The sequence below is a fragment of the Streptococcus sp. 449_SSPC genome (assembly GCF_001073005.1).
Classification (GTDB): domain Bacteria; phylum Bacillota; class Bacilli; order Lactobacillales; family Streptococcaceae; genus Streptococcus; species Streptococcus salivarius_F.
In genome coordinates this window covers 346,028-447,418 of record NZ_JVGR01000029.1, presented here as the reverse complement: position 1 = coordinate 447,418, position 101,391 = coordinate 346,028, and the positions used below count along the sequence as shown (strand labels likewise).

The following is a 101,391-nucleotide window of genomic DNA, read 5'->3' as shown; positions in this document are numbered from 1 at the left end:
CGAAATCAGAAGCGAATTGAAGAATATATTCGTAATCAATTACAAGAAGACGTGATAGCAGATCAGCTCAGTCTTTTTGAGGAGTATGATCCGTTTACAGGTGAGAAGAATAAAAGAAAGTAATCTTAAAGAGACCCGCTAGACGGGTCAGCTAGCAAAGGTGGTGCTGAAGGGAAACCATTCGGTAGGCCTTTAGGCCTCGGCCGGAAGCAGAGGCTTTCAGCCGAAGAGCAAGCCACCCGTTCTCACGGGTGGTTTTGACTTTTGCTCGGTTTTCCTCGGTTTTCCTCGGTTTTCCTCCCTCATATCATTTCTATTTACTGGTGAAACATGTTATAATTGTTTTGAACGACTATTATAGAAAGATGCAAGGAGACGAGCATGGAAGAACTTAAGAAAATCGCTGGTGTAACCGCTGCCAAATACGTTGAAGATGGAATGGTTGTTGGACTCGGTACAGGGTCAACAGCTTACTTCTTCGTAGAGGAAATTGGCCGTCGCATTAAGGAAGAAGGTCTTACTGTTGTTGGCGTAACGACATCAAGTCAAACCACTAAACAAGCTGAAGGCTTAGGCATTCCTTTGAAGGCAGTGGATGACATTGACAGTATTGATGTTACTGTTGATGGAGCCGACGAAGTAGACCCTCAACTCAACGGGATTAAAGGTGGTGGTGGTGCCCTTCTGATGGAAAAAATTGTCGCTACACCTACAAAAGAATATATTTGGGTGGTTGATGAGTCTAAAATGGTTGATCAATTAGGTGCTTTCAAACTACCAGTTGAAGTAGTTCAATATGGTGCTGACCGTCTGTATCGTGTCTTTGAGTCTAAGGGTTATAAGCCATCATTCCGACTTACGGAACAAGGTGACCGCTTTGTTACAGATATGAAGAACTATATCATCGATCTTGATTTAGGTAAGATTGAAAATCCAGTAGCTCTTGGTGAAGAACTAAAAGCTATGACTGGTGTTGTCGATCATGGATTGTTCAATGGCATGGTTAACAAAGTCATCGTTGCAGGAAGAGACGGTGTTAAGGTCGTTGAAGTTAAGGCTTAGTCCGATTTTTATTCCCTTCACTTTTAATGAGGAAAACTAATTAATTTTTGTCAAACTATTAAATAATATAGAAAGGCAAGAGGTAATTTCGAAAAGATTTTATCTCTTTGTGGTGTTATTATGTCCAAATTTAACCGAATGCATTTAGTCGTTCTTGATTCAGTAGGAATTGGTGCTGCTCCAGATGCCAATGACTTTGTCAATGCAGGTGTGCCAGATGGTGCTTCAGATACCCTTGGTCATATCTCTAAATCAGTAGGATTGAATGTGCCAAATATGGCTAAGCTTGGTCTAGGAAATATTCCTCGTGAAACACCTTTGAAAACAGTACCGACAGAAAGCAACCCAACTGGTTATGCAACAAAATTGCAGGAAGTTTCTCTTGGTAAAGATACGATGACTGGTCACTGGGAAATCATGGGTCTCAATATTACTGAACCTTTTGATACTTTCTGGAACGGATTCCCAGAAGAAATTCTCACTAAAATTGAAGAATTCTCAGGCCGTAAAGTCATTCGTGAAGCGAATAAACCATACTCAGGTACGGCTGTCATCGAAGACTTTGGACCTCGTCAAATGGAAACTGGTGAATTGATTATTTACACTTCAGCTGACCCAGTTCTTCAAATTGCTGCACACGAAGATGTTATTCCTTTGGATGAATTGTATCGCATTTGTGAATATGCACGTTCAATTACTCTTGAGCGTCCAGCTCTTCTAGGGCGTATCATTGCTCGTCCTTACGTTGGTGAACCTGGAAACTTCACTCGTACGTCTAACCGTCGTGATTTGGCTGTCTCACCATTTGCACCAACTGTTTTGGATAAATTGAATGAAGCTGGTATCGATACTTATGCCGTTGGTAAAATCAATGATATTTTCAATGGAGCTGGTATCAACCACGATATGGGGCACAACAAATCAAATAGCCATGGTATTGATAATTTGATTAAAGCTATGACTTCTGAAGACTTCAAACATGGCTTCTCATTCACAAACTTGGTAGACTTTGATGCCCTTTATGGACACCGTCGAGACCCACATGGATATCGTGATTGCTTGCACGAATTTGACCAACGTTTGCCTGAAATCATTGCTGCTATGCGTGAAGATGATCTCTTGATGATTACTGCTGACCATGGAAATGATCCAACTTATGCAGGTACGGACCATACTCGCGAATATATTCCATTCTTGGCTTACAGTCCATCATTCAAAGGAAATGGACTTATTCCAGTAGGTTATTTCTCTGATATCTCAGCAACAATCGCTGAAAACTTTGGTGTAGACAAAGCCATGATTGGAGAAAGTTTCTTGGATAAACTTGTCTAAGATGAAACGATATGCATTCTTGGTTCGTGGGGTAAATGTTGGTGGCCGTCATAAGGTAGTCATGGGAGACTTCTGTCGTGAGTTAGAAAATCTCGGTATGACAAATGTCTCTTCCTATATTAATAGTGGAAATTTTTTCTTCAATTCATCTTTGAGAAAAGAAGAGCTCCTTGTGATTTTGGAACGTTTTTTAGATAAGAACTATCCTTTTATAAAGGTATTTTCTCTTTTTACTCTTGAAGATTATCAGAATGACCTAGCTTCTTTGCCAAAGTGGTGGTCTGAGGATTTCTATAGAAAAGACGTTCTCTTTTTCACTGAAAGACTTGATAAAAATGAAATGAAGAAGATTATTAACTCTTTAGAGTTGAAAGATGAAATACTTCATTTTGGTCAACTTGGGGTCTACTGGGTAAAATTTGATAAATCAACTTATAGTCAAACCGCTTATCATAAGAAGTTATTGAAAACGCCTTTTTATCCTGATATAACCATTCGAAATGCAAGAACTTTTTCAAAAATTGGTCACTTTTTAAGAATGAAATAAAATTAAGGGAGAAATAACATGTCGCTACTTGAAAAAATTAGAGTCACTCAAGCATTTTTGGAAAGCAAAGGAATTGAAAATCCTGAGTTCGGTTTAATCTTGGGTTCTGGACTTGGTGAGTTGGCTGAAGAAGTTGAAGACGCAGTTGTCATTGACTATGCGGATATTCCAAACTGGGGACAATCAACGGTTGTCGGTCATGCTGGAAAACTTGTTTACGGAACTTTGTCTGGACGTAAGGTTTTGGCTCTTCAAGGGCGTTTCCATTTTTATGAAGGAAATCCGCTTGAAGTCGTTACTTTCCCTGTACGTGTTATGAAAGCTCTTGGATGTGAAGGAGTTGTTGTAACCAATGCGGCAGGTGGTATCGGTTTTGGTCCAGGTACTTTGATGGCCATCACTGACCACATTAACATGACTGGTCAAAACCCATTGATTGGTGAAAACTTGGATGATTTTGGACCACGTTTCCCTGATATGTCTAAAGCTTACACACCTGAATACCGTGAAACCGCTCATAAAGTGGCTGACAAACTTGGTATCAAATTGGATGATGGTGTTTATATCGGTGTGACAGGTCCAACTTATGAAACTCCAGCTGAAATCCGTGCTTATAAGACACTTGGTGCAGATGCTGTTGGGATGTCAACAGTTCCTGAGGTTATTATCGCAGCTCACTCTGGTTTGAAAGTTCTTGGTATCTCATGCATTACTAACCATGCAGCTGGTTTCCAAGAAGAATTGAACCACGAAGAAGTGGTGGAAGTGACTGAGCGCGTCAAAGGAGACTTCAAAGGATTGCTAAAAGCTATTTTGGCTGAACTCTAAAAAGGAATAATTGATGTCAAACTTAATGAATAATCCATTATTTCGTATCGTTCGTGGAGTTTTTATAATTGCTTTCCTGACCATGGTTTGGTTGGTTATATTTTCTGCTATAGATACAAGTGGTAGTGAGATAGACTATGAACCATTTCAAGGAGCATCTATCGTATTTGCAGTTTTAAGCTATATCATAATAGTGTTTCTATTTCAATACCATAAAGTTGTTAACTTAAAAGAGTCAATTAAATCATCATACAGTGCAATTGAAATTAAAGAACAGTATGTGGAAAAATTGATTTTACAACTGCGAGAACTGACTGATAAGATTGTAGACCATGAGTTAAAAATGTCTGTTAGAAAAAATGTTTCAGAATTGTTAGAGGAAAAAAAGTCTGTCAACAATTTGACTAACGATGAAAACAAAGCTAATCATTCAGAATCTAAGCGGAAGTCTTACGGTGAGTCTGGCAATTTTTCTAAACATGAATACTCTACTAAACTAGAGGAAACGAAGAATAAAATTATAGAGGAAATCGAAAGAGATACAAATATTACCGCTGATCAAAGTATAAAGGATTTGATTGCTGAGATTAAAGAGTCAGAAGTACTTGTTGCTAATCAAAAATTATACTACAATGAAATGGTGTCGCAATATAATAAAACAATTTACAGTTTGCCACTTGCTTTGTTAAGAACAACTTTAGGTCATTCAGAGATAAACTACTTATAACAAAGAACAAAATCATTAAGACTAGAATATAGTTAAAAAGGTAAAAGAATGAATGCTAGTTTTAGTTTTCCTAATTCAATACGAGATTGCCTTACTATGAAATAAAAACAAAGAAGGGATTGACCCTACTCTAAAGACAGTAGGAAAAGTTGGTTAAAGCAATTTTAGTCATACTCTAATATATGGGTAATCAAGAAAGAAAGAGTTTGACTTGGCTCCCCAAGTCGACTAGGTTAAGTTTAGCTGTTTTTGGAACCGGTATTGCTTCAGGTTTGGTAGGCATTCTTTGTCATTACCTTTTGGAGTTTATACAAATTCTTGTATTTGGTAATGATAAATCGAATTTATTGTCACAGTTTAACTCTGTAAGTCCCTTTCGACGATTTGCAGTATTGCTTGTAGTAGGTGTTTTGGCTAGTTTATTTTGGTATTTCCTTCAGCGACGAGTGTCCCTCCTTTCTATTAGTAAGGCTAAGCAACTCGTTGGTAAGAGGAGTCCAAATTTTCTTGGCCAAAGTCTACATGCTTTGATGCAGGTTGCAATCGTCGGAGCTGGTTCCTCAATTGGTAAAGAAGGAGCGCCTCGAGAATTAGGCGCTCTATTTGGTGGTAATCTCTCCAAAGCCTTGCACTTGGATATTGTTGATAGACAGTTGCTAATTGCTTGCGGGGCAGGCGCTGGCTTAGCTGCGGTTTACCAAGTCCCCTTTGCCAGTACACTGTTTGTTCTGGAAACCTTAGGTGTTGCTTGGAAATCAAAAAACATTGTTATCATTCTTGTGACAACTTACTTGTCAGCTTATTGTGCTCGACCAATCGTTGGTAAGGAGGCAATGTACCTAGTCAGTAAAGTTAGCTCAGACCCTGCTAGTCTGATTCAGGTTATTGTTCTTGTATTAGTGATAACTCCGCTGGCGATGATGTTTAGCTTCTTAGCCAAAAAGGCTAGCAAAAGTCGTATTACTGATAAACGCATTCTGTGTACCATGCCACTATCTTATGTAGTATTAGGTGGGATTGCAGCTTTCTATCCTTTAATCATGGGAAATGGTCAGGTTCTAGCACAATGGTTATTTTCAGGTGGGGGTTCAGCATACCTACCTCTTATCCTTGTCGTCAAAGGTCTTATGGTATGTTTACTTTTATGGGCAGGCTCTTATGGGGGAACCCTAACCCCTTCCTTTACCTTAGGTGCCGGATTGGGTTTCCTATTGACAAGATGTCTTGAGATTTTTGGTTTATCCCTCAATACTACTCTAGGAATGTTACTTGGTGCAACCGTATTTTTAGGAACAACTTTAGATGCTCCTCTAACTGGGATAGCCTTGGTTTTAGGTTTTACTGGTCAAGGAGAGCTGGTAGCAGTACCACTAATCTTAGCGAGTCTACTATCGAGGATAATTAAAAATAGATGGAAGAAAAAACAATGAATATTCATTTTATCTTACACGAAACGTTCGAAGTTCCAGGAGCCTATTTAAAATGGGCTCAAGACCGTGGGCATAATATCACATCAACCAAGGTATATGAGGAAGAGGTTCTTCCTGAAACCGTTGAAGGTATTGATTTTCTAATTGTGATGGGTGGCCCTCAGTCACCTGATGAGGATTGTCAGGCCTTTCCTTATTATGACCCAGAGGCTGAGATTGCATTTATGCAAAAAGCAATTGCTGCTGATATCTATATTGTTGGGGTTTGCCTAGGTGCTCAACTTTTATCTGTAGCCTATGGTGGTGAGTATGAACATAGTCCAGAACGTGAGATTGGGGTTTTCCCTGTTACATTAACTGAGGCAGGTTTAGCGGATGACCATATCAAAGGTTTTGGCAAAACCCTAAATACTGGTCACTGGCATGGTGATATGCCTGGATTGACTGATAATGCAGTTGTTCTTGCTATTAGTCAAGGTTGTCCACGCCAAATTGTTCGCTTCAGTCCTAAACACTATGCCTTTCAGGCACACTTGGAGTTTGATCCTGAAGCAATTGATTTGCTTATAGCTGCTGACGGTGAAGAGCATTTACGTAAGCAAAATAAAGAGTTGCCTTTTGTTCAAACACCTGAACAATTGCGTGCCAACGATTATTCTGAAATGAACAAAATGTTATACGATTTTCTTGATTCATTGACTCAAGCTTAATCCACTTTTAAAGTAGTTATTTATCCACTATATAATAGTAGAAAAATATTTAAAAATAAAAATTAAAGAAAGGTAGAGCGTGTGTTCTGATTTGAACACGAGCGGAAAGCTCGGAAAATAGATAATCTTCATTTGTTTTCTGTCTGCTCCTTTACCATCAAAAAATAGAAAGGATGGGCTAACTGTATTCATTGAATTGAATACGGGCGGAGAACTGTGTAAAAAAGATAAACTGTCTAGCATTTACAATGCGTCGCTAGTTTCCTATTTTTACTTTGCCTCTTTAACGCCCTTGGTATCTTATATTATGTCTATTCATATTGCTGCTAAGCAAGGAGAGATTGCTGATAAAATTCTTCTTCCTGGGGATCCATTGCGTGCGAAATTCATTGCTGAGAATTTCCTTGAGGATGCTGTATGTTTCAATGAGGTTCGTAACATGTTTGGTTACACAGGAACATACAAAGGTGAACGTGTCTCAGTAATGGGAACAGGAATGGGGATGCCTTCAATCTCTATTTATGCGCGTGAGCTTATCGTTGACTATGGTGTTAAAAAATTGATTCGTGTGGGTACTGCTGGTTCATTGAACGAGGATGTTCACGTTCGTGAGTTAGTTCTAGCACAAGCCGCAGCGACAAACTCTAACATTATCCGTAATGATTGGCCACAATACGATTTCCCACAAATTGCAAGTTTTAATCTCTTGGATAAGGCTTACCACATTGCCAAAGATCTCGGTATGACAACACATGTTGGTAATGTTTTGTCTTCTGATGTTTTCTATTCAAATTATTTCGAAAAAAACATTGAGCTTGGTAAATGGGGAGTGAAGGCTGTTGAAATGGAAGCAGCAGCACTTTATTACCTTGCAGCTCAACACCAAGTAGATGCTCTTGCCATCATGACTATTTCTGATAGTTTGGTCAATCCAGATGAAGACACTACAGCTGAGGAACGTCAAAACACTTTCACTGACATGATGAAAGTTGGTCTTGAAACACTAATTGCAGACTAATCTGTAAAAGGACGCCATTAGGTCGTCCTTTTGTGTTGTAACTAAGATCTACTCGAAGAATCAATAGGTTAAAAATTTTCAAACTACTAGAAAAAAATAAAAATATTTGGAAGAAAAAGACTTGTAATAAATAGGTAAATATCCGACAATTTAAGGTTCAACCACTAAAAATGTGAAAATAAGTTTACAATATTATAAAAAATGATAGTAATTAAATGCTAGATATCATAATGAAAAACGGTTTCTTCTTTTTTAAAAAGAATGACAATTGAAATGAAGTTATAGTAATGTTATAATGATAATGGGAAATGTCTAATTTTAATTTTTAGGAGCAATTTATATGAGTTCGCGTACGAATCGTAAGCAAAAACGTACGAGTAATAGATCGTGGGGGATGGTCAACGTTGGGTTGACCATTCTGTATGCTATTTTAGCATTGATCTTATTATTCACAATGTTCAATTATAATTTCCTATCATTTAGGTTTTTGAACATCATTATCACCATTGGTTTGTTGGTAGTTCTTGCTATTAGCATCTTCCTTCAGAAGACTAAGAAATCACCACTAGTGACAACGGTTGTATTGGTTATCTTCTCGCTAGTTTCTCTGGTTGGTATTTTTGGTTTTAAACAAATGATTGATATCACTAACCGTATGAATCAGACGGCTGCATTTTCTGAAGTAGAAATGAGCATAGTAGTTCCTAAGGATAGTGACATCAAAGATGTGAGTCAGCTTACTAGCGTACAAGCACCAACTAAGGTTGATAAGAACAATATCGACACCTTGATGTCTGCTCTAAAGAAAGACAAAAAGGTTGATGTTAAAGTTGATGATGTTGCTTCATATCAAGAAGCATATGACAATCTTAAGTCTGGCAAATCTAAAGCTATGGTCTTGAGTGGCTCTTATGCTAGCCTACTAGAGTCTGTCGATAGTAACTATGCTTCAAATCTAAAAACAATCTATACTTATAAAATTAAAAAGAAGAATAACAATTCTGCAAAACAAGTAGATTCAAAAGTCTTCAATATTTATATTAGTGGTATTGATACCTACGGTTCAATTTCAACAGTGTCACGTTCAGATGTCAATATCATTATGACCGTTAACATGAACACACATAAGATTCTCTTGACGACCACTCCACGTGATGCGTACGTTAAGATTCCTGATGGAGGGGCAGACCAGTATGATAAATTAACCCACGCAGGTATTTATGGCGTTGAAACATCTGAAAAAACTCTGGAAAATCTTTATGGCATTAAGATTGATTACTATGCACGTATTAACTTCACATCTTTCCTTAAGTTGATTGACCAACTTGGTGGTGTGACAGTTCATAATGATCAAGCCTTCACGAGTCTTCACGGGAAGTTTGATTTCCCAGTTGGAGATATCCAAATGAATTCTGAACAAGCCCTTGGCTTTGTTCGTGAGCGTTATAGTTTGGATGGAGGAGACAATGACCGTGGTAAGAACCAAGAGAAAGTGATTTCTGCGATTGTAAACAAGTTAGCTTCACTAAATTCTGTATCAAACTTTACTTCAATTGTTAACAATCTTCAAGACTCTGTTCAAACGAATATGTCTTTAGATACCATTAATGCTCTGGCCAATACACAACTTGATTCAGGTTCTAAATTTACGGTGACTTCTCAAGCAGTAACAGGTACAGGTTCAACTGGACAATTGACCTCTTATGCTATGCCAAATTCTAGTCTCTACATGATGAAACTGGATGATTCAAGTGTGGAAAGCGCCTCTCAAGCTATCAAAAATTTGATGGAGGAAAAATAAGTGATTGACGTTCACTCACATATTGTTTTTGATGTTGATGATGGTCCTAAAACTTTAGAAGAAAGTCTTGACCTCATTGGCGAAAGCTATGCGCAAGGAGTGCGTACGATTGTTTCAACATCCCATCGTCGTAAGGGAATGTTTGAAACCCCAGAGGATAAAATCTTTGCTAACTTTTCTAAGGTAAAAGAAGAAGCAGAAGCACTTTATCCAGACTTAACTATTTGTTATGGTGGTGAACTTTATTACACCTCAGACATTGTGGAGAAGCTTGAAAAGAATCTCATTCCACGCATGCACAGCACTCAATTTGCTTTGATTGAGTTTAGTGCTCGCACATCTTGGAAAGAAATTCATAGTGGGCTTAGCAATGTTTTACGCGCAGGGGTGACACCAATTGTTGCTCACATTGAGCGCTATGATGCCCTCGAAGAAAATGCTGATCGTGTTCGAGAAATCATCAATATGGGCTGCTATACTCAAGTCAATAGTTCACATGTCCTCAAACCAAAGCTCTTTGGCGATAAAGATAAAGTAAGAAAGAAACGTGTTCGTTATTTCTTGGAAAAAAATTTGGTTCATATGGTTGCTAGTGACATGCATAATCTTGGTCCAAGACCACCATTTATGAAAGATGCCTACGCTATTATCGAAAAGACTTACGGAACGCGACGTGCTCGTAACCTTTTTATCGAAAATCCACAAACACTACTTGAAAATCAATACATATAGGAGAAACTATGACTCAGGAAAACACGAAGCGTGTTGAAATCGACGTGCTTGCATTATTGCACAAACTTTGGACTAAAAAGGTATTTATTCTATTTACAGCCTTTTATGTCGCTGTCTTTGCCTTCTTGGGAACTTATTTCCTCATTCAACCCACATATACGTCATCGACACGTATCTATGTGGTTAACCAAGCGAATGATGGCAAAAACCTTTCTGCTCAAGATTTGCAGGCCGGTACATTTTTGACAAAAGACTACAAAGAAATTATTACATCAAATGATGTCTTGTCAGAAGTTATCAAAGATGAAAAATTGAATATGACAGAAGCAGAACTTGCTAAAATGATTTCAGTTAATATTCCTACTGATACTCGTCTTATCTCAATTTCTGTTAATGCTAAAACTGGTCAAGATGCGCAAACACTTGCCAATAAGGTTCGTGAAGTTGCTTCAGAAAAAATCAAAAACGTGACAAAAGTTGAAGATGTTACAACGCTTGAAGAAGCTAAGTTGCCAGAGTCACCATCTTCACCCAATATCAAACGTAACGTGCTTCTTGGAGCAGTGCTTGGAGGATTCCTTGCAGTTGTTGGTGTATTGGTACGTGAAATCCTAGATGATCGTATTCGCCGTCCAGAAGATGTAGAAGATGCCCTTGGAATGACACTTCTTGGAATTGTCCCTGATACAGATAAAATTTAAGGAGAAGAAATGCCTCTATTAAAGTTAGTAAAATCTAAAGTAAACTTTGCCAAACAAACAGAAGAGTATTACAATGCCATTCGCACAAATATTCAATTTTCTGGTGCACAGATGAAAGTGATTGCGATTAGCTCTGTTGAAGCTGGTGAAGGAAAATCAACGACATCTGTTAACTTGGCGATTTCATTTGCTAGTGTTGGGCTTCGAACACTTCTCATTGATGCTGATACTCGTAACTCTGTTTTGTCAGGTACATTTAAGTCAAATGAGCCTTATAAAGGCCTTTCAAATTTCCTATCAGGAAATGCTGATCTGAATGAAACTATTTGCCAAACTGATATTTCTGGTTTGGATGTCATTGCATCTGGTCCTGTACCACCTAATCCAACAAGTCTTTTGCAAAATGACAATTTTAGACATTTGATGGAAGTTGCTCGTAGTCGTTATGATTATGTCATTATCGATACGCCACCAATTGGTTTGGTCATTGATGCGGTTATTATTGCCCATCAGGCTGATGCCAGTCTTTTGGTTACAGCAGCTGGAAAAATCAAACGTCGTTTCGTAGCTAAGGCCGTTGAACAATTGGAACAAAGTGGTTCTCAGTTCTTAGGTGTCGTCCTTAATAAAGTTGACATGACAGTTGATAAATATGGATCATATGGTTCTTACGGATCATATGGCGAGTACGGAAAAAAATCAGACCAAAAAGAAGGTCATTCAAGAGCACATCGTCGTAGAAAAGGATAGCATTAATGGGGATGATGCGGCTCCTTATACCTTAACAGATTAAAAAGGGGTTTAGAGTGAAAGAAAAACAAGAAATTCGTCGCATTGAAATTGGTATTATACAGTTGGTTGTGGTTGTTTTCGCAGCCATGGTAGCTAGTAAAATACCTTATACAGAGATTACCCAAGGAAGCATTGTCCTTTTAGGTGTCGTACATGTAGTGTCTTACTATATCAGTAGTTATTATGAAAATCTTAAGTATAGAGGCTACTTGGATGAACTCATTGCAACTGTCAAATATTGTTTCGTATTTGCTCTAATTGCAACTTTCCTCTCGTTTTTTGCAGATGGAAGTTTTTCTATCTCACGTCGCGGACTTCTCTATGTTACCCTGATTTCAGGTATTCTATTATACGTTACAAATACTGTTCTTAAGTATTTCCGTTCATCAATTTATACACGTCGTAAAAGTAACAAGAATATTCTCTTGATTTCTGATCAGGCGCGTCTTGAAAATGTTTTGTCTCGTATGAAAGACAATATGGACGGTAGGATTACAGCAGTTTGTGTCTTGGATAATCCTTATTTCACTGATCCATTTATCAAGTGTGTTAAACCTGAAAATTTGATTGAATATGCGACACACTCTGTAGTGGACCAAGTTTTGATTAACCTGCCAAGTGAGCAGTATAAGATTTGGGATTATGCATCACCTTTTGAGCTCATGGGAATTCCAGTTTCTATTAATTTGAATGCTCTTGAATTTATGAGTCAGGGTGAAAAACGTATTCAACAATTGGGTCCTTTCAAAGTTGTTACCTTTTCAACGCATTTTTATAGCTATGGAGATATCTTGGCGAAACGTTTCCTCGATATCTGTGGAGCCCTAGTTGGTTTGGTGCTCTGCGGTATTGTTGGAATCTTCCTTTATCCACTTATTCGTAAAGATGGTGGGCCAGTCATTTTTGCTCAAGACCGTGTGGGTGAGAATGGACGTATTTTCAAGTTTTATAAATTCCGTTCTATGAGAGTAGATGCTGAAGAAATCAAGAAGAATTTGATGGCACAGAATCAAATGTCTGGTGGTATGTTTAAGATGGACAATGATCCACGTATTACTAAAATCGGACATTTCATTCGTAAAACGAGTCTTGATGAACTTCCGCAATTTTGGAATGTTCTAAAAGGTGATATGAGCTTAGTAGGAACACGTCCACCAACCTTGGATGAGTACGAATCTTATACACCTGAACAAAAACGTCGCCTCAGCTTTAAACCAGGTATTACTGGTCTTTGGCAAGTAAGCGGTCGAAGTGAAATTACGGATTTTGATGAAGTTGTAAAACTAGACGTTGCTTATATGGACGGATGGACAATCTGGCGCGATATCAAAATCTTATTGAAAACAATTAAAGTAGTAGTAATGAAGGATGGAGCAAAGTGATGGCTTTCTCCATTTCTTTTAATGGTGATTAAATGACAAAAACAGTTTATATCGTTGGTTCTAAGGGAATTCCAGCAAAATATGGTGGATTTGAGACCTTTGTTGAGAAATTAACAGAGTTCCAACAAGACAAAGATATCCAATATTATGTAGCTTGTATGCGTGAAAACTCTGCTAAATCAGGTATTACAGCAGACAATTTCGAACATAACGGTGCTAAATGCTACAATATCGATGTCCCAAATATTGGGCCTGCACGTGCCATCGCTTATGACATCGCAGCTCTCAATAAGGCCATTGAAATTGCTAAGGAAAACAATGACCAAGCACCGATCTTTTATGTTTTGGCCTGTCGAATTGGTCCATTTATCTCAGGTATTAAAAAGAAAATCAAGGCTATCGGTGGTACCCTTATGGTTAACCCAGACGGTCATGAATGGCTTCGTGCGAAATGGAGTCTTCCAGTTCGTAAATATTGGAAAATTTCTGAGCAACTCATGGTAAAACATGCAGATCTTTTGATTTGTGATAGTAAAAACATTGAATCTTATATTCAAAAGGATTATGCGAAGTATCGTCCTCAAACAACTTATATTGCCTACGGGACAGACACAACTAAATCTCGATTGACTAAGGTTGATGATAAGGTTCGCACATGGTATTTTGAAAAGGGTGTCATTGAAAACAATTATTACCTAGTTGTAGGACGCTTTGTGCCTGAAAATAACTATGAGGCTATGATTCGTGGCTTTATGGTATCTAAATCTGACAAGGACTTTGTACTCATTACCAATGTTGAAGAAAACAAGTTCTACGACAAGTTGCGTCAGGAAACTGGTTTTGACAAGGATCCTCGAGTGAAGTTTGTCGGAACTGTCTATGACCAAGAATTGCTCAAATACATTCGTGAGAATGCCTTTGCTTACTTCCATGGTCATGAAGTAGGTGGTACTAATCCATCCCTTCTTGAGGCTCTTGAGTCTACTAAGCTCAACCTCTTGTTGGATGTAGGCTTTAACCGTGAAGTCGGTGAAGATGGTGCTCTCTATTGGAAGAAAGACCAATTGGCAAGTGTCATCGATCAAGCTGAGCAATTGGATGAACAAGCTATCGAAGACCTCAACCAAAAATCAAGTAAACGTATTGCTGAAGCTTTTACTTGGGAAAAAATTGTTACAGACTACGAGAAAGTATTTAAAGGATAGAAATGCAGAAAATTTTATATCTTCACGCTGGTGCCGAAATGTATGGTGCTGACAAGGTTTTGTTGGAGCTTATTAAAGGGTTGGATAAAGACACCTTTGAAGCTCATGTCATCTTGCCCAACGATGGTGTCTTAGTGAGTGCATTGGAAAAGGTTGGGGCTAAGGTAAAAGTTATCGATTATCCAATCTTACGTCGTAAATATTTTAATCCTAAGGGAATTCTTGAGTATTTTGGCTCTTATAATCGTTATTCAAAGCAAATTGCCAAATATGCTAAGGATAATGGCATTACTCTCATTCACAACAATACGACTGCGGTACTTGAGGGGATCTATCTCAAACGTAAGTTGAAATTACCTTTGATTTGGCATGTGCATGAAATTATCGTTAAACCAAAAGCAATCTCTGATTTTATCAACTTTTTGATGGGGCGTTATGCGGATACGATTGTGACAGTTTCAAATGCTGTGGCTAACCACGTCAAGCAGTCTCGCTTTGTAAAAAATGACCAAGTTCAAGTCATCTATAATGGTGTTGACAATGCCGTCTATCATGAAATGGATGCTAGTGCAGTCCGTGATCAGTTTGGTATTGCACAAGATGCTTTGGTTATCGGAATGGTTGGTCGAGTGAATGCATGGAAAGGTCAAGGCGACTTCTTAGAAGCTGTGACTCCAATCTTAAAGGCTAATCCAAAAGCAGTAGCCTTTCTGGCAGGGAGTGCTTTTGAAGGTGAAGAATGGCGAGTTGATGAGTTGGAGAAAGCTATATCAGACTCACCAGTAGCTGGACAGATTAAACGTATCGATTATTATAGCAAGACAACACAGCTCTATAATATGTTTGATATCTTTGTCCTGCCAAGTACCAATCCAGATCCTCTACCAACTGTAGTCCTCGAATCAATGGCTTGTGGCAAACCCTTAGCCGGCTACCGTCATGGTGGTGTGTGTGAAATGGTTAAGGAAGGTGAAAATGGTCTTCTTGCCACACCAAATAAGCCTGCAGAATTGTCTAAGGCTATTCAAGAATTGGCTGATAACACTGAGAAGAGAGAGCAATTTGGTAAGGCATCTGTCAAACGCCAAAAAGAACTCTTTTCATTACAAAGTTATATTCGTAATTTCTCGGAGTTATATAAGAAGTACTAAGAAGTACTATTATGAACAGCGAAACACTAAAAAATAAATTAAAACGTATCGTTTATCCAATTATTAATTTTATTCCTAGACGAAGACTCAAGAATAAAAATTTCACGATTATTTGTGATAATTGTTGGGCTGGGAAAGTTTATCAGGAGTTGGGCTTGCCTTATCAAACACCATTTGTCGGGATGTTTGTCTTTTCGCCTGATTACATCAAGATGCTCAAGAATTTAAAACACTATTTGAGCGGAGACATCCCCTTGAAATTTGTTAAGGAATCAAAATATATCAAAGACTTTGATAATGCTTATCCTCTTGCACTTCTTGATGATATTGAACTTCATTTTTTGCATTATGCAGATGAAGAAGAAGCTACTCAAAAAAGGGAACGCCGTTTGAAGAGAATGCATTGGGATAATTTGTATTTCAAGTTCAATGATAATGATGCCTGCACGTATGAGTTGATGAAAGAGTTTGAAGAGCTTCCATACAAGAGTAAGGTCATTTTCTCTTCAAAGAATTATAGTGACTTACCTTCATTGGTCCACTTTAAATCGGCTGAGAAGCAAGGGCATGTTGGTATCGATTTAAAAACTTACCACCGTTATTTTAATACCGTTACTTGGTTGAATAAGGGTGGAGAAGACTTAACATAAAAAATTAGGTAAATAATCTATGAAACCACTTTTAACTGTTGTCATTCCAGTTTATAATGTTGAAAAATATTTAAAACGTTGTATTGAGAGTATCCTTATTCAAGAGTGGAAGAACTATGACATCTTACTTGTAGATGATGGAAGTACTGATAGTTCTCCTCAAATCTGTGATGATTATGCTAAAGTTTATGACTTTATCTCAGTAATTCATAAAGAAAATGGAGGGCTTTCTGAAGCTCGCAATACAGGGATTTTACATGCAAAGGGTGACTATGTTTATTTCCCTGATTCTGATGACTGGCTTGAACCACAAACTTTTAAAGAATTAGCAGAGGTGTTGGAATCCCAAGAGTTTGATATCGTTTCTTTTAACCGTGAGTTTGTGAAGGGTGAAGAAGATCCTATAGTTTCGGATTCATTAGTGACTCAAGTTTTTGAGGGTAAAGCTGCTTTTGTGCAAATGCTTAAGCATAGTTATATTACTGGTTTTGCTAATGATAAAATCTATAGAAAGTCTTTATTTACTGATAATGACATTCAGTTTCCTATTGGTAAATACTATGAGGATCTTGGCACTAATTACAAACTCTTTCTATCAGCTAAAAAGGTCTATGCAACCAATCAAAAGTATTATCACTATCTAATCGATAATCCTGATTCTATTACTCAGTCATGGAATGAAAAGAAATTTAGTAATATGTTTGGATTCTACAAAGAACTTTTCTATTCTGACTTTGTCCGTTCACAATTAAATAAAGAAGAGTTGCAAATATCTCAACTTTATTATGTAAACGGATTGGTTCATATACTAGCAAGTTTGTATAAATCTAAATTAGATAAAAAATATATAGAAATTACTAACGAAGTGAAACAAGAATTGCTTAAGAATAGTGTTTCTCTTTCTCAAATGAAAGACCAACCAAATAAGTTAAAATATGTACTGTTTAGACTAAAATTGTTAAAACTAGCCTTCAGTATACAAAACGTTTTTTGAAATTATTTTAGGAGTCAAATTTGAAATACTCTGTTATTATTCCAGTTTATAATGTTGAGAAATACATTGATCGTTGTTTGAAAAGTATTATTTCTCAAAATTATGATGACTTGGAAATTATAGTGATAGACAATGGATCTACTGATAGTAGTGGTAGTATTTGCGATACTTATGCTAGCGAGTACTCAAATATCTCAGTCTATCATATTGAAAACCATGGTGTTGGTGCGGCACGTAATTTTGGCTTGTCCAAAGCCAGGGGAGAGTTTATCTACTTCGTTGATAGTGACGATTATCTTGTTGGTAATCTCTTTGCTGATTTTGCAGATAAGCTAGTCTCAGATTTGGATTTGGCTGTTTTTAGTTATTACAATTCTTTTGAGGAAGATTTAACTGAGAAGCAGCGTACTGAAAAGTCACTTCCGTTTAAAGGGAGTTACGACAAGGATGGTTTTATCAAGATATTTATTGACTTATTCTTATCGGATATGCTTTACACAATTTGGAATAAGATATATCGCAGAGAATTTCTTCTTGAAAATAACCTTTCTTTTGAGCAGTATGAGTTAGGTGAAGATGTTCGCTTTAATCTTGATGTTTATCGTAAAGTCAACAAGATTTATCTTTCTCAAGATTCCTACTACGTTTATGTCATTGGTAGAAAAGGTTCCGCCATGTCGGGCTATAACCCTAAACGTCTTCAATATCAGCTTCAAGAATTGAAGATGGTTGATAATCTACTTTCTGACTGGAATTTGGATAGTTCAAACTTCGTTAATACTGTAAAATCAAGAATACTGATGAGTAACATCTACAATATAACGAAACAGAATTTATCTGTAAATAGAAAAGTTAAGCTTGTTAAAGATACATGTGAAAGACAAGAGATAGAGGATTTTATAAAGAATGATTCTTCTGCATTGAATCCACTCATAAAACTGTTGTTGAAATGTCGAATGTATGTTGTTCTGATTTATCTTAAAAAAATACAGATGGTATTACAACATTTATAAGAATAATTGAAAGGTATGGAAAGTACTTGTGAATAGCAGTCGCTTTATCTCAGAGAAAATCTATTTATTTACTCTTTTTATTTGGGTATTATTTGCATCTCTGGTAACTACAACTTATTTTGTAAGAGTGGATGGTTTTTTGTCACTCTATCGTATCTTGCTCTATTTTACAATAGGTATGATTACGATAAAGGAACTCATTAATCTTCCTGATACCATTAATTATTTCAGATACCACTTGAAGGAATTAATAATTTTCCTATTATTTACCTTGATCATGTTAATTGTGTCAAAAAATCGAGATGGTCTTCCTGATATTAACGTTTTGCTGTTAGTTTTTTCAGCTAGGGATATAGAGTTCAAGAAGTTATTAGGGACTTTCTCCTTCGCCACATTTTTAGTGCTGTTTGTAACTATTCTAGCTAGTAAGATGGGTATTATTTCAAATATGTTGATGAGTGCTGATAGTGGTTATCGTTATAGTTTAGGATTCAACTATGTGTCCTTTGCCTCTCAGCGTATGTTTTTTGCCCTATGTAGTTACTTAATGTTCAGAGGAAAGAAAGTTTCTTATCTGGAGTTGTTAGCTTTGCTGTTTGCTACGTTTTATATGTACCAACAGACCTCAACCTCAAGTCCACTTTATCTAAGTCTCTTGATTTTGACTTATGCGTTATTCAGTCTTAAGGTCTTTAAGTTTGATTTCATAGATAGTAATGTTATAACAGCGAATCTTGCCAAATATGGTTTTATTATTGCATTGGCTATAACCCTCTATTTCTGTTTCTATTCAACTGGTGATTTATTCCATCTTGTTGACCAATTTACACATAATCGTCTAAGACTGAGTGTTCAAGGATTCCGAAACTTCGGAGTTTCCTTATTAGGTCGACCAATTTCATTTACCACCCTGGACATCTTCGGTAATTTTTCAAGCAACTATAACTTTATTGATAGCTCGTTTGTGCAGTTACTCGTAATTGATGGATTGGCTGTTAGTGCATTCATGTTATTTGCATTAACACGTGTCATGAATTATTTTGTAACTAACCGAAAAGATATCATTCTTGCCTGCTTGGGGGTTATGATCATTCATGGCATGTTTGACCCCCAAATGCTGGTTCTTCGTTACTCACCTCTTATCCTATTGATTAGTCGACTCTTTGTGATGAAGACTGATAAAGATTTTTTGTAATTGAAGCAGAGGTATATCATTTAGAAAGTCTAAACAGAGTCATATACTTATGAAAGTTTTAAAAAATTACGCCTACAATCTTTCCTATCAATTACTGGTCATTGTTTTACCAATTATTACGACACCTTATGTTACTCGTATTTTCAGTTCAAAGGATTTAGGTACTTATGGTTACTTTAATTCGATTGTGACCTACTTTATTCTTTTGGCTACTTTGGGAGTTGCTAACTATGGTACTAAGGAGATTTCAGGGCATCGAAAGGATATTCGTAAAAATTTCTGGGGTATTTATACTCTCCAATTGATTGCGACTATATTGTCTCTAGTCTTGTATACATCATTATGTTTGTTCTTTCCTGGTATGCAAAATATGGTGGCTTATATCTTAGGTCTAAGTTTGATATCGAAAGGAATGGACATTTCTTGGTTATTCCAAGGTTTGGAGGATTTTCGTCGTATTACCGCAAGGAATACAACAGTAAAGGTTTTAGGAGTTATTTCTATCTTCCTATTTGTGAAAACACCTGGTGATTTGTATCTCTATGTTTTCCTATTGACCTTCTTTGAATTGCTTGGGCAATTAAGTATGTGGTTACCAGCGAGACCTTACATTGGAGAACCACAATTTGATTTATCCTATGCTAAGAAACATCTTAAACCTGTTATTTTGCTGTTTCTCCCTCAGGTTGCCATTTCACTATACGTGACTTTGGATCGTACCATGTTGGGTGCCTTGTCATCGACAAATGATGTAGGGATTTATGATCAGGCTTTGAAAATAATTAATATTTTGTTGACGTTGGTGACTTCATTGGGAAGTGTAATGCTTCCAAGGGTATCTGGTCTTTTGTCTAGTGGAGACTATAAGGCTGTTAACAAGATGCATGAATTCTCTTTCTTGATTTATAATCTCGTCATTTTCCCAATTATTGCTGGTCTCTTGGTTGTCAATAAAGACTTTGTTAGTTTTTTCCTAGGAAAGGACTTCCAAGCAGCTAATATTGCCATTGCCATCATGGTCTTTAGGATGTTCTTTATTGGTTGGACAAATATTATGGGAATCCAGATTTTGATTCCACACAATAAACATCGTGAGTTTATGCTCTCTACGACTATTCCGGCTGTTGTCAGTGTTGGACTTAATCTCTTGTTAATTCCTCCATTTGGCTTTGTTGGGGCCTCAATTGTATCAGTTTTAACAGAGGCTTTGGTATGGTTCATTCAATTGTACTTCAGCCTTCCTTACCTCAAAGAAGTACCGATTCTTGAGTCTATGGCAAAAATTGTATGCGCATCTGCTATGATGTATGGCTTGTTGCTAAGTGCAAAACCATTCTTGCATTTTCCACCTACTTTAAATGTTCTTGTGTATGCAGTGCTTGGTGGCCTCATTTACCTTCTTGCTATTCTAGTTTTGAAAGTGGTAGATGTTAAAGAATTAAAACAAATAATAGGAAAAAATTAGAAATGAAGAAAACACGGAATATAAACTTAGACTTGATAAAAGTAATTGCTTGTATAGGAGTTGTTTTGCTTCATACTACGATGCCAGGGTTTAAGGAAACAGGGCGATGGAATTACTCATCTTATTTATATTATCTAGGTACTTATTCAATTCCCTTGTTTTTTATGGTAAATGGTTATTTATTATTGGGTAAGAGCAAGATAACATATCCCTATATACTACATAAAATAAAATGGGTTCTAATAACAGTGTCTTCATGGACCGTTATCATTTGGTTTCTTAAAAGAGACTTCACAATTAATCCAATTAAAAAAATTTTGGCTTCTTTGATACAAAAGGGTTATTTCTTCCAATTTTGGTTTTTCGGCTCACTAATACTTATTTATTTATGCTTGCCGATATTGAAGAAGTATTTACATTCAAAAAGAAGTTATTTATACTTTCTATCTGTATTAACAATTATTGGTTTGATTTTTGAATTGATTAATTTTTTGCTTCAAATGCCAGTGCAAATTTATGTTATACAGACGTTTAGATTATGGACTTGGTTCTTTTACTACATTTTAGGTGGTTTTGTAGCACAATTCAATATAGATAATTTAAAATCAATCTTTAAGGGATGGATGAAAATAGTTAGCATACTTTTGTTATTGATTTCACCGATAATATTATTTTTCATAGCAAAAACTACTTATCATAATCTTTTTGCTGAATATTTTTATGACAATCTTTTGGTAAAAGTAATTAGTTTAGGACTATTTCTTACCTTATTGACGCTAACCATTGATGCTTCTAAACATAGAATGATCTACTTGTTATCAGTCCAAACGATGGGGGTATTTATTATACATACCTATGTTATGCAAATATGGCAAAAGTTGATAGGGTTTAACATAGAAGGTGCACACTTATTTTTCCCTGTTTTCACATTAGTGATTAGTTTTCTAATAAGTATGATATTCATGAAAATCCCTTATATCAATCGAATAGTTAAATTATAAAAAGGAGTTTATAATGTACGATTATCTTATCGTTGGTGCTGGTTTGTCTGGAGCAATCTTCGCACACGAAGCAACTAAACGCGGTAAAAAAGTAAAAGTGATTGACAAGCGTGATCACATTGGTGGTAATATCTACTGTGAAGATGTTGAAGGTATTAACGTTCACAAGTATGGTGCCCACATTTTCCATACCTCAAACAAAAAGGTTTGGGACTATGTTAACCAGTTTGCTGAATTTAACAACTATATCAACTCTCCAATTGCTAACTACAAGGGCAGTCTATACAATCTTCCATTCAACATGAATACTTTCTATGCTATGTGGGGCACTAAGACTCCTCAAGAAGTTAAGGACAAGATTGCTGAGCAAACGGCTGATATGAAAGACGTTGAGCCTAAAAATCTTGAAGAACAAGCTATCAAGTTGATTGGTCCAGATATCTACGAAAAGTTGATTAAGGGATATACTGAAAAACAATGGGGACGTTCTGCCACAGACCTTCCACCATTTATCATTAAACGTCTTCCTGTTCGTTTGACCTTTGATAACAACTACTTTAATGACCGTTACCAAGGAATTCCAATCGGTGGTTACAACGTTATCATTGAAAACATGCTAGGCGATGTTGAAGTAGAACTTGGGGTTGACTTCTTTGCCAATCGTGAAGAGCTTGAAGCTTCAGCTGATAAAGTTGTCTTTACAGGGATGATTGACCAGTATTTTGATTACAAACATGGTGAGTTGGAGTATCGCAGTCTTCGTTTTGAACACGAAGTCTTAGATGAGGAAAATCATCAAGGAAATGCCGTGGTCAACTACACAGAGCGTGAGATTCCTTATACTCGAATCATCGAACATAAGCACTTCGAGTATGGTACACAACCTAAGACAGTTATCACACGTGAATACCCAGCTGACTGGAAACGTGGAGATGAACCATACTACCCAATCAATGATGAAAAGAACAACGCCATGTTTTCTAAGTACCAAGAAGAAGCAGAGAAAAATGACAAGGTTATCTTCTGTGGACGTTTGGCAGACTATAAATACTACGACATGCACGTGGTTATTGAGCGTGCTCTAGAAGTCGTCGAGAAAGAATTTACTAAATGACACAAGAAAAAATTGATATCGTTGTTCTTTGGGTAGATGGTAGTGATCCAGAGTTTATCCGTGAAAAACAGGCTGTGACTGGTCATGTCTCAGATTTAAACCAAGAAATTGATGGTGAGCAACGTTATCGTGATTATGGCATTTTTAATTACTGGTTCCGAATGATTGAAAAGCATGCTCCTTGGGTAAATAATGTTTATTTGATTACCAATGGGCAAAAGCCAGACTGGTTGAATTTGGATCATCCAAAACTCAAATTGGTCACTCATAAGGAATTTATGCCTAATGAATACCTACCTACCTATAATTCAGCAGCTATTGAGCTTAATCTTCATCGTATTGAAGGATTGTCGGAGAACTATTTGTATTTCAATGATGATATGTACTTGATTAGAGATAGTCACCCTTCAGATTTTTATAAAAATGGTCAACCCAAGCTTTTAGCAGTATACGATGCTTTAGTTCCTTGGTCACCGTTTACTAATACTTATCACAATAATGTTGAATTAATCTATCGTCATTTTCCTAATAAGAAGGCTTTGAAATCCTCGCCTTGGAAATTCTTTAATTTCCGTTATGGTTCCCTAGTTTTGAAAAACTTGTTACTCTTGCCTTGGGGTCCGACGGGATACGTGAATCAACATTTACCTGTTCCAATGAAGAAAAGCACTTTGGCACATTTATGGGAAATTGAAGGGGAAACTTTAGATAAAACATCACGTAATCAAATTAGAGATTATGGAGTAGATGTTAATCAATATATCTGTCAACATTGGCAAATTGAAAGTAATCAGTTTTACCCTATGTCAAAGAATTTTGGAGAGTCGATAGATCTAAATCAAGTTGACAGGTTAGTGAGTATCTTTAAAGATAAACGTAAAAAACTGCTTTGTGTCAATGATGACATTGACTTTAAAGAAGAGTATATCATTCGTTTTAAGGAAATCTTGAAAGAACGCTATCCTGAAAAATCAGCTTTTGAAAAATGAGAAATAAGAGATGAAATACTATTTAAAAGAAGAATTTTTACACGATAACAATGTTAAAAATGCAGGAAATAAGGCTCGTAATGACGTTGAAGAAATTGTAAAGAGAGAGGGCTATCAAGCCTTGGTTCTTTCAGTTGACAATTGGTACGAGATGAGCACTGTTAAAGCACAGCTTCATAAATCAAAGGCTTTTGGTCAGGCTTTGGATCAATTGCAACAAGGAGATGAATTGCTTATTCAATTCCCGATGCTTCACCATAGCTTTTTTACAACACATCATGTCAAGAAAGCGCAGAAAAAAGGGGTAAAAGTTAATTTTATTATCCACGATTTAGAAGCTCTTCGTTATGTCAATGTTGAAAATTTCCCTTTAAAGCATAAGATTCGTATTCAGATTCAAGAATCAGGTCTTCTTGGTGCAGCTGATGGCATCATCGCCCACAATCCAATTATGAAATCTGTTTTGGTGGATAAAGGGATTGCGGAAGATAAGATTGTTAGCCTTGGCATTTTCGACTATTTGATTCCAAATTTCCAAGAGAAGACAGGTCTAAGTAAGAATCAGCCAATTATTGTGGCTGGTAATCTGGCACAAGAAAAAGCTGGTTATCTTTACTCACTTCCTGCGAAACCTGCTTATAACCTTTATGGTGTTGGCTTCGACGAGAGCAGAGCTCTTGAGAATGAGGCTTACTTTGGCTCATTCCTACCTGATGAGCTTCCTGCAGCCCTTGAGGGTGGTTTTGGGCTTGTCTGGGATGGTGATAGTGCTGAGACATGTAGTGGTGTCTTTGGCGAGTACCTTCGCTATAACAACTCTCATAAGGCGTCACTTTACTTGGCATCAGGATTCCCGCTTGTTGTTTGGAAACAGTCAGCCTTGTCTCACTTTGTGCTTGAGAATGGCTGTGGGATTGCAGTAGAGTCGCTTCATGATTTGAAGGCTACCATTGACAATCTTTCAGATACTGATTACCAAGATTTGCTTGAAAATACCAAGCGTGTCGGTAAAGGTATTCGTGATGGTCACTATCTACTTACCGCATTGAACAATTTGAAATAAGATAAAAAATCCTCATTTTAGTGAGGATTTTTGCATTATTTGGAGATTTCAAACTGGTATTGGGTTCCTGCAACTTTTCCGTTTGAATAGATTGCTTTAATATAGTCGTCATAAGTGATTGACTTGGACTTACCTGCTTTTACGAGCTCAGGATCTCGCCATACATTTGGATCAGTAGCATTGCTATCTCGCTTGGTGAGATAGAGGTACTCAATGTAGGTTCTATTGTCGACAAAGGCCCCAGCAACCTTTTCCGTACCATTATCAGATCGTGTATACATACGAGTCGTTCCTCCACCATCTAGGAGGAAGGCAAGGCGAATATTCGAGTAGCCTAAATTTTTTAAAAGGTTGTATACGTCTTGGTGATTTAAGCCCTTATTGAGGGAGTTGTGACCATAGGTTTGGATAATACGGATAATACCATCATAGGTTTCTACATAAATGGAACGTGCATTTGGTTGGTCAGGATCACCTTTCTCCCAGGTTTTATCTACCTTCTTATCCTTAATGAGAATACCAAAGGCACCTGTATCCCAACCATTGCTTCCCATGTGGGTAAACATTTTAGCTGTGTCTATATTTGGGTAGGTACCGGCAGTGATATTATTTTGATCATCTCCATATAGAAGGCCTGTTTTGCCCAATTCGATTTCCTTTTGAGCGAAGGGACGATCTAGTCCTTCGTAAGACCAAAAACCTGCGTTAATGAGAGCAAGAGCATCTCGTCGCTTAGCTTCGTACTTAATACTTTGCTCTGTGAGTTCAGGATTATCATCTTCGGTTCTTCCTTTTTGTAGGATGTATTTTCCATCCTTCTTGAAGGATAGAATCTGCATGTCTACATTTTTAATAGTGCCTTTTTCAAGTAGGACAGACTGATCTAAGAGCTCTTTATTTTTTATGGTAAAGTTCAATCCGCCCTTATTTGATGGCATAGAAAGCTTCTTAATATCTCGGTTGTTGAAGTAGATGGTGAGGTAGAGCAGTCCCCCAACGATGGCACCAATCATTAGAAGAGAAAATAGTATTCTTAAAATATTCTTCAATTTCATACTATCATTATAAACAATCTAGGCTTACAAAACAATCCTAAGACCATTAAATATCCAAGAATAGTATCAGTTTTTCTTAGTATGGTACTGGTAAGCGTTTTCTAAAAGGGTTATAATAAGAGTGAGTTAGTCAAGGAGGTGCTTTATGACCATTAAGGTGATTGCAACAGATATGGATGGAACATTTTTAGACGATAAAGGGAGCTATGACAAGGAGCGTTTTAGTCAGATTTTAGATGCTATGGATGCGCGTGATATGCACTTTGTCGTTGCATCAGGTAATAGTATGAGCCGTCTTAAACCCATGTTTGCGGAGACTTTTAATCGCCTGCATTTTGTAGCTGAAAATGGTGGTCAGGTGGTTAGCTATGGCAAGCTTCTGTGTCAGGAGTTCATGGCATCAAATGATGTTGAAAACTTGCTAAGCTATTTTAATTATGATTTGTTAGATAGGCCGACTATATTTAATGGTGCTCAAGGCTCCTATATGTTAAAAGGGACTAGGGTTAATTTTGCTGAGATGATAACAGAAGAAGAGCAAGCCGCCATGGAAGCATCCATTCAACGTTTGAATGGGCTGGAGGATTTAGATGATGATTTCATCAAGATTACCATGTTGCTGAGTCCTGAAGAGGCTAATCGTGTGTCACAGGCTTTTAATCGTGATTTTGATGGCAATCTAGTTGCTGTTCCCAGTGGTTTTGGTGCTATTGACTTCATTCAAAAAGGCATGCACAAGGCTTGGGGACTCAAGCAGCTTCTTAACCACTGGGACTTGTCTGAGTCCAATGTCATGGCCTTCGGTGATGGTGACAATGATCTTGAGCTCCTGCAAATGGCTGGCCGCTCTTATGCTATGGAAAATGCCAGTCCAGCTATTTTACAAGTGGCAGACCAAATAGCACCGCACCATAAGAATCAAGGGGTCTTGACTATCTTAGAAGATTATTTAGGTTTATCTTAAAAAAGGGTGGTAAAAGTAATGAAGTTATATTTAATGCGACATGGTGAGACATTATTTAATACACAAAAGCGTGTTCAGGGATGGTGTGACTCTCCCCTGACTGAAAATGGGATCTGGCAGGCGGAAGAAGCTAAGCAGTACTTTGCTAAGAAAGGTATTTCTTTTGACGCTGTCTATTCATCTACGCAAGAGAGAGCAACTGACACGGCAAAGATTGTGGCGCCCGAGTATACTGTAACTCAGCTTAAAGGAATTAAAGAAATGAATTTTGGCTCTTTTGAGGCACAACCTGAGCACCTCTTGCCAAAACATCGACCTGGCACACGATCTTTCGAAGATCTTTTGGTTCCATATGGAGGGGAAGATATCCGTCAGGTTGGCCAGAGGGTTTTAAAGACTGTTATAGAGAAAGCAGAAGAGCATACTAAAGAGGGTGATGAGAATCTTCTATTTGTTAGTCATGGAGCGGCTTTATGGGGATTGATCATTTTCATGGACTTGGCCTTTCCTGAAGGAGTGGGCTTTGGAAATTGTAATGTTTGTGTTTATGATTATAACCAAGGTCAATTGGAGCTTCTTCAGGTGATTGATCCGATTTCTGGTTTAGAGGTAACATTATGAAAGAATTTTATTTAATGAGGCATGGACAAACACGGTTTAATGTTCAGCATAGGCTTCAGGGGGTCTGCGATGCCCCTTTAACGGAAGTCGGGATCGAACAGGCTAAAAAGGCTGGTCAGTATCTAGCCAAGCAGGAGCCAATTTTTGATCATGTCTTTACGTCAACCTCTGAGAGAGCTAGTGATACCCTAGAAATTGTGACTGGACGAACAGACTATGAAAGACTTAAAGGTCTTAAGGGACAGGATTTTGGAGCTTTTGAGGGCCAGCCAGAGTATCTTACTCCTAAAACCTTACCTGATGGACAAGGCTTTGGTGATTACTTTGTTCAATTTGGTGGCGAGAGTACGACCCAGGTTCGGGATCGTATGGAGTTAACTATTAGGGCCATCATGGAGAGTGTGGCCGATGGTTCTAAGTCCTTGCTAGTTAGTCATGGACCATCTATTTTGCAGTTTTGTAGACGTGTTTTAAATCCCGCCCCAGATATTCGTGGTCTTAAAAATTGTTGCATCTTACATTTTACCTATGATCAAGGGCAATTTGAACTGGTTTCAGTATATAATCCTGTAGAAGAAGAGTATATCTTTGGAGGCGAAGAATGACACGACTCTATTTAATGCGACATGGACAGACACTTTTTAACACACTCAATCGGATTCAAGGTTGGTGTGATTCTCCATTGACCGAAAAAGGTCGGGACCAAGCTCGTCAGGTCCGTGCTTATTTTGAAAAACATGATATGACTTTTGATCAGTATTATTGTACGACAACTGAAAGAGCTTCTGATACCATTGAATTGGCGACTGGGCGTACTGATTATCAACGTGTTAAGGGGCTAAAAGAAATGCATTTTGGTATTTTTGAAGGTCAGCCAGAGTATCTTCATCCCAAGACACCTGTTGTGGGGCATTTTGGTGACCACTATGCCCAGTTTGGTGGGGAAAGTCAGGATCAGTTCGTTGCGCGTGTTGTTGCGAGTGCTAAGGAGATAGTAGATAAGCATCCTGACCAATCTATTTTAGCTGTTAGTCACGCTGGAGCCTTGATGACTTTTCTTCATGCCGTTGAGCCAGAGCGGGCCTTTCAGTCTTGTCCAGGCAATTGTGCCATCTTAGTTTTTGATTACGATGGATCGAGCTTTCACTTTGTCAAGCTGATAGATCCAATAGCTGATCAAGAGTTGGTGGAATTTTAGCGGCTTTCTATGATCAAAGATAGTAAGAAACCCTTTCTTAGTGTATAATGGAAGGGTATTTTAAATTATGGAGTGCCTATGAAATTTACAAAAAATCAGTTCATTTGGTTGGCTGTCCTCTTTTTCAGTTGTTTCTTGATCTATACTTACTGGGAAACAGTTGTTTCAATTTGTAACACCATTTACGTTGCTAGTCAGCCCTTCCTGGTTGGAGCAGGGATTGCCTTTGTGGTAAATATCCTGATGTCTTTTTATGAGAAGCTACTGGTCAAGTTTATTCCATTTGGTTTTATCGCTAAAATCAAGCGTCCTATTGCTCTGCTCTCGGCATTGGGAACCATTGGCTTGGTCTTTACTTGGGTAGTATTCACTGTCCTTCCTGATTTGATTGACAGTATCAACACCTTAATTAGTCAAGACCGCTCAGCTATTAATAACTTGATTAATTGGTTGCTTAAAAACAAATCCTTGCAAAAAATTATTCAAGATTTTGGTGGTGTGACACAGGTTAGAGAGCTAATCAATAGCTATAGTGCTCAGTTGCTTCAACAAATCATGAATGGTTTGACGAGCTTCTTGACTTCTTTAACGAGTCTGCCATCAACCTTGATTAATCTTTTTATCAGTATTGTCTTTTCTTGTTATGTCTTAGCTGGAAAAGAGAAGCTTGGGAATCAGGTCAATCGTTTGGTAGACGTCTATTTAGGACGTTATGGTAAGACTTTCCACTATGTAGTTGCTATTCTCAATAATCGATTCCGCAATTTCTTCGTCTATCAGTCGCTTGAGGCTTGTATTTTGGGGACCTTGTGTTATATTGGGATGAGTATCTTTAATTTCCCTTACGCAGCGACTATCTCTATCCTGATTGGTTTTTCAGCAATGATTCCAGTTGTGGGGGCTTATATTGGTGTGACGATTGGTACCATCTTGATTATGACGCACTCTGTGACCTTGGCGCTTTTGTTTGTTGCCTACGTGGTTATTTTGCAGCAGTTTGAAGGGAATCTCATCTATCCTTATGTGGTCGGTGGATCTACCGGACTTCCTGGTATTTGGGTTATCTTCGCAATCACCATAGGTTCTGCCTTGGGTGGTATCTTGGGTATGTTGGTTTCTGTGCCAGTAGCCGCAACCCTATATCAGATTGTTAAAGATAATGTTGTTAGGCGAGAGGAAGCCAAAGCAGCAAATGCTCTTGAAAGTAATGACTAATTCAAACAGACTTCGGTCTGTTTTTTTTCGTGTTATAGTATCAGATTTCAATAAGATAGTATAAGTGTAATCGTTTTCTAAGTGTTATACTATGAGTAAATTGAACAATGCAAGGAGATAAAAGATGACATATAGATTTCCAAAAGATTTTCTCTGGGGTGGTGCAACAGCTGCCAACCAGTTTGAGGGTGCTTACAACCTAGATGGCAAAGGCTTGTCCGTACAGGATGTAACGCCAAAAGGCGGTGTTCCCTTTGAACCCGGGGCCTTGAATCCTTTGATTACTGACCAACCAACACCAGATAATCTAAAACTAGAAGGTATAGATTTCTATCATCGTTATAAAGAAGACATAGCACTTTTTGCAGAGATGGGCTTTAAGGTCTTCCGCATGTCAATTGCATGGACTCGTATCTTTCCAAATGGTGATGATACCGAGCCAAATGAAGCAGGTCTAGCCTTCTACGATAAGGTTTTTGATGAATTGGCCAAGTATGGCATCGAACCGCTTGTAACCTTGTCCCATTATGAAACACCACTCAACTTGGCGCGTGAGTACAATGGATGGACTAATCGTAAATTAATTGGTTTTTATGAGAATTATGTTCGTACAGTCTTCACACGTTATAAAGATAAGGTCAAATATTGGTTGACCTTTAATGAAGTGAACTCTGTTTTACACGCACCGTTCATGTCAGGTGGGATTGCAACTCCGATGGAAGAGCTCTCTAAACAGGATCTTTACCAAGCAGTTCACCATGAGTTAGTCGCATCAGCTTCAGCAACCAAGATCGGACATGACATCAACCCTGATTTTAAGATTGGGTGTATGGTTCTTGCTATGCCTGCTTATGGGATGACAGCTAATCCTTTGGATCAGTTGGCTGTTCACGAGTTTGAAAATCAAAACTATCTCTTCTCAGATATCCATGCCCGTGGGAAATATCCAAACTATATTAAACGCTATTTAAAAGATAATGGTATTGAAATACAATTCGCTTCTGGAGATGAAGAAATCTTGAAGAATACCGTTGATTTTATTTCATTCTCTTATTATATGTCTGTGGCAACCGCACATAATCCAGAAGACTATACAATTGGTAAAGGAAATATTATGGGTGGTGTTGAAAATCCCTACCTTGAGAAATCTGAGTGGGGTTGGGCTATCGATCCAATCGCTCTTCGTCTAGTTTTGAATGACTTCTATGATCGTTATCAATTGCCATTGTTTATTGTCGAAAATGGTTTGGGTGCCAAGGATGTCCTTGTTGATGGTCCTGATGGTCCAACAGTTGAAGATGATTATCGTATTGATTACCTTCAAAAACACTTGATTCAAGTCGGTGAAGCTCTTCAAGATGGTGTGGAGCTTTGGGGCTATACGACTTGGGGACCAATTGACTTGGTCTCAGCTTCAACGGCTGAACTCAGTAAACGATATGGCTTCATCTACGTTGATCGTAATGATGATGGTAGTGGTAGCTTGGCTCGTTATAAGAAAAAATCATTTGATTGGTATAAGTCTGTTATCGAAAGTAATGGTGCAGCCCTTTACAAATAGAAAATCGTTAAGAATCTCAGCAAAAGCTTGAGATTCTTATTTAGTATTTTAGTACAAACTTGATAAATAAGTGTTTTAGTGAATATATCTATTTATTAAGTATCTGAATACTATATATTTTAATTTATGCTAATTAACACATTTTCTGAAAAAGTGGTAGAATAAAGGTGTGAAAACGTTCTTATATTTTCTGAAGAAGTGGCTAGTCTATTTCTTTACTTTTCCTACTTAGATGGAGGTAACGATAATGAATGATTTGAAAAAAGTTCTCTTGGCCGGTATTGGCTTGACTGCTATGACAGTAGATAAGGCTGATAGTTTTGTCAAAGAGTTAGTTGAAAAGGGGCGTTTGACTGTTGAAGAAGGTAAGGAACTGGAACAAGAGCTCAAACGTCAAAGTAAAGAAGAAGCTCAAGAATTTTTGAATAAACTTGATGCTAAGAAATCTTCAGTTGAGTATGCGACTAAGGATGATGTGAAACGTCTTGAAGAAAAACTTGACGCTTTGCTCAGTCAAAATAAATAAAATGTAAGGAGACTAAAATGGCAAGTAAACGATTGAGACATGTGTTGAAGGTTTTCTCGTCAGTTGGTCTCCTTTCTTATCGTGAAAAACACCTTCCTCAAGACCAACAGACAACACCTGTAAAGCTACGCCAAGCCTTTGAGCAATTGGGACCTAGTTTTGTTAAAATTGGTCAAATCCTATCCACACGCTCTGACCTTTTGCCAGAGGCCTATATCAGAGAATTATCAAAACTCCAGAGCTCAGTTCCTCCCTTGAATAAAGAGGAAGTCATGACGGCCATTAGGCGAGAATTACCTAGTGGGCTTTCTGACAGTTTCCTTGATTTCTCGGAAGAGCCCTTGGCTTCTGGTTCTGTAGCTCAGACCCATAGGGCTAGATTGTTATCTGGTCAGGAAGTGATTGTAAAAATTCAGCGACCTGGTATTGATGAGGTCGTTAAGGAAGATATTCAGCTTCTCATTAAGCTTGCACGCCATATTCCAAAGCATTTTATACCTATGGTCGATGTTCAGGAGGTTTTGGAAAATCTGCGAGAAACCCTAATTAAGGAACTTGATTTCAGAAATGAAGCAGAGGCCATGAAGCGTTTCAAGGCAAATAACAGGGCTGTCGCATGTCTAGGTGTCCCAGAGGTCTATGATTCCTTCACGACGTCACACCTCATAGTCGAAGAGTACATCGATGGGATTCCACTTAATGACTATAGCCAACTGCTTGAGGCTGGTTATGATCTGGAAGATGTGGGCAAGAAACTAATGTTGTCATTTATCAAGCAGGTTTTCAAAGATGGCTATTTTCATGGTGATCCTCATCCTGGAAATCTCTTGGTACGTGATGGCAAGATTTGTTTCATTGACTTTGGGATTATGGGTGAGTTGGAAGTGGGGATGCGTGCGTCCTTAAATGACATCTTATATAGTTTTACTGCTCAGGATGTTGACGGTATGACTAAGGCTATCTTGTCAGTCACCCAGTTTGATAATGGCCTAAACCGTGCGGTTCTAAGTCAGGATGTCGAGCAGATGCTGGGGCGTTATTCTGGTGTTGACTTGGGAAGTCTGTCCATGACAGATTTGCTAGAGGATTTGCTGGCTATTTTCCAGAAGAACCATCTTAAAGCCTCGTCTCAAATTACCATTTTGGAGAAGGCTTCGCTTCAAATCGAAGGTATTTTCCGAGAGTTAGCCCCAAATATGGATTTGATGACTTTAGCCAAGGATTATTTCCTAGAAAATATGGGCCCTGACATGCTTAAACAGGCCCTGAATAAAGAGAGTATCTTGATTGAACTCTTTTATCTGATTCGCAATGGGAAAAATATTCCGCGTCGTCTGCATCAGCTCTTGGAGCAGATTTTAAACGGACGAATTGTGGTAAACCATGATTTTATCAACTTTTCGGGTCGCATTAAAGTTTTTGAGAAAGTATTAAATAATCTGGTTTTAGCCTTATTGACATTGGGATTTCTACTTTCCGGTGCCCTTTTGGCTAATAAATCAGGTTTTGAAAATCTTGCCTGGCTATTTCTTGGACTTGGAACTTTTCTAGCTTTAATCACAGTAGTGCGTATAATATTTAAGAAAAAAGGATAAAGTATGATTGAAACAACTAGGCCTGAGCTTGTGGCCTATCAAGAAGAGCGTTTAGCCAAATTTGTGAATGAAAATCATAAGTTAGACAAAGGCCAAATCGTTTTTGCAGGGGACTCCATCACGGAGTTTTTTGCATTGAAAAAATATCTGGGTCGAGAGTTTCCCCTTGTTAACCGTGGGATTGCAGGAACAGACTCGGTTTGGCTCTTAGAACACCTTAAAGAGCAGGTCTTAGATTTGGAACCAAGTAAATTGGTGCTCTTGATTGGCATTAACGACATCGGAAGAGGTTACCCTATTCGAGATATTGTCACTCGTATTTCCGATATTATCATGACAGTTCGTCAGGAATCCCTCTTTACTGAGGTCTATTTGCTGAGTGTCTTTCCAGTTAGTGAAGAATCACAGTATGCTTCTAAGGTTAAGATTCGAAATAATACGACTGTACGTGAGCTAAATCAACAATTAGCTGTCCTCCCCGGTGTGACCTATGTCGATCTTTTTGATTACCTTACTGATGACATGGGACAGTTAAATGACAACTATACAACGGATGGTTTGCACTTGAGTCCACAAGGTTATCAAGTCCTTGCGGAACCAATCATAAAGGAGATTTTAGAATGAAAGTTGGCTTAGTCCTCGAAGGCGGTGGGATGCGTGGCTTATATACGGCTGGTGTATTAGATGCCTTTTTAGAAGCTGGAATTAAGGTGGATGGCGTTGTTTCGGTATCGGCTGGAGCACTTTTTGGTGTTAATTACCTTTCTAACCAGCCCCAAAGAGCCCTTCGCTACAACAAGCGTTTTATGGGAGACCGTCGCTACATGAGTTTCTGGTCATGGCTGACGACCGGTAACTTCGTTAATAAGGAGTTCTCCTATTATAAGGTTCCAATGGAGTTAGACGTTTTTGATCAGGAGGCCTTTGCTAATTCGGGTGTTCCCTTCTATGTGGTCACTACAGATATTGAGACCGGCAAACCAGACTATATCAAGATTGATCATGTCTTTGAGCAAATGGAAGCCCTTCGTGCAAGTTCCGCCCTACCTTTGGTTTCTGAAATTGTCGAGTACAAGGGCAAACGCTACATGGATGGTGGTCTGTCTGATAGTCTTCCTATTGATTTTATGGAGAATTTGGGCTTTGACAAACTCATTGTCGTTCTGACGCGTCCTAAGGGCTACCGTAAAGAGCCATCTAAAACGAGTAAGCGAATCTACAAGCTCTTTTACCGCAAGTATCCTAAATTTGTTGATGTGGCATCAAATCGCCATATCCACTACAATAAGAGTCTTGAAAAGATTGAGGCTTTGGAAAAAACTGGCAATCTTTATGCCATTCGTCCAAAGCATGCGCTTGAAGTTGGTCGATTGGAGAAGGATCCTGAAAAGTTTGAGGCCATCTATCAAGAGGGATTGGAACAAATGCGAAATGAGATGGATCATCTCAAAACATTTCTTGGAGACAACTAAAAACGTGCTCGGTTGAGCACGTTCTTTTAGTTATTCATTTGTCTAGCTTGACGGCGTTCTTTGACTTTTTGACGACGCTTTTTCTCATTGATAAAAATCAAGTAGAGCACGTAAACTGGTAATAAGAGGAAGCAGAACAAGGCAAAATGTTTCAAAAAGTTATGCTTACTGCTTGTTTGTTTCTCTTTTTGACCTCCAGAGAAGAGGAAGAAGCCAGTTTTAGTTGCCTTGACAGTACTTGCTTTTATCTTAGGTGAGACTGTTTTTAAGCCATTATCGACAAGGACATAATCATCTTTAACACTAATCTTAGGCTCTTGTCCTTTTTTGACTGTGGCATAGACATCTTTTTGGACATCGTATTTTTTACCATCAATCTTTTGTTTGCCCTTGCTTAGGACTTTCTTGTAGGAATAGTCTTTAAACATTTTCTCAATGAGGGAGTTACCGAAGGCATGGCGGATTTTTTCGCTACTTTCATCTTCCCAGTTTCCAACGCCCAGGATAACTGAAATGACTCGTTGATTTCCTCGTTTGCATGTGGAGATGTAGTTGTAATCTCCACGAGGACTTGAGCCTGTTTTTAGGCCATCGACTCCTTTGAGGCCATAATCAGCACCAGGCAAGGAGTAGTTGTAATTTTCAAAGGTTTCCTCGTATGGTGTTCCTTTTTTGACAGTTACTGTCTGTTGGCTAGTGTATTTAAGGATTTCAGGGTGATGTTTGATAAGGTTATAAGCCATGATAGACAAATCACGAGCTGTCGTCTGGTTAGAATGGTTATTGTCATAACGTTTAGGTGTGTAGTAGCCTTTGTAAGATGCCGCACCAGCTCCAGAGGCATTATACCATTTAGTATTTGTCATGCCGAGCTCTTTAGACTTTTCGTTCATGCGATCAATCCACTTGTCAGGGTCATTATCACTGAGATAGTTGGCAAGCATGACTGTTGCTGCATTTGAAGAGGGAACAGCGGTCATAGTGATAAGTTCCGAAACCGTGTATTTTACTCCAGAAACATTCTTGTTGTTTGAGATTTCGTAGATATTAGCAATAGCCTCATCGGTTGGCTTGGCTGTAATCACGGTGTCTTCTTTGATTTCTCCCTTTGACAAAGCATCAAAAACCAGGTAGAGAGACATGGCCTTACTCATGGAAGCGGGGTCACGTACTTCATCAATGTTATCTTGCCAAAGGATGTCCCCAGTATTGGCATCAATCAAAAGTGATGATTTAGGTCGATAGGTCTCGGTGGCTTCCTTGTAGCCTGCTTTTTGTGCAATATCTACCAGTTGGTCAGCGGACGACAGACTGGGAGCTAAAGCCAAACTAGCTACCAGGAAGAGTCCTAACAATTTCTTTTTCAAAATAATTTCCTTAGTAACAACGTTTAGACACTCTTAAAAGCATCCTTTAATCTATTTTTGTTATTTGTTTGTAAAAAAAGTCATACTTGACTATTATAGCATAGTTTTGGGTGGTTTTATCAGTATTCTTGGGGGACTTCCTTGAATAGAGTATAAAAAAACGTGTCATGGACACGCTTTCTTTTATTTATTGATTTGTCTTGCTTGTCGACGTTCTTTGACTCTTTGACGACGTCCTTTTTCATTAAGGTAAATCAAGTAGAGGAGACCAACTGGGATAAGGCATAGCAACCAGAAATAAACTGGGAGTTGGCCATTATTCGTTGCTTTAGTAGCCTTTTTATCTTTTTGGTTACTTCCAAAATCGAACCATCCCTTAACTTTTGTAGCCTTAACAGAAGTAGCCTTGATATTAGGTGATACTGTCTTCAGACCATTATCAATGACAATGTGATCATCTTTAACAGAGATTTTAGGGTCTTTACCTTTTTTAACGGTGGCATAGACGTCTTTTTCGACATTATACTTTTTACCGTCGATTTCTTGTTCACCCTTGCTAAGAACTTTCTTGTAAGAGAAGTCTTTGTACATCTTCTCAACGAGAGCATTACCAAAGGTATGACGAATCTCTTCACCTGTTTGGTCAGACCAATCACCAGAACCCATGATGACAGCAATCATACGTTGATTACCACGCTTGATGGTATCAATATAGTTGAAAGCACCTTCTGGGCTAGATCCTGTCTTCAATCCATCAACCCCATCAATTCCGTATTTGGCACCTGGAATAGAGTAGTTGTAAGTCTCGAAGGTTTCCTCGTAAGGTGTTCCTTTTTTAACTGTGACAACAGGTTTGCTAGTGTACTTGAGAATTTCTGGGTATTTCTTGATGAAGTTATAGGTCATGATAGCCAAATCACGCGCAGTAGTTTGGTTGGTTTGGTTGTTATCATAACGTTGAGGACTGTAGTAACCTTTGAAGGCAACAGCAACAGCACCAGAAGCGTTGAACCATTTGGTATTGGTCATCCCTAGCTCTTTAGATTTCTCATTCATCATGTCTAGCCATTTATCAGGATCATTATTGGTCAAGTAGTTGGCTAGCATCACGGTTGTAACGTTAGAGGAAGGCACCGCTGTCATAGTGATGAGTTCTGAAACGGTATAATCAACACCCGCAACAATCTTGTTGTTTGAAATTTCGTAAATATCGGCAATAGCTTGGTCGGTTGGAGTAGCTGTGATAACAGTATCTTCAGAAATCTCTCCTTTAGACATAGCTTCAAAGACCAAATAAAGTGTCATGGCCTTAGACATAGAAGCTGGGTCACGCACCTCATCAGCATTTTCTTCCCAGAGGACATCTCCGGTATTTCCATCGATTAAGAGGGTTGATTTGGGGCGATAAGCCTCAGTGGCTTCAGTATAACCAGCAGCGCGTGTAATATCCATCAATTCGTCTGCACTAGACAAACTCGGTGCTAGGGCTAGACAAGCTGCTAAAAGGACGGCAACAATTTTCTTTTTCACAATGTGTCTCCTTTAATATATATGGGGTTCTGTAGCTGCCAGAACCTATTTTTATCTATTAATATCATTTGCCTGTCAAAACCCTAAATTCGGTAGTGACAAACATCTTCATTATAACATATAAAAGTTAGAGTTTTCCTAACATTTAGTATTTTAATGTAATTTTTAGAATCGATTGAATGTTACACAAAATCTATTTGAAAGCAGAAAAAACGAGCTTGCTTGCTCGTTACTTTTCATCTTTTATCCTTGTGACTTGGTGGTAAATCATGAACCAGGTTTCATTTCGACGCCAGATACTAGTGTGGAAATTTCCTCCCAACTCATAACTAATTAATTTCGTTTTTTGACTAACAGATGTCATCTTGAAGCTGTCAAAATTATTGAGAAGTGGTTGTTGATTGGCAATGACTTCTTCACGATTGTGGTGGTGACCATTTTCATCGATTAAGTAGAAGTCTGGTGCTAAGAGATTTTCATAGTCAGGAATTTTTGACAGAATAATCTTTTCATTGCGAGAGAGTTTGTGAAGGACATTGCCATAAATTTCATCTTCGGGAATAGCAGCTGGTTCTACATGGACATCAGTGTCATAGACAGAGAAACGCTTGCTGAGAACCTCTTCAATTTGTTCAGTAATGGCATGACTCTCGTAAACAGAGAGGTCAGGATTCATTTCAACCACAATATCAAGATAGACGTTGCTACCATAAGAACGGCCACGCTGCTTCTTAACCTTAGTGACTTTTGGAATCTCAAGAATCGCTTTCTCATAGGCTTTGAGGTTTCTCTCATCGAAACCGTCTGACAAACTAAAGGTTGCTTCCATGAAGATATCATAGGCTGTTTTTAGAATGAAGGAGGTAATGATAATGGCTGTAATATAGTCAATAATCGTGAGGTTGAAGGATGCTGCAACAATGGCGATTGACGTTCCAATAGAAGTTACGGCATCGGAGAGATTATCCTTAGCAGCCGCAATCAAAGCGCTAGATTTCAGCTTTTTGGCAAGTCCTTTATTGTATAAGTAAACGCCACACATGACGATAGCAGAAAGAACTCCGACGGTTGCACCAAGGGGATCGACTACAGTTTCCTCTCTTAGAAAAATCTTTCGGACTGTTTGAATTAGGACTTGGAAGCCCACCACGAACATGATAAAGGAAGTGACTAGGCTTGATAAGTCTTCAATCTTCCAATGACCAAACCTATGATCTGCATCAGCAGGTTGACTAGCTAGGTGCAATCCAATGAGTAGGGCCACGTTCCCTAAAATATCTGACAAGTTATTGAAACCATCGGCAATCAAAGAGCTAGAATTTAAAAAGTGTCCAGCTAGAAGTTTTGCAATGGTAAGAAGAAGGTATGCAGCGATGCTGACAATGGGACCTCGTCTGGCTGCTCTTAAATTTTCATACGTAGTCATAGGGTTACCTTTTCTGTTAAAATACAAGTTTAAATTATAGCATAAAACTATAACGAGTTAAAGGTTGTAAGCCCTTTAAACTTGTGGAGCAATGTATTTTTAAAACTTGATAGGAAATGCTTCGTAATCATGGTGCTTTTTCAGTATTTTCCGAATATTCCCTACAAATTATGGTATAATTTAGGGTGTAAAACAGTCTAAAAAGAGGTTTTTATGGAACATTCGACATGGCACAAGCTTCTGAAAGAGGAGCTGCCTGACCATTATTTTTCAAAGATAAATCAGTTTATGGACCAGGTTTATAGCCAGGGGACGGTTTATCCGCCGCGTGACAAGGTTTTTAATGCCTTGTTGGAGACTCCGTTTGAAGAAGTGCGGGTGGTAATCCTTGGTCAGGACCCTTATCATGGGCCTCATCAAGCACAGGGACTTTCCTTCTCGGTACCTGATAGCCTTCCAGCTCCCCCGTCTTTGAAAAATATTCTCAAGGAATTAGAGGAAGATTTAGGTCCTAGATCCTTTCATGATTTAACGTCATGGGCAAAGCAGGGGGTGCTTTTGCTTAATGCCTGTCTAACAGTTCCAGCAGGTCAAGCAAATGGGCATGCTGGTCAGGTTTGGGAACCTTTTACAGATGCTGTGATTAAGGTTCTCAATCAAAAGGATACTCCTGTTGTCTTTATACTTTGGGGTGGCTATGCTCGTAAGAAGAAGGCACTAGTGACTAATTCTAAACATGCCATTATTGAGAGTGCCCATCCGAGTCCTTTGTCGGCCTATCGTGGTTTTTTTGGCAGCAAGCCATTTTCAAAAGCCAATGCCTACCTTGTATCTCAAGGCCAATCCCCAATTGATTGGTTGAAGTAAAATAGAAAGTTGGAAGATTATGTTACTGATTAAAAATGGTCGTGTTGTAGACCCTAAGTCTGGTTTGGATACGCAAGCTGATGTTCTTGTTGATGGTAAAAAAGTCGTTAAAATTGCTGAAAATATCGAGGCTGAAGATGCTCAAGTCATCGATGCGACTGGTCTTGTGGTTGCTCCTGGCTTGGTGGATATCCATGTTCACTTCCGTGAGCCAGGTCAAACTCATAAGGAAGACATTCATACTGGTGCCTTGGCAGCGGCTGCGGGTGGTTTTACAACAGTTGTAATGATGGCTAACACTAATCCAACGATTTCAGATAAGGAAACCTTGGAGGAGGTCTTGACTTCGGCAGCTAAGGAAAATATCCATGTTAAGTCTGTTGCGACTATTACTAAGAATTTTGATGGTGAAAATCTCACTGATTTCAAGGGTTTGCTTGAAGCCGGTGCTGTCGGATTCTCAGATGATGGTATTCCATTGACCAATGCTGGTATTGTCAAAAAAGCCATGGAGCTAGCTAAGGAGAATAATACCTTCATCAGCCTTCACGAGGAGGATCCTGATCTAAATGGTATTCTCGGTTTCAATGAAAATATTGCTAAAAAAGAATTCCATATTTGTGGGGCAACAGGTGTAGCTGAGTACAGTATGATTGCGCGTGATGTCATGATTTCTTATGATACACAAGCCCATGTTCATATTCAACACTTGTCAAAAGCTGAATCTGTAAAAGTGGTTGAATTTGCTCAAAAACTTGGAGCACAAGTTACAGCCGAAGTGGCACCACAACATTTCTCTAAGACAGAAGACCTCTTGCTCTCAAAAGGTGCTAATGCCAAGATGAACCCACCACTTCGTTTGGAATCTGACCGTCAGGCCGTCATCGAAGGGTTGAAATCTGGAGTCATCTCAGTCATTGCCACAGACCACGCGCCACACCATGCCGATGAAAAGAATGTCGATGATGTGACTAAAGCACCATCAGGAATGACTGGTCTTGAAACATCTCTATCTCTTGGATTGACCTACTTGGTTGAAGCAGGACACTTAAGCTTGACGGAACTCTTGAAAGTAATGACTAGTAACCCATCTGATCTTTATGGCTTCGATGCTGGTTATTTGGCTGAAAATGGACCAGCTGACCTTGTGATTTTTGCAGACAAGGAAAAACGTCAGGTCACAGCAGACTTTAAGTCTAAAGCAGCCAATTCACCATTTGTAGGCGAAGAACTTACGGGCAGTGTTAAATACACTATCTGTGACGGTGAGATTGTTTATCAAGCCTAAATAGCAGATCAGAGCAGGGCACATCGAGACACTTGGTGTTGCACCTGCTTTTTTAGTCCTTAAAGGAGCAAAATGATGAAAAAGATACTGAAAGGTCTTGTTAAATACCTTGCTTTAACTGTTTTGTTAGCCTGTTTTCTGCCACTTTCTTTGCAACACGTTCAAGCTGACGAGGATGAGGTAGAGTATAGTCTACCTTCCTATGTTGGTCACCTTTCTATACATGATGATGGTAATGCGACGTTTACTCAGGAAGTGACTTATTATTTTGATAGTGACTATAAAGGTCAGTATGTAACCTTGGGGAAAATTGGTGGTTATTCTATTATGGATGATCCCAAGGTTTCAGCAACCGTAAATGGGAAAGAAAAAACAGATATTACAGTTGAAAAAACAGACTCTTATGATGGTGTTAAACTCAAAGTTTATAATTCAGGTTCAGATGGTGATAGGGTTGTCCTCAAAGTTACTTGGCAAATCCAACAGTTGTTGAATCTATATTCAGATATTGCAGTTTTAAATTGGTTTCCAATCTCTGATTGGGATAAAGGATTTGGACAGGTTGATTTCACAGTTGATGGTCTAGATGCAAGTCAAGGAGAGCTTTACGCCCACACTGGCTATTTTGGAAAAGACCCACAGGTTAAACGTACTGCTACAGGTTATCAGGTTCATGTAGACAATTTACCATCATCAGGTAAATTGGAATTACATGCCTACTGGCCGATGACCAGTGCTTTACGGGAAAATAATCAGGCTTATTTATTACATAAGACAAATGAGGCAGAGTTTTTTAAAAAAGAAAGAGATATCAAAAAGTCTAAAGAAAACTATCGACGCATTTTTTATGTCATTTTGCCACTTGTAATTTTAAGCTTTGTTCTTATTGGTATTTTCTGTTACCTTATTGTTCTTTATAGCACTAGAGCGCCTTCTTTCCCTCGAGATGCACGTCTTTATGAAGCCCCTCAAGATTTAGCACCTTTGGTCTTAGCTAAGAATGTTTATAATCAGTCTTTCGATAAAACAGGGCTAAAAGAAGAAACGGGTGGTCCTTTGAAGTTCAAATATATGGTGCAAGCTACCATCCTCGATTTGATTGATAGAGGTTATCTCACTTTTAGGCGAGAAGGTGATAGTAATATTCTGACACGTATTGAAAAGGAAGGTCTCTCTTCGTTTGAAGTGTCATTCTTAGATATGTTGTTTGATGGTCGCATGGAAATTAGAGATAGTGAAATGTTCTCGCGCTATTATCTTGATAAAGATGCTCTAGAAAAACAATTCAAGAGTGCTAGAACAAGCTATGAGCGAGAAACTATTCGTTCTCAGGGAAAACGTGTCAAATATCAATTCTCTAATGACGGCTATCAAGTAGCCAAAGGCGTTGAAAAAGAGGAATTTGCGCTAGGACTTCCTAAAATTTATAGAGATTTTAGTGCGAAAGAAAAGACATTTAACATATTAGGAGTAGCAGCTTTGGCACTTTCAATGATGCTTTGTATGCTTTCAACTTTGTTCATATTTGGTGCATTTGGATCAGGAGTTGGTTTTTACTATATTCTCGGACTACTACCTATAGCAGGACTTACCGTTTTATTCTGGTTCTTGGTGAAAAGACGTCGTCAGAGATGTCTTGATGAAACTCAAATTTCAACGTATTACCAGTGGCATAGCTTTAAAAATATGATTCAGAGTATTCCTAGCTTTAAAGAGTCAGAATTAGAATCTGTCATCCTATGGAATCGTATCTTGGTTTATGCGACACTCTATGGACAGGCGAAAAAAGTTAGTGATGTGCTAAAACGATACAACATCCACCTCAGTAATCCATCTCTAGATGAGTTTACTTATTCTGCAACACCATTTATTATGCTGAACAATGTCAATTATCTAGAATCTTATGTTTCTGCCTCAGATACCGTAAGTAGCTTTTCTATCAATTCAAATAGTGGTAGTGGCGGCTTTGGAGGCGGTGGCTTCTCTGGTGGTGGCGGAGGAGGCGGTGGTGGCGCCTTCTAAGTTACGCTAGTTGGAGTTTACTATCAATAGAGACACTCAGTCTATATGATCTTGGGTGTCTTTTTGTTTGGCGAATAATTCCTTTCATTCTAAACTGTTAGGAATTTTTAGTGAGAAGAGATATAAAGCAACAAAAAAAGAGCCAGTGGCTCTTTTTCATTATCACTTAATAACCAGGCTCAAAGACTTCAATAATTTGAGTCAGATAACCTGCATGTAAACCGATGCGATAGTCAACATTTGGTAGGCTCTTTACCAATTCATTAAGGTCTTGATCCTTACTAACCTTGTCAGTCAAAACAGGTAATTCAACAACAAGGAGTTGTGAGTGATCCAGTTGCAGGTAACTACTATTGACCTTGATGTCAGGACGAAGGAGTTTAAATATGGCTCTATCTGAAGCTTGGAGAAGTTGATACAAATCTAAATCAGATAAAGGAACTTCACCAAACTGAGGACTAATATTTATGGAAATGTCGACATGTGCTGCTCTCATTTCCAAAATACGATTTGAAAGAAAACTAGCTAATATAGGATTGCTGAGCTTATCCAAGTTTTCTTGCGTCTCTGGATTACCAATGCTAGCATTATCCGTTTTATAAATCTCAAGTAGACTAGTAGCTTTGGCAGTATCTCCATCTTCCAAAGCCAGTGAAACATCCTTGAGATTTTTTTTGAATAGGTCAAAGGATTTCTGCTTTTGGGTGATAATCTGGATAAAGGACTTGCTGTAGTTAGTCATAGTACCCAACAATTTATGACGTTCTTTGTTAAGTCTATCGATAGATTGTTGGTGAATAGCCTGGTTCCAATTGTAAAAATCCCATAGAAGTAGGGCAATATAGAGAACTAAAATCACAGAACTATTAGAACTAACCTTAAAAACCATTTCAAATAAATTTTTAGGGTCATTAGCTGTTGGAAGGATACTGTTAAGACCATGGATAACAGTAAAGAAGACATAGTAGATAGCTAGGAAGGCAGTACTTCGCAACCAGTTTCGTCTAGCCCAAGCTTCGTCAAGACTACTCATCTGATTGAGATCTACTGCGAAGATCTTAAGCGTTAGGTAAATAATTAACGGAGCTAAGATGTAGGTGAGGATATGTAAGTTAGTATTGAGGGTAACATCACCTTTGATATGGAAGACGTGAGGGAGAATGACGAGTGAAAGTAGTCGGGTAGCCATATCAAAAAGGATAGTTGGATAAAAAGCGTAAAGTAATCGATGATAGAAAGAACGCTCTTTGACAAGGGCCAAATCAGCAACAAGGAAGAAAAGTGGATCTATAACGATTTTGACTAAGTTAAAGTAAGATGCAGCAGCTACATAGGATAGAAATAAAAGTAAGATGTGTCCTCGTAGTGGCTTAACTTTAGACATGGTCTGGTAGAGGTACCAAATAGAAATGAAACTAACAGCTTGTAAGAGAGGATTGATAATATTAGTAATCATTGTAACCTCCTTTTGTCATGTCAATCTCAATTTGTAAGCGATAGATCCCAGCACGCGTATTTGAAACAACGTTAACGTTTGGATAAGTAGCTAGGATACTATTGACACGTTTTAGTTCAGGATCAGCGAAATCAGATGTAATAGCTGAATCTTCTTTAGTGCTTGAACTTTCAACGACAAAGTGTTGACTATCCTCGTCTTTAAAATAAGCATAGCTAAGGTATTTCTGTTCACTATCTTGTGCTTGGTCAATGACGTGATCCAAGATCGTTGATAAGACATATACCCAGTCTAGAGGATAAATAGGATAGATGGTAATGGGTTCTGGAACCTCCATGCTAACCCAAACATTCAGTTCTTTTGCCTTTAAAAATTTTGCTTCAAAGAGTACTTGTAAATCAGGCAGTTTAATATTTTCCAGTTTATCTCGATAAAAATGATCAATCTTCTTGTCTAGTGGATTCGGAGTCAGCAAGTAATCAATTAACTCCTGAGCCTCTTCGTTTTGTTGGAAACGAATGATATCATAGAGATTTTCAGCTTCATCTTTGATAAAGAGCTCTTGACTAGTTTTTTTCTGGTACCAAGTATTGATGTTCTGGCTTGATTTTTGTAGAAGGTGAGAATGTTCTTCTTGGGCCGCCTGTGTTTGAGCATTGAGGTCTTTTCTATATAAATTAACCTGCTCAGATAGAATCAAGGCTGTAATAATAAGAAAAGCAACGGTAAAGTGAATGCTTGTCGAAAGGAGTTCGGAAGCAAAGTAAATAATAGCCAAGGTACAAAGGGCAACAGATGTTGATCTGTACCAAGGTCTTGCCTTATCAATTTGCATCATTCGAGAGTAGTCCACCTGAAGAAGGGCACTTTGAGCAAACCACAGCAAGAAAGCAAGCAAGAGTATGAATGGACCAGCATAATAGTAATCTAGGACAGAAGGGAAAAAGATTGGAATAATCAGGAAAATGACCAGTCTCACCATTAAAGCAAAGGTGAAAGGTATAAAGAAAGTCTCCAAAATGGTATGCCTTAGATTTTTGTAGGATTTAGTAGCTAGCAAAAGTACAAGGGCAATAAAGCCTGATTTTGGAAAGGAAATGCCAAAATAACTAGTGGCGAAAATTGCTATTCCTGCTAAAATAAGAATCCAGTATCTAAGAGACCTCTGGGTGGTCATCTTGAAGATAACAATTTGTAAAATAAAAGCTATACATGCCGTAAGTCCGTGAACGATGACGTCACTCAATATCAAATATTCTCCTATTCGGGTAAAATCTATACAATTATACCATATCGCTTAAAAAAAGAGCATACGAATTGCCTATAAGTGATAAGGTTGTAAGGCTTTTCATTTTTCAAGCATATTTCTTGCTCATTAAGTTTTTTTAACCTATCCTAGATGTATAGAAAAATTTCGATAGAGGAGATCGATATGGTAAAACTTTCTAAAGAGACACATCTTGAGATGTTCACTAAAATGGAACGTATTCGTGAATTTGATTCACGTATTAATAAATTGGTTCGTCGTGGCTTTGTTCAAGGAATGACTCACTTTTCAGTAGGTGAGGAAGCAGCTAACGTTGGTGCTGTTCAACACTTGAGCTATGACGATATCTTCTTTTCAAATCACCGTGGCCATGGACAATCTATCGCCCAAGACATGGATTTGAATAAAATGATGGCAGAACTTGCCGGTAAGGCTACTGGTGTTTCTAAGGGCCGTGGTGGTTCTATGCACTTGGCTGACTTTGAAAAAGGTAACTATGGAACTAACGGTATTGTTGGTGGTGGTTACGCTCTTGCCGTAGGTGCAGCCCTCACTCAGCAATACAAAGAAACAGGAAACATTGTTGTGGCATTCTCTGGAGATGGCGCAACCAACGAAGGTTCATTCCATGAGTCAGTCAATATGGCAGCTACTTGGAAATTACCTGTTATCTTCTTTATCATCAATAACCGTTATGGTATCTCAATGGATATCCATAAGGCTACAAATACACCTCACCTTTATACACGTGCGGAAGCTTATGGTATTCCTGGTTTCTACTGTGAAGATGGGAACGATGTTTTGGCTGTATATGAAACAATGGGCAAGGCTGTTGAGCATGTCCGTGGTGGCAACGGTCCTACTATTGTTGAGGTAGAATCTTATCGTTGGTTCGGTCACTCAACTGCCGATGCGGGTGTTTACCGTACTAAGGAAGAAGTTGACGAGTGGAAGAACAATAACGACCCTATTATTAAATACCGTGACTATCTCGTTTCTGAAAATATCGCAAGCGCTGAAGAGTTAGATGCCATCCAAAGCCAAGTTAAGGCAGAGGTTGATGCAGCTTATGAGTTCGCCCAAAATAGCCCAGATCCAGAACTTTCAGTTGCCTTTGAAGATGTATGGGTAGACTAAAGAGAAAGGTTGAGGAATACAAGTATGAGTGAAACAAAATTGATGGCCTTGCGTGAGGCAGTAAACCTTGCTATGAGCGAGGAAATGCGTAAAGACGAAAATATCTTCCTTATGGGTGAAGATGTTGGTATCTATGGTGGTGACTTCGGTACATCAGTTGGTATGTTGGCAGAGTTTGGTGAAAAACGTGTTAAAGATACACCAATTTCAGAGGCAGCTATCGCTGGTGCAGCTGTTGGGTCTGCCATTACAGGTCTTCGTCCAATCGTTGACTTGACTTTCATGGACTTCATCACGATTGCCCTTGATGCTATCGTTAATAATGGTGCAAAAAACAACTACATGTTTGGTGGTGGTTTGAAGACCCCTGTAACCTTCCGTGTAGCCTCTGGTTCAGGTATTGGTTCTGCGGCACAGCACTCACAATCTCTTGAGTCATGGTTGACTCACATTCCAGGAATTAAAGTAGTTGCTCCAGGTAATGCTAACGATGCTAAAGGTCTTTTGAAATCTGCTATTCAAGACAATAACATTGTTATCTTCATGGAACCAAAAGCACTTTACGGTAAGAAAGAGGAAGTAACACAAGATCCTGATTTCTACATTCCACTTGGAAAAGGTGAAATCAAGCGTGAAGGAACTGACCTTACTATTGTCACATATGGTCGTATGTTGGAACGTGTTCTTAAGGCTGCTGAAGAGGTGGCTGAACAAGGTATCAATGTTGAGGTTGTTGACCCACGTACGCTTATCCCACTTGATAAGGAATTGATTTTCGAGTCAGTTAAGAAGACTGGTAAACTTATGTTGGTCAATGATGCTTATAAGACTGGTGGATTCATCGGTGAGATTGCTGCTATGGTTACAGAAAGTGAAGCGTTTGATTACCTTGACCATCCAATTGTACGTTTGGCAAGTGAAGATGTGCCTGTACCTTATGCGCGTGTCTTGGAACAAGCGGTTCTTCCAGATGTTGAAAAGATTAAGGCTGCTATTGTCAAGATGGCCAATAAAGGAAACTAACTTTCTAGCGACGGTTAAGTGATATTTCTCGCTAGTAAAATGTGTTTCTTGTTTTAACTGTGGGAGTATCGGAAATTATAATTTAAAGTAGAAAGGAGAGGGCGTTAAAGCGTTTGAGTCGATTTGAACTCGAACGAAATGCTTCGGAATTTAGATAGTTTTACTGGTGTGCAAGCACACTAACGTAAAACTCCTAAAATTCTGTCGCATTTTAGCGTTCTTAGTATCATAAAATATGGCTTTTGAGATTATTATGCCTAAGCTTGGTGTTGATATGCAGGAAGGCGAAATCATCGAGTGGAAGAAACAAGAGGGTGATGTGGTTAATGAGGGAGATATCCTTCTTGAAATCATGTCAGATAAGACGAACATGGAACTTGAAGCAGAAGATTCTGGTGTTCTTTTGAAGATTACCCGTCAGGCTGGTGAAACTGTACCAGTTACTGAGGTTATTGGTTATATTGGAGCAGAAGGTGAAGTGGTAGCTGACAACGCAGCTAGCGCACCTGTTACTGAACCTGCGCCAAAAGTTGAAGAAGTTGCCGCTGTAGCAGAGCCTGTAGTAGTAGCGCAAACGCAAGCACATATCGTTCACGAAGGCGGCAAAGTACGTGCAACACCTAAGGCTCGAAAGGTGGCGCGTGAGTTGGGGATTGACCTCGCTCAAGTTCCAGGAACTGGAGCAAAAGGTCGTGTTCATGCAGATGACGTTGAGAACTTTAAAGGTGCTCAACCTAAGGCGACTCCATTGGCACGTAAGATCGCAGCGGACCTTGGTATTGACTTAGCTAGCGTATCTGGAACAGGCTTTGGTGGTAAGATTACTAAGGAAGATATCCTTGCAATCAGTGCTCCAGCGCAAGTTAAAGAAGCGGCTGCTGCACCTGTGGTTGAAGCTAAACCTGAAAAAGTCTTGCCAGAAGGCGTGGAAGTTATCCCAATGTCTGCTATGCGTAAGGCAATTTCTAAGGGAATGACGCACTCATACTTGACTGCACCAACCTTCACCCTCAACTATGACGTGGACATGACTAACCTTATGGCTCTTCGTAAGCAAGTCCTTGACCCAATCATGAATAAGACGGGCATGAAGGTAACCTTCACTGATTTGATTGGTTTGGCAGTTGTGCGTACCCTTATGAAAGAGGAACACCGTTACCTCAATGCATCCTTGATTGACGATGCTCAAAATATCGAATTACACAAATTTGTTAATCTCGGTATTGCCGTTGGTCTCGATGATGGCTTGATTGTACCTGTCGTTCACGGTGCAGATAAGATGAGTTTGTCTGAGTTTGTTGTGGCTTCTAAGGATGTCATCAAGAAAGCTCAAGCTGGTAAATTGAAGGCTGCAGAAATGTCAGGTTCAACCTTCTCTATTACTAACTTGGGAATGTTTGGAACTAAGTCATTTAACCCAATCATCAACCAACCAAACTCAGCTATCCTTGGTGTTTCAGCAACTATTCAGACTCCAGTTGTTGTTGATGGAGAAGTTGTTGTACGTCCAATCATGGGTCTATGCTTGACAATTGACCACCGTATTGTAGATGGTATGAATGGTGCCAAATTCATGGTTGATTTGAAACATTTGATTGAAAATCCTATGGAATTGTTGATTTAAGAAAAAAATATCTGAAAACTGAAGTTTTAATAGAAAGGAGAGGGCGAACCAGAGGGTATAACTGAACCCGAGCGGAAAGCTTGGAAAATAGACCGTCTGTCTACGTCAGCAGGCTGACGTGTCAGACGCCTAATTTTCAGTCGCTTTCTGGTCGCTCTTGGTATCTTATAAATGGCTTTTGAGATTATTATGCCTAAGCTTGGTGTGGACATGCAGGAAGGCGAAATCATCGAGTGGAAAAAACAAGAGGGTGATGTGGTTAATGAGGGAGATATCCTTCTTGAAATCATGTCAGATAAAACGAACATGGAACTTGAAGCAGAAGATTCTGGTGTTCTTTTGAAGATTACGCGTCAGGCTGGTGAAACTGTACCAGTTACTGAGGTTATTGGTTATATTGGAGCAGAAGGTGAAGTTGTGGCTGATAACGCTGCTAGCGCACCTGTTGCAGAAGCAACTGCTCAGTTGGAATCAGCTGGTCTTGAAGTTCCTAAAGCTCCTGTCCAAGCTGCTCCAACAGCTGCTGCAGAAAAAGCACCTCTTGCTGACAATGAGTACGATATTATCGTTGTCGGTGGTGGTCCTGCTGGTTACTATTCTGCCATTCGTGGTGCACAACTTGGTGGTAAGGTTGCCATCGTTGAAAAATCTGAATTTGGTGGAACATGTTTGAATAAAGGATGTATCCCAACTAAGACCTACCTTAAAAATGCAGAAATCCTTGATGGACTTAAGATTGCAGCAGGTCGTGGTATCAACCTAGCGTCAACAAACTACACTATCGATATGGATAAGACAGTTGACTTTAAGAACTCTGTCGTTAAGACCCTTACTGGTGGTGTTCAAGGTCTTTTGAAGGCTAACAAGGTCACTATTTTCAACGGTCTTGGTCAAGTTAACCCAGATAAGACAGTTACTATTGGTTCAGAAACAATCAAGGGACGCAATATCATCCTTGCGACTGGATCTAAAGTATCTCGTATCAATATTCCTGGTATTGAGTCACAACTTGTGATGACATCAGATGATATTCTTGACTTACGTGAATTGCCTAAATCACTTGCTGTTATGGGTGGTGGTGTCGTTGGTATCGAGCTTGGTCTTGTTTATGCCTCATACGGTGTAGAAGTGACTGTTGTTGAGATGGCTGACCGCATTATTCCTGCTATGGATAAGGAAGTATCTCTTGAACTTCAAAAAATCCTTGCTAAGAAGGGTATGAAAATCATGACATCTGTTGGGGTTTCTGAGATTGTAGAAGCTAACAACCAATTGACCCTTAAACTTAATAATGGTGAAGAGATTGTAGCGGATCGTGCCCTTCTTTCAATCGGTCGTGTCCCACAATTGGATGGTCTTGAAAATCTTAACCTTGAACTTGACCGTGGTCGTATCAAAGTTAATCCTTATCAAGAAACATCAATCCCAGGAATTTACGCACCAGGTGATGTTAACGGAACTAAGATGCTTGCTCACGCGGCTTACCGTATGGGTGAAGTTGCAGCTGAAAATGCTATGCGTGGCAATGTCCGTAAGGCTCACCTTGACTACACACCAGCAGCTGTCTACACTCACCCAGAAGTCGCTATGTGTGGTCTTACTGAAGAGGATGCACGCGCTAAATACGGTGATGTCCTCGTTGGTAAATCAAGCTTCGCTGGTAACGGACGTGCCATCGCTTCAAACGAAGCTCACGGTTTTGTTAAAGTTGTTGCGGATGCGAAGTACCATGAAATCCTTGGAGTTCACATTATCGGTCCAGCCGCAGCTGAATTGATTAACGAAGCATCAACAATTATGGAAAATGAATTGACTGTAGATGAACTCTTGCAATCTATCCACGGTCACCCAACCTTCTCTGAAAACATGTATGAAGCCTTTGCTGACGTACTTGGAGAAGCTATCCATAACCCACCAAAACGTAAATAAAGTTGATAAAATTCTCGGACAGATGTTCGGGGATTTTTCTTTTGTCACACATTTTCATCTTTAGCTATATCTTGCAAATTTCTTTGGATTTTTAGTGTTAAATACGAATAGGTAGTTAAAGGGTTTTCAAATAAGATAAATCGCAATTTTGTAGCGTTTAGAATTTTATAATATTTCTGCCTTATTTAGAAAACTTTTAATAATGACCTTTCCATGAGAGTTTATCTATGGTAAAATGGTTAAAGTATTATAAAAATGCAAAAGGAAAGTTAAATGCGAACGAAAGATTTTATCTACTATGCTAGTGCGGCTGTTCTCTTGGCTGTCACAACTCAGGTTGCTCAAGCTGATGAAGTGGCGACACAAACGCCTTCTGTTACTGAAGGAAATCAGTATCAACCTGCGACAGCGGCTGAGATTTTTGGTGGAGAAGCAGCCTTGCCTGCAACTCCTAGTTCAACTGTTTCAGCACCCGTAGCTACGAGTGAGCTGGCAAAACCTAGTGCTCCTGCGGTATCTACGTCACTTGCACCAGAAAGTTCAGAGGCTGTAACAACTGCGGCATCAACTTCAGTAGCTAACTCTACTGTTGCTGTAGCATCAACTTCAGTAACATCTTCAGTTGTTAGTTCAGAAAGTGCAACAGCTTCTACAAGTGCGACAAGTTCGGAAACGTCAAACAGCGCTGTAGCAACACCTGCTAAATTGACGAATTCTACGGATGTTCCTTCGCCAACGCTTAAGGTACAACCAAAGACTTTTATCGATGTCAGCAGCCATAATGGTTATATCAGTGTAGATGACTATCGTGCTCTTGCACGCCAGGGTGTGGGTGGTGTTGTTGTCAAGTTGACTGAGGACACTTGGTACAACAACCCTAAAGCACCCTCACAAGTTCGCAATGCTCAAATTGCTGGTCTGCAAGTATCAACCTATCATTTTTCTCGATACACAACTGAGGAAGAAGCACGTGCAGAAGCTCGTTTCTACATCCAAGCTGCACAAAAACTAAACCTTCCAAAGAGTACTGTTATGGTTAATGATTTCGAAGACTCTAAGATGCTTCCAAATATCAACCGTAACACTCAAGCTTGGGTTAACGAAATGCGTAAGCATGGATACAACAACTTGATGTTCTATACAAGTGCTAGCTGGTTGGATGAGAACAATATAGGCTACCGTGGACCTGTCTCAACCTCTCAATTTGGGATTGAGAATTTCTGGGTTGCCCAGTATCCATCAACAACTCTTACAGCAACAAGTGCTAAGAACATGCGCTATAATGCCAAAACTGGTGCATGGCAGTTTTCAGCTACGGCTAATCTCTTGCCAGGTAAACATGTCTTTGACCATAGCGTGGACTATACAGGACGTTTCACAGCTAATGCCAGTGCTGAGGTTGATGCCACTCAAGGCGATTTGAGTGGAACCATTTCTATTGTCAATATCAATCCAACTCTTGGTAGCTTTGATGTTGTCATCTCTAATGTTAAGGCACCAAACGGTGTTGAAACTGTCTCTGTTCCAATTTGGTCAGAAATTAATGGCCAAGATGACATTATCTGGTATACGGCTAACCGTCAAAATAATGGAACTTATACAGTAAACGTTAAGGCTTCAGCTCATAAAAACTCAACAGGCCTTTACAATGTTCATCTTTATTATATTCAAAAAGATGGTCAATTAACTGGTGTTGGTGGAACAACTACGCAAGTCTTCATTGGTAAGACACCAGAGCAGTTGAAACCAAAAGCAAGTTTTGCTATTGAAAATAATAATGCTAAGGCAGGAACTTTTGACGCCGTTATCACTAATATCTCAGCACCACTAGGTGTTAAAGAGGTTTTAGTCCCATCATGGAGTCTTGAAAATGGTCAAGACGACCTTATTTGGCATAAGGCAACCAAGCAAAATGATGGTAGCTATCGTGTAACCATTAAGGCAAGTGAGCATAAGGGCAATAAAGGGAATTACCGTGCTGATGCCTACATCGTGGACAACGCTAACAATCGTCATTATATTGCCGAAAAAGTAGTGTCTGTTGATTATGCTCGACCAAGTGGTGTCCTTACAATTGAAAACAACAATACTGCAGCAGGTACTTTTGATGCCGTTGTTCGTAATATTGTTGCACCTATAGGTTTGAAAGAGGTTCTTGTTCCATCATGGAGTTTGGCTGGTGGTCAGGATGATCTCATCTGGCACAAGGCCACTCGTCAAGCTGATGGTTCTTACCGAGTGACTATCAAGGCAACGGATCATAAGAATTCAACAGGTAAATACCGTGCTGATGCCTACATTGTAGATGACTCTAACAAACGTTTCTATCTCACTGAAAAAGTGGTAGAAGTTACGCAAACTCGCCCTAGTGCAAGTCTAGTTATTGAGAATAATAATGCTGATTTAGGTACTTTTGACGCTGTTATCCGCAATATCGTAGCACCAAATGGAGTTAAGGAAGTCTTAGTTCCATCATGGAGCTTGGTTAACGGACAAGATGATCTTGTTTGGCACAAAGCTAGTCGCCAATCTGATGGTAGCTACCGTGTTACTATTAAGTCTAGTGAGCATAAGAATTCTCTAGGAAATTACCGTGCTGACGTTTATATCGTAGATAATGCCAACCAACGTCATTATGTCACTGAAGCAATTGTGGATGTGAAACATAATAAACCAGTAGGTACCATTTCAGTAGTTAATAACAATAAAGATACTGGTACTTTTGATGTCATTATCAGTGATGTTTATAGTCCTAAAGGTGTTCGTACTGTTCAAGTGCCTATTTGGTCTGCAAAAGACGGACAAGATGATATTCGTTGGTATGAAGCAAAACGTCAAGCAGATGGCAATTATAAGGTTACTGTCCAAGTGGTTAACCATAAATACTCTACAGGTCTTTACAATGTTCACCTTTACTATATCCAAAACGATGGCTCACAAATCGGTGTAGGTGGTACACAAACAAAAGTTACTTTGTCAGAACCTAAAGCCGACCTTGCTATCACTGGTTTGAACAATGCTACTGGTAGCTACGATGTTGTTATCTCAAACTTGGTTGCCCCACGTGGCTTCAAAGAAGTCTTGGTTCCAACCTGGTCAGAAAAGAACGGCCAAGATGATATCATCTGGTATAAGGCAGCTAAGCAAGCTAATGGAGACTACAAGGTAACCGTTCGTTCAAGCAACCATAAGGGTGATAGCGGTTTTTATAATTCTCATGTCTATTTGGTTGACAATGACGGTAAATTCATTGGCCTAGGTGGTAAATCAGTATCTCTGAAAAGAGCTTGACTTTGGCTATCCAAAGTCGTGTGAAAGCTAAATTAGAAGCAGAAGGGTATCAAGTTGTAACCACTCGCACAAGTGATACCTATGTCGACTTGACGGACCGTTCACGTGCAGCCAATGCTTCTGAATCTGATATCTTCGTAAGTATCCACATCAATGCTTCAGGAAGTTCTGCAGCACAGGGTATTGAGACTTATTATTACCAACCTTATGCAGAATATCCATCACGTATTAATGCGACCTATCATGCTAATCCGACTCGATTGAGCATGAGTGATACCTTGCCCAATGCCATCCAGTCTAGCTTGATTAATGCGACTGGTGCTCAGAATCAGGGCGTGAAGCGTCAAACCTTTGTGGTCTTGCGTGAAACGACAGCGCCAGCAGTCCTTCTTGAACTTGGTTTCTTGTCAAATCCTCAAGAAGCAGCTCGATTGAATCCCTCTGCTTATCAGGAGACTTTAGCTAACGCAATTGTGGCAGGGATTAAGCGTTACTATTCTATTTATAATTAATAGATTGAGAGAATCTTATGGTTCTCTCTTTTTTAATTTTTAAAGAGAGAAAACGCTTGCATAAATGAAAGCTAAATGGTATATTAAAAAACATGAAAACGTTAACAAAAGGAGTTTCTATGAAAAGAAATACTCAAGCTAATGATGGAAAAATCCTTCGTTATAGCCTTCGCAAGTACAAGTTAGGTTTGGCTTCTGTAACCATTGGAGCTATTTTTTTGAGCTTTTCTGCTGTTCAAGTCGTCAAGGCAGATGAAGCAGTATCAACGACCGAATCAAGCACACAGGTAGAACCAGCTGATTCTAGTCTTACTACCAGTGGACTAGTAACTGAAACGCAAACAGCTCCTGTAACAGCTGAGAATACCTCTGTTTCCAAGGTAAATGAGCCAGTTTCTCTTCCAGAAGGAAATACTGGCCGTACTGAGACTACCAAGCTAACTGAAACTAGCGAAAACACGCCAAAAACAGTAAGTACTAATAATAGTCAAGCTCTTACGAATGCGTCTGAAGATCCTATTGCTGAGGGGACTATTCGCTTGCATTTCCAAGAGTTGCCAAGTCAAGACAAGTCATCTCTTGGTCTTTGGACTTGGGATGATGTTGAGACACCATCATCTCAGAAGGGGGCTTGGCCGACAGGGGCAACCTCATTTGCTGAAGCCAAACAGGATGATTATGGTGTCTATTTAGATGTGAAGATGTCTTCAGCACCTAAAAAACTTAGCTTCTTGATTAATAATTCTGCTGGAACGAACCTTTCAGGGGATAAATCAGTCGAAATTCTTAGCCCTCAAATGAATGAGGCCTGGATTGACAAAGATTTCCAAGTTTACAGCTATCAACCTATCCCTCAAGACCACGTTCGTATCAATTATTTCCGTACGGATGGCGACTATAGCAATAAGTCTGTCTGGTATTGGGGTGATGTTAAGGACGCTCCAAGCAATTGGCCTGATGGTGTCAATTTCCAACCGAATGGTAAGTATGGTGCCTACTTAGATATTCCACTAACACAAGCGGCAAAATCGATAGGATTTTTACTCTTAGATGAGAGCAAAACTGGAGATGATGTGAAAATTCTACCAAATGATTATAAATTTAGTGACTTGAAAAAATCTCGTCAGCTTTTCGTACGAGATACTGATCCGACAGTCTACACCAACCCTTACTTTGTCAAGGATGTGCGTTTGACTGGGGCTCAGCAGCTTAGTCCAAGCAAAATCGAACTTAGCTTCACCAACTTAGACGAGGTCTCATCTGAGGATATTCTTAAAGACCTTAAGGTGACGGATAAGGATGGTAACAGTGTCACTCTTAAACAGCTTGACTTGGATGCTAAACTTAAAAAAGCTACTTTAACAGGTGATTTTGCTGCAGAAAATCTGCCTTACAAGGTCACTTTGGGCAGTGATAGTTTTAAAACATCTGAGAGCTGGCAATTAAAGGATGCCCTCTACAGTTATGATGGTGAGTTGGGTGCTCGACTAGAAGAAAATGGTACTAAGGCACATGTGACACTTTGGTCACCAAGTGCTGATCAAGTAGACATCATTGTCTATGATAAGAATAATCAAGACAAGGTGCTGGCTGAACACGCTCTAAGCAAAGGCCCTAGAGGTACTTGGCAAGCTGACCTCCTTGCGACTGATTTTGGCCTTGAAAACTTAACTGGTTATTTCTATCAATACCGCATTAAACGTGGAGATCAGTCAGTAATTGTTCTTGATCCTTATGCGAAATCTCTGGCAGCTTGGAATAGTGACGATGCCAACAAGGGACCTGAACACAAGATTGCCAAGGCTGCCTTTGTAGATCCTGCTAATTATGGACCAAAAGACCTTGACTACGCTAAGATTCCTAACTTTAAATCTCGAGAAGATGCCATCATTTATGAGGCCCATGTCCGAGATTTCACCTCTGACAAGGCTATCTCAACTGAATTGAGGCACCAGTTTGGTACTTTTGCAGCCTTTGCGGAGCGTTTGGATTATCTTAAAGACCTTGGGGTTACTCATATTCAGCTTTTGCCAGTATTGAGCTACTATTTTGTTAATGAATTGCAAAATGGCAAGCGTTTGGCTGCCTATGCATCAAGCGATAGTAACTACAACTGGGGCTATGACCCACAAAACTATTTCTCTTTGACGGGTATGTATTCTGAAAACCCTAGTGATCCAGCTAAACGTATTGAAGAATTCAAGAATTTAGTTGCAGCTATCCATGCCCATGGTATGGGTGTTATCTTGGATGTGGTTTACAATCATACAGCCAAGACAGCTATTTTTGAAGACCTTGAGCCAAATTACTATCACTTTATGGATGCTGATGGCACTCCTCGTTCGAGTTTTGGAGGCGGTCGTCTAGGTACGACTCACTATATGAGCCGTCGTGTCTTGGTGGATTCCATTGCTTATTTGACTAAGGAATATAAAGTAGATGGTTTCCGTTTTGATATGATGGGTGACCATGATGCTGAAAGTATCGAGCAAGCATACAATACTGCACGCGCCCTTAATCCAAATCTCATTATGCTTGGTGAGGGTTGGGTGACTTATGCTGGCGATGAAAATAGCCCTGTTCAGCCTGCCGATCAGTCTTGGATGAAAGACACAGATACCGTAGCAGTATTTTCAGATGATATTCGAAATACCCTCAAATCAGGTTATCCAAACGAGGGAACACCGGCCTTCATCACAGGTGGAAAACGTGATATTAATAAGGTTTTTGACAATATCAAGGCGCAACCAACTAACTTCGAGGCTGATACACCAGGAGATGTTATTCAGTATATTGCTGCTCATGATAATTTTACCCTTTTTGATATCATCGCCCAATCAATCAAGAAGGATCCAAGCAAGCCTGAGAATAATGCTGAAATTCATCGTCGCTTGCGTCTAGGAAACCTCATGGTCTTGACTGCTCAGGGAACACCATTTATTCACTCTGGTCAGGAATACGGCCGCACCAAACAGTTCCGTGATCCTGCCTACCGTTATCCTGTATCTGAGGACAAGGTGCCGAACAAGTCGCACCTCTTAGTTGATGAAAAGGGCAATCCATTTGACTATCCTTACTTCATCCATGATTCTTATGATTCAAGTGATGCGGTTAACCATTTTGACTGGACTAAGGCGACTAATAGTCAGGCGTTCCCAGAAAATACGAAAACGCGTGCCTTTACCAAAGGGTTAATTGCCTTACGTAAGTCTACGGATGCCTTCAATTTCAAATCAAAAGCAGATGTGGATGCTCGTGTGACACTATTGACAGTTCCTGGTCAGGATAATGTTGCTCAAGAAGATTTGGTATTAGGATACCAAACTGTTGCTTCCAATGGGGATCGTTACCTTGTCTATGTCAATGCGGATAGCAAGGCTCGTCAGTTTGATTTGAGCAAGCTTACAAATGGTCTATCCTATATGGTTTTAGCAGATGGCAATCAAGTTAATCTATCTGGAATTAGTGAGCTATCAGGTGTTGCGATCAACAATCACATCTTGACCTTGGACCCACTAACAGCGACGATTATTCGTTTAACCAATGCTCAGACACCAACTGAGGAAGTAGCTAAGCCTTCTGAGAAGACTGTGTCATTTGGTGGCAAAGATACTGAGGTAACTAAAACAAGAGTCAAGACCTCAAGTCCAGAGGACCTTGTCGGAGATGTAGGGCTTGTTGCTCATGGCAATAATCAGGCTAAGACTGAAGCTAGTCGTCAAACTGATAAGCAACTGCCATCAACTGGTGAAAAGACAAATCGTGGACTCTTTGTAACAGGTCTCTTAAGCATTCTAAGCCTAGGATTCCTTCGAAAACGTCGTACAAAATAATAAGTAACAACAGGTTATTTCCTGTTGTTTTTCTTTTATTTAGAATCATTCTTATCTGCTCTTTAGAATAGTTCTTAAATAGCCTAAAACCGTTGACAGTGCTGGTTTCTTCTGTTAGTTTAGAATATGTTCTCTTACATATGAGAGACCATTATTGACTTATCATCGTTCGTTTTTCATATCGAAATAACAAACGATTCACATATATAACGACAAATGTCGAACACTATCTTGAAAATAGGAGACATTCATGAAAAAACTTAACAAACTTGGTGTTGTTCTTTTGGCATCAGGACTTCTATTGACGGCTTGTGCCAAATCTGGTAATTCAAGTAATTCTAGTTCAACTAGCTCAAAACTCACAGCCAGTGAGCAAAAACAATTGAAGCAGGCTACAAGTGATTACAAGACTTTCGTTGAAGGCGAAATCGATCAGCTTTTGAAAGATACTGAAGGATTCAGTGAAACCCTCAAGTCAGGAAATCTTGAAGAAGCCAAGAAACAATACCCATTGGTTCGTATGGCTTACGAACGTTCAGAACCAATTGCCGAAAGCTTTGGTGAGTCTGATGTAAAAATTGACTACCGTTTGGTTGATTACATGGACGAAAATAAATCAGAAGATGGCTGGTCAGGTTTCCACCGTATTGAACGTATCATGTGGCAAGACAACACGACCGATGGTACAGCTGCCTATGCAGATCAATTGGTCAACGATATCAAGGAACTCAAGGCTAAAATTGCAACTGTTAAAGTCACTCCAGATATCATGTTGACTGGAGCAGTAGACCTTCTTAATGAAGTTGCTACTCAAAAGATTACAGGTGAAGAAGAAGTCTTCTCACACACCGATCTTTACGACTTCCGTGCCAATATTGAAGGGGCAGAAAAAATCTTTGAACTCTTCAAGCCATTGATTCAAAAGAAAGATGCTAAGCTTGTTAAGACTTTGGAAACAGAATTCAAGAATGTCAATGGTCTTTTGGACAAACACATGACTGATGAGAAAAACTATAAGTCTTATACAGATTTGAGTGAGGCAGATACTAAGGAATTGGCCGAAGCTGTAACTAAACTTGGTGAACCATTATCACAAATGGGTGTTATCCTAGATGGGAAATAAGAAAAATGACTGACGAAAAATTTTTAGATAAAAAAATGGACCGTCGTGAATTTCTTAAAAAAGCAGGTATTGGAGGGGCTGGGCTTGCGCTTGGTCTTTCTGGTGCATCTGCTTTTTTCGCTAATCAGGATAGTTCAACAAAAAAAGCCCTTGATGGGGATGAAGATATTAGCTTCTTTGGTAAGCACCAAGCTGGGATTACGACTCCCATGCAGAAGGCTTGCTACTTGGTGGTTCTAGATCTTCATACAACTGATAAAAAAGAAGTGATCCAACTCTTTAAAGACTGGACAGACTATAGTAGTAAATTGGTCGAAGGAGAGCTGGTCAAAAAAGATGGTTCCAATGCCCTCTTACCTCCAACAGATACAGGTGAAACAGTGGGACTCAACCCCTATCGCTTGAGCCTGACTTTTGGTGTTTCGGCTGATTTTCTTAAAAAACTTGGCTTGGAATCCAAGCGTCCTAAGCTCTTCCGTGATTTACCTCCATTTCCAAAGGAGCAGTTGCAGGACAAGTATACAGGCGGAGATATCGTCATACAAGCCTGTGCGGACGATGAACAGGTAGCCTTCCATGCTGTTCGAAATCTGATCCGCAAAGGTCGTAATAAAATCACCATGAAGTGGAGCAAATCTGGTTTTGCAGCCATCGGAGATCGTAAGGAGACGCCGCGAAATCTCTTTGGTTTTAAGGACGGTACTGCCAATGTTACGACGGAAAAGGAATTCGACAAGGTTGTCTGGACTGATAGTAAAGATTGGATGAAGGGTGGTTCTTATATGGCTCTTCGTCTAGTACAGATGCACTTGGAGACTTGGGATCGTACCAATTTGCAGGAGCAGGAAAACACCTTTGGCCGCTATAAGGAATCAGGTGCTCCCTTTGGTAAGAAAGATGAGTTTGACGAAGTAGATCTGTCAAAACTACCAGTCGATTCGCATGTCCGTTTGGCTAAAGAAGTAGATCTTCCTATCTTACGTCGTTCCTATTCTTATTCTGATGGCATTGATGAGAGAACTGGCCAGTTTGATGCAGGCTTGATTTTCATTGCCTACCAGAAGGACCCAGACCGTTTTGTCAAAATACAGACCAATCTTGGTGCTGTAGACAAGATGAATGAGTACATCACCCATATCGGAAGTGGGCTCTTTGCTTGCTTTGCTGGCGTGGAGAAAGGAGGCTACCTTGGTCAAGCACTCTTTGAATAAACTCCTCGTTTTGCTTGGACTTTTAGCTCTATTCTGGTCCTATCCAGTTGCTGCTGAATCCTATAGTGATCTCTATATCAAAATCACAGATGCAACAACAGCTGTTCAAAACAAGGATCAAGCAAAAGCTAAGGAATTAGTTGGTGAGATTAAAACTGATTTCGAAACTAAAGAAAATCACGATTCCAAGGCTGGTAAAAAAGTTAGCAAGGCTCTTGATATTAAAGGTGACGTGACAGAAGAAGACCTAACCTCTATCTCGTCAGCCCTTCTTAAATTTGAGAAAGAGCAAAATCCTGTTGACTTGGATGCCGAAAAGGAAAAACTTGAGACCCGTCTCAATCCTTATTTCAAGAATTTACAGGATGCCATTACGGCTAAAGACCTAGCTGAGACCCGCAAAACTTATGGCGAATTGAATAATGCTTGGACGCGAAATGAAGCTGTTGTCCGTGACCACAGTACTGCCTACTACGGCAAGATTGAGACGGCTATTTCACTTTTGCGAAGCAGTATTGAGACGGAGCCTACTGATTTCACCAGCATCCAGTCATCCTATGATGATCTCAAGGGTGGGATTGATGACTTTATCAAGGGCGTCCCTCTTGATAGCACAAGCTCAAGTTTAACCCTAAAAGATGGTATTAAGCTCTTGGAAAAAGCTCTCGGTCAATTCCAATCAGGTGATGAAAAAACGGCTGCGGCAACTATGAAGAAGTTCATCACTATCTGGCCAACCATTGAAGGTGACGTGAGCACGACTAACCCAAGCCTCTATACGCGCGTGGAGAGTGAAACACCGGTTATCATGGTTAAGGGGAAAGAAAAAGCTTATCAGGACAAACTGCAAGCCTTAATTACAGACCTATCAGCTATCGATACCAGTGCTTCTTATAATGCATTTGATGCCATGTTGATTCTCTTGCGTGAAGGGGTTGAAGCCCTCCTCATCGTCATGGCTCTTGTGACAACTCTTAAGGCAGCTAAGATGCGTAAGGGACTCAAATGGGTTTATGGCGGAGCCATTGCTGGTGTTCTTGCCAGCGCAGTTATAGCTGTTATCTTACAAGTTGTTTTTCCAGCCGTAACTTCGGGCTCTAACCGAGAAATTATTGAAGGTGGCGTTGGTATCTTTGCAGTTGCGATGATGATTCTGATTGGTATTTGGCTTCATAGCAAGTCTTCAGTCAAACAGTGGAATGACTTTATGGACCGTCAGATGAAGACAGTGACGGCTACTGGAAGTTTTGTATCTATGTTTGCCCTTAGTTTCTTGGCTGTCTTCCGTGAAGGTGCCGAGACCATTCTTTTCTATGTTGGTATTATCCCACGTATCACGACAGCTAATTTCTTGATTGGTATTGCTTTAGCCATTGCAGTTCTTGTTATTATTGCCGTTGCTATGACTAAAGCTAGTCACTATATTAAACCACATCGTATCTTCTTTATTTTGACCTGGTTGATTTATGCCTTGGCCTTCAAGATGCTCGGTGTCAGCATTCATGCCCTTCAGTTGACTAATATGATGTCCAATCATTTGATTAGTGGTTTCCCAACCATTGATTGGGCTGGTATCTATCCAAGCTGGGAAGTCCTAATTCCACAACTTATCTTTATTGCTATCATTGCCTTTGTAACGGTGAAACAGCATGGCAAGAAGTAAGGACGAGATGACCATTGTTGAGCATCTGGTGGAATTTCGGAGACGTTTTATTGCAGTAGTGATTTGTTTTTTCCTAGTTTTTTGTATCACCCTGTTGTTTGCTGGGGAGCTCTATGCTTATCTGACTAGAGGATTTGATAAGCCCTTATTGGTTCTTGGTCCTAACGATATTCTCTGGATTTACATTAACTTAGCCAGTCTCATGGCTGTTACGGTCACTTTGCCCTTTACCACCTACCAGATTTGGCAGTTTGTAAAACCTGGTTTGAGGGATAATGAAGCGCGTGCCATCTTTGCCTATATTCCAGCAACTTTTGTCTGTTTTGTATTGGGTTTGGCCTTTGGTTATTATTTTGTGAGTCCAGCTATCTTAGAAGTGCTTTTAAAGCTAGGTGAAGGACTCTTTGATACACAAATTACAGCACAAAACTACCTTAGTTTTTTACTGCATACGACAGTGCCTTTGGCTGTTCTCTTTGAACTTCCCGTAGTTGTTAGTTTCCTAACCTCTATAGGTATATTGACACCAGTATTTCTGACACGCTATAGACGCTATGCTTACTTCATTCTCTTGGTATTGGCAGTCGTTCTGACACCAGCCGACTTTATTAGTGACTTGGCCATGACTGCTCCCTTAATCTTACTCTATGAAGTTAGCGTAGCTCTTAGTAAGCTCATTTATAAACGTAAACAAAGAAAATATAAAGATAAATAGAAAGGAGATTTCATGGGAATTCTACGTGATATCGGAGCTCCAGGACTTATCATTATCGTCCTAGGAGCCCTCCTCATCTTTGGTCCTAAACGCTTGCCAGAACTTGGACAATCTATCGGTAAAATGTTAGCAGAATTTAAAGCAGCGGTAAATAAGACTGATGATAAAAAAGACGAAGAAGACAAGACTAAAGACTAAGATCTCTATCTAAAGGTTATCTTCAAGTTTCTTGACAATTCTAAGCTTTTATGACATAATACACTTGTATTGAATAGTAAGTCTATATCATAGGCAAGAAAAGACCCCAAGCTAACTTCCACATAAGCTCGGGGTCTTTTTTAGCACTATCTATCCTTGTTTAACCACTTGTCGATTAGACGAAGGATAACACCGACCACAATAGGTCCGATGATAGTTTTGAATAGTAAATCCATCATAGGCAAACTCACCTCCCTTCGTAGGCGGTGTCGAGGTGCCAAAGGATATTATATCATAGATTGAAAGAGATATGTTTAGTGAGTGATAGGAAGTATCAGTTAGAATGTGGTTTAATCATGCCAAACAAAAAATCAGCTCAAGAAGACAGCCTGACACTCAGCACTCTAAAAATAATCTGAGTTCACGCATCTTACAAGCACGTTAAAAGACGGTTCAAATGAGCCGTCTTTCCGTTGCTTTATATAATAGCTAAAAGTGCTTGCTCTTCCAAAGAATAAAAATCCTCCTGCTACTTGATACAGGAGGATATTTTACTATGGATTATATATTTTAGGAAAGGTTTCAACTATTAAGTGAGCCTCTATTCCAAAAATACGAGATAAATATGTGATAATTTCTTCTGTAGAGTCTCCAGTTAACTTTTTACCATAAATTATTCGGTTCATATCTGTCAGTACAGAACTCACTATATCATAAGCGCGCTGATTAATCTCATTTACTCTACTTATGCTCAAGCCAGTATAATCGGCAATATCATAATTCGAAACTGCTTGAGCCATCATTCTACAAGCTATGTTTTCAGGTGTCATAAACCCTAATCCATTGAATGCCGTCTCTCTTTCGAGAATACTTTGCCAAAAAGCTAACGAATAGCTACCTTTTGATGTATAATCCATTTAAGCCTCTTTTCTAATCTTCACCCTATCTATCGGTGAAGATAGGGTGAAAATTTTCCAAGAAGGAATGTACTAAAACAGGTAAATTATAGCATATTTTAATTTATTTGTCAATATGATATAATATTGGTGAATAACGTTGCGAGAGGTCTTTACATGGTTTTAGATTTTTATCCACCAGATTTCTTTGGATTTCCTTATATAGCATATGAAATAGCAAACATGACCAGTCAATCTTCATCAAAAACATTAGCTATGATTAAAGAGATGATGGAAATGGGTGAATATAAAATTCTTCCATTTATAGACAATGAAAAATTGAATAATGAAATTTTTAATGGAACTAGGTCATTGGACTCTTCGTATAGGCAAAGATTGATAACTTTAAGAAAGAGATATAGTGAAAAAGAAATTATAAAAATTATAAAATCTTATTTGATTGATAATTTATTGGAATTTGATTTAAAGAATATTGCGAGAAATGTATTCCAAACATTTATATCGGAAAAATATAAAAAAATCAATAAGAAAATATTAGGTAGATGGAAATTTCGATATTTAGTTAATAAATATGAAAATGAAGAGCCTGAAATTTTCATTGCTTATATGGTCTATTACACCTTGTTATATTTTCCTTCATCAGAAAATGAATTTTATGACTACAAACCAACTAATGTAATAAAGCTCCTAATCAATGTTTTATTAGTCAACTTTATAAACACTACCTTAGATAATCTAAAAATAAAACTAAAACCTCGAACCCAAATACTACCCATTATATTAATAATACTAATAATGTCATTATTTACTCCATATCTGCCACCTATTAAAAATATTTTATTTAGTTCATTCAACGATGTAATATATCTGAATGAGTATAATAACCCAGCCCCTACAAAAGAAGAAAACGGTTTTATTATTAGTAGTCGATTTAGAGTAAAAGGAACAAAAAAATGGAAATATCATATAAAAGCAAAACCTGGAGATATTATTCGGAATTTTATCGAGGTAAGAAATAATGCTCAACAAAGTTCGAAGAATACAATAATAAAAATTATTCTTCCAAAAGGGACAAGATACATTCCAGAATCTACTAAATTATATAACACCTCAAATCCAGATGGACTTAAAGTAAGTGATAATATAGTTGCCAATAGCGGAATGAATGTAGGCTCTTATAAACCGAATGGGAATTTTTTTATAGTGTATTCTTTTGAAGTAGATTCAAATTTTGAAAGTGATGTAGTTATTCAAGATGTAGAGATACATGTTAATTCCTACCCATAATCAAAAAGGCTGATGAAACGGTTACGAAATACCACTTCATCGGTCTTTTTTATTCCTCCAACCAATTCTTAGCCTCTTTCAACTCCTCCAAACTCTCTATTTCGTCAATCGCCTCCACATCATATAAGCCGACCTGCACAGGCGTTTCCGATAACTCCTTTCGAAAATGTTGACCCAACTTTACCAAAAATTCTGGGTTGTATCCAATCTCCAATAATTCCAACAAAGTTTTCGCCGTTTGGGTTAGGTGGAAGGCGTGATAGTTAAAAACGTAGTCTTCGGTTTTAGTGGTAAAAACCAGCACTCTCTCATCGGTTTGAAATCCCGCCAGTTCGCCTTGCTCCACTAAAATCTCGTGCCGTCCGCCGCCCAAAAGCAAACCCGCCTCCAGCAGCTTCGAAATCTCCACCGCCTTGACCTCAAAAGTTTCATACAACTCAAAGAAATTTTCGTGCGAAAGGAAGTATGACATTCAGCAGTTTAAGAAAATCTAAGTTCATACACCTTATAAGAACAATAAAAACGGCAAATCACCGTTTTTTATTTTAGATTTTTGGATAGAACTGCTAAAATTGCTTCACTGTCATTTGAATTATCTGTTTTTATCAACCCAGTATCAACTCTACTAAATAGTGAATTGATAATTATTAGTCGTTCCTCTCTATCAATATCCGTTCCAGCATAAGTTAAAGATTGATAAAATCTGGTCAAAACCGCTTTCTGCTTGTACTCAGCAGCTAAATGATGATTAGACATCACAATTTTTATCATCACTCTAACTATATAAATAAAGAATGAGACAACAGAAATAAATATGAATGATTCTGAGATAAAAGGGATTTCTTTTATAATATTTAAAGAATATTTATGTATGACAAGAACTAATTGTTTAGATATCCAAATTAAAGCAATTACAGTAATGACGAGGGCAAGTGTCCAGTTTCTGGCTCGTTTTCGATATTCTTCAGCACGTTCATTCCAAAGTTGTTCAGGCGCTTCCAGAGAGAGTTTATTTTTATAAGTCTCTTCTAAATTATCAAGTGTATCCTGCTTATCTTTTTGCCAATTATTTATTGATTTTTGAAATTCCTCTAATTCTATAACCTTATTATCGAACTGCTGTTGGATTTCATTATGCTTAGTTTCTGCAAATGCTGTAATTTCTCTAAATTGTTCATCTGAATCATTCGATATTTCCTTTAATTTATTGTTTAAAGGAGATACTATATTTGTTTCAAAATCGGAGACATTCTCTCGAATATTTGAAAAATTCTTTCTAAGCAAATACAATGCTGGATAAAAGTGATATTGCGAGGAATTTGACAAATAGCTACCAACAAGTTGTGGGTTTTTAGATAACATTATAAAGCATTTTACCGCTTCTTCAACAGAAGTGGTAGTTTGTTGAATATAAAATGATACAAAGCTCTTTATCTTACGGATTTCAGCATCTCTATCAATCGGTGAAGAAATTGCTAAAATATAAGTAAAACTATTTTGTTCCCTAGATTCTCGGCTAGTTGATAGGTTATAGTAAAGATGATTTTCAACATCGTCTAGGTTAAATTCTTCAAGTTCAGAAAGATATTGCCTAATAGTTACAATTTTATCACTCAGGCTTTGCCAATTTGAATAAAAATTATTAGGTGCTTTCTCTGAGATTGACTTCCAATAATCCAAATTACTTTTGACGACTTTTTCAAATTCATCAAAAGTAAACAATTGTTCGTGTTCATTGAAGTTTGCAATGAAATCAGTATGAATGCTAAACCTAAAGAGAATTCTATCACTCAATAAGTTTGCGATTTGCTTTTTTGTAAAATTCATTATTTACCTCAATTACAAGCAAAATGTAATCTTTTTACAATTAATAAGCTGTGCAGGATTATTCGGATTTTTAACTTTCACATCGGCTATATTCAGTGTAGCTACTTCATCAACTAAAGAAAGTAGCGCATCTTTATTATTAAAACCATCAAAATGTTCAGTTGACACTAGCGCAAACAAATTAAAATTAGCAGTTGTTATAGGCTGATAAACATACTTAAATACGGTAAAGGGATTTTCAAGCAACCACATACCACGAATGCGAAGACTTGTAATCCCTAAAGGGTCAATTTTGTTTACACGACCAAGTTCTTTGGTTGGGGAGAAATCAATATTCGGAATACTTGATATTCCTTCTTTAATTTGTTCAAAAATATCTTGATAGACCGTTGTATCTGCACAATAAATAGAAGCGTCTATCAAAGCCAATTCTTTAAGTTGGTTCTCTTTTACGAAACCTATTGAGTAAATAAAGTCTTTCTCATTCCAGTCTTCAGCCTTACGAGCAGATTTTTTTAAACGAGAATCGTCAATATATAATTTAGATTTAGGATTTGAACTATTGAGTTGCAGTTGAGAATTACGACTCCCGATTTTCTTTGTTTCAATAGCAGCTCCACCTTTTAACATGGCATCGGGCGGATTAGAATCATTTCCTAAATATGAGAAAACTTGATTGATTTTTAGGTTTCTTTTAGTTTCATCTTTTTCTAAGATAGTATTAGCAAAACTATCAACTACATATTTTTCAAGAGCATCTCCCATTGAATTAGCTCTATTAGCTTTAACATATTCTTCTTGAAGACTAACATTACGAGTTTTTACAATATTTATAACTGCCGTTAAGATATTAGCTTTCATATTTCTTTCCTTTGAGAATTTCTTTATATATAAAATCTGATATAGGTTGTGTAATTGCTTTCGCAAGCAATACAGGAACCGCATTACCAATTTGCTTGTAAATTTTATCAATTCGACCATTTTCTTTAATATTTAAATTTCCACCGTCTGAAAATTCAAACCAATCTGGAAATGTTTGAATACGAGCGATTTCTTTTACTGATAATCTCCGATTATTATTGCCATTAAACACCCATTTATTTTTACCTACCTTAGTCATAGGTTCACCGTCGGGATGCTGAGGGGCTTGACGACCAGAGGCTTGAATAGTAAAAGACTGTTCGGACCAACTCTTCTTTCGATTTCGGCTCATGTAAATTGTTGAATATTCCCCTTGGAAAATTGGTCCTGGGTTATTCCGTAAATCTCCTATTGCTTGTTCTAACGTCACAAAGGGCTGTTTTTCTTCTAGTAAGTTAATTTCACTAGGCTCTCCATGAGTAGGAGCTGGTAATTGGTAGTAAAATCCATATTTATTCTCAATTTTTTCTTTATGAACACCAATCAGAAAAACCCGTTCCCTTGATTGAGGAACTCCATAATCTCTAGCGTTCACTAGATGAGGAGTGACAGTATATCCAGCTGCTGCAAAGTCAGCCACGATTTGATTTAGAACTTCTCCATGACCTAAAGTCATCATTCCCTTAACATTTTCAGCGACAAAAAATTCAGGTTGCGTCTGAATAAGTGCTCTAATAAAGTGAATATATAAGAAGTTCCTAGGGTCATCTACTAGCCTAGGACCCGCTTCAGAAAAACCTGGACAAGGAAAGCCTCCAATCATGATTTGACATTTTGGAAAATGTGATACTTTCCTAATATCTTTTTCATGCTGAATAACTGTTTCTGGAAAGTTGAGCTTATAGCTCATGTTGGCCTCTTTGAACATATCGTTCGTATAGATTGTATGAAAGATGCTTTGCGAACGGTACTTGTTGAAAATATCTTTTCCAGCCTTGAAGTAGCTCATGGCTTTTTCTTCACCAACAACGCTGCTTAAACCAGCTAATTCTAATCCCAAATCGAGTCCACCAGCACCACTAAATAGAGATACGACATTAAATTTATCTTCCATACTATCAATACTAGAGAGTAGAGTATTGTCATCTTCACTCTCAGGAACAGAAAGCTCTTCCTCGGAAATTTTTTGAAGTAGTATCTTCTTTACATCTTCATTTGATAATTTTCTCATCTCAGGCTTAAATCTACCTCGAGAACGTTTAACTTGTTCTTGTTTTTCTTCCATTTTAGTAATCCTATTCAGTTTATACTGTCAATTATACCACATAAAATACTCCAACAGAATATCCAGATTCACTGCAAATCATCCACATCAAAGGTTTCTACAACAATTCCAGCCCCAGATAAACGCTCTTTAAACCTATCTGCTAAACCTCGGAAAAACTCGTTATCCATTTCAATCTTCAAAATCTCAAGTAGGGCTTTTGCTGTATCTGTTAAGTGGAAGGCACTATATTCAAATATAATTTTTTCTTCAGATTCAGTAGTGAATATCAGAACAAGATTGTCATTCTGGAAACCAGCCAGCTCGTCTTTCTCGACAGTAATCTCATGCCTGCCACCACTAGAAATCAACCCATATTCTTTCAGTCTTGAAATGTCATTTCCAGATACCTTATATTCTGTAAATAAATCAACAAAATCTTCGTGAGAAATCAAGTAGTAATCTAAAACATAATCGCCAGATAATTCATCAAAGGATTCATCGTAGAACGTATAGGGAGCAATTTTCTTAAATAATTGAAGTTCCTTCTCTGAAAAACGGTTTAATTCTTGAATAATACGCTTAGAGTAGCTGTTAGCTTGTGAGACAAGTTCTTCCAATGGCTTCGAAATGACCTCTGTTTCTTGGCTAAAATCAATCGAAATATATTCTTGGCGTTTATTGTGATAACAAGCCAAAGAATAAAATAAACATTCTGCAAGAAATAAATAAGGGCGGTCTACGTGATTTAGCTCGTAAGATTGTTCTAGACCGAATAGGATAGTTTTAGGTAGATTTTGAGATTCTTCCAATAGTTCAAAACAATCCTCTAGAACTCCGGATAATTCAAATCTACTCTCTTTGTAATTGGCATTACTCAATCGTTTTTCAGCTTCTAAAATATAATGTGAAAAACCTTTTTCATTTATCTCATCTTGGACGATTCCGTAAAGGGTTCGTCCTTTATTTTGTCCTGTAAATAATTTATTGAAACTTGTGTCCGCTAGATAAGCCAAAGAGTCTTCGTGTAAGACGAGTGATAAGCCCACGCTAACTTTCTTTCTATCAGACCAAGTCGTTTTATTGGCGTGTTTTAAAACAATAGAAAATAGACTAGGAACATCAAACATCAGACACCTCCGAAACTGGCAAGATTTTAGCACGATTATTGGCAACAAATCACGCTTGGTCTTTTCTATAATAAAACCATAAGTTAGCTAACTTAAAACAATTATATCAAAATCAAAGGAGAAATCTCATGAATCATATCCAAAAATCAACCCCAAAAGCAGAACTTTCTCAATTTGTTAATCCCTATCAGTTAAAAGTCGCAAAAACACTTAGCAAAGCGATGGCAGATAATCAAGCCTTAGAGCTTCTAGCTAACGATATTTTATATAAAGTGGGCAATTTGGCACTTACTCAGTCTGAAATACTTAAAAATACTCCTGAAGCTAAAGAGTATACAGATTATATTCTTAAAGCATTCACTTATTATGCTACTGAAAAGATGAAATGAGGTAGCTTTATGATGGATTACTTTATAGCTTTTATGATTATCGTCGTTGCCATATTTATTTGGGATTGGTTCGAAAAACCAAAACCAGAAGACAAAAAACACTGTAGTGAAGAAGAAATTGCCCTGGCAGATTTTCTGGAAAAACGGAAAGAAATCAATGAACTCTTCTTGGTTGCTAAAGCAGAAATGCGAAAAATTTCAAGAAAATAAAAGGACTGTTTAGACTAGACAAATGGTCAAAATATGTTGAAATATACTACTGTTTCATTGCTTAAATTTCATTCTAATCGCTCTTAAAACTGAAGGCAACTAAATTTAACTTTTCACCAACTTTCTTGTATAAATGGAGACAGAAAGGAGACCAGCCATGAAAAAACTAATAGCATATATTCTTGGATTTGTTGCTTGCGCTTGGCTCATTAACTGGGCGGTGAAACTAATTCTGGAAGTTTGGTGGTTCTTGGTTTTGATGACAGCGGTTGTTTTCATCGGCTGGCTTGCCTTTCGGATTATTAAAACTAAAGATTGGAGGTAGAGATGAAAAGAAAATTTGAAACACTATCTTGGAGTGAACTCAACTGGATGCGCCCGTTTAAAATAGATGATGTGAAATCTATGCTGGGTCAACTGGTGGGGTTGACTCGGCGCAAAGCGGTTATTTTTGAAATTCGACTATCTAAGAATCGTGTACGCTATCTGCTAGGAACAGAAGAACAAGACAAGCGACATATCAGCCAACTAATTCAATCACACCGAGCTATTCAGTTTTCAAGAGCTCCTAAACGCGAAAAACTTTCGGTTGCGCGGTTAGTGAACATCAAAGAGTCTCACTATGCTTTAAAAACGGACTCTGTAGAAAACATGATACGTTCAAGCCTTGCAATTTCAAAAATACTTCAGCCAGATGAAACAGTAGTTGTTCAGTTGGTCATTGGTGCAGGCTCACCACCTCGGCCGCAGCCAAAAGATTTGCCGAATTTATCCGTTAAATGGTATCAAGTGATTACAAATAATATTCCTGAGCTTTCCGAAAATTCCAAAAAGCTGATGAAACAAAAATTAAACCAATCTACTTTTAAGTGTGAAATTCGTCTTGGTGTCCAATCTCGCAGTATTTTGCGAACAAAGGAATTTTTTGATAGCCTACTTAGTAGTTTTCGCATGATGGAGTCAAATGCAACCATCGAATTAAAACCATTAGCTATCCAAAGACTCAATCAAGCGCAACCTTCTTGGTCTTTCCCATATAGTTTATCCGTTTCAGACTTAGCTTGTTTCATGCTTTTACCTATTGGGGAAGAAAATATTGCAGGTGTGCCAAATGTTCACCCTAAATTAGTAACTCCACCTTTGGGCTACAATGTTAATCGAAAAACTCAGCGAAGTTTGGCGCAAACGGTTGAAAATCAATCAAGACCAATTCAAATTTCAGCACAAGCTGGCAAAAAGCACACCGTTTTTCTCGGTTCAACAGGTTGCGGTAAAACTACCGCTATGAGTCATTTGATTTTATCAGATATAAAATCTAAATTTCATAGCGTAGTTGTGGTGGATGCCAAAGGTCAACTAACTCATGAACTCTTAGAGCGCATACCAGATGAACACGATGAAGATATAGTGGTTATCTCCCCAACCGCCAAACGAGTTGTTGGTATAAACCCTTTTGAGCTAACTAAGCACGGTATCGAGCCTGAAGTTATTGCAGATTATCTACTGGAGCTATTTAAAGGACTTTACCCTGAACACTTTGGAATTTACTCACTGGATATTCTGTCACATAGTTTTTTAACTCTTGCTAGGATTCCGAACACTTCTTTAGTAATGCTACCAAGTCTGCTGACTAATCAATCCTTTCGAAATAAACTATTAAGAGAGTTAAAAGACCCAATCGGGCTGGAAAGTTTCTGGAACTGGTTTGAGCTACTCAGTGAAGCTCAACGTCACCAGATGTTAAACCCCATTTTGAATAAATTCCGACAGTTTTTGCTTCGTCCGCAACTTCGGGCAATGTTGGGACAAACTAATCCAAATTTCAGTCTTGCAGAAATCTTCAAAAGCAGAAAAATCGTATTGATTCCACTAAATAAATCGGTAATCGGTTCAGAATCTGCGAAACTCATTGGTAGCCTCATCACTTCAATACTCTGGATGCTAATTTTGCGCCAGTCTTCGGTTGAGCCAAGTAAACGCCAATCGGTCTTTATCTATATCGATGAGACACCGAGTTTCCTAGGAATCCCCAATTCTAACTTAGACGAAGCACTTTCGCAATCTCGTCAGTTTAATGTTGGCTGGAATATCGGCTTCCAGCATCTTGCACAGATGTCACCCCAGTTAAAAGCTGGAATTGAATCTAATGTTGCGAATAAAATTGTTTTTGGCTTAAATCTTGATGAAGCTCGCGAAATGGCAAAATATACTCTGGAGATTGATAAAGAAGATTTTTACAGCTTACCCCCATTTTGGGCATATATTCGTACTGAAATTTCACAAAACACTTATCGATGGATTATTGGTAAAGCCTACCCACCTAAACCAAAAATTAGAGATAGTCGCACGCCATTTTTGAATAGCTTGAGCCGATACGGACAAGATATTTCAGAAATTGAAAGCCAATTTAAAAACTACATTTTTGAAAAATCTGCTTCAAAAAATGAAGATTCTAATCAAAAATTAACAGATTTAGGGAGGAAAAAGCTTTCCAATCGCTCTTCGAATCGTGTTGATGAAGAAAATTCTTCCACCCCTGACAAATAAAGGTTTTTAAGATTTTTACTAACACGACTTACTCCGTAACTAAGCACATTTTACGGGAGCACACCTTTTAAATTTAATGGAGAACAAAACAGATGAAATGGAATTACAAAACAGATAACGACAAGCAAATTCTTTACTTTTTAAGTCAAGCTAGATATGCCACTACCAACCAACTAGCCAGATTATTTTTTGACAGTAGCGTGAGGGCTGACACCTCAATTCGCCGAGCTAGTTTTGCGCTTCAAAGTCTGAAGAAAGCTGGATTGATTTCACACTTGAAACGGCGAATTGGTGGCGTACGCCGTGGCTCTGCTTCTTATGTTTGGCAAATTACTTTTCAGGGACTAAAATTCCTTAAAAAACAAGATGACAGTATTATATTGCGTTATAAAAATAAATACGAGCCAACTCAACATCATGTTGAGCATACTTTAGCGATTACGGAAATTTTTGTTGAGACGCTGGAGGCTGTTCGAAATTCAGAAAAACTGTCGCTTGAAACTTTTTCCTTTGAGCCAAACTCTTGGCGCAGCTACCAAAAACTTTCTGGTGTTGGAATAACCCTAAAACCAGATGCTTATTTAGAGCTGGTTAATCACGATTACGAAGACCATTATTTTCTGGAGATAGACCGAAGCACAGAAAGTCTTGCGCGCATAGTAAATACTTGCAAGAAATATATTGAATATTATCGGTCAGGTATAGAACAGCGACAAAAGGAAGTTTTTCCCTATGTTTTGTGGGTTGTGCCAGATGACAAGCGAAAGCTGGCGATTTCGAAAGTGATTCAAAAAGAACTCTACAGTTTTTGGGAATTATTCACTGTGATTACTTTAGACGAATATTCAGATTATATCAAAGGAGGGGTTTCTAATGAATCAGAAGAATCAAGATAGAGATTCAAAGCAGGCTTTACACACCGCAGATGAAATTTGTCGAATTGGTCGAACGACTTACTTAATCCGTCACCGTTTTACTGGAAATCGCAATCTTGAAAATGTCCTAGAAAGGTTGATTTTAAGCGATAAATCACTACTTTAACAGTAGTAAAATGGTATAATAGAAGTATAAGGTGTGTGAACTCCAAAAGGAGAAAAACACATGAACAGAACTTTGACAATTTCAGATTATAAACAAGTAGATACTTCAAAACTTTCAGATATTACGGTAGTTTATTGTCGCTTAAGTCAAGATGATGGACTGGACGGAGATAGTAACTCAATTACCAATCAGAAGAAAATTCTGCTTGATGTAGTTACAAGAGAAAATCTTTCCAATCCTATTTTGTTTGTCGATGATGGCTTTAGTGGCACAAATTTTGACCGTCCAGCTATTTCAGAAGCACTTAGACTGGTGGAAAATCGGCAAGTTTCAAACTTTATCGTTAAGGATTTGAGCCGTTTGGGTCGGTCTTATATCAAGGTTGGTCAATTAACGGAAATTACTTTTCCGAGCTTCGATGTCCGCTTTATCGCTCTAAATGATGGCGTAGATTCGAATAAGCCTAATGAAACTAATTCTATTTTCTTGCCAATTAAGAGTTTAATGGATGAAATGTATGCGGCAGATACCAGCAAGAAGATTCGGGCGGTGGTTCAAGCTAAAGCCAAAGCTGGCGAGCGAGTAACTACTAACCCACCTTACGGCTACCTAAAAGATTCAAACAATCCTAAAAATTGGATTATTGACCCAGTTGCCAGTGAAGTCGTGAAGCGGATTTTTCAGGAAGCGAAAAGTGGAAAAAGTCTCTCAGAGATTTCGAAAGGGTTAGAAAATGACAAAATTTTTAAACCAAACCGTCACCGAATAGAAATTGGTTTGAGACCTGTTTCTTCCAGTCCAAATGTGGAAACTTTGCCTTATTTTTGGACGCGAGAAACCTTAAGCGCTATCTTAGGGCGTGAAGAGTATCTGGGGCATACGGTCAATCTTCGAACACGGACAAAATCTTATAAAGACAAACGTAAAGTAGATAACCCAAAAGAAGATTGGCTGATTTTCAAAAATACTCATGAAGCAATTATCGACCAAGAAACTTTTGATATTGTTCGAAAAATGCGAAATCATAAGCGGTCTAATCAACGATATAAAAATCGGGCTGGTCACGAAAACTTGTTTGCGGGAATAGTCTTTTGTGGAACTTGTGGGCGAAAGCATTATTTTTGCCCACAAGAGAAAAATGGACTCAACCACGACCATTACAAGTGTTCTGGCTACCGTAAGCCGATTGATGGTTGTGAAAATGCCCACTATATTCAAAAATCTGCCTTGATTGAGATTGTGAGTGGTAAGCTCCGCCAAACTATTCAGGAAGTCTACTTCGACCAAGAAGCCTTTTTGAAAAAGTTAGAACAGCAAAGCCAAGCTCAATTCAGCAAAAACAATAAACGCCAGCGCCAGCAACTTCAAAAGGATAAACACCGCTCTAAAGAGATTGACAGCATCATTCAGAAGCTTTATGAAGATAATCTACTTGGAAAAATTTCAGATGAACGCTTTGTGAAGCTAAGTCAGAGCTATGAAGAAGAACAGAAACAACTTCAAACTTCCATTTCTGATTTAACTGAAAAACTCGCCAAACAACAAGAAGATAGCTTGAATATCTCCAAGTTTATGGCGAGAATTTCAAAATATACAGAGCTTCCAAAATTAACCGTTGAAATAGTGAATGAACTGATTGACAAGATTGTTATTCAGAAACCAACTGGCACAAAACGCAATCGAATTATTCAGGTTGACATTTACTACAATTTCGTTGGAAAATTAAATAATGAAAAAAGCGAGCCAAACAACTAGGCTCGCTAATATTAACCCATTTAACTAAACTGCTATATGTCAGGTCAGCAGAGGGCTGATTTTTTTATCTTACAAACTGATACGTTTTTCTGTTTCAGCGTCGAAGAAGTGACCTTTAGCAACGTTGAAAGTAAGGTTAACTTTTTCACCTGGATTATGGAAGTCACGCGCATCAACACGGGCAGCAAACTCAGTTTCTCCAAGTTTTAGGTAGAGCATTGTTTCTGCACCAAGAAGCTCTGAAACGACGACTTCAGCATCTACATTGGCATCTGGATAAACTTCTTGAACAATTGGACGGCTTGAAACATCTTCAGGACGGATACCAAAGATTACTTCATTGCCTTGATACCCTGTCTCTTTCAAGATTTTAGCTTGACCCTCAGAGATTGCAATATCCAAACCTTCAGAGTTAGTAATGCGGTTACCATCAACCTTAACATTAAAGAAGTTCATAGCAGGACTTCCGATGAATCCAGCAACAAATTTATTGGCTGGCTCATTATAAAGTTCTTGAGGGGTACCAATTTGTTCGATACGACCGATAGTACCAGAACCATCAGGGTTTTTAGTAGAACTCATGATAACGATACGGTCAGCAAGAGTCATAGCTTCTGTTTGGTCGTGGGTAACGTAGATAGTAGTTGCACCAATATTACGAGTAATTTTAGCAATTTCAGCACGCATGGTCACACGAAGCTTAGCATCCAAGTTTGAGAGAGGCTCATCCATGAGGAAGACTTTAGCATCACGAACGATGGCACGTCCCATAGCTACACGTTGACGTTGACCACCAGAAAGGTCTGCAGGCTTACGATCTAAGAACTCAGTCAAACCAAGGCTAGCAGCAGCTTCACGCACACGTTTGTCGATATCGTCTTTTTTATATTTACGAAGTTTAAGACCAAAGGCCATATTTTCATAAACAGTCATGTGAGGGTAAAGTGCGTAGTTTTGGAATACCATGGCAATGTCACGATCTTTTGGTGATTTGTCATTAACCACTTCACCATCGATATAGAGTTTACCTTCTGTGATTTCCTCGAGACCAGCAACCATACGGAGAGTTGTTGATTTACCACATCCTGAAGGACCTACGAAAACGATGAATTCCTTGTCTTTAATATCGATACTGAAATCTTCGACAGAGTAGTGAGTTGCATTTGGGTATTTTTTGTAAATTTTATCCAGTTTAAGAGTTGTCATATCATTTATCCTTTATTATTTAACTGATCCGCCGGTTACACCTTCAACATAGTATTTCTGCATGAAGATAAAGAGAAGGGTGATTGGGATGGCGATGATAATAGCACCTGCGGTAAATGGAAGGAACCATTCATTGATAGCGTCTTGGTTAAGCATTTGATAGAGTCCAAGGGCAACCGTATATTTATCTTTAACGTCACCGAGGATAACAGATGCAAAGATGAAGTCTACCCAAGGTCCCATGAAGGCCATGAGGGCAGTGTAGACGATGATTGGTTTAGAAAGTGGCAAGGTAATCTTAGTGAAGATTTGAAGACGAGTTGCCCCATCAATCATTGCTGATTCATCCAAAGAGTAAGGAATGGTATCAAAGAAACCTTTCGCAATGTAGAAACCAAGAGCTGCCCCAGCAGAATATACCAAGACCAAAGATGTCAGGGTTTGTGTCAAATTGAGGGCCTTCAAAATGTAGTAGACCGCAATCATTGACATGAATCCAGGGAACATGTTAAGTACAAGTGCCAATTTCAAGAAGCCATTTCTGTGTTTGAATTTAATACGGCTAAGTGAGTAGGCCATACCTACGGTAATCAAAGTTGAGAGGATACATGTACATGTGGCAACGATGAAAGTATTGATGAACCATTTTCCAAATGGATAAGCATCGCTGGTAAACAGTTTAATGTAGTTATTAAAAGTGTAAGTCTTAGGGAAGAAGTAAGGCACCGCATTAGCTCCTTCACCACGGAAACTTGTAAGGAAGATCCAAATAATAGGGATCAACCAGATGACAGCTAGAACTGTCAATAGAATATAAGTACCAGTTAGGTAAAGATTTTTCTTACGTTTCATTATTTAGCAGCCCCTTCCTTGAATGAAGATGATCTTGTGTAGGCCAAGAGACTGAATGTTGCAGAGATGGCGAAAATCAAGATACCGATAACAGATGCCAAGTTGTAGTCTTTAGCGCTAACAGTCAGTTTGTAGAGCCAAGTTACCAAGAGGTCAGTTGAACCCGCTTGATAGTATTCAGAGTTAGTAGGTCCACCACCAGTAAGGAAGTAGATAACGTTGAAGTTATTGATATTACCGATGAATTGTTGAATCAATGATGGCGCCATGATCAAGAGAATTTGTGGGAAAGTGATGCTCTTGAAGATTTGGAATTTGCTTGCTCCATCAATTTCAGCAGCTTCAATCTGCTCAGTTGGCAAGTTCATGATGATACCAGTTGCAACCAACATTGTGAATGGAATACCAATCCACATATTAACAAAGATAATAGAGAACTTAGCCCAGAGAGGGTCAGTCAAGAATGGAATTGGTCCATTAGTGAGATGCAAGGTTTGAAGCAAACCATTCAAAGGACCATGGTCATTAAGGAAATTACGCATCAAAAGAAGGGATACGAACTGAGGAACGGCGATAGTGATAACAAAGAGTGTACGCCATACTTTCTTGAATTTAAGCCCCTTAGTGTTGAGCAAGAGAGCAAGGACAATACCGAAGAAGAAAGTTGTTGCTGTTGCAGCAACTGCCCAAATCAAGGTCCATGTCAAAAGTGGGAAGAAAGTACCAGCCATACGACCTTGTAAAACTTCACCAAAACTTGAGAAACCAACCCAGTCAAAGAGTGATTTAGGTGCTGGGTGATTGTGGTCAAAGTTAGTAAAGGCCAAACAGATCATGTAGATCAAAGGCAAGATTGTGAAGAGCAAAACTCCAATCAATGGGACAGTCATAAGCCCCATGTGGAAACGACCATCAGCCAAGGTCTTGAAGTCTTCGACAAAGTTAGGAACTTTACGGCCAGACTGTTTGAGAGCCATGAGATGACGAGCACTCTTAAGATTACACCAGTAAATATAAGCGAAAACTGCACAGAAGATTAATGATGCAAGTCCAAAAATCAACAAGAGCATAGAGTTATCTCCAGCGACTTGAACAGTAAGCTTAACCCCATTAACTTCTTTAATGGCTTCACCCTGTTCTTGAGTCCCTAAGGTAATCATCCCTTTAAGTGCAGGGATGATTTGAATAACGAAAGCTACTAAGAAGGCAATCTCAGAAAGGAGGAAGAGCAAGCCCTTGGCGAACTGTTTGTTGACCAAGTTTGCAAATCCCATTACCAGAAAGGATAATTTGACATCCCATGTACCTTCTTTGAAGACCTGGCGCATAGGAGTTGTGTCGTAGATTGTTTGTGACATAGATATCTCCTCAGATAAATGTTTAATTAGTGATAGATAAAGAGGCTAGGAACCTGACCTGCCTCTTTACCTTCTCATAGTTAGGATTCTTATTTAGCTGCTGCCAAATCTTTATCAAATTGTTGTAATTTAGTAAGGAATTGGTCTTCCTTGATTTTACCGTTATATGCATCACTCATAAGAGCAGCACTTTCAGTCCAGAAGACTGACATTTGACTAAGTTTAGGCATAACAGTTGTGTACTGATCAGATGAACCCATAGTGATTACAGCTTGTGCAAGAGCATCCTTTTGAACAGCTTCAGAAGCTTGAACTTCTTTGTTAGCTGGGATGATGTGACGGTCTTCATTAGTGAATTGGTTATTTTGACTGTCTTTGCTTGTCAAAGCTTGTGCCAATTGGTAAGATGCAGCGATACGTTCTGCGTTACCTTTAGATGGTGTTTGGTTAACTGCGTAAAGTTTAACACCCATGAAGGCTTTTTGTTGAACGTCTTGACCACCGATATTAACTGTTGGGTAAACAGCAACACCAAGATTGTCTTTACCAACAGCTTTAGCAGCTGCAGCGTAGTCCCATGGTCCTGATTGGAAAGCATCAACAGAACCATCTTCGAATTTAGCCATCATATTAGCTGAATCGACATTAACAAAGCCTTTATTGTCTTTTTGAGCTGCGATAAACTTAAGAACATTCACACCAGCTTCGTTACCCCAGTTAGTACCTTTCACATCTTCACCGTTAGGACCAAAGAGTGTGTCACCAACTGAAAGGAAGAGAGGAGCAGTTACATAAGCGTTAACTTCTTTCAAGTTGCTACCAAATTTAGCTTTAGAAGTAATTGTTTCATAAGATTTCACATCTTCTTCATTAAGTTTAGATTTGTTGTAGTATGTAACTTGAGTTTCGATACCGTATGGGAAGGCATAAGTTTTACCTTTGTATTGAGCACCTACAGCAGCTTGTTCAGTATCTTGCTCAGCAATTTCTTTTGAGTATTGCTCTGGAATTTCTTGGATAGCTCCAGCGTCTACCAATTTACCGAGTTGGTCATGTGGAAGTGAGAAGACATCTGCAGCAGTAGAAGCGTCCTTAGTCAAGTTTTCTTGAGCATTTGGATCTTCCATTTCAACCATATCAACTTTGTAACCAGATTTCTTTTCAAACTGTGCTACTGTATCTGAGTATGATTTCTTAGCACCAGTTGGTACCCAAAGTTTCAAAGTCTTGCTATCTGAGCTTGAGCTCTTGCTTGAGTTTGAGCCACAAGCTACCAAGAGCGATCCAGCCACAAGTAATCCAGCACTACCAAGTAATACCTTTTGCCATTTTTTCATTTCTATTTCCTCCAGAAATTTAGTTTACGATAAACGTTATGCAACCGTTTCCACAATCTGTCAAGTATTTTATAAAAAAATTTTTAACTTTGTGCAAACGATTGCAAAACTAAATTGTTTCGGTTATAATTGTTCTTGTATTTTACGACTATAAATATTTATGAGAATGAGAGGAAAATAATGGCTACAATTAAGGATGTTGCCCAAAAAGCAGGAGTAAGTCCTTCAACGGTTAGTAGGACCTTAAAAGATAATCCAGCCATTTCTGAAGAAACAAAAAACAAGGTGCGGGCGGCTATGGATGAATTAGGTTATGTCCCCAATCTTGCAGCTCAGATGTTGGCAACTGGCTTAACTCATAGTTTAGGTGTGATTCTTCCTCCTTTGGCGAATAGAGAAAATATCAGTCAACCCTTCTATATGGAAATTCTAACGGCTATCAATGAAGAAGCAAGTCGCAATTCTCAGGTCGTCAGTATTGCCACAGGTGCTAGTTTGGATGAATTGGTTAAACAAGTCGAACTCATGCATCGCCAAAAACGAGCTGATGGTTTCATTATTCTCTACTCTGAGAAGAATGATCCTGTTAAATCCTATCTCCTAAAAGAAAAAGTTCCTTTTGTCGTCATTGGAGCTGCAGGTGATACAAAAGATAAGGTTACCTACATCGATAATGACAATAAGGCCTTAGGTAAGGAAGCAGTGACTTATTTATCATCTCATGGTCATAAAAAAATAGGTTTTATTACGGATGACCTTTTTGGTCAAGTAGGACAGGAACGTTATCGAGGTTATAAAGAAGCAGCAGATGAACTAGAATTAGAAATCTTACCTGAACTTGTATTTTCATCTAAAACAATCGATAAGCTAAAGAAGGAATTAGATAGATTTTCTCCGACAGCTTTGATTGTCAAGGATGACCTTATCGCCCTTCGTCTCATTCAATGGCTAAACAATCAAGGGATTAGAGTACCTGAAGATTATGCTATCATTTCCTTCAATAATTCTACTTTTGCAGAAATCATGCATCCGTTCTTGACCACTTTTGATATTAATATCCAAGAACTTGCTAAAGAAAGTGTACAAAGTCTTATGGGACTCCTTAAGTCAACTAAGAACAAGTCACAGAAAGTCATCATTCCATTTAAACTTATAGAAAGAGAAAGCGTCTTAACGCATTCATAATATCTTAAGGAGAATCTAAGTAGTTGGTTAGTAAATTAGCCGGCTACTTTTTTATTTTATGTAAGATGACTATTTTCCGGAATTCACTAGAAGCCTCGGCTTAAAAACACTCTCTCAAATTGTAAGCGTTTGTTTTGCGAACAATTATTCCAGAAAAAATAAAAAAAATTTCTATTTTTTTGCTAAAAATTCTTGACTTGTGCAAACGTTTGCATTATAATCATAAGTGTAAAAAATAATTTGAGGTAAACTTTATGAACAAACGAGCAAGCGGTGTATTGATGCACATCACATCACTTCCAGGTGACTACGGGATCGGATCTTTCGGTCAAGCAGCCTATGACTTTGTTGATTTCTTGAAAGAAACAAAACAAACATACTGGCAGATCTTGCCACTTACTACAACAAGTTATGGGGACTCACCTTATCAATCATTCTCTGCGGTAGCGGGGAACACACACTTCATCGATTTGGATTTCCTTATTCGTGACAAGTTTCTAACTAAAGCTGATGTTAAAGACGCTGACTTTGGATCAGATTCAGAGTTTATCGACTATGCTAAAGTTTATGAAGCACGTCGTCCAATCCTTGAAAAAGCAGTAAAAGCTATCTTGGCAGATAAAAAAGAAGCTAAAAAATTCGAAGCTTTTAAAACTAAAAATGCTAACTGGTTAGCTGATTATGCTGATTTCATGGCTATCAAAGAACACTTCGATAACAAAGCACTTCAAGATTGGGATGATAAAAAAGCAGTTAAACGCGATGAAGCAACTCTTGAGAAACTTCGCAAAGAACTTGCTGATGTTATCACATATCACCAAGTGGTACAATACCTCTTCTTTAGCCAATGGGCAGAACTAAAAGCTTATGCTAACAAAAATGGTATTCAAATCATCGGTGACATGCCAATCTACATTTCAGCTGATAGTGTTGAAGTTTGGACTCAACCACATCTCTTTAAACTAGACGCTGAATGTAAACCGCGTTACATTGCAGGAGTTCCACCTGATAACTTCTCGGCAACTGGTCAACTTTGGGGTAACCCAATCTATGCTTGGGATAAACACAAAGCAGAAAATTATGCTTGGTGGGTATTCCGTATTCAAGAATCATTTAAACTTTATGATTACTTGCGTATTGACCACTTCAAAGGGTTCTCTGACTTCTGGGAAATCCCTGGAGGAGATGAAACTGCTGAAAATGGTGAATGGGTTCCTGGACCTGGTTATGACCTTTTCAAAGTGGTTAAAGAAGAATTGGGTGATCTTAAAATCATTGCCGAAGACCTTGGTAACATTGATGATAAGACACGTAAACTTCTTGCAGACTGTGGTTACCCTGGAATGAAGATCGTTCAATTTGGATTCTACGATACTACTGGAAACAGCATTGACATTCCACACGTATACACACAACATTCAGTTGCCTACACAGGTACACATGATAACGAAGTAATCAACGGTTGGTACGACAACTTGACGCAAGAGCAACGTGATTATACTGATGCATACATCAACCGTCGTCAAGGTGAACCAATCACACGTGCTCTTCTTCGCACCCTCTTTGCTACTGTAAGCAACACAGCTATTGCGACTATGCAGGATATCCTTGATAAACCTGAAAATAGCCGTACGAACTTCCCTAACACAGTTGGTGAAAACTGGAAATGGCGTATGCTCCCAGGTGAAATCACTGTCGACAAGAAAGAATTTTTGACAGACATTACAGAAAGATATAATCGAGGTAATAACTAAAATGGCTACATTTACACAATATGTTGAAGCAAAAAACAAAAATCTTAAGGACCTTTCAAACGAAGAAATCTACTATCTTTTGTTGGAATTCGTAAAAGAAGCAGCTGCTCCAAAACCTAAAAACGATAGCAAACGTAAAGTTTACTATATCTCAGCTGAATTCTTGATCGGTAAACTTTTGTCTAACAACTTGATCAACTTGGGCATCTACAAGGATGTTAAAGCTGAATTGGATGCTGCTGGTAAATCAATCAGCGAAATTGAAGACGTTGAACCAGAACCATCTCTTGGTAACGGTGGTTTGGGTCGTTTGGCTTCATGTTTCATCGACTCTATGGCAACACTTGGCATCAACGGTGAAGGTGTTGGTCTTAACTACCACTGTGGTCTTTTCAAACAAGTCTTCAAAGACAACAAACAAGATGCAGAACCAAACTACTGGATTGAAGATCAATCATGGTTGGTACCAACTGATATCTCTTATGATGTTCCATTCAAAAACTTCACATTGAAATCACGTTTGGATCGTTTGGATATCTTGGGTTATAAGAAAGAAACTAAGAACTACCTTAACCTCTTTGACATCAATGGTGTGGACTACGATTTGATTGATAAAGGAATCACTTTTGATCAAGACGAAATCCAAAAGAACTTGACACTTTTCCTTTACCCTGATGACTCAACTCGTAAAGGTGAGCTCTTGCGTATCTACCAACAATACTTCATGGTATCAAACGCTGCTCAACTTTTGATCGACGAAGCTATCGAACGTGGATCTAACATTCACGATCTTCCAGATTACGCTTACGTACAAATCAACGATACTCACCCATCAATGGTAATTCCAGAATTGATCCGTCTTTTGACAGAAAAACATGGATTTGAATTTGATGAAGCAGTAGCAATCGTAAGCAAAATGGTTGGTTACACAAACCACACTATCTTGGCTGAAGCCCTTGAAAAATGGCCTCTTGACTACCTTGAAGAAGTTGTTCCACACCTTGTTGTTATCATCAAGAAATTGGATGCTATCATTCGTGAAAAATTCGAAGATCCACGTGTTCAAATCATTGACAAAGACAACCGTGTTCACATGGCACACATGGATATCCACTTCTCTACAAGCGTTAACGGTGTAGCAGCACTTCACACAGAAATCCTTAAATCTTCTGAGTTGAAACCATTCTACGATCTTTACCCAGAACGCTTCAACAACAAAACAAACGGTATTACATTCCGTCGTTGGTTGGAATTCTCAAACCAAGAACTTGCTGATTACATCAAAGAATTGATTGGCGATGGTTACCTTACTGACGCAACTCAATTGGAAAAATTGGCTGCCTTTGCAGATGATCCAGCAGTTCACAAACGTTTGGCTGAAATTAAATATGATAACAAATTGTCTCTTAAACGTTATCTTAAAGCCAACAAAGGTATCGATCTTGATGAAAACTCAATTATTGATACTCAAATCAAACGTTTCCACGAATACAAACGTCAACAAATGAACGCTTTGTATGTCATCCACAAATACTTGGAAATCAAAAAAGGAAACCTTCCAAAACGCAAAATCACTATCATCTTTGGTGGTAAGGCAGCTCCTGCTTACGTTATTGCACAAGACATCATCCACTTGATCTTGTCACTTTCTGAACTCATCAACAATGATCCAGAAGTAAGCAAATACCTCAACGTTCACTTGGTTGAAAACTATAACGTTACAGTCGCTGAACACCTTATTCCAGCAACTGATATCTCAGAACAAATCTCATTGGCTTCTAAAGAAGCTTCAGGTACAGGTAACATGAAATTCATGCTTAACGGTGCCCTCACTCTTGGTACAATGGACGGTGCCAACGTTGAGATTGCTGAATTGGTAGGACCAAAAAACATCTTCACGTTCGGTAAAGACTCTGATACAATCATCGACCTTTACGAAAAAGAAGGTTATGTATCACGTGATTACTACAAAAAAGATGCTAATATCAAAGCAGCTGTTGACTTTATCGTAAGTGAAGACCTCGTTAAAGTTGGAGATAAAGAACGCTTGGAACGTCTCCAAAAAGAACTTATCTCTAAAGACTGGTTCATGACATTGATTGACTTGGCTGAATACATCGACAAGAAAGAAGAAGTATACGCAGCTTACGAAGATCAAGATGCATGGAACAAAAAAGTTGTTTACAACATCGCTGAAGCAGGGTTCTTCTCATCTGACCGTACAATCGAACAGTATGACAAAGACATCTGGCACACAAAATAAAAATCTAGTTGCATAGAAGGAAACAAGATCAGAAATGGTCTTGTTTTTTTCATGAAAAAAACAGCCTATAGATAAATTAGCTGTATTTACATAAATAATGTTATGTTACCTATGAGTGATAATTCAGTATATCATTCATATAGGCTTCTTTATTTGATGAATCATAAGTTTTAGATGTTGTGTATTTTAGATAATGGATTTCATTTTTTGCATTTCTGGATTCTTCTTGTAAGTAAGAATCTGTAATGGTAATCTTAAAATCCTCGCTCTTCCCTGTTAAATCGAGGCTTAGTGGAAAATTTGTAAATTCATCTGAGTAAAAGGCCATTTTATAAAAGTTGTACCTGTCACCTCTAAATGAATTTAAGTGAGGGAATTGTATATGGTAGATGCCATTCCAATAATTTCCATACTCTCTAATTTCGTAGTCATCGAAGAATTCCTGAATTCTTTCTTTGTTAGCAAAATCCTTATCAAAGGTAACAAAGGGAGCCTGCCAATCCCAGAGTGGGATGTCTCCTTCATTTCCGTAGATAATATAGCTTTGCATTTTTCCTGATTTAGGATTTTTCATCTGAAAGTGGTACTCACTGACACCATCTATTTTTTACTATTATATCATGAAAATCCTTATACCTAAGGCGTCTTCGTGTACTTTGTCACCGTTTTACTTTATAATATAAGTATCACATTACAAGAGGAGACCTCATGAAATATATTGTAAACACATCAAATGATCCTGCCTATAATATTGCCTTGGAAGCCTATGCCTTTCGTGAATTGGTGAATGAAGATGAACTGTTCATTCTTTGGATTAACCGTCCAGCTATCATTGTTGGTAAACACCAAAATACCATTCAAGAGATTAACAAAGAATATACAGATGCTCATGGTATTAAGGTCGTTCGTCGTTTGTCTGGTGGTGGCGCTGTTTATCACGATTTGAATAACCTCAACTATACTATCATCTCTAATAAGGCAGATGAAGGGGCATTTGACTTTAAGACTTTCTCTCAACCTGTAATCGCAACACTTGCTGATTTGGGAGTTAAGGCTGAGTTTACTGGCCGTAATGACCTTGAAATCGATGGTAAAAAGTTCTGTGGAAATGCTCAAGCATACTATAAAGGGCGTATGATGCACCATGGTTGCTTGCTCTTTGACGTTGATATGTCCGTTCTTGGCCAAGCCCTCAAAGTCAGCAAAGACAAAATTGAATCAAAAGGTGTTAAATCTGTACGTGCTCGTGTGACAAACATCGTAGACGAATTGCCAGAAAAAATCACTGTAAATGAATTCTCAGATAAGATCTTGGAAAAAATGAAGGAATTTTACCCTGATATGACTGAATACGTCCTTTCTGAGGATGAATTAGCTAAAATCCAAGAGTCTTATGAGAAGCAATTCAATACTTGGGACTGGACATACGGTCAATCACCAGAATACACAGTAGAGCGTAACGTTCGTTACCCAGCTGGTAAGATCTCAACTTACGCCAATGTTGAGAATTCAATTATTAAATCCGTTAAGATTTACGGAGATTTCTTTGGTATCGGGGATGTATCTGATATTGAAGAGTTGCTGGTCGGTGTACCTTACGAGTACGAAGATGTCTTGGCTAAACTTAAAACCATTGACACAACACATTATTTCTCACGTATGACAACCGAGGAGGTTGCAAAAGCTATCGTAGCTTAATCATTGTTTGAACAATCTGGAAAACTCCAGGTTGTTTTTTCTTGGGAAAAATTCTATAAGTAAAAAATACGTTATAAAGATTTTTCAAAGTCAAAGAACAATAAAGATATTTTCAAAAATTGGTTTATGATTGATTTAGTGTGGTGTTGTGTATATCTGAATAGTAAACCTATAAAGCCGCTAAGTGAAAAACATCTTATAACATCTTTCCGAAAAACTGTAATTTTCTTGAAAGAAAGATAAGGGTGTGGTATACTTCTATTAAGTAATTTTGGAGAAAAAACAAATGAAACGTGAACTCTTGCTTGAAAAAATTGAAGAATACAAAGCTCTTATGCCCTGGTTTGTTCTGGAGTATTATCAATCGAAACTTTCGGTACCGTATTCTTTTACAACCTTATACGAATACCTTAAGGAATATAAACGCTTTTTTGACTGGTTGATTGACTCAGGTATTTCAGATGCTGATGATATTGCCTCAATTGACATCAAAACCTTGGAAAATTTAACTAAAAAAGATATGGAGTCATTTGTGCTTTATCTACGTGAACGTCCATCTTTGAATACCTATTCCAAGAAACAGGGTGTCTCTCAAACAACCATTAATCGTACACTTTCAGCTCTATCTAGTCTCTATAAGTATTTAACCGAGGAGGTCGAGGGACCTGATGGTGAGCCATATTTCTATCGTAACGTCATGAAAAAAGTTTCTACTAAGAAAAAGAAAGAAACTCTAGCTGCTCGTGCTGAGAATATCAAACAGAAACTCTTTCTTGGCAATGAAACCATGGAATTCCTAGATTATGTAGAAAATGAATACGAAGTCAAGCTCTCAAATCGCGCTAAATCATCGTTTTATAAGAATAAAGAACGTGATTTAGCTATTATTGCCTTGCTGCTGGCTTCAGGTGTTCGACTTTCTGAGGCTGTTAATCTGGATCTTAAAGATATCAATCTAAAAATGATGGTCATTGATGTTACTCGAAAAGGTGGCAAACGAGACTCAGTTAATGTAGCAAGTTTTGCAAAGCCCTATCTTGAAACTTATCTCAGTATACGTGATAAACGCTATAAGGCTGAAAAGCAAGATGTTGCCCTCTTTTTAACGGAATATCGAGGGGTTTCAAACCGTATTGATGCTTCAAGTATCGAAAAGATGGTTGCCAAATATTCTCAGGATTTCAAAATTCGTGTGACTCCCCACAAGCTTCGACATACTCTGGCAACACGCCTTTATGATGCTACCAAGTCTCAAGTTTTAGTTAGTCATCAACTTGGTCATGCTTCCACTCAGGTTACTGATCTATATACGCATATTGTTAATGATGAACAAAAAAATGCTCTAGACAGTTTATAATTGGCTATCCCAACCATTCCTAGTTGGAGTGGTTGTTTTTATTTTACATAAATTTAATTATGCTATATCTATTTTGTTACTCCTTTAAACACATAACTATATTTATGTAAACTATCATACACAAAAAACAAACTCTCCTTGACGGAAAGCTTGTTTTTCTTATTAATAATCTTTAAGAGCAGATTCAACGGCTGCTTTTTCTTTTTCAATCAAGTTTACTCGTGCAGCAATTGTCTTAATTCCCATTAAGATATTACGTTCCAAGGCTTTATCACTTGTTTGTGGCTCAAAGAATGCAATATATTGATCAAGACGTTCTTGTGTTTTAAAGATTCCTGCTGGGATATTAACAAAGCTATCAAAGCTCATATCGCCACCAAGGGCTGCCTTAATCCAATCCCAATTATCTTTTGCCCAGTTCCAAACGCTTTCTTGAGCAAATGATTTGTTGAGGAAGTTCATATACCAGAGATACAAGTCTTGAGGTTTAACAACATGTTTGTCTTTAAGCTGACCTAGGACAAAGTCAAGGCCTTCTTGGTTTTTAAGATATGAAACTGCTTGAGTCAATTGGCGACGGAAGTTACTGTCGTTTGTTGCTACGTAAGCATTGACATAATCTTCAACAAGAGTAAGACTGTTTTCTTGTTTCATTTGATTAATGAGAACGAGTCCACGGACACTTGCTGGGATGCTTTCGATGTTTTCTTTATGAGCTTGGAAAACACTTGCAGCTGCAAGGACCGCTGGTTGATAGTCTGCTTGGATCAAGTAGCTAAGGGCTGTTTGGCGGACCATTTCATCTTCATCAGATTCACCATCTTTGGCATCGAAACCAAGGCGTTCAAAGTCGTTTTGGAATTGACGGCGTACCAAGGCATTGTAATGCACTTCTGCTTCTGTGTCTTCATCAATAAAGCGTTTCAAACCAGCTAGAATTTGAGACTTAGCTTGAGCAATCAAGAAGCTTTCTTCTTTTTCAACAAGATCAAGAAGAGCAACTAGGCTGGCATATGAGATACGTCCGCTTTCAGCAAGAAGACGACGTTCTTGCAAAATTTGAAGTTTACTTACAGTATCAAGGTTGGCAAATTCATCAAGGATATTGTCCAAGAGTTGTCCTTGGTAGTCTGTGATGTAATGTGCTGTATTTGCTGTATTAAGGCGGAGAGCACCATTATTTTCGGCAGCAAGCTGGCTATAATTTGGAATCTCAATACGTTCTTCTGAGAGTGTGTCTGGAAGTCCTTTCCAGTTTGTGTTCAATGGGATTTCCCAAAGTCGACCCTTATCTTCATGTTCACCAATGAAGAATTGTTTTTGACTAAGGATAAGTGTATCATCGATAACTTCTGCGCTAACAACTGGATAACCTGGTTGCTCCAACCAAGTGTCCATGAAGCTAGAAACATCTTTACCTGAGGCATCAGAAAGTGCATTCCAGAGGTCACGTCCAACAGTGTTGTTGTATTGGTGTTTTTCAAAGTAAGCTTTAAGGCCTTTAGCAAAGGCTTCATCACCTAACCAACGGCGTAGCATATGCATGAGACGGCTACCCTTGGCATAAACGATGGCGCTATCAAAGAGGGTGTTGATCTCATCTGGGTGGTTAACTTCCATATGGACAGACTGAACACCATCTGTAGCATCACGCTGGAGGGCATGAGGCACACCAGTTGTTTGGAAATCTTCAAAGATGTTCCAGCTAGGTTCAATGGCATCTACTGAAACATACTCCATCATATTGGCAAAGCTCTCGTTAAGCCAGAGATCATCCCACCATTTCATCGTTACAAGGTTACCGAACCATTGGTGAGCCAATTCGTGGGCAACCACGAGAGCTACTTGTTGACGACTTGCAGCTGAGCTATTTTCGTCTACTAGTAGGTAAACTTCACGATAGGTAACAAGTCCCCAGTTTTCCATGGCACCTGCTGAGAAGTCAGGAAGAGCCAGATGGTATGACAATGGGATAGGATATTTGACTTGGAAGTAGTCTTCGTAGAAATCAATGACACGAACGGCAATATCAAGGGCAAAGTCAACGCTGTTTTCAGCTTGTGCAACTGTAGCGAAGACACCAACTTCAGTTCCGTTTTGTGTTTTCGCAGTCTTACCTTGAAGAGCGCCAAAACCAAAGGCAAGGAGGTATGTAGACATACGAGGGGTTGTCTCAAAAGTCCAAACCCCAGTCTCTTCACGCAAATGGCTATTGATTTCAGGCATGTTTGACAAGGCTATATCGCCTTCTTCAGCATCAAATTTCAATGAGAAATCAAAAGTAGCTTTAGCTTCTGGTTCATCAACAGATGGGAAGGCTTCACGCGCAAAATGAGATTCAAACTGCGTTGAAATAATTTCTTTTTTCTCACCATTGTAGGTGTAATATGATGGGTAAATCCCTGTCATATTATCTGTAATACGACCAGAGAATTCAATGACAAGCGTCAAAACACCGGTCTCTGGAAGTTCAATATGGAAGGCTTCGTTAGCATCATCCATTTGGAAGTTTAACGATTCATTATCCAAGAGAACGGAACTAATGGTAAGGTCTTTTTGGTGAAGGGAGATATGGTTATCAAGGGCTTCACCTGTAATGGCAACATTCCCTGTAAAGGTCTTTTCAGAACGATTAATGTCCAAGAAAAGATTGTAATTTTCAGGGATGAAACTTTCGATAAAACGAGCAACAGATGCTGTCATACGTATATACTCCTAATCTAACTTTTCGTATCGAAACAGACTGACAAATGTTTCGATATTAGACTCTTTTACAAAAGAAAAGGGTCTGAATTATTCAATACAAACCCATTATAACATAGATTGGAAGCTTTGCCTACAGTTCAATGATTTTACCAGATTTGAGGTAGACAACCCACTCGCAGAGATTGCGGGCATAGTCACCGATACGTTCCAAATACATAAGTACTTGGAAATATTCTTTGGCAGCGAAGGCAGCATCTGGATTCTTGCGAACACCTTCTACTGTCATGGCTTGAATATCACGGAAATAGTTATCAATGATTTCATCTGAAGCTGCGATTTCATAAGCGCGTTTTTCGTCACTGTTCAAGTAAACATCTAGAGCATCTTCGACCATGTGGCGAACTGCTTTCCCCATTTTCTTGATTTCAGCTTCAATTTCAGTTAGGCGTTCCTCACCTTTAATGCGGATAGTTGCTTGAGCAATAGCAACGGCATGGTCACCCATGCGTTCAACGTCACTAGATGCTTTGAGCGCTGTGATAACTGTTCGCAAATCACTTGATACAGGTTGCTGAAGAGCGATAATTTCAAGCGATTTTTTCTCAAGTTTGGTTTCGTAGTTATTGACGATTTCGTCATTTTCAATGACTTCCTTAGCCAAATCACGATCATGGCTGATAAAGGCACGTACAGCTTTCTTAAGCTGAGCTGCAACCTCTGTACCCATAGCGTAAAATTGGTTGTGGAGTTTTTCTAATTCTTCTTCGAAGGGTGTTCGTAACATCATAATTGTTTTAGTAATCTGTCCTTTCTTAACCGAATTTACCGGTAATATAATCTTCTGTTTCTTTATGTTGTGGATTTAGGAACATGTCTTTCGTTGATGAATACTCAATGAGTTCTCCATCGAGGAAAAAGGCTGTTCGTTGTGAGATACGGCTTGCCTGTTGCATAGAACGTGTGACGAGCAACAAGGTATATTGGTCCTTAAGGTTATATAGGGTTTCCTCAATCTTACCAGCGGAGATAGGGTCGAGGGCAGACGTTGGTTCGTCAAGAAGGATAACCTTTGGAGACGTGGCAAGAACCCGTGCAATACAGACACGTTGTTGTTGCCCTCCTGAAAGTCCAAGTGCTGAGTCATGGAGACGGTCTTTGACTTCTTCCCAGATTGAAGCACCTTTTAGTGACTCTTCTACTGCTTTGTCAAGGACAGCCTTATCTTTGATACCATTGATACGAAGCCCATAAACCACGTTTTCATAGATAGACATAGGAAAAGGATTGGGTTGTTGGAAGACCATTCCGATTTCTTTACGGAGCTCAACGGTGTCTGTTCGAGGACTGTAGACATTGTGACCATTGTAGGAAACAGCACCAGTAAGTGTCCACTCGGGATTTAAATCTCCCATTCGGTTGATAGAACGGAGCAAGGTTGATTTTCCCGATCCTGAAGGTCCGATAAGGGCCGTGATTTCATTTGGATAGAAATCCATTGTCACGTTATTGAGGGCTTTTTTCTTATTGAAATACACCGATAAATCATTGATTGAAATGATAGGTTCAGTCATAAGTGCTCCTTTCTATCCAAAGCGTCCTGATACATAGTCATTAGTTGACTGTAGGGCAGCATCTTGGAAGATTTTCTTGGTCTCATCATATTCGATAAGATCACCAAGGTAGAAGAATGCTGTATAATCACTGGCACGCGCTGCCTGCTGCATATTGTGCGTCACGATGATAATAGAGTAATCTTCCTTAAGTTCGAACATGGTCTCTTCTAGTTGCATAGTAGCTACAGGATCCAAAGAAGCTGCAGGTTCATCCATGAGAAGAATCTGCGGTTTCACGGCAATAGCTCTAGCAATACAAAGACGTTGCTGCTGACCACCTGAGAGGGTAAAGGCAGATTTATGAAGATCATCTTTAACCTGATCCCAAAGACCTGCTTGCTTAAGCGATGTCTCAACAATCTCGTCCAAAGTTTGCTTATCTCTTACGCCTTTACGTTCGTGAGCAAAGGTAATGTTTCTGTAGATAGACTTGGCAAATGGATTTGGACGTTGGAAAACCATTCCAATATGTTTACGCATTTCATAAACATTGATATTACTTGCATTGACATCGACGCCTTGATAAAGGATTTGTCCAGTAACCTTAGCAATATCAATCGTATCATTCATACGGTTTAGGCTACGAAGAAAGGTTGACTTCCCGCATCCTGAAGGCCCAATAAGAGCCGTAATTTTATTTTTCTCGAATTGCATGTCGATGCCTTTGATGGCTTCTTTTTGACCATAATAGACATGCAAGTCCTTTGTTTCAAGAGCGAGCTCCTTCTCTGGGAAGGTGATAATATGACGCTCGTCCCAATTGTATTTTGTCATGATAACTCCTTTAAGCGGATGTTAATTTCTTATGGAGGTATGCTCCCAAACGACGTGCACCAAAGTTGAAAATCAAAATGAAAATCAAGAGTACTGCTGCTGAACCAGCTGATACTGCAGTGGCGTCAGGTGTCGTACCTTCTGAGTTGACCTTCCAGATGTGAACAGCAAGTGTTTCTGCTTGGCGGAAAATCGAGATTGGACTAGAGATACTAAGCGGATTCCAGTCGCTCCAGTTAAGTGCTGGTGCCGATTGACCTGCTGTATAGATAAGCGCTGCTGCTTCCCCGAAAATACGACCAGAAGCAAGAACGATACCAGTAACAATACCAGGTAAGGCCTCTGGAACAACAACGTGTAAGATCGTTTCCCATCGAGACAAGCCTAGAGCTAGCCCAGCTTCACGTTGGGTATGGTGGACTGTTCGCAAACTATCTTCAACCGTACGAGTCATTTGTGGTAGGTTAAAGACCGTTAAAGCCAAGGCACCAGATAGGATTGAAAATCCATACTGGAATTGGACAACAAAAATCAAATAACCAAAGAGTCCGACCACTACTGAAGGCAGTGAAGAAAGGATTTCAATACAGGTACGAACAAAGTTGGTAAGACGTCCTTTTTTTGCATATTCTGATAAGAAAATTCCAGCTCCCATAGAAAGAGGCACAGAAATAATCAGGGTAATAACCAAAAGGAAGAATGAATTGTAGAGTTGAACCCCAATTCCTCCACCAGCTTTGTAAGATGATGATCGACTAGTCAAGAATGACCAGCTGATATGTGGTATCCCGCGAACCAAGATATAGAGAATCAAGGCTGCCAGGATTGTTACAATAATGCCAGCAATCACATAGAGTGTGCTGATGGCAATTTTATCAATTTTTTTAGCGTTCATAATTTCTCTTTCTCTCACGGGTAATGAATTTCACCAACATATTGAAACCAAGACTCATTAATAAGAGAACCAAGGCGAGAGACCAAAGGACATTGTTTGAAACAGTACCCATGACTGTATTTCCGATTCCCATAGTCAAGACAGATGTCAATGTTGCTGCTGGTGTTGTTAAAGAAGTTGGAATCACTGCGGAATTTCCGACAACCATTTGGATGGCAAGAGCCTCACCAAAGGCACGGGCCATACCAAAGATAACGGCCGTGAAAATACCTGGTTTAGCCGCATTAAGTGTCACACGCCAAATCGTTTGCCAGCGTGTAGCTCCCATGGCCAGACTGGCTTCACGATAGTGACGAGGCACTGCACGAAGCGTATCTGTTGTCATAAAGGTTACGGTTGGTAGAATCATGACGAACAAGACAAAGGTACCTGAAAGAATACCAAAACCTGTTCCACCAAAAATTAAGCGAACAAATGGAACCACGACTTGGAGACCAATAAATCCATAAACAACAGATGGAATCCCAACCAAAAGTTCAATAGCTGGTTGTAGGAATTTAGCCCCTTTCGGAGAAATTTCAGTCATAAAGATGGCTGCTCCTATGGCAAATGGCGTTGCTACCAAGGCTGAGAGCAAGGTAACTACGAATGATCCCAAAATCATTGGAAGAGCTCCGAACTTGCCTTCAGATGGCGACCAATCGCCACTAAAGAGAAACTCGATCAAGCTAACTTTATTAACAAAGAAAGTCGCCAGCCCTTTTTGAGCAACGAAAAGTAAAATCATGGCTACGATAAAAACAATCAAAGCTAGGCAAAGGAAAGTGATTGTTTTACCAAACTTCTCGAGGCGTGAATTTTTAGAGGGTGATGTTAATTGTTTCACCAATTCTTCATTTTTCATGCTTACTCCTCACTCTTCTTTGAGACGTTACCATCAGCATCCTTGGTAACTTTCATGCTATGGATGGAAATGTAACCCATTTTTGCGACGACATTTTCTTGGACTTCGTCACTCATCATGTAATCTAAGAATTGTTTGGTATAGCTATCCGGTTTTCCCTTGGTATACATATGCTCGTAAGACCAAATCGGCCAATCGTTAGTTGCAACATTTTCAGCTTTTGGTTCAAATCCATTTAACTTCAATGTTTTAACAGAATCATCAAGGTAGGCAAATGATAGGTATGAAATAGCACCTGGTGTCTGAGCAACGATTGACTTAACCATACCATTAGAATCTTGCTCTTGGGTACGGATTGGCGATTTGCCGTCCATAATCACTGCATCGAAAGTTGCGCGTGATCCTGAGCTGGCTGCACGGTTAATAATAGTAATCTCTAGGTCTTTACCACCAAGCTGTTTCCAGTTTGTGATTTCCCCAGTGAAAATCTTGCGAAGTTGTTCCGTTGTCAAGTTATCTACAGAGACTTCTTTGTTTGTAATCACTGCAATTCCTGCAACGGCAACTTGATAGTCAACAAGCTTACTGGCATCGATTCCAGATTTTTCCTCGGCAAAAAGGTCACTGTTACCAATTTGAACGGCACCGGATTGTACCTGAGAAAGTCCAGTACCAGAACCGCCACCTTGGACGTTAACGATATTCTCAGGGTTCTTTTCAGCGAACCCATCTGCTGCCGCCTCCACTAAGGGTTGAAGGGCCGTAGAACCAACTGCTGTAATGGACTGGCCACGGTCAATCCAAGAGGCACAGCCAGTTAAGACTAGCATGGCCATTGCCAGTGACATAATCACTGCAAGGACTTTTGTTTTTTTCATTTTTGTCCTCCGACATTTTGTAACTTAAGTAAGAAAGTGTCTTATATATATGCTGTAAAAAGACATCTATCTAATTATACCAAGTATAAGATAATTAAGTCATATTAAAGTTTGATTACAGGCCCTTATACATGGAATCTCAATCCCTTAGGATAGTAGTTTTTAACCGTGTTTCCAACGATTTTGGCAAATCCAAATCCATTGCCATCCACTAAAAGCTGATACCAACCGTTTGGTTGCGCTTGATCTAGAGTGACCACATTACCAGAAACGTATTGGGCAAACTGGTCTTGAATTAGCTCTATACTTGAAACAACTTCATCTGAGGTTAACGCAATTCCAAGAGCAAAACTTGGTTCAAAACGTTTTTTCTTAAAGACACCAAGATGCAGTCCATTACGAGCGATTTTAACTTTAGATAGGTCTGGAAGTCCCTTAGGAAGCAGGTAGAGATTGTCCCCAAAAACTTGCAGTAAACCATCCAGTCTAGTTTTAAGGTGTTTTTTTGCAAAATCTTCCCAAAGTTGCTTCTGCTCCTTGTTTAGGTTAGATTTTCCTTCTTTGATACGTGTTTGCTCAGACACGCGCTTATCCTGGAATTTTGCTACAAACTGGCCTTCACCTTTGAAATGGTGTGGATACATTCGAGCTGTTTCTGGAAAATCAATTCCATCACTCATGCCATTCAATTTAGGAATTGCCACCAATTCAAGATCAGGATTATTTTCTAAAATCCAAGCAACAACACCTTCATTTTCCTCAGGAGACCAGGTGCAGGTTGAGTAGATCAATTGTCCACCAGGAGCGAGCATTTTCAAACCGTCTGATAAGATGTCCTTCTGTAATTGTGCCAGTTCATTAGGATACTCCTTATGCCAATATTGGATTGCATCAGGATCCTTACGAAACATTCCTTCTCCAGAACATGGTCCATCAAAGACAATCGTATCAAAATAATTTTTGAAAACTTTGGCTAGTTTATCAGCTGACGTGTTTGTCACAATAACATTTCTCGCTCCAAAACGCTCAATGTTTTCAACCAGAATTTTGCTACGCTTTGGATTGATTTCATTGCTGACCAGCAGTCCTGTATTATCTAGGTAACTAAGAAGATGAGTAGACTTTCCGCCTGGAGCAGCTGCCAAGTCTAAGACACGACTTCCCTTGGATGGAGCTGCCACTTGAGCAACCATTTGAGCAGCTGGTTCCTGAGAATAAACCAAACCAGTTGCATGGTCGGCAGATTTTCCGGAAATTTTACCGTAATGGCCCCAAGGTGTTTCAGGGATAGCATCAGGAAAGTCCTTCTGTTGCTTTTTCAAAGGGTTGGTGCGGTAGGCGGATACGGCTTCTTGATCAAAAGATGCAAAGAAGTCCTCAGCTTCATCTCTAAGGAGGTTATTATATTTTTCTATAAAGTCTGATGGAAATTGCATAGTTTCCTTTCTATCAAAAAACTGGACTAACCAAGAGAACTTGCTGTTCTGATTTGTCCAGTATGGTTTTATGTTTCAAATTAATTTTCTGAGCCCATAATATGCTTGATCTCTTTAAGTCTGTCTTTAGGGACAAGCATCACAGCTTGACGACTAGAATAATCCAGTGGTTCTCCAGAAATGGTCTCAAGGTGATAACCCAATTTTTCTCCCATAATACTTGCTGCGGCATAGTCCCATGGGTAAATAACTGAAAAGTAAGCTAAAATTTGACCAGATAGGACTTTTGACATGCTTAAACCAGCACCACCGTAGACACGAACGCCCAAGGTCTTATCAATAAGGTCTTTTAAGCCGTGAAAATTTTTAGCATACATAGCTCCATTGCTAGCGACTAGGCAACGGCCTAAAGGTCGGTTTTTATATGCTGGAAGCAACTTGTCATTACAATACACATCAAACTGGCCACCACCATAGAAAAGTTGATCAGCCATGACGTTATAAATGAGGCCAAATTTTCCTTGCCCCTCTTCATAGTAGGCAATCATAACACAAAAATTATCTTGTTGGACAATAAAATTGACCGTTCCATCAATAGGATCCAAGACCCAGACATTTCCATCTTTGATATTATGAACCAAGCCATTTTCTTCAGCGAAAATATTGTCTGAAGGGAAGGAGGATTTAATACGTGCCACGAGTAAATCTTGTGTTTGTTTGTCAATATTAGTTACTAAATCATCATAAGCCGTCTTTTCTTCGACCGTGATAGTTTTACTTAAACTTTCTTTAATAAAAGCACCGGCTTCTTTGATGATTTCTTTGGCGAAAATCAGTTTATTTTCCAAGTGATACAAATCCTTTATCTTTTGCTTTAGCAGCTTTGACAGCTTGATAGGTTGAAAAACCGCTAGCTTCTTCAAAGGCCTTGTCTAGTTGTTTTTCAGGCGCTTTGCCTGGAACAACGGTTTTAAATGCCTTATAGGCTTGCAAGAGTTGGTCACGGTCAACCTTGCTCTCGTATGCTTTTTCTACCTGACTCAAAAAATGAAGCACTGTGGTAATTTCCTCAGTGCTCCATGATGGATCGAGTGGGTAGGAATAATTTCCTTTAGTCATTGTTACCCTCAATTTCAGCTCGAATGGTCGCTTGGCGCAATTCTTGCTTTCTATAATCACGAGGCAAAAAGGCACGAATTTCATCTTCGTTGAAACCAATTTGCATGCGTTTGGTGTCCATAATGATAGGTCGACGAAGAAGATTTGGGTATTCAGAAATCAATTGAATGAGTTCCTTGATGGTCAAATCATCCACATCGATATTCAGCTTCTGAAAGACTTTTGAACGAGTTGAAA

At 38.8% G+C, this 101,391-nt stretch carries 91 protein-coding genes and 1 pseudogene (1 of these 92 running past the window's edge); 63 read left to right on the top strand and 29 right to left on the bottom strand.

Annotated elements, in window-relative coordinates; all coding sequences use genetic code 11:
* From ADH51_RS09945 to ADH51_RS08040, 25 genes and pseudogenes are all read left to right on the top strand, one after another.
* Positions 1-123, top strand: a pseudogene (locus tag ADH51_RS09945) (IS200/IS605 family transposase); the annotation flags it as partial.
* A 258-nt stretch (positions 124-381) separates the two neighbouring features.
* On the top strand, positions 382-1,062 hold the full coding sequence (gene rpiA, locus ADH51_RS08155; protein WP_048675955.1) for a ribose-5-phosphate isomerase RpiA: 681 nt from the start codon (positions 382-384) through the stop codon (positions 1,060-1,062).
* Between the two features lie 120 nt (positions 1,063-1,182).
* On the top strand, positions 1,183-2,394 hold the full coding sequence (locus ADH51_RS08150) for a phosphopentomutase (RefSeq protein WP_048675952.1): 1,212 nt from the start codon (positions 1,183-1,185) through the stop codon (positions 2,392-2,394).
* Position 2,395: 1 nt separating this feature from the next.
* Positions 2,396-2,941, top strand: a complete 546-nt coding sequence (locus tag ADH51_RS08145) for a DUF1697 domain-containing protein (protein ID WP_048675949.1) — start codon at positions 2,396-2,398, stop codon at positions 2,939-2,941.
* Between the two features lie 18 nt (positions 2,942-2,959).
* On the top strand, positions 2,960-3,769 hold the full coding sequence (locus tag ADH51_RS08140) for a purine-nucleoside phosphorylase (protein WP_048675946.1): 810 nt from the start codon (positions 2,960-2,962) through the stop codon (positions 3,767-3,769).
* Positions 3,770-3,782: 13 nt separating this feature from the next.
* Positions 3,783-4,496 carry a LemA family protein gene (locus ADH51_RS08135; RefSeq protein ID WP_002884976.1) on the top strand — a complete coding sequence of 238 codons (714 nt, stop codon included), beginning with the start codon at positions 3,783-3,785 and terminating at the stop codon, positions 4,494-4,496.
* Between the two features lie 182 nt (positions 4,497-4,678).
* A complete protein-coding gene (locus ADH51_RS08130) occupies positions 4,679-5,926 on the top strand; it encodes a chloride channel protein (RefSeq protein ID WP_048675943.1) in 1,248 nt (415 codons plus the stop codon).
* The gene (locus ADH51_RS08125) at positions 5,923-6,636 is read left to right on the top strand and encodes a type 1 glutamine amidotransferase (RefSeq protein WP_048675985.1); all 714 of its coding nucleotides are present in this window, start codon (positions 5,923-5,925) and stop codon (positions 6,634-6,636) included. Before ADH51_RS08130 ends, ADH51_RS08125 begins: the two co-directional genes overlap by 4 nt.
* A 307-nt stretch (positions 6,637-6,943) precedes the next feature.
* Positions 6,944-7,654, top strand: a complete 711-nt coding sequence (deoD, locus tag ADH51_RS08120) for a purine-nucleoside phosphorylase (protein WP_048675940.1) — start codon at positions 6,944-6,946, stop codon at positions 7,652-7,654.
* Positions 7,655-7,994: 340 nt separating this feature from the next.
* Entirely contained in the window at positions 7,995-9,455 is a 1,461-nt protein-coding gene (locus ADH51_RS08115) for an LCP family protein (protein ID WP_037604862.1), read from the top strand.
* Positions 9,456-10,187, top strand: coding sequence for a capsular polysaccharide biosynthesis protein Cps4B (gene cps4B, locus ADH51_RS08110; RefSeq protein ID WP_048675937.1), 732 nt, complete (start codon positions 9,456-9,458; stop codon positions 10,185-10,187).
* An 8-nt stretch (positions 10,188-10,195) separates the two neighbouring features.
* Positions 10,196-10,888 (top strand): capsular polysaccharide biosynthesis protein, encoded by a 693-nt coding sequence (locus ADH51_RS08105; RefSeq protein ID WP_002884894.1) that lies wholly within the window; start codon positions 10,196-10,198, stop codon positions 10,886-10,888.
* A 9-nt stretch (positions 10,889-10,897) separates the two neighbouring features.
* On the top strand, positions 10,898-11,638 hold the full coding sequence (locus tag ADH51_RS08100) for a tyrosine-protein kinase (protein WP_048675935.1): 741 nt from the start codon (positions 10,898-10,900) through the stop codon (positions 11,636-11,638).
* A gap of 56 nt (positions 11,639-11,694) precedes the next feature.
* Entirely contained in the window at positions 11,695-13,062 is a 1,368-nt protein-coding gene (locus ADH51_RS08095) for a sugar transferase (protein ID WP_048675932.1), read from the top strand.
* 32 nt (positions 13,063-13,094) lie between these two features.
* Positions 13,095-14,267, top strand: coding sequence for a beta 1-4 rhamnosyltransferase Cps2T (gene cps2T, locus ADH51_RS08090; protein ID WP_048675929.1), 1,173 nt, complete (start codon positions 13,095-13,097; stop codon positions 14,265-14,267).
* 2 nt (positions 14,268-14,269) lie between these two features.
* A complete protein-coding gene (locus ADH51_RS08085) occupies positions 14,270-15,418 on the top strand; it encodes a glycosyltransferase family 4 protein (protein WP_048675926.1) in 1,149 nt (382 codons plus the stop codon).
* Positions 15,419-15,429: 11 nt separating this feature from the next.
* The gene (locus ADH51_RS08080; RefSeq protein ID WP_038675949.1) at positions 15,430-16,068 is read left to right on the top strand and encodes a DUF1919 domain-containing protein; all 639 of its coding nucleotides are present in this window, start codon (positions 15,430-15,432) and stop codon (positions 16,066-16,068) included.
* 19 nt (positions 16,069-16,087) lie between these two features.
* The gene (locus ADH51_RS08075; protein WP_048675923.1) at positions 16,088-17,062 is read left to right on the top strand and encodes a glycosyltransferase; all 975 of its coding nucleotides are present in this window, start codon (positions 16,088-16,090) and stop codon (positions 17,060-17,062) included.
* A gap of 20 nt (positions 17,063-17,082) precedes the next feature.
* Entirely contained in the window at positions 17,083-18,075 is a 993-nt protein-coding gene (locus tag ADH51_RS08070) for a glycosyltransferase family 2 protein (protein WP_022496046.1), read from the top strand.
* Positions 18,076-18,103: 28 nt separating this feature from the next.
* A complete protein-coding gene (locus ADH51_RS08065) occupies positions 18,104-19,270 on the top strand; it encodes a hypothetical protein (protein WP_048675921.1) in 1,167 nt (388 codons plus the stop codon).
* A 49-nt stretch (positions 19,271-19,319) separates the two neighbouring features.
* Positions 19,320-20,735, top strand: coding sequence for a flippase (locus tag ADH51_RS08060; RefSeq protein ID WP_002884884.1), 1,416 nt, complete (start codon positions 19,320-19,322; stop codon positions 20,733-20,735).
* Positions 20,736-20,737: 2 nt separating this feature from the next.
* Positions 20,738-21,736: an acyltransferase gene (locus tag ADH51_RS08055; protein ID WP_048675918.1), complete on the top strand. Its 999-nt coding sequence runs from the start codon at positions 20,738-20,740 to the stop codon at positions 21,734-21,736.
* 13 nt (positions 21,737-21,749) lie between these two features.
* Positions 21,750-22,850: a UDP-galactopyranose mutase gene (gene glf, locus ADH51_RS08050; protein ID WP_037611226.1), complete on the top strand. Its 1,101-nt coding sequence runs from the start codon at positions 21,750-21,752 to the stop codon at positions 22,848-22,850.
* On the top strand, positions 22,847-23,839 hold the full coding sequence (locus ADH51_RS08045) for a stealth family protein (RefSeq protein ID WP_048675915.1): 993 nt from the start codon (positions 22,847-22,849) through the stop codon (positions 23,837-23,839). The genes glf and ADH51_RS08045 overlap by 4 nt, the downstream gene beginning before the upstream one ends.
* 10 nt (positions 23,840-23,849) lie before the next feature.
* A complete protein-coding gene (locus ADH51_RS08040) occupies positions 23,850-24,902 on the top strand; it encodes a galactofuranosyltransferase (RefSeq protein WP_048675912.1) in 1,053 nt (350 codons plus the stop codon).
* A 35-nt stretch (positions 24,903-24,937) separates the two neighbouring features.
* Here ADH51_RS08040 and ADH51_RS08035 read toward each other — a convergent pair whose 3' ends face one another.
* Positions 24,938-25,957 (bottom strand): phosphodiester glycosidase family protein, encoded by a 1,020-nt coding sequence (locus tag ADH51_RS08035; protein WP_176744474.1) that lies wholly within the window; start codon positions 25,955-25,957, stop codon positions 24,938-24,940.
* A 145-nt stretch (positions 25,958-26,102) separates the two neighbouring features.
* Between ADH51_RS08035 and ADH51_RS08030 the strand changes: the two genes are divergently transcribed.
* From ADH51_RS08030 to ADH51_RS07985, 10 genes are all read left to right on the top strand, one after another.
* The gene (locus ADH51_RS08030; protein ID WP_048675907.1) at positions 26,103-26,921 is read left to right on the top strand and encodes a Cof-type HAD-IIB family hydrolase; all 819 of its coding nucleotides are present in this window, start codon (positions 26,103-26,105) and stop codon (positions 26,919-26,921) included.
* A gap of 18 nt (positions 26,922-26,939) precedes the next feature.
* On the top strand, positions 26,940-27,542 hold the full coding sequence (locus tag ADH51_RS08025; protein WP_038675965.1) for a histidine phosphatase family protein: 603 nt from the start codon (positions 26,940-26,942) through the stop codon (positions 27,540-27,542).
* The gene (locus tag ADH51_RS08020; RefSeq protein ID WP_038675967.1) at positions 27,539-28,147 is read left to right on the top strand and encodes a histidine phosphatase family protein; all 609 of its coding nucleotides are present in this window, start codon (positions 27,539-27,541) and stop codon (positions 28,145-28,147) included. The genes ADH51_RS08025 and ADH51_RS08020 overlap by 4 nt, the downstream gene beginning before the upstream one ends.
* Positions 28,144-28,740 (top strand): histidine phosphatase family protein, encoded by a 597-nt coding sequence (locus tag ADH51_RS08015; protein ID WP_038675968.1) that lies wholly within the window; start codon positions 28,144-28,146, stop codon positions 28,738-28,740. Before ADH51_RS08020 ends, ADH51_RS08015 begins: the two co-directional genes overlap by 4 nt.
* A 78-nt stretch (positions 28,741-28,818) precedes the next feature.
* Complete coding sequence (locus ADH51_RS08010) at positions 28,819-29,955, top strand: AI-2E family transporter (RefSeq protein WP_048675903.1); 1,137 nt, start codon at positions 28,819-28,821, stop codon at positions 29,953-29,955.
* A gap of 124 nt (positions 29,956-30,079) precedes the next feature.
* Complete coding sequence (locus ADH51_RS08005) at positions 30,080-31,516, top strand: glycoside hydrolase family 1 protein (protein ID WP_048675900.1); 1,437 nt, start codon at positions 30,080-30,082, stop codon at positions 31,514-31,516.
* A 247-nt stretch (positions 31,517-31,763) separates the two neighbouring features.
* Positions 31,764-32,042, top strand: a complete 279-nt coding sequence (locus tag ADH51_RS08000) for a phasin family protein (RefSeq protein ID WP_004182567.1) — start codon at positions 31,764-31,766, stop codon at positions 32,040-32,042.
* A gap of 17 nt (positions 32,043-32,059) precedes the next feature.
* On the top strand, positions 32,060-33,637 hold the full coding sequence (locus ADH51_RS07995; RefSeq protein WP_048675897.1) for an ABC1 kinase family protein: 1,578 nt from the start codon (positions 32,060-32,062) through the stop codon (positions 33,635-33,637).
* 3 nt (positions 33,638-33,640) lie between these two features.
* Positions 33,641-34,261, top strand: coding sequence for an SGNH/GDSL hydrolase family protein (locus tag ADH51_RS07990; RefSeq protein ID WP_048675894.1), 621 nt, complete (start codon positions 33,641-33,643; stop codon positions 34,259-34,261).
* Positions 34,258-35,109, top strand: coding sequence for a patatin-like phospholipase family protein (locus ADH51_RS07985; protein WP_002890920.1), 852 nt, complete (start codon positions 34,258-34,260; stop codon positions 35,107-35,109). Before ADH51_RS07990 ends, ADH51_RS07985 begins: the two co-directional genes overlap by 4 nt.
* Before the next feature lie 26 nt (positions 35,110-35,135).
* Here the strand turns inward: ADH51_RS07985 and ADH51_RS07980 are convergent, their stop codons facing one another.
* The 3 genes from ADH51_RS07980 to ADH51_RS07970 all read right to left on the bottom strand — a co-directional run bounded on the left by ADH51_RS07980 (position 35,136) and on the right by ADH51_RS07970 (position 39,432).
* Positions 35,136-36,476: a D-alanyl-D-alanine carboxypeptidase family protein gene (locus tag ADH51_RS07980; RefSeq protein ID WP_048675891.1), complete on the bottom strand. Its 1,341-nt coding sequence runs from the start codon at positions 36,474-36,476 to the stop codon at positions 35,136-35,138.
* Positions 36,477-36,659: 183 nt separating this feature from the next.
* The gene (locus ADH51_RS07975) at positions 36,660-38,006 is read right to left on the bottom strand and encodes a D-alanyl-D-alanine carboxypeptidase (RefSeq protein WP_048675889.1); all 1,347 of its coding nucleotides are present in this window, start codon (positions 38,004-38,006) and stop codon (positions 36,660-36,662) included.
* Positions 38,007-38,235: 229 nt separating this feature from the next.
* Positions 38,236-39,432 carry a cation diffusion facilitator family transporter gene (locus ADH51_RS07970; RefSeq protein ID WP_048675887.1) on the bottom strand — a complete coding sequence of 399 codons (1,197 nt, stop codon included), beginning with the start codon at positions 39,430-39,432 and terminating at the stop codon, positions 38,236-38,238.
* 213 nt (positions 39,433-39,645) lie between these two features.
* Here ADH51_RS07970 and ADH51_RS07965 point away from each other — a divergent pair, with 213 nt between their 5' ends.
* The 3 genes from ADH51_RS07965 to ADH51_RS07955 all read left to right on the top strand — a co-directional run bounded on the left by ADH51_RS07965 (position 39,646) and on the right by ADH51_RS07955 (position 43,609).
* The gene (locus ADH51_RS07965; protein ID WP_002890923.1) at positions 39,646-40,299 is read left to right on the top strand and encodes a uracil-DNA glycosylase; all 654 of its coding nucleotides are present in this window, start codon (positions 39,646-39,648) and stop codon (positions 40,297-40,299) included.
* A gap of 19 nt (positions 40,300-40,318) precedes the next feature.
* Complete coding sequence (locus tag ADH51_RS07960) at positions 40,319-41,587, top strand: dihydroorotase (protein ID WP_048675884.1); 1,269 nt, start codon at positions 40,319-40,321, stop codon at positions 41,585-41,587.
* A gap of 75 nt (positions 41,588-41,662) precedes the next feature.
* Positions 41,663-43,609 carry a DUF2207 domain-containing protein gene (locus tag ADH51_RS07955; protein ID WP_048675880.1) on the top strand — a complete coding sequence of 649 codons (1,947 nt, stop codon included), beginning with the start codon at positions 41,663-41,665 and terminating at the stop codon, positions 43,607-43,609.
* 166 nt (positions 43,610-43,775) lie between these two features.
* Here ADH51_RS07955 and ADH51_RS07950 read toward each other — a convergent pair whose 3' ends face one another.
* The gene (locus tag ADH51_RS07950; RefSeq protein WP_002884888.1) at positions 43,776-45,065 is read right to left on the bottom strand and encodes a hypothetical protein; all 1,290 of its coding nucleotides are present in this window, start codon (positions 45,063-45,065) and stop codon (positions 43,776-43,778) included.
* The gene (locus ADH51_RS07945) at positions 45,055-46,317 is read right to left on the bottom strand and encodes a hypothetical protein (protein WP_223297839.1); all 1,263 of its coding nucleotides are present in this window, start codon (positions 46,315-46,317) and stop codon (positions 45,055-45,057) included. The genes ADH51_RS07950 and ADH51_RS07945 overlap by 11 nt, the downstream gene beginning before the upstream one ends.
* A 180-nt stretch (positions 46,318-46,497) precedes the next feature.
* Here ADH51_RS07945 and ADH51_RS07940 point away from each other — a divergent pair, with 180 nt between their 5' ends.
* From ADH51_RS07940 to ADH51_RS07890, 12 genes are all read left to right on the top strand, one after another.
* Complete coding sequence (locus ADH51_RS07940; RefSeq protein ID WP_048675875.1) at positions 46,498-47,469, top strand: thiamine pyrophosphate-dependent dehydrogenase E1 component subunit alpha; 972 nt, start codon at positions 46,498-46,500, stop codon at positions 47,467-47,469.
* Between the two features lie 24 nt (positions 47,470-47,493).
* On the top strand, positions 47,494-48,492 hold the full coding sequence (locus ADH51_RS07935) for an alpha-ketoacid dehydrogenase subunit beta (RefSeq protein WP_048675872.1): 999 nt from the start codon (positions 47,494-47,496) through the stop codon (positions 48,490-48,492).
* A gap of 235 nt (positions 48,493-48,727) precedes the next feature.
* A complete protein-coding gene (locus ADH51_RS07930) occupies positions 48,728-50,116 on the top strand; it encodes a dihydrolipoamide acetyltransferase (protein WP_048675870.1) in 1,389 nt (462 codons plus the stop codon).
* Between the two features lie 171 nt (positions 50,117-50,287).
* Positions 50,288-52,045: a dihydrolipoyl dehydrogenase gene (gene lpdA / locus ADH51_RS07925; RefSeq protein WP_048675868.1), complete on the top strand. Its 1,758-nt coding sequence runs from the start codon at positions 50,288-50,290 to the stop codon at positions 52,043-52,045.
* 273 nt (positions 52,046-52,318) lie between these two features.
* Complete coding sequence (locus ADH51_RS07920) at positions 52,319-55,336, top strand: GBS Bsp-like repeat-containing protein (protein WP_239682179.1); 3,018 nt, start codon at positions 52,319-52,321, stop codon at positions 55,334-55,336.
* Positions 55,337-55,356: 20 nt separating this feature from the next.
* Positions 55,357-55,848, top strand: coding sequence for an N-acetylmuramoyl-L-alanine amidase family protein (locus ADH51_RS10225; protein WP_239682177.1), 492 nt, complete (start codon positions 55,357-55,359; stop codon positions 55,846-55,848).
* A 119-nt stretch (positions 55,849-55,967) separates the two neighbouring features.
* Positions 55,968-59,681: a pullulanase gene (locus ADH51_RS07915; RefSeq protein WP_048675865.1), complete on the top strand. Its 3,714-nt coding sequence runs from the start codon at positions 55,968-55,970 to the stop codon at positions 59,679-59,681.
* 250 nt (positions 59,682-59,931) lie between these two features.
* Positions 59,932-60,804, top strand: a complete 873-nt coding sequence (efeO, locus tag ADH51_RS07910; RefSeq protein WP_014633148.1) for an iron uptake system protein EfeO — start codon at positions 59,932-59,934, stop codon at positions 60,802-60,804.
* A 5-nt stretch (positions 60,805-60,809) separates the two neighbouring features.
* Positions 60,810-62,015, top strand: a complete 1,206-nt coding sequence (efeB, locus tag ADH51_RS07905; RefSeq protein ID WP_048675863.1) for an iron uptake transporter deferrochelatase/peroxidase subunit — start codon at positions 60,810-60,812, stop codon at positions 62,013-62,015.
* A complete protein-coding gene (locus tag ADH51_RS07900) occupies positions 61,993-63,678 on the top strand; it encodes an FTR1 family iron permease (protein WP_048675860.1) in 1,686 nt (561 codons plus the stop codon). Before efeB ends, ADH51_RS07900 begins: the two co-directional genes overlap by 23 nt.
* On the top strand, positions 63,665-64,393 hold the full coding sequence (gene tatC / locus ADH51_RS07895) for a twin-arginine translocase subunit TatC (protein ID WP_048675857.1): 729 nt from the start codon (positions 63,665-63,667) through the stop codon (positions 64,391-64,393). Before ADH51_RS07900 ends, tatC begins: the two co-directional genes overlap by 14 nt.
* Positions 64,394-64,405: 12 nt before the next feature.
* Positions 64,406-64,591 (top strand): twin-arginine translocase TatA/TatE family subunit, encoded by a 186-nt coding sequence (locus ADH51_RS07890; protein WP_021144181.1) that lies wholly within the window; start codon positions 64,406-64,408, stop codon positions 64,589-64,591.
* Between the two features lie 146 nt (positions 64,592-64,737).
* Here ADH51_RS07890 and ADH51_RS09940 read toward each other — a convergent pair whose 3' ends face one another.
* The gene (locus ADH51_RS09940) at positions 64,738-64,830 is read right to left on the bottom strand and encodes a type I toxin-antitoxin system Fst family toxin (RefSeq protein WP_004182539.1); all 93 of its coding nucleotides are present in this window, start codon (positions 64,828-64,830) and stop codon (positions 64,738-64,740) included.
* Between the two features lie 315 nt (positions 64,831-65,145).
* Positions 65,146-65,508: a hypothetical protein gene (locus tag ADH51_RS07885; protein ID WP_048675854.1), complete on the bottom strand. Its 363-nt coding sequence runs from the start codon at positions 65,506-65,508 to the stop codon at positions 65,146-65,148.
* Positions 65,509-65,664: 156 nt separating this feature from the next.
* Between ADH51_RS07885 and ADH51_RS07880 the strand changes: the two genes are divergently transcribed.
* On the top strand, positions 65,665-66,795 hold the full coding sequence (locus tag ADH51_RS07880) for a hypothetical protein (RefSeq protein WP_048675851.1): 1,131 nt from the start codon (positions 65,665-65,667) through the stop codon (positions 66,793-66,795).
* Between the two features lie 49 nt (positions 66,796-66,844).
* Here ADH51_RS07880 and ADH51_RS07875 read toward each other — a convergent pair whose 3' ends face one another.
* The 5 genes from ADH51_RS07875 to ADH51_RS07855 all read right to left on the bottom strand — a co-directional run bounded on the left by ADH51_RS07875 (position 66,845) and on the right by ADH51_RS07855 (position 71,877).
* Entirely contained in the window at positions 66,845-67,267 is a 423-nt protein-coding gene (locus ADH51_RS07875; protein ID WP_048675848.1) for a hypothetical protein, read from the bottom strand.
* A 68-nt stretch (positions 67,268-67,335) separates the two neighbouring features.
* On the bottom strand, positions 67,336-68,622 hold the full coding sequence (locus ADH51_RS07870) for a DUF6161 domain-containing protein (RefSeq protein ID WP_048675845.1): 1,287 nt from the start codon (positions 68,620-68,622) through the stop codon (positions 67,336-67,338).
* Between the two features lie 12 nt (positions 68,623-68,634).
* A complete protein-coding gene (locus ADH51_RS07865) occupies positions 68,635-69,483 on the bottom strand; it encodes an NgoPII family restriction endonuclease (RefSeq protein ID WP_048675842.1) in 849 nt (282 codons plus the stop codon).
* A complete protein-coding gene (locus tag ADH51_RS07860; RefSeq protein ID WP_048675837.1) occupies positions 69,473-70,768 on the bottom strand; it encodes a DNA cytosine methyltransferase in 1,296 nt (431 codons plus the stop codon). Before ADH51_RS07860 ends, ADH51_RS07865 begins: the two co-directional genes overlap by 11 nt.
* 68 nt (positions 70,769-70,836) lie before the next feature.
* Entirely contained in the window at positions 70,837-71,877 is a 1,041-nt protein-coding gene (locus ADH51_RS07855; RefSeq protein WP_048675835.1) for a hypothetical protein, read from the bottom strand.
* Positions 71,878-72,005: 128 nt separating this feature from the next.
* Here ADH51_RS07855 and ADH51_RS07850 point away from each other — a divergent pair, with 128 nt between their 5' ends.
* The 7 genes from ADH51_RS07850 (at position 72,006) to ADH51_RS07830 (ending at position 77,819) form a co-directional block, all read left to right on the top strand.
* A complete protein-coding gene (locus ADH51_RS07850) occupies positions 72,006-72,266 on the top strand; it encodes a hypothetical protein (protein WP_048675832.1) in 261 nt (86 codons plus the stop codon).
* A gap of 9 nt (positions 72,267-72,275) precedes the next feature.
* Positions 72,276-72,476, top strand: a complete 201-nt coding sequence (locus ADH51_RS07845) for a hypothetical protein (protein ID WP_048675829.1) — start codon at positions 72,276-72,278, stop codon at positions 72,474-72,476.
* A gap of 157 nt (positions 72,477-72,633) precedes the next feature.
* Complete coding sequence (locus ADH51_RS10130; RefSeq protein WP_162837457.1) at positions 72,634-72,801, top strand: hypothetical protein; 168 nt, start codon at positions 72,634-72,636, stop codon at positions 72,799-72,801.
* 2 nt (positions 72,802-72,803) lie between these two features.
* Entirely contained in the window at positions 72,804-75,023 is a 2,220-nt protein-coding gene (locus ADH51_RS07840) for a type IV secretory system conjugative DNA transfer family protein (protein ID WP_048675826.1), read from the top strand.
* Positions 75,024-75,115: 92 nt separating this feature from the next.
* Entirely contained in the window at positions 75,116-75,919 is an 804-nt protein-coding gene (locus ADH51_RS07835; RefSeq protein WP_048675824.1) for a replication-relaxation family protein, read from the top strand.
* A complete protein-coding gene (locus ADH51_RS10125; RefSeq protein WP_162837456.1) occupies positions 75,897-76,064 on the top strand; it encodes a hypothetical protein in 168 nt (55 codons plus the stop codon). The genes ADH51_RS07835 and ADH51_RS10125 overlap by 23 nt, the downstream gene beginning before the upstream one ends.
* Before the next feature lie 60 nt (positions 76,065-76,124).
* Entirely contained in the window at positions 76,125-77,819 is a 1,695-nt protein-coding gene (locus ADH51_RS07830; RefSeq protein WP_048675821.1) for a recombinase family protein, read from the top strand.
* A gap of 69 nt (positions 77,820-77,888) precedes the next feature.
* Here the strand turns inward: ADH51_RS07830 and ADH51_RS07825 are convergent, their stop codons facing one another.
* The 4 genes from ADH51_RS07825 to ADH51_RS07810 all read right to left on the bottom strand — a co-directional run bounded on the left by ADH51_RS07825 (position 77,889) and on the right by ADH51_RS07810 (position 82,572).
* Positions 77,889-79,025: an ABC transporter ATP-binding protein gene (locus ADH51_RS07825; RefSeq protein ID WP_014634479.1), complete on the bottom strand. Its 1,137-nt coding sequence runs from the start codon at positions 79,023-79,025 to the stop codon at positions 77,889-77,891.
* A 15-nt stretch (positions 79,026-79,040) separates the two neighbouring features.
* A complete protein-coding gene (locus ADH51_RS07820; RefSeq protein ID WP_004182537.1) occupies positions 79,041-79,877 on the bottom strand; it encodes a sugar ABC transporter permease in 837 nt (278 codons plus the stop codon).
* On the bottom strand, positions 79,877-81,235 hold the full coding sequence (locus tag ADH51_RS07815; RefSeq protein WP_014634481.1) for a carbohydrate ABC transporter permease: 1,359 nt from the start codon (positions 81,233-81,235) through the stop codon (positions 79,877-79,879). The genes ADH51_RS07820 and ADH51_RS07815 overlap by 1 nt, the downstream gene beginning before the upstream one ends.
* An 89-nt stretch (positions 81,236-81,324) precedes the next feature.
* Positions 81,325-82,572 carry an extracellular solute-binding protein gene (locus ADH51_RS07810; protein ID WP_002884898.1) on the bottom strand — a complete coding sequence of 416 codons (1,248 nt, stop codon included), beginning with the start codon at positions 82,570-82,572 and terminating at the stop codon, positions 81,325-81,327.
* 180 nt (positions 82,573-82,752) lie between these two features.
* On the opposite strand from ADH51_RS07810, the gene ADH51_RS07805 reads away from it, so the two are divergent.
* The 3 genes from ADH51_RS07805 to glgP all read left to right on the top strand — a co-directional run bounded on the left by ADH51_RS07805 (position 82,753) and on the right by glgP (position 87,774).
* Positions 82,753-83,757, top strand: a complete 1,005-nt coding sequence (locus ADH51_RS07805) for a LacI family DNA-binding transcriptional regulator (protein ID WP_002885097.1) — start codon at positions 82,753-82,755, stop codon at positions 83,755-83,757.
* 254 nt (positions 83,758-84,011) lie between these two features.
* Complete coding sequence (gene malQ / locus ADH51_RS07800) at positions 84,012-85,511, top strand: 4-alpha-glucanotransferase (RefSeq protein ID WP_048675818.1); 1,500 nt, start codon at positions 84,012-84,014, stop codon at positions 85,509-85,511.
* A 1-nt stretch (position 85,512) separates the two neighbouring features.
* A complete protein-coding gene (glgP, locus tag ADH51_RS07795; RefSeq protein WP_048675815.1) occupies positions 85,513-87,774 on the top strand; it encodes a glycogen/starch/alpha-glucan family phosphorylase in 2,262 nt (753 codons plus the stop codon).
* A gap of 109 nt (positions 87,775-87,883) precedes the next feature.
* Here glgP and ADH51_RS09935 read toward each other — a convergent pair whose 3' ends face one another.
* Positions 87,884-88,348 (bottom strand): hypothetical protein, encoded by a 465-nt coding sequence (locus ADH51_RS09935; protein WP_239682175.1) that lies wholly within the window; start codon positions 88,346-88,348, stop codon positions 87,884-87,886.
* Between the two features lie 134 nt (positions 88,349-88,482).
* Between ADH51_RS09935 and ADH51_RS07785 the strand changes: the two genes are divergently transcribed.
* Complete coding sequence (locus tag ADH51_RS07785; protein ID WP_048675812.1) at positions 88,483-89,472, top strand: lipoate--protein ligase; 990 nt, start codon at positions 88,483-88,485, stop codon at positions 89,470-89,472.
* Between the two features lie 286 nt (positions 89,473-89,758).
* Complete coding sequence (gene xerS, locus ADH51_RS07780; RefSeq protein ID WP_048675809.1) at positions 89,759-90,829, top strand: tyrosine recombinase XerS; 1,071 nt, start codon at positions 89,759-89,761, stop codon at positions 90,827-90,829.
* Between the two features lie 162 nt (positions 90,830-90,991).
* Here the strand turns inward: xerS and ADH51_RS07775 are convergent, their stop codons facing one another.
* The 11 genes from ADH51_RS07775 to ADH51_RS07725 all read right to left on the bottom strand — a co-directional run.
* Positions 90,992-93,532, bottom strand: coding sequence for a M1 family metallopeptidase (locus tag ADH51_RS07775; RefSeq protein WP_048675805.1), 2,541 nt, complete (start codon positions 93,530-93,532; stop codon positions 90,992-90,994).
* Positions 93,533-93,665: 133 nt separating this feature from the next.
* Positions 93,666-94,319: a phosphate signaling complex protein PhoU gene (gene phoU / locus ADH51_RS07770; protein WP_021146873.1), complete on the bottom strand. Its 654-nt coding sequence runs from the start codon at positions 94,317-94,319 to the stop codon at positions 93,666-93,668.
* A 28-nt stretch (positions 94,320-94,347) separates the two neighbouring features.
* The gene (gene pstB, locus ADH51_RS07765) at positions 94,348-95,106 is read right to left on the bottom strand and encodes a phosphate ABC transporter ATP-binding protein PstB (RefSeq protein WP_002884992.1); all 759 of its coding nucleotides are present in this window, start codon (positions 95,104-95,106) and stop codon (positions 94,348-94,350) included.
* Between the two features lie 12 nt (positions 95,107-95,118).
* Positions 95,119-95,922: a phosphate ABC transporter ATP-binding protein PstB gene (pstB, locus tag ADH51_RS07760; RefSeq protein ID WP_003092580.1), complete on the bottom strand. Its 804-nt coding sequence runs from the start codon at positions 95,920-95,922 to the stop codon at positions 95,119-95,121.
* A 10-nt stretch (positions 95,923-95,932) separates the two neighbouring features.
* A complete protein-coding gene (gene pstA / locus ADH51_RS07755) occupies positions 95,933-96,817 on the bottom strand; it encodes a phosphate ABC transporter permease PstA (RefSeq protein ID WP_002885007.1) in 885 nt (294 codons plus the stop codon).
* Positions 96,807-97,721, bottom strand: a complete 915-nt coding sequence (gene pstC, locus ADH51_RS07750; RefSeq protein WP_002885101.1) for a phosphate ABC transporter permease subunit PstC — start codon at positions 97,719-97,721, stop codon at positions 96,807-96,809. The genes pstA and pstC overlap by 11 nt, the downstream gene beginning before the upstream one ends.
* Before the next feature lie 2 nt (positions 97,722-97,723).
* The gene (locus tag ADH51_RS07745) at positions 97,724-98,599 is read right to left on the bottom strand and encodes a phosphate ABC transporter substrate-binding protein PstS family protein (protein WP_014634491.1); all 876 of its coding nucleotides are present in this window, start codon (positions 98,597-98,599) and stop codon (positions 97,724-97,726) included.
* 125 nt (positions 98,600-98,724) lie between these two features.
* Positions 98,725-100,035, bottom strand: a complete 1,311-nt coding sequence (locus tag ADH51_RS07740) for an RsmF rRNA methyltransferase first C-terminal domain-containing protein (RefSeq protein WP_048675801.1) — start codon at positions 100,033-100,035, stop codon at positions 98,725-98,727.
* Between the two features lie 80 nt (positions 100,036-100,115).
* Complete coding sequence (locus ADH51_RS07735; protein ID WP_048675799.1) at positions 100,116-100,883, bottom strand: inositol monophosphatase family protein; 768 nt, start codon at positions 100,881-100,883, stop codon at positions 100,116-100,118.
* Entirely contained in the window at positions 100,873-101,154 is a 282-nt protein-coding gene (locus tag ADH51_RS07730) for a UPF0223 family protein (RefSeq protein ID WP_004182521.1), read from the bottom strand. The genes ADH51_RS07735 and ADH51_RS07730 overlap by 11 nt, the downstream gene beginning before the upstream one ends.
* On the bottom strand, positions 101,147-101,391 hold the 3' portion of the coding sequence (locus ADH51_RS07725) for a Spx/MgsR family RNA polymerase-binding regulatory protein (RefSeq protein WP_002890965.1). Its footprint extends 169 nt past the window's final position; only the last 245 of its 414 coding nucleotides appear in the window; its start codon lies beyond the right edge, outside the window; it ends in the stop codon at positions 101,147-101,149. Before ADH51_RS07725 ends, ADH51_RS07730 begins: the two co-directional genes overlap by 8 nt.

Bases quoted from the DNA above. Each gene is read 5' to 3' on its own strand.
- rpiA (WP_048675955.1), top strand. From the start codon at position 382: ATGGAAGAACTTAAGAAAATCGCTGGTGTAACCGCTGCCAAATACGTT.
- ADH51_RS08150 (WP_048675952.1), top strand. From the start codon at position 1,183: ATGTCCAAATTTAACCGAATGCATTTAGTCGTTCTTGATTCAGTAGGA.
- ADH51_RS08145 (WP_048675949.1), top strand. From the start codon at position 2,396: ATGAAACGATATGCATTCTTGGTTCGTGGGGTAAATGTTGGTGGCCGT.
- ADH51_RS08140 (WP_048675946.1), top strand. From the start codon at position 2,960: ATGTCGCTACTTGAAAAAATTAGAGTCACTCAAGCATTTTTGGAAAGC.
- ADH51_RS08135 (WP_002884976.1), top strand. From the start codon at position 3,783: ATGTCAAACTTAATGAATAATCCATTATTTCGTATCGTTCGTGGAGTT.
- ADH51_RS08130 (WP_048675943.1), top strand. From the start codon at position 4,679: ATGGGTAATCAAGAAAGAAAGAGTTTGACTTGGCTCCCCAAGTCGACT.
- ADH51_RS08125 (WP_048675985.1), top strand. From the start codon at position 5,923: ATGAATATTCATTTTATCTTACACGAAACGTTCGAAGTTCCAGGAGCC.
- deoD (WP_048675940.1), top strand. From the start codon at position 6,944: ATGTCTATTCATATTGCTGCTAAGCAAGGAGAGATTGCTGATAAAATT.
- ADH51_RS08115 (WP_037604862.1), top strand. From the start codon at position 7,995: ATGAGTTCGCGTACGAATCGTAAGCAAAAACGTACGAGTAATAGATCG.
- ADH51_RS08105 (WP_002884894.1), top strand. From the start codon at position 10,196: ATGACTCAGGAAAACACGAAGCGTGTTGAAATCGACGTGCTTGCATTA.
- ADH51_RS08100 (WP_048675935.1), top strand. From the start codon at position 10,898: ATGCCTCTATTAAAGTTAGTAAAATCTAAAGTAAACTTTGCCAAACAA.
- cps2T (WP_048675929.1), top strand. From the start codon at position 13,095: ATGACAAAAACAGTTTATATCGTTGGTTCTAAGGGAATTCCAGCAAAA.
- ADH51_RS08085 (WP_048675926.1), top strand. From the start codon at position 14,270: ATGCAGAAAATTTTATATCTTCACGCTGGTGCCGAAATGTATGGTGCT.
- ADH51_RS08080 (WP_038675949.1), top strand. From the start codon at position 15,430: ATGAACAGCGAAACACTAAAAAATAAATTAAAACGTATCGTTTATCCA.
- ADH51_RS08075 (WP_048675923.1), top strand. From the start codon at position 16,088: ATGAAACCACTTTTAACTGTTGTCATTCCAGTTTATAATGTTGAAAAA.
- ADH51_RS08060 (WP_002884884.1), top strand. From the start codon at position 19,320: ATGAAAGTTTTAAAAAATTACGCCTACAATCTTTCCTATCAATTACTG.
- ADH51_RS08055 (WP_048675918.1), top strand. From the start codon at position 20,738: ATGAAGAAAACACGGAATATAAACTTAGACTTGATAAAAGTAATTGCT.
- glf (WP_037611226.1), top strand. From the start codon at position 21,750: ATGTACGATTATCTTATCGTTGGTGCTGGTTTGTCTGGAGCAATCTTC.
- ADH51_RS08045 (WP_048675915.1), top strand. From the start codon at position 22,847: ATGACACAAGAAAAAATTGATATCGTTGTTCTTTGGGTAGATGGTAGT.
- ADH51_RS08040 (WP_048675912.1), top strand. From the start codon at position 23,850: ATGAAATACTATTTAAAAGAAGAATTTTTACACGATAACAATGTTAAA.
- ADH51_RS08035 (WP_176744474.1), bottom strand. From the start codon at position 25,957: ATGAAATTGAAGAATATTTTAAGAATACTATTTTCTCTTCTAATGATT.
- ADH51_RS08030 (WP_048675907.1), top strand. From the start codon at position 26,103: ATGACCATTAAGGTGATTGCAACAGATATGGATGGAACATTTTTAGAC.
- ADH51_RS08025 (WP_038675965.1), top strand. From the start codon at position 26,940: ATGAAGTTATATTTAATGCGACATGGTGAGACATTATTTAATACACAA.
- ADH51_RS08020 (WP_038675967.1), top strand. From the start codon at position 27,539: ATGAAAGAATTTTATTTAATGAGGCATGGACAAACACGGTTTAATGTT.
- ADH51_RS08015 (WP_038675968.1), top strand. From the start codon at position 28,144: ATGACACGACTCTATTTAATGCGACATGGACAGACACTTTTTAACACA.
- ADH51_RS08010 (WP_048675903.1), top strand. From the start codon at position 28,819: ATGAAATTTACAAAAAATCAGTTCATTTGGTTGGCTGTCCTCTTTTTC.
- ADH51_RS08005 (WP_048675900.1), top strand. From the start codon at position 30,080: ATGACATATAGATTTCCAAAAGATTTTCTCTGGGGTGGTGCAACAGCT.
- ADH51_RS08000 (WP_004182567.1), top strand. From the start codon at position 31,764: ATGAATGATTTGAAAAAAGTTCTCTTGGCCGGTATTGGCTTGACTGCT.
- ADH51_RS07995 (WP_048675897.1), top strand. From the start codon at position 32,060: ATGGCAAGTAAACGATTGAGACATGTGTTGAAGGTTTTCTCGTCAGTT.
- ADH51_RS07990 (WP_048675894.1), top strand. From the start codon at position 33,641: ATGATTGAAACAACTAGGCCTGAGCTTGTGGCCTATCAAGAAGAGCGT.
- ADH51_RS07985 (WP_002890920.1), top strand. From the start codon at position 34,258: ATGAAAGTTGGCTTAGTCCTCGAAGGCGGTGGGATGCGTGGCTTATAT.
- ADH51_RS07970 (WP_048675887.1), bottom strand. From the start codon at position 39,432: ATGACTACGTATGAAAATTTAAGAGCAGCCAGACGAGGTCCCATTGTC.
- ADH51_RS07965 (WP_002890923.1), top strand. From the start codon at position 39,646: ATGGAACATTCGACATGGCACAAGCTTCTGAAAGAGGAGCTGCCTGAC.
- ADH51_RS07960 (WP_048675884.1), top strand. From the start codon at position 40,319: ATGTTACTGATTAAAAATGGTCGTGTTGTAGACCCTAAGTCTGGTTTG.
- ADH51_RS07955 (WP_048675880.1), top strand. From the start codon at position 41,663: ATGAAAAAGATACTGAAAGGTCTTGTTAAATACCTTGCTTTAACTGTT.
- ADH51_RS07950 (WP_002884888.1), bottom strand. From the start codon at position 45,065: ATGATTACTAATATTATCAATCCTCTCTTACAAGCTGTTAGTTTCATT.
- ADH51_RS07940 (WP_048675875.1), top strand. From the start codon at position 46,498: ATGGTAAAACTTTCTAAAGAGACACATCTTGAGATGTTCACTAAAATG.
- ADH51_RS07935 (WP_048675872.1), top strand. From the start codon at position 47,494: ATGAGTGAAACAAAATTGATGGCCTTGCGTGAGGCAGTAAACCTTGCT.
- ADH51_RS07930 (WP_048675870.1), top strand. From the start codon at position 48,728: ATGGCTTTTGAGATTATTATGCCTAAGCTTGGTGTTGATATGCAGGAA.
- lpdA (WP_048675868.1), top strand. From the start codon at position 50,288: ATGGCTTTTGAGATTATTATGCCTAAGCTTGGTGTGGACATGCAGGAA.
- ADH51_RS07920 (WP_239682179.1), top strand. From the start codon at position 52,319: ATGCGAACGAAAGATTTTATCTACTATGCTAGTGCGGCTGTTCTCTTG.
- ADH51_RS07915 (WP_048675865.1), top strand. From the start codon at position 55,968: ATGAAAAGAAATACTCAAGCTAATGATGGAAAAATCCTTCGTTATAGC.
- efeO (WP_014633148.1), top strand. From the start codon at position 59,932: ATGAAAAAACTTAACAAACTTGGTGTTGTTCTTTTGGCATCAGGACTT.
- efeB (WP_048675863.1), top strand. From the start codon at position 60,810: ATGACTGACGAAAAATTTTTAGATAAAAAAATGGACCGTCGTGAATTT.
- tatC (WP_048675857.1), top strand. From the start codon at position 63,665: ATGGCAAGAAGTAAGGACGAGATGACCATTGTTGAGCATCTGGTGGAA.
- ADH51_RS07890 (WP_021144181.1), top strand. From the start codon at position 64,406: ATGGGAATTCTACGTGATATCGGAGCTCCAGGACTTATCATTATCGTC.
- ADH51_RS09940 (WP_004182539.1), bottom strand. From the start codon at position 64,830: ATGATGGATTTACTATTCAAAACTATCATCGGACCTATTGTGGTCGGT.
- ADH51_RS07885 (WP_048675854.1), bottom strand. From the start codon at position 65,508: ATGGATTATACATCAAAAGGTAGCTATTCGTTAGCTTTTTGGCAAAGT.
- ADH51_RS07880 (WP_048675851.1), top strand. From the start codon at position 65,665: ATGGTTTTAGATTTTTATCCACCAGATTTCTTTGGATTTCCTTATATA.
- ADH51_RS07875 (WP_048675848.1), bottom strand. From the start codon at position 67,267: ATGTCATACTTCCTTTCGCACGAAAATTTCTTTGAGTTGTATGAAACT.
- ADH51_RS07870 (WP_048675845.1), bottom strand. From the start codon at position 68,622: ATGAATTTTACAAAAAAGCAAATCGCAAACTTATTGAGTGATAGAATT.
- ADH51_RS07865 (WP_048675842.1), bottom strand. From the start codon at position 69,483: ATGAAAGCTAATATCTTAACGGCAGTTATAAATATTGTAAAAACTCGT.
- ADH51_RS07860 (WP_048675837.1), bottom strand. From the start codon at position 70,768: ATGGAAGAAAAACAAGAACAAGTTAAACGTTCTCGAGGTAGATTTAAG.
- ADH51_RS07855 (WP_048675835.1), bottom strand. From the start codon at position 71,877: ATGTTTGATGTTCCTAGTCTATTTTCTATTGTTTTAAAACACGCCAAT.
- ADH51_RS07850 (WP_048675832.1), top strand. From the start codon at position 72,006: ATGAATCATATCCAAAAATCAACCCCAAAAGCAGAACTTTCTCAATTT.
- ADH51_RS07845 (WP_048675829.1), top strand. From the start codon at position 72,276: ATGATGGATTACTTTATAGCTTTTATGATTATCGTCGTTGCCATATTT.
- ADH51_RS10130 (WP_162837457.1), top strand. From the start codon at position 72,634: ATGAAAAAACTAATAGCATATATTCTTGGATTTGTTGCTTGCGCTTGG.
- ADH51_RS07840 (WP_048675826.1), top strand. From the start codon at position 72,804: ATGAAAAGAAAATTTGAAACACTATCTTGGAGTGAACTCAACTGGATG.
- ADH51_RS07835 (WP_048675824.1), top strand. From the start codon at position 75,116: ATGAAATGGAATTACAAAACAGATAACGACAAGCAAATTCTTTACTTT.
- ADH51_RS10125 (WP_162837456.1), top strand. From the start codon at position 75,897: ATGAATCAGAAGAATCAAGATAGAGATTCAAAGCAGGCTTTACACACC.
- ADH51_RS07830 (WP_048675821.1), top strand. From the start codon at position 76,125: ATGAACAGAACTTTGACAATTTCAGATTATAAACAAGTAGATACTTCA.
- ADH51_RS07825 (WP_014634479.1), bottom strand. From the start codon at position 79,025: ATGACAACTCTTAAACTGGATAAAATTTACAAAAAATACCCAAATGCA.
- ADH51_RS07820 (WP_004182537.1), bottom strand. From the start codon at position 79,877: ATGAAACGTAAGAAAAATCTTTACCTAACTGGTACTTATATTCTATTG.
- ADH51_RS07815 (WP_014634481.1), bottom strand. From the start codon at position 81,235: ATGTCACAAACAATCTACGACACAACTCCTATGCGCCAGGTCTTCAAA.
- ADH51_RS07810 (WP_002884898.1), bottom strand. From the start codon at position 82,572: ATGAAAAAATGGCAAAAGGTATTACTTGGTAGTGCTGGATTACTTGTG.
- ADH51_RS07805 (WP_002885097.1), top strand. From the start codon at position 82,753: ATGGCTACAATTAAGGATGTTGCCCAAAAAGCAGGAGTAAGTCCTTCA.
- malQ (WP_048675818.1), top strand. From the start codon at position 84,012: ATGAACAAACGAGCAAGCGGTGTATTGATGCACATCACATCACTTCCA.
- glgP (WP_048675815.1), top strand. From the start codon at position 85,513: ATGGCTACATTTACACAATATGTTGAAGCAAAAAACAAAAATCTTAAG.
- ADH51_RS09935 (WP_239682175.1), bottom strand. From the start codon at position 88,348: ATGAAAAATCCTAAATCAGGAAAAATGCAAAGCTATATTATCTACGGA.
- ADH51_RS07785 (WP_048675812.1), top strand. From the start codon at position 88,483: ATGAAATATATTGTAAACACATCAAATGATCCTGCCTATAATATTGCC.
- xerS (WP_048675809.1), top strand. From the start codon at position 89,759: ATGAAACGTGAACTCTTGCTTGAAAAAATTGAAGAATACAAAGCTCTT.
- ADH51_RS07775 (WP_048675805.1), bottom strand. From the start codon at position 93,532: ATGACAGCATCTGTTGCTCGTTTTATCGAAAGTTTCATCCCTGAAAAT.
- phoU (WP_021146873.1), bottom strand. From the start codon at position 94,319: ATGTTACGAACACCCTTCGAAGAAGAATTAGAAAAACTCCACAACCAA.
- pstB (WP_002884992.1), bottom strand. From the start codon at position 95,106: ATGACTGAACCTATCATTTCAATCAATGATTTATCGGTGTATTTCAAT.
- pstB (WP_003092580.1), bottom strand. From the start codon at position 95,922: ATGACAAAATACAATTGGGACGAGCGTCATATTATCACCTTCCCAGAG.
- pstA (WP_002885007.1), bottom strand. From the start codon at position 96,817: ATGAACGCTAAAAAAATTGATAAAATTGCCATCAGCACACTCTATGTG.
- pstC (WP_002885101.1), bottom strand. From the start codon at position 97,721: ATGAAAAATGAAGAATTGGTGAAACAATTAACATCACCCTCTAAAAAT.
- ADH51_RS07745 (WP_014634491.1), bottom strand. From the start codon at position 98,599: ATGAAAAAAACAAAAGTCCTTGCAGTGATTATGTCACTGGCAATGGCC.
- ADH51_RS07740 (WP_048675801.1), bottom strand. From the start codon at position 100,035: ATGCAATTTCCATCAGACTTTATAGAAAAATATAATAACCTCCTTAGA.
- ADH51_RS07730 (WP_004182521.1), bottom strand. From the start codon at position 101,154: ATGACTAAAGGAAATTATTCCTACCCACTCGATCCATCATGGAGCACT.